Raw genomic sequence first — 115,343 nt, 5'->3', positions numbered from 1 at the left:
CCTCCTGCAACGAACGCTCGCTGTCGAGGCGGCAATTCTGCCCCCATTTGACGAACACGGTGACGATGCCGGTATCCTGACAGATCGGGCGATGCCCCTCCGCACACATGCGGCTGTTCGTCAGAATTTGCGCAATTGCGTCCTTGGCGGCCGGTGACGTTTCGGCAGCATAGGCCTCGCCCAGCGCGCGGATATAATCCATCGGGTGATAGTAGCTGATGAATTGCAGCGCATCGGCGACGCTGTCGATCAGATCGGCTTCGGTGATGGTGACGGTCATCTGCGGGTCCATATCGGTCATTTTCCACACTGCCCTACAGGCAGGAAGCGGCGCCATGCAAAGAATTCGTTCACGATGCGCCGCTATCCTCGCGCCCATAGGGAAAGGGACCGGCAGTTGGCGATCGATGGAATGAAGGCGGCGTTGCGATCGTGGGTACAGCGGCCCGACGATTCGACGCGCCTGTCCGACGACCGCGCCGCACGACTGATTCGCGAGGCGGAGGATCACGGTCCGAACTGGTTCTGGCAGACCGATCGCCACGGGCGCGTCGCGTATCTGAGTGACAAGATCGTGCGCGTGTTCGCCGCTGCCGATATCGATCCGGTCGGCACCGCGCTGACCGATCTGCTGCGCATCGCCGGCGCCGGATCCGGGCCGGACGATTCGGAACGCACCATCGCCTTTCACCTCTCGGCCCGTACCGCCTTCACCGATTACGCCGTCACCCCCGCCCTTGCCGGCGGGCAGGAGCGGAGCTGGAGCGTATCGGGCAGCCCGTTCACCGATCCGTTCGGCCGGTTCGAGGGGTTCGTGGGCACCGGCACCGACATGGCAGCGGTGCGGCAATCGGATGCGGAAATCACCCGCCTCGCGCTGTTCGACAGCCTGACCGGCCTCGCCAACCGGCAACGGATGCGCATCTCGCTCGAACAGACGCTGGCGCAGCCCGGCTATGACGGCACCGCGCTGTTCCTGCTCGATCTCGACCGGTTCAAGGCGGTCAACGATACGCTCGGCCATCCGGTCGGCGATGCGTTGCTGAAACAGGTCGCGGAACGGCTGCTGCGCGTCGTCGGCGATGCCGGGCTGGTCGGGCGGCTGGGCGGCGACGAATTCCAGGTCGTCCTGCCGCGCATGGGCAACCGCGCGCAGATGGCGACGCTGGCGCAGGCGATCATCGCATCGCTGTCGCAACCCTATTTCATCGGCGGCAATGCGGTATCGATCGGCTGTTCGGTCGGCATCGCCGTGTCGCCCGACGACGGGGCGACGCCCGACGTGCTGGTCAGCCATGCCGACCTCGCCCTCTATGCCGCCAAGGGCGCCGGACGCGGCGTCCACCGTTTCTTCCACGACGCGCTGCTGGAGGATAGCCGGTCCCGCCAGCAAATGGCCGACGACCTGCGGGTCGCCCTGTCGCGCGACCAGTTGCGCATCGTCTATCAACCGGTCGTCGCGCTCGACGGCGGCCGGATCACCGGGTTCGAGGCGCTGGTCCGCTGGGAACATCCGACGCGCGGCACGCTGGCGGCCCAGCAGTTCCTCGGCGTGGCGGAGGAATGCAAGCTGATCGAGGCGATCGGCGAATGGGTGTTGCGCACCGCCTGTCACGACGCGGCGTCTTGGACGGGCGACACGCGGCTGTCGGTCCAGTTGTCGGGTGCGCAATTCGCCAACCCGTCGTTGCCCGCGATTTTGACCAACGCGATCGCGCGGTCGGGAATGCCCGCCGAACGGCTGGAACTGAGCATCGCCGAGGCGAGCCTGCTGCGCGACATGCGCCATGCCGTCGCGACCTTCGCCGCGTTGCAGGGGGTCGGCATCCGGCTGGCGCTCGATGATTTCGGGGCGGGACAGGCATCGATGTCGTGCCTGCGCCGCCTGCCGCTCGACCGGATCAAGCTCGACCGTTCCTTCGTGCGGGGGGTCAGCGATCCCGAAGGGCGCAACGCCGCGGTGGTCCGCTCGATCGTGACGCTCGCCGACCTGCTCGGTATCGCGACCACCGCCCGGGGTGTCGAATATCATGACGAGCTGGCGGTGCTGCGCGACCTTGGCTGTACCGAGGTCGTGGGGCCGGTCTATGGCCCGCCCGTCGACGGGGCGACCGCCGCCGCGCGGCTGCTGCGCGAAGGCGGGGCGCTGACCCCGCAGGGACCGAAGGCGGAACGTGCGGTGCGGACGCGGATGCTGCGGTCGACCACGATCGAGGTCGATGGCCGCCGCCGTCCGGCGCGCATCCGCGACCTGTCGACCACCGGCGCGCTGATCGATCTCGTCGATTTTGGCGAAGGCGCGATCGGATCAGTCATCCGCATCGACACCGGCGGCGGCCACTGGTCGGCAGCGACGATCCGCTGGGCCGAGGACGGTCGCGCCGGGCTGCATTTCGACCGCCCGATCGTCGTCGAACGCCGCATGACCATCCGCCGCAAGGAATAGCGCGCCGCCTTCCCCTTGATCGCCCGCCCGGACAGCGGGTAGCGGTCGGGGCATGACCACCGCCCCCCTGCCCGCCACCGACGCCGAAGCCGCCGCCGAACTGGCCGAACTGGCCGAACGGATCGCGCAGGCCGATGCCGCCTATCACGGGGCAGACGCGCCGATCCTGACCGATGCCGATTACGACGCGCTGGTCCGCCGCAATCGCGATGTCGAGGCGGCATTCCCGGCGTTGGTCCGCACCGATTCCCCCTCGCTGCGGGTCGGAACCGCGCCGTCGGGGCATCTTGCCAAGGTCGCGCATGCCCGGCCGATGCTGAGCCTCAACAACGCCTTCGCCGACGAAGACGTCGCCGAATTCGTCGCCAGTGTCCGCCGCTTCCTGCGCCTGTCCGACGACGAAGCCGTGGCGCTGACCGCCGAGCCGAAGATCGACGGCCTGTCCTGCTCGCTACGCTACGAAGGGCGCAAGCTGGTCCGCGCGCTGACCCGCGGGGACGGCGCAGTGGGCGAGGACGTGACCGCCAATGTCGCGACCATCGCCGACATTCCGCAAAGCCTGCCCGCCGCCGCGCCGGACGTGTTCGAGGTGCGCGGCGAGGTCTATATGGCGAAGGACGATTTCGCCGCGCTCAACGCCCGGCTGCTCGCCGATGCGGTCGACCCGGCCAAGGCACGCCAGTTCGCCAACCCGCGCAACGCCGCCGCCGGATCGCTGCGACAGAAGGACGCGACCGTCACCGCGTCGCGCCCGCTGAAATTCCTTGCGCACGGCTGGGGCGAGGTCGCCGCCCTCCCCGCCGATACCCAGGCCGGGGTCGTCGCCGCGCTCAGGGACTGGGGTTTTCCCATCGCCGACGCGTTCCAGCGCTGCGACGGTGCGGCGCAGGCGCTTGCCGTCTATCGCGCGATCGAGGGTAGCCGCGCCGACCTGCCCTTCGACATTGACGGCGTCGTCTACAAGCTCGACCGGCTCGACTGGCAGGAGCGGCTCGGGTTCGTCGGCCGCGCCCCGCGCTGGGCGATCGCGCATAAATTCCCCGCCGAACGTGCGCAGACGACGCTCAAGGCGATCGACATCCAGGTCGGCCGCACCGGCGCGCTCACGCCGGTCGCGCGGCTGGAGCCGGTGACCGTCGGCGGCGTCGTCGTCACCAACGCCACGCTGCACAATGCCGACGAGATCGAGCGGCTGGGCGTCCGTCCCGGCGACCGGGTGGTCGTACAACGCGCGGGCGACGTCATCCCGCAGATCGTCGACAATCTCACGCGAGACGAGGATCGTCCGGCATGGACCTTCCCCACCGAATGCCCCGAATGCGGCTCGCTCGCCGAACGCGGCGAGGGCGAGGTGGTCGTGCGCTGCACCGGCGGCCTTGTCTGCCCGGCGCAGCGGGTCGAACGGCTGATCCATTTCGTCTCGCGCCACGCCTTCGACATTGCCGGGCTGGGGCTGGTCCGGGTCGAGGAATTCTTCCGTGACGGGCTGATCGCCTCGCCGGCCGACATCTTCCGCCTGCACACTCATCGCGAGGCACTGGTTCAGCGCGAGCGCATGTCGGACCTTGTCGTCGACAAGCTGTTGGCCGCGATCGATGCGCGGCGCACGATCGGCCTCGACCGCTTCCTGTTCGCGCTCGGCATCCGCCATGTTGGTGAAGTGACCGCCCGCGATCTCGCCCGGCGCTGGACGTCGGCCAGGGACTTTACGGCGATGATCCGCCGCGCCCTCCATGTCCGCCGCACGACCCAGCCGGCGATCGGCGAGAATGAGCGCAAGTTCGTCCTGCGCCGCGGCCGCGCGCTGGTCGCGGCGGTCGAGACGGCGGGGATCGGCCCCGAAGTCGCCGACGCGTTGCTCGCCTTCTTCGCCGAAAAGCATAATCGCGACGTCGTCGCCGACCTGCTGCGCGAAGTCCGCCCCGAAGACATCGTCCATGCCGCGACGCAAAGCGAACTGACCGGCAAGACCGTGGTCTTCACCGGCAAGCTCGAAACGCTCAGCCGCGACGAGGCCAAGGCGCAGGCCGATGCGCTGGGCGCGCGCGTCGCCGGGTCGGTTTCGAAGAAGACCGACCTGGTCGTGGTCGGCGCCGATGCCGGATCGAAACGGGCCAAGGCCGAGGAACTGGGCATCCGCGTCATCGACGAAGCCGCATGGGCCGCGATCGTATCCGCCGCGACGACGTGATGTTTTTGCAACGCATCAAAACAGACTGACGCCCCCGCTTTCGGTTGTCGCAAAATAGAAATATGGGACGTCCATTGGCGCCGGGACGGTGAACGACACCGCCTGAACCAGCGTAACGAGTCGCGCCACCCATTTGCGATTCCAAGGGGACCTATGAACACCAAGCTCTATGCCGGCGTGGCCTTTGCCGCGCTCCTGCTCCCGGCCTCGGCCTTTGCGCAGTCGACCGGCTCGCAGGATTTCGATGACCAGGAAATCGTCGTTACTGGGACGACGCAGCGCGACGTCGGCGGCATTCGCATCCCGGATTCGCCCAAGGCGAAGATCGAGGTGAGCCAGGAACTGATCCAGGTTCAGCAGCCCGGCCAGAGCGTCAATCAGATCATCAACCTGGTCCCCGGCGTCAGCTTCACCAACAACGATCCGTTCGGTTCGTCGGGCGGCTCGTTCACGATCCGCGGCTTCGATTCGAACCGCATCGCGCAGACCTTCGACGGTCTGCCGCTGAACGATTCGGGCAACTATGCCCTGTATTCGAACCAGCAGCTCGACCCCGAACTGGTCGAAAACATCAACGTCAATCTCGGCTCGACCGACGTCGACAGCCCGACGGCGGCGGCGGTCGGCGGCACCGTCAACATCAACTCGCTGCGCCCGTCGAACGAACTCGGCGCGTCGCTGGTCGCCAGCTACGGCAACATCGTCGCCGACGGCGCGGGCGACCGGCCGTTCCACCGCGTGTTCGGCCTGATCCAGACCGGCGACTTCACCGGCAAGGGCACGACCGCATGGGTCGCCGCGTCGACCGCCTACAACAAGGCGAGCTTCGCCAACTACGGCAAGGTCGACAAGCAGCAGTATAACGCCAAGATCCGTCAGGAAATCGGCGGCAATGGCGACTTCGTTTCGATCGCAGGCCATTATAACGAAAACCGCAACAACTTCGGTGGTTCGTCGCTGCGCGCCGACTCGTTCACCGGCACGGCCGGTGCGGTGCAGGCAAACAAGCGTAGCCGCTTCTACAATCTCGCCGGCGGCTGGCCTTGCAACCGGATCACCCCGATCGCCGGCACCGCGCAGGTCGAACCGTCGTCCAACTATTGCGGCACCGACTTCGAACGCCGCTACAACCCGTCGAACACGGGCAATGTGCGCCTGAACTCGCTGTTCCATCTCGCCGATGCGCTGACCCTGTCGGTCGACGGTGCCTATCAATATGTGAAGGCCAATGGCGGTGGCGTCGCGGTTGCGCGTGAACAGTTCTTCACCTCGGGGACGTCGCGCGACCTGACCGGCGTATTCGGCGGCACCTATTATTACGGCCGTGACCTGAATGGCGACGGTGACGTACTCGATCGCGTCCTGATCTCGAACCCCAGCCAGACGCGGACCGACCGCTACAACGCGATCGTCAACCTCGCCTATGAAATCGATCCGGCGAACCGTCTGCGCGTCTCGTACTCGCTCGACACCGCCACCCATCGCCAGACCGGCGAAGGCGGCGCGCTGTACAGCAATGCCGAACCGTTCGACGTTTTCGCGTCCAACAACCCGCTGGCCGATGCCAATGGCAACGTCCTGCAAAAGCGTGATCGTCGTTCGATCGCGACGCTGCACCTCGTCGCCGCCGAATATCGCGGCCGCTTCTTCGACGACACGCTGACTGTTCTGGTCGGCGGCAGCGGCCGGTTCTTCACGCGCGATCTGAACCAATATTGCTTCACCACCGCCAGCAACGGCAACGTCGATTGCCCGGCCGGCGGCACGGTCGCCGGCTACACCGCCGCTAATCCGTATGTCGTGACGGCTACCGGTCGCCCGACGGGTGCGGCCGCACCTGTGTCGCGCACGCTGAACTACAACCAGTTCACGCCGAACGTCGGCATGACCTACAACTTCACCCCGGCGTTCAGCTTTGCGGTGAACTATGCCCGCAACGTGTCGGTCCCCGGCACCGATGCACTGTACAACTCGCTCTACGCCCCGGTCGGTTCGGATGCTGCCAACCCGGCAGCCGAAACCTCGCACAGCTTCGACGCCGGCTTCCGCTACACGTCGAGCAAGGTGCAGGCCGCCGTCTCGCCATGGTATTCGCAGTACAAGAACCGGCTGGTGTCGGCCTACAACATCGATTGCGACTGCAACATCGACACCAACCTCGGTGACGTGAAGAAGTACGGCGTCGACGCCAGCATCTCGTACCGTCCGGTCCGCGACCTGCTGTTCTATGCCTTCGGTTCGTACATCGGTTCGGAGATCATGAACGACGTGCGTGCCAGCGCGACGACCTTCTTCCCGACCGCCGGGAAGCGTGAGCGTGGCGCTCCCGAATGGCTGGCCGGCGGCCGCGTCCAGGGGACGCTGGGCGACTTCCAGCTCGGCGCGCAGGCCAAGTACACCAGCGAGCGTTTCCTGAACGACATCAACACGGTGGAATTCAACGGCTACACCGTCGTCGATCTCGATCTGCGCTACTCGCTCGCCAGCGTCGGCCTGCCGAAGACCGCGTTCCAGCTGAACGTCACCAACCTGTTCGACGAATTCTATGTCGGCTCGTTCCCGGGCAGCCTGACCGGCGCCGGGACGGCGTTCGTGAACTTCGGCCCGCCGCGCGCTGTCATCGGTTCGCTGATCGTCGGCTTCTAAGCCCTACCCGAACCAACCGACGCGAACCGCCGTCCCGGCAACGGGGCGGCGGTTTTCGTTTGGGGCGCGTTCCGCTAAAGCCCGGTTCCCAACCCGCCCCCGCCGCGATATGACGGCAACCGGGGGGCCACACTTGCGACGGAGCGCATGACGCTTAAGCCCGCCATTTTCTCGCGCCCGTTCTTCGAACAGAAGAACCGCGCCTTCTGGCTGCTGCAGGCTGCCGGCTGGACCGGCTATCTGATCCTGCGCTCGGTCTCGACGCTGTCGAACGCCGCGTCGCTCAAAAGCGTGCTGGCGAATATCGTCGAGGTCATCGTCGGCTATTGCCTGACGCTGCTGATGAGCGTCCTCTACGGCTATTATCGCTCGCTGCCGCGCGTGCCGGCGATTTTCCTGACGCTGTGCACCTTGTCGGCGGCGACCTTCGCCTATTCGCTGATCGACGCCTTCGTCTTCACCTTCATCCGCAACGTGTCGCCCGATGTCAGCTTCTCGCTGGTGCTCGGCACGCTGTTCATCAACTTCACCGTGCTGGCGGGCTGGTCGGCGGCCTATTTCGGGATCAACTTCTATCTGGTCGTCGAACAGCAGGTCGACGAGATGCGGATGCTGGAGATGCAGGCGTCGACCGCGCAGCTCGCCATGCTGCGCTATCAGCTCAACCCCCATTTCCTGTTCAACACGCTCAATTCGATCTCGACGCTGGTGCTGCTGAAACAGACCGAGAAGGCGAATGTGATGCTCAGCCGCCTCGCCTCGTTCCTGCGCTACACGCTCGCTAACGAACCGACTGCGCACGTCACGCTGGAGCAGGAGGTTGAAACGCTGAAACTGTATCTCGATATCGAAAAGATGCGGTTCGAACATCGCCTGCGTACCGAATTCGATATCGACGCCCGCGTCATGCACGCGCGGCTGCCCTCGCTGCTGCTGCAGCCGCTGGTCGAAAACGCCATCAAATATGCGGTGACCCCGCAGGAGGATGGCGCCGATATCGCCATCACCGCTCGACTGGCCGGGGATCGGGTGCAGATCGCCGTGTCCGATACCGGCCCCGGCTTGATCGACGGGCCGAAGCGGCCGACGCTTTCCACCGGTGTCGGCATTCAGAATATCCGGGACCGGCTGGCGCAGGCATATGGTCCCGACCATCGGTTCGACACCCGTTCGGGCAACGGGGGCGGGTTCGTGGTCGAGATCGAACTGCCGTTCCAGACGCAAGACGTTACCAAAGAGGCTGCATGACCATCCGTACCATCCTTGTCGACGACGAATCGTTGGCGATTCAGGGCCTCGAACTGCGGTTGCAGGCGCATGAGGATGTCGAGATCATCGACAAATGCCAGAACGGGCGCGAAGCGATCCGTTCGATCAAGACCCACAAGCCGGACCTCGTCTTCCTCGACATCCAGATGCCCGGGTTCGACGGCTTCTCGGTGGTGCAGGGGCTGATGGAGGTGGAACCGCCGCTGGTGGTGTTCGTCACCGCCTATAGCGATCACGCGATCCGCGCGTTCGAGGCGCAGGCGGTCGATTATCTGATGAAGCCGGTCGAGGAATCGCGCCTTGCCGACACGCTCGACCGCGTGCGCCAGCGCCTGAGCGAAAAGCGCGGACAGGCCGAGGTCGAGAAGCTCAAGGAAGTGCTCGCCGAAGTCGCTCCCGACACTGCGGCGGAAATGGAGGCGGCCGATGGCGGCGGCGACGACGCGCATGGCGCCAACCGCTTCGAAAAGCTCATCAACATCAAGGATCGCGGTCAGATCTTCCGCGTCGATGTCGACACGATCGAAATGATCGAGGCGGCGGGCGATTACATGGTCATCAACACCGGCGACAATTCGCTGGTGCTGCGCGAAACGATGAAGGACCTGGAGAAGCGGCTCGATCCCCGCCGGTTCCAACGCGTCCATCGCTCGACCATCGTCAATCTCGACCTCGTCAAGCAGGTCAAGCCGCACACCAATGGCGAATGCTTCCTGATCCTCGAATCGGGGGCGCAGGTGAAGGTCAGCCGCTCGTATCGCGACGTGGTGGCGCGCTTCGTCCACTGATGGCCGAAATCACCGTCGCGGCGCTGTACCGCTTCGTTACGATCGCCGATCCGCAGGCCGTCCGCGACGCGATGGAGGCGGTGCTCGACCGTGCCGGCATTCGCGGCACGCTGCTGATCGCGTCCGAAGGGATCAACGGCACCATCGCCGGCAGCGCGGACGGCATCGCCGCTGCGCTCGCCGCCATTCGTGCCCTGCCCGGCTGCGCGGACCTCGCGCCGAAGTTCAGCACCGCCGACACCATGCCCTTCCACCGGCTGAAGGTGCGGGTGAAGCGCGAGATCGTGACGATGGGCGTGCCCGGCACCGATCCGACGAAGATCGTCGGCACCTATGTCGCGCCCGCCGACTGGAACGCGCTGATCGCCGACCCGTCGACCGTCGTGATCGACACCCGCAACGCCTATGAGGTGAAGGTCGGCACCTTCGCGGGCGCGGTCGATCCGCAGACCGACAGCTTCCGCGACTTTCCCGATTGGTTCCGCGCGAACCGCGACACGCTATTGGCGGGCAAGACACAGGTCGCGATGTTCTGCACCGGCGGCATACGCTGCGAGAAGTCGACCGCCTTCCTGAAGAGCGAGGGCATCGACGCTGTCTACCACCTCGACGGCGGCATCCTGAAATATCTGGAGCAAGTGCCCGCCGACCAGAGCGCATGGCAGGGCGAGTGCTTCGTGTTCGACGAACGCGTCGCTGTCGGCCACGGCCTGGCGCAAGGCACCCACGATCTTTGCCGTGGCTGCCGCATGCCGATCAATTCCGAAGACCGCGCCTCGCCGCTGTTCGAAGAGGGCGTCCAATGCCCCGCCTGTGCCGGCACCCGCGACGCAGCAACGCTCGCGGCAAAGGCCGAACGCCACCGGCAGGTTAAGCTCGCCGCCGAACGCGGCGAACAGCATGTCGGCAAGCGGATTAAGAAGGAATAGCGTCACCCCGGCGCAGGCTGGGATCTCCCGGTAATCGAGCGCGCGCCCAGCCCCACGAGGCCCCAGCCTGCGCTGGGGCGACGTCCGTAACGAAGCGGCTTACTCGGCGTTGTCGCCCTTGGCTGCTTCGTCGGCCGGCGTTTCCTCGCCCTCGGCCGGCGTCTGGAAATAGGCCTCGACCGGCCCGGTCAGCTTGATGGTCAGCGGCTGCCCCTTGCGATCGACCTTCTTGCCGAGCGCGACGCGGATCCAGCCTTCGGAAATCGAATATTCCTCGACATCGTTGCGCTCGGCGCCCTTGAAGCGGATGCCGATGCCGCGCTCCAGCACGGGCTGGTCGAAATGCGGGCTGCGCGGATTGATCGAGAGGCGATCGGGGGGCGTATCAGTCATGGGCGCGGCCCATGCCGCAAAACGGCCCGCCCGCCAAGTGCAAAGGGCGGAGGATCGCTCCCCCGCCCTTGCGATCAGTTACACACGCGGACGCGCACCGTCTGGTCGTAATAGGGGTCGTAACGCCGCTCGACCCAGCAACGCTGATAATCATTGTAGCGATAGGCGTAATAACCGTCGTTCGGATAGAATCCGCGCTGCCGATAGAAACGATCGTCATAATCATAGGCATAGCCGCGATCGCGATAATAGCGGTCGCGATAGCGCCGGTCGTTCGCGCTCGACGCCAGCGCCGCGCCGATCGCCAGCCCGGCGATCCCGGCGACGACGGCCGCCCCGCCATTGCCGCGATTGCGGTTCCAGCCGCGGTCCCAGCCGCGATCATAGCCGCGGTCCCAGCCGCGATCGTAACCGCGACGCCATTGCGCCTCGGCCGGGGCGGCGGCGGTCAGCGCGGTCGCCGCCAGCGACAGCCCCAGGCCCGCCTTGGTCAGCAAGGTCTTCATGCCAATCTCCTCAACATGCGTGGGGGCCGTGCTGCCCCGTGTCGCGTCGACGCACCTGCGCCGATCGTCATTTCATGGCAGGAAGCGACTGAACGCATGCGGAATGCTATATTCACCGGCCGTTTATCAGGAGGACAGGCAATGGCGACGTGGCTGCTGAAATCGGAACCCGACAGCTATGGCTGGGAGGATCTGGTCCGGGACGGCGGCACCGAATGGGACGGCGTGCGCAACCATGCGGCGGCGAAGCACCTGCGCACGATGGCCGCCGGCGACCGCGCGCTCTTCTATCATTCGGGCAAGGACAAGGCGGCGGTGGGGATCGCCCGTATCACCCGCGCCGCCCGGGCCGATGGCGACGAAGGCTGGGTATCGGTCCGCGTCGAACCCGACCGCCACCTGCCCCGCCCGGTGACGCTCAAGGCGATGAAGGCCGCGGACGGCTTGCAGGACATGGCGATGCTCCGCCAGTCGCGGCTGTCGGTGTCGCCGGTGACGGAAGCCGAATGGAAGGTGGTGATGGGGTTGGCGGGGGAGTAATCCGCCCTCCCCCCCAACAACCCCGTTCGGTTCGAGCAGTTTCGAGCGAAGTCGAGAAACGTCCGTCGAGAACCGGTTGCCCAAAACGCCGAGTTCTCGACTGTCGCTTCTCGACAAGCTCGAAGCTGCTCGAACCAAACGGATAGGCGGTAAATGCACAACCAACCCGTTCGTCCTGAGAGGCTGACCGGGAAAAGGTTGGATGACCTCGCCATGTATGATTCGATCGTGGTTGCGAAGCTACGAAAGGATCGACGATGGTTTGGAATGAGGCCACCCGGGAGCGGTATCGCCGGGCCGAGGGTCGGTATGCAAGCGACTTGAGTGCGGCGGAGTGGCGGGTATTGGGTCCGCTTCTGCCGCCGCCGTCGGTTCGTGGCCGACGGCGGCGGACGCCGCTGCGGCGGATCGTGAACGCGTTGCTGTATCTGCTATGGTCGGGATGTCCGTGGCGTGGTCTGCCGCGTGATTTTCCGCCGTTCACGACCGTACAGTATCATTTCTACCGCTGGCGCGATCAGGGCTGGTGGCCCCGGATCAATGCGTTGCTGGTGGCACGTTCGCGGATGCTCGAGGGGCGCGATCCCGAACCATCGGCCGTGGTGATCGACAGCCAGAGCGCGCGTACCACCGAGAGCGGCGGTCCGCGCGGGTTCGATGCTGCCAAGAAGGTCAAGGGTCGCAAGCGCCACATCGCGACCGATACGTCAGGCCGATTGATCGAGGCGCGGATCACTCCGGCAAACGTGCAGGACAGCCATGGCGCCGTGCCGTTGCTCAAGGCGCTGGCCGCCCGGTTTCCCGGCCTGCGCCATGCCTATGCCGACCGCGCCTATCGCGGCAACAAGCTGCTCGACGCGGTCGCCGATCCGCGGCCATGGACCATCGAGATCATCACCCGCTCGCAACGCGTCGGACACTTCGTCCAGGAACCGCGACGATGGGTCGTCGAGAGGACGTTCGCATGGCTCGGTCGAAACCGGCGTCTCGCCAGGGACTATGAAGCCTCCGAACAGTCGCAGGAAGCCTGGTGCAACCTCGCTTCCGTCAAAACCCTCACCAGACAAATCGCCAGATCTCAATAACGAGTCAGACTCTGAGTAGCCGCTGAGCTTGTCGAAGCGGCGAATCGAAGGACCGACGCAGGTGCTTCGATACGAGCCTTCGACTTCGCTCAGTCTCTACTCAGCACAAACGGAAGCGGTGATTCTCAAGCCCCCTCCACCCGCGCCAATCGCGGCGACAGCAGATGCACCAGCAGCAACGCCACGAAATAGGCCGACCCCGCAACGAAGAACAACGGCGCGTAACTCCCGATCCCATCCAGCACATAGCCGGCATATTTCGCCATCAACATGCCGCCGACCGCGCCGACCGTCCCGCCGATTCCGACGACCGACCCCACCGCCGCGCGTGGAAACAGGTCGGAGGGCAGGGTGTACAGGTTCGCCGAAAACGCCTGATGCGCCGCCGTCGCGATGCCGATCACCAGCACCGCCACCCACAGATTGTCGATCGACTGCGCGAACAGCACCGGCAGCACCGCGATCGCGCAGACCAGCATCGTCACCTTGCGCGCATAATTGACGCTCCGCCCGCGCGCGATCAGCCGCGACGACAGCCATCCGCCGGCAACGCTGCCCAGATCGGACAGGAGATAGATCGCGACCAGCGGCGGCCCGAAACTGAGCAGGTCGAGATCGTAGCGGTCGCTCAGATAGCCCGGCAGCCAGAACAGGAAGAACCACCAGATCGGATCGATACAGAATTTGCCGAGCGCATAGGCCCAGGTCTCGCGCTTCGCGATCAGCCGCCGCCATGGCAGCGGCTGCACCGGATCGGCCGGGTCCTGTTCGATCCATGCCAGCTCGCCCGACGACACCTTCCGATGCTCGCGTGGGCTACGATAGAAGATCAGCCACGCGACCAGCCAGACGAGGCTGACGACGCCGGTCACCACGAACGCCATCCGCCAGCCATAGGCGACGGTCAGCAGCGGTACTGCCAGCGGGGTGATGATCGCACCGACATTGGCCCCGGCATTGAACACGCCGATCGCGAACGCCCGCTCCTTGGCCGGAAACCATTCGGTCACCGCCTTGATGCCGGCCGGGAAATTGCCCGCCTCGCCGACGCCGAGGCCAAAGCGCGCCATCGCGAACTGCGTCACGCTATACGCGCCGCCATGGGCGATATGTGCGACCTGCCAGATGACGAAGGCGACCGCATAGCCCATGCGCGCGCCGATCACGTCGACGATCCGCCCGAACCCGATATAGCCGATCGCATAGGCGAGCTGGAAAAAGAAGATGACGTTGGCGAAGTCGGTCTCGGTCCAATGGAGATCGCTCGACAGCGTGGGCTTGAGCACGCCGATCATCTGTCGGTCGACATAGTTGATGACCGTCGCCATGAACAGCAGCGCGACGATCCCCCAGCGATACCGCCCCGCCCGCCCTGCCGCGCGCTCGATGCCGTCACCTTCCATGCCTCACCTCCACTTGCGTTGCGATCGACGATTACCGATCGCTTGTGTCGCGCCCCCGTTGGCCGGGAGTCTCGTTTGTCGCTGCCCCTTCGCGGCGGACCGATCCTGCGTCGGCAACGGCCCGCTCGTTTCAACCTTCGCCGCCAACCAAATCGACGTCATCCCAGCGAAGGCTGGGATCTCCCGGTGATAGCACGCCGCAAGAGCCGCTTGAGGCCCCAGCCTCCGCTGGGGCGACGTTGTCGGCTATCGGCCATGTGTCGACGACGCTCGATCACCCTCCTGTCATCCCGGCTCGCCGCCGGAGCAACCGTGAAGAACCGACCGAAACCCGTCACCCCGCAACCCGCTCTCCCGCCGCCACGATCCCGCACGCCACCCGCATGTCACCGAAATCCGCCGCGAACCGCTGCCCCGGCGCGATCTGATGCACTCCCGTGACCGCGCCCGACGACACCCACTGCCCCGGTTCCAGCGTCCGCCCGCGCGCCGCCAGACAATCGACCAGAAACGCCACCGCGCCGATCGGCCCGTCGAGCATCGTCCGCGCACTCGCACTACCGACAACCACGCCGTCGATCCACGACTCCACCGGCCAGTCGAGGAACGACAGGTCGCGCCATCCCGGCACTTCCTCTCCGATCAACAGCCCGAAATTATTGCCGTAATCGCTGATCGTCACCACCGGCCCATCGGCGTTGATCCCCGGATAGGGCGAACTGGCGATCTCGACGCCGACATGCACCGCGTCGACCAGGTCCAGCGCCTGCTCGAGCGTCAGGCCCGACAGCCCGGCCGACGACCGCCCGATCCGCACGCAATATTCGGCCTCGGCCGCCGCGAACCCGGCGGCAATCACCGGCAGGGCTTCGGTCTCGGTTCCGACCAGCTGATCGACGAAGATCGGTCCCGCCAACCGGTTGCTGCCCAGCGTCGTGTCGAGCGGCGCGTTGATCCGCCCGACCTTCCACCCGACGACCTGCCGGCCGTCGATCGCGATCGCGCGGTCCTGGATCGCATAGGCTTCCGCCAGCGTCGTCGGCCGCTCGCCCGGATAGGTCGGCAGCCCGCGTGCCTGCTGCCGCGCGCCGACGAAAGCGTGCGCGATCCGATCGCGATTATCCATGCCCCTTGCCTCACTTCGTTGTCGGGGATTGGGTAACGGAAACCGGTGTCAGTCACAAGAGTACAAAATCGACGAAGCGGGACATTGGCGGATGCCGCGCCCCAAGCTATCGCTGCCCCATGAAGAAAAGCGGCCAACCGACGATCAACGACGTCGCCCGACTTGCCGGTGTCTCAAAGAAGACGGTCAGCCGCGTCATCAACCAGTCGCCGTTGCTGAACAACGACACCCGCGAAAAGGTACAGGCGGTCATCGCCGAACTGGGCTATATCCCCAATCCGCAGGCGCGTGCGCTGGCGCTGCGCCGCAACTTCCTGATCGCGCTGATCCACGACAATCCCAATGCGCAGATGGTGTTGCGCGTGCAGCAGGGCTTGCTGGAGGTGTTGCGCGACACCGAATTCGAACTGCTGGTCCATCCGGTCGATCGCGGCGCCCCCGACATGCGCGACGAAATCCGCCGCTTCCTCGAACGCCAGCGCCCCTATGGCGTCATGCTGTTGCCGCCCATTTCCGAAAACGACCTGCTTGCCGATCTCTGTACGCAGATCGGTTGCCGCTATGTCCGGATGGGGTCGGCGACGTTCGACGATCCCGCGCACATGGTGTCGTCGAACGATCGCGAGGCGGTACGCGGCGCGATCGAACATCTGCTCGCCGCCGGGCATCGCCGCATCTGCATGATCGCCGGCCCGCACGGCTTCCGCTCGGCCTTCGAACGGCAACAGGGCTATGAGGATGCGATGGAGGCTGCCGGTCTCGGCGTACAACGGACGTGGATAGCGCAGGGCAATTACCAGTTCGAATCGGGGATGCGCGCCGCCGAACGGCTGCTCGACCTGTCGCCGCGCCCGACCGCGATCTTTTCCTCCAACGACGAAATGGCGGCGGGTGCGCTGCATATCGCTCGCCAGCGCGGGCTGGACGTGCCCGAGGATCTGTCGATCGTCGGCTTCGACGACACTTCGATCGCCTCGCACCTCTGGCCGCCGCTCACCACCGTCCGCTGGCCGATCGCGACCATGGCCCGCGCCGCCGCGCTGAAGCTGATCGGCGAGGATGAGGACGACGACGCCGAACCGTCCGAACCGACGATGTTCGTCTCGACCCTGATCCGCAGAGCGTCGGTCGCCAAACCGCAGGCGTGACTTGCAGGCACCGATGACACCGATTACCATCAATTTGTATCGGTAGCCGTAGTCCGTCGCCCCAGCGCAGGCTGGGGCCTTTCTCCGCAGGAGCGCGGCCCGACGCCACCACCGGCAAAGACCGGCTTCGGACGCAAGGGAGAGGCACCATGACCCCATCCACCACCCGGCGCGACATGATCGCCGGTGCCGCCGCACTCGCGCTGGTCCGCCCCGCGCGCGCCGCGCCCGCCGACCCGGTCGTCACCGCCCCCGCCGGCCGCTGGCGCGGCAGCACCGAAGCTGGCATCGATGTCTTTCGCGGCATCCGCTATGGCACCGACCCCAGCCGCCAGCGTTTTCAACCGGTTGGCGCACCCGCCCCATTGCGTGAGATACAGGCCGCGACCCAATTCGGCCCCTCCTGTCCGCAACGTGCCAACATCGGCAACCAGAAGGAGGATTGCCTGTTCCTCAATGTCTGGACACCGGAAGCCCGCGCCGGTGCCGACCGACCGGTCATGCTCTATCTCCATGGCGGCGCCTATTCGAACGGCACGGTCGTCGAACCCCAGGTCTTCGGCCATCATCTGGCCGCGTCGGGCGACGTCGTGGTGGTGACCGTCAACCACCGGCTGAACGCTTTGGGCTATCTTTATCTCGCCCGCCTCGACCCGCGCTTTCCCGACAGCGGCAATGTCGGACAACGCGATCAATTGCTCGCACTGGCATGGATACGTGGCAACATCGTCAACTTCGGCGGCGACCCGAACCGCGTCATGCTGTTCGGCCAATCGGGCGGCGGCGCGAAGATCGCGACCCTGATGGCCATGCCCGCCGCCCGCGGCCTGTTCCACGCCGCCGCGACGATGAGCGGGCAACAGGTCACCGCCTCCGGCCCCCTCAACGCCACCCGCCGCGCAGAGGCGTTCCTGACCCGGCTGAAGGCGACCCCGGCCGAAGCCGCCACCCTCCCCGTCGCCCGCCTGATCGACGCGCTCGACGCCGAAGACCCGATTCTTGGCGGCGGCGTCTATATGGGTCCGGTCCTCGACATGCGGTCGCTCGATCGCCATCCCTTCTGGCCCGACGCCCACCCGCAAGGCCGCAATATCCCGCTGATTTTGGGCAATACCCGCGACGAAACCCGCGCCTTCCTCCCCCTCGACGGGCCGGTGCTGCGCGGGCTGAACTGGGACAATCTGGCGGCGCGCATGGCCCCGCAACTGCGGATCGACGCCCCGCCCGAATGGGTCGTCGCCCAGTATCGCCAGCGCTTCCCGACCCTTTCCCCCACCGACCTGTTCTACGCCGCGACCACCGCCGCCCGCAGCTGGCGGGGCCAAGTGATCGAGGCAGAGCAGCGCGCCGCCGCCGGCGTTCCGGCCTGGGTCTATCAGCTCGATTATAGTTCGCCGCTGCGCCCCGGCGGTGGTGCCGCGCATACCGACGACATCCCGCTGGTCTTTGGCACGCTCGACGCCCCCGGCGCGGTCTGCGGCACCGGCCCCACCGCCCGCGCCGTGTCGCAGCGGATGCAGGCCGCCTTCGTCTCGCTGGCAAGGCACGGCAATCCCGGCGAAAACTGGCCGCGCTACACCCTGCCCCGCCGCCAGACGATGCTCTTCGACACCGTCAGCCGCGTCGTCGACAACCCGCGCGGCTGGGAACGCGACCTGTTCGCCCGCTTCCCCTATATCCAGCCCGGGACCTAACGGGACGGTTCCGTTGCCGATCGAGCGGACGAATGATATCCCACCGCCATGTCGTCACCGGTCTGGATGATCGCGCTCGTTGGAGCAGCGGTTTACTGCCTCTTCCGGGCGCTCCTCGACCTGCGCGAACGGCGGTTCGGCTGGGCCATTGCCGGCGCGATGGCCGCCGTGATCCTGTTTTCAGTCCCGATCCCGACGCACGCAATCAAGGTCGACCTACCCGCCCCGCAATAGCTCAACGCACCGGGGCTGCCAGCGGATAGGCGACGACCAGCGCCAACGGCTTGCTACCCCGCTGTGCGATCCCGACGGTCGCACCACTGTACAGATACACCGTCGTCCCCGCGCCGATCCGCCGGGTGACGCCGTCGCTGGTCACCTCGCCCTCGCCAGCCACGACCTGATACACCTCGTCATGGTCGATCCGGTGCAGCCCGATCGCCGCGCCCTTGTCGAGCGTCCGGCGGCGGAACTCCATCGTCCTACCGGGGACGCGATCGGTGATCCGCCACGCCGTCCCCGAACCGATCTTCCCATGCGGCGGCGCCTCTGCCACCCGCGTCGATGCTTCGTCGATCACGACCATCGCCGGCGCCTTGGCCCGTCCCGCCGCCCAGTCGAGCGCCCCGCCGACATGTGTCAACAGGCGGGGATCGGCCCAGTTTTCCTTGCGATGGCCAAGACCGGTATAAAAGACCCGCCCCTGCCCGACACGGTGTGCCCATGCCAGCGGTTTGGGGTTCACGTCGCTCGCCCCGATCGACTGCGGATCGAAGGTCAGCAGCGAATTAAGGTCGGTCGACAGGTCGCGAAAGCCATACCATTCATCGGGGATACGAAACTTGTCGGGCAGCGTGTCGATCGCCGGATGCCGCTCGGCCGACCGCGTCACCTCCGCCTCCGGCACGCCCGGCGGATGCTGGGCAAAGCGGCCGCCGATCATCTTCGCATACCATGGCCAGTTATAGTGCGAGTCCGCCGCGGCATGGATCGCGACCACCCCGCCGCCGCCCTCGACATAGCGTTGCAGCGCGTCCCGCCGTGGCCCCACGAACCATTCGGTCTCGGCCCGCTTGGGATCGGTGGTCGTCGACACCAGCACGATCGCGGCATAGTCCATCGGCCTGTCGAATACCGCCGGATCGTCGCTCGCCACCGGCTCCAGCCTGCGTTCGCGCGCCAGCCGGTCGATCGCGGCGACGGCGGTCGGGATCGAATCATGCACGAACCCGGTCGCGCGGTGAAACAGCAGCACGCGCGGCGCTGCGACTGCCGGGAAGGCGCACAGCAGCGCCACCACCGCGACGACGACCCGGCGGATCATTGCCGCATCGCCCGGTCGCGCGCCGATAGCGATTCCTGGATCGGCCCCTTCTGTCCCGGATAGCGTCCCGATTTCGGCTCCATCGTGGTAAGATCCCATTCCGCTTCGACAAAAGGCGCCGTGGTCGGCACCGGATGCGGATATTCACTTACTTCGCGTTCGTCGTCGATCACCTTTCCGCGCCCCTCGGCCACGAAAAACAGCACGCGGATATCGTCGGCATCGCGGTCCCATGGCCGTGCCCCGGCATTGGCCAGCACATGCGTCTCGACATCCTGCGTCGGCAGTACCGGCAGGCCGGCCGGCCAGACCGGCGGGGTCTTCACCTCGATCAGCCTGGCGCGGGTCACGCCATAGCGCCCGAACATCGGCAGCGGATTGCCATGCTGATCGACCGCGACATTGTCCCGCCCGTGATAGCGCAGGTCGCCATCACCGCCGAGCATCAGGAATGGCAGCCCGGCATCGGTCGACGGCCCGCCGCGCATGACGTTGCCGACTGCCGACAGCTTGCCCTCCTGATATTCATGCCCCGCCCATTCGAGCGCCATGAGGTTGTAGTGCACCGCGCGCTTGGCCGGATCGTAGATCAGGTTGTTGACCACCGCCGCCTGCACCCCGCCCTTCAGCAACGGGCTGCGCTCGACATTGTGCGCGTAGACGTTGCGCCAGATCAGGATGCCCGTCGCATTGTCATGGATCAGCGACCCCTTGCTATGCTCGCCCTTGGGATGGCTGGCATCGGCCAACCCTTCTGCCAATAGATTGTAGCTGAAGGTGATGTCGTGGCTGGTGCCGCGTCGCCAGTCGTCCGGCGTCGCCCCATCGAAGCGCGGACCCGAGGCGGACAGGTTTTCGTCGAGCGCCCATGTCATCGTGCAGTGATCGACGATGACATTGTGCGCCGACACCGTGTTCATCGCATCGACCTCCCACCCCGATCGCTTGGGCTGCCCGTCCAGCCCCGGCCGCACGCGCAGATGCCGGACGATCACGTCATGCGCGCGGATATCGATGCCGCCGCGGATCAGCGTGATGCCGGGCGACGGCGCGGTCTGCCCGGCGATGGTCAGAAACGGTTCGGTGATGGTCAGCGTCGAACGGCCGAGATCGATCACTCCGCCGACCTCGAACACGACGATGCGCGGCCCCTTCGCCTCCAGTGCGGCCTTGAGCGATCCGGGGCCGTCGGCCGCCAGCGTCGTCACGCGCAGGATACGCCCGCCGCGCCCGCCGGGCGTTACCGCTGCCCAGCCCTGTGCGCCGGGAAAGGCGGTCGCGGCAGTGGCCGCCGGGGCAGTCTGCGCGGCGGCCGGCAGCACCGCGCTCGTGATCGACAGCAGGCCGCCAAGGGCCAAGCAGGTCAGTCGGTTCATGAATTTTCCTCTCCGCGCGCTTCTTGACAGCTTCGTCGTGACGGCACAATGTCGCGTTGACACCGGTTTCTCAAGCCGAAAACGGCAAAACCGGCATCCTGGGGTTCAAAAGGTGCCGCAGGGTAGGTTCGACGGCGATGCGGAGCCAATTCTTCGCCTCGCCGACCAGATGATGAGATCGGGCACAGACAGATTGCTCCCGGTGTCATCACGACAGGGAGAGGGTTTGCAATGCAATTTCACCACCGCCGCCATATCGTTCGCGCGCTGCTGGCCGCGACGTCGCTGGTCACGCTGACCGGCACCGCCCATGCGCAGGATGCCGCCCCGACCGGAACCGATCCGGCACCGACCGCTACCGAAGATGCCGAGGCAGAGATCGTCGTTACCGGCTTTCGCGCGTCGCTCAACGCCGCGCTGAACGTGAAGCGCCAGTCGGTTGGTGCGGTCGACGCGATCGTCGCCGAGGATATCGCCAAATTCCCCGACCAGAACCTTGCGGAATCGCTGCAACGCATTCCCGGCATCGCCATCCAGCGTGACGGCGGCGAAGGTCGCGCGATTACCGTCCGCGGCCTTGGCGCGCAGTTCACCCGCGTCCGCGTCAACGGCCTGGAAACGGTGACCACATCGAGCGACGGCGCATCGGCCAACCGCGACCGGTCGTTCGATTTCAACGTATTCGCATCCGAACTGTTCAGCTCGATCGTCGTGCACAAGACGGCGTCGGCCGATCTGGACGAAGGGTCGCTGGGCGCGGTCGTCGACCTGAACACCGGCAATCCACTGGCGGGCAAGACCGGTCTGACCGTCGCCGCATCGGCGGTCGCCAATTACAACGACCTGTCGAAAACGGTCGGTCCGCGCTTCGCCGGGCTGATCGGATGGAAGTCGCCCGACGGTACGCTCGGCGCGTCGATCTCCGCTGCTTATCAGGACACACGTACCAAGGAGATTGGCAACAACACCGTCCGTTGGGCGCAGGCGCGCTTCGATTCGGTCGACGGCACCGCCTGCTGGACCGCACCCAACCGGGGTGGCACCTACATCGCCAGCGCCGCCTGCGACCGCGCCGCCCTGTCCTTCCATCCGCGTATCCCGCGCTATGGCGAGGTCGAGCATAGCCGCGAACGGTTGGGCCTGACCGGCAGCGTGCAATGGTCGCCGACCGATGCGACCAAAGTGTCGATCGACGGCCTCTATTCGCGCTTCCGCGCCGACCGCCGCGAGAAATGGGGCGAGGTACTGCTGCGCTCGAACGAGCGGCAGATCGACGTGCTCAACCCGACCTATGACGACAACAACAACATGGTGTCGGCGACGCTGAACGATGCGTGGGTCCGCACCGAACATTATTTCCGCCAGTCGCAGACCGAATTCTACCAGGTCGGCGGCACCTGGGATCAGGACGTCAGCGACAAGTTCCGCTTCACCCTGCTCGGCGGTGTTTCGAAATCGGATGCCAGCGTACCCGTCGAAACGACGTTGGTGTTCGACGATCGCGACGCACAGGGCTATCGCTACGATTACAGCGACAAGAATTCGCCGCTGCTGGCGTTCGGTACCAGCGTCACCGATCCAGCCAATTTCCAGCTCGCCGAAATCCGCGACCGTCCATCGGACGTAGTCAACCAGTTCAAGACGGCCCAGCTACGCACCGAATGGGACGTGGCAGAGGGGTTCCAGGTTCGCGCCGGCGGCATGTGGCGGCGCTACGACTATGACATCACCGCCTTCACCCGCGACACGGCGGTGTGCGGCAATGGCGGGCGCGATCTGGTGCTGGGCACCATCACCTGCTCGGCGAGCACCGCCTTCGGACCGACTGCCGTCTATGGGTTCCAGGCGACCAACGCGCTGTCGGAACTGTTCACGCTGAAGGGATCGAACGCGCCGTCGGGTACGTCGCTGCAATGGCTGATCCCCAATTTCGATGCGGTGACCGACTTTACCGGCCTCTACGATCGCGCGCTCGCGCTCGACGTCGGCAATAATCGTGGCGTGGTCGAGGAGACCAAGGGCGGCTATCTGCAATTCGATGCCAAGGGCACGGTGTTCGGCCTCGAATATGCCGCCAATGCCGGCATCCGTTACGTCCGCACCGATCAGTCGTCCTACGGCATCAACAGCGGCGTCGCCGTGACGGTGAAGCGCGATTACGAGGATTGGCTCCCCTCGATGAACGTCGCGCTCTACCCGACCAGCGACATCATCGTCCGCGGCGCGATCGCGAAGGTCATCACCCGCCCGTCGCTCGGCAATCTGACGCCGGGCGGATCGGCGGACGGCTTCAACTTCCGGGTCACGTCTGGCAACCCGTTCCTCGACCCGTTCCGCGCGACCAATTACGATCTGGCCGCCGAATGGTATTTCGCCCCGCAATCGGCCTTCTCGGTCGCGCTGTTCCGCAAGGACGTGGCGAGCTTCCCGGTCGCGGTCGCGCGCAGCGGCACCTTCACCGAAACCGGGCTGTCGCCATCGGTGCTGGTGTCGTCGTCGCCCGCCGCACTCAATCCCGCGCTGCAATCGCAGGATATCTGGACGATCTCGACCACCGGCAATGGTCAGGGCGCGTCGCTCGACGGGATCGAAATCGCGTTGCAGGCGCCGTTCCGCTTCCTGCCCGGCGTGTTGCGCAACTTCGGCGGGATCGTGAACGCGACCTTCGTCCGGTCCGAAGCCGATTATACGCAACAGGGTCCGGCGACGACGCCCGGCGGCGCGCTGCCGACGGTTACCCGCACCGAGACGCTGTACAATGTGTCGAAGCGCCAGTTCAATGCGACGCTCTATTATGAGGACGACCGGTTCAGCGCACGCACCTCGGTCGCCTATCGCGGTCCCTATGTCGATGGCGGATCGGGGACCGGCAATATCTTCGAAGGTTATGATTCGATCGCCAATGTCGATGCGTCGATCCGCTACAAGCTGACCGACTTCCTCGAACTGTCGCTGGAGGGCACCAACCTGACCGATGCCTATCGCCGCCGCATCGTCGACGTCGATGCGCGCCGCAATTACGAGAATAATCATTTCGGCCGCACGCTGCTGGTCGGCGCTCGGGTGAAGATGTGAGCAGCCTTTCGCGGCGGGGGGTGATGGCGGGCGCGGCGCTGGGCGGCGCACTCGCCGCGCTGCCCGCCGCGAGCGGGGCCGCGGCCCCTGCCGTCCCCCATCGGCGCGGCTATGATAACCAGCGTATCGCCGATCTGGGCGACGGGCGCTTTCTCAACCCGCTGATGGCGGGCGATCATCCCGATCCGACGATCCTGAAGGATGGTCGCGATTATTACATGACCTTCTCGACCTTCGATTCCTATCCGGGGCTGGTCATCTGGCATTCGCGCGATCTGGTGAACTGGACGCCGCGTACCGCCGCGCTGACGAAGAATATCGGCGCGGTGTGGGCGCCCGAACTGACTAGGCACAAGGGCCGCTATTACCTCTACATCCCGACCAAGAACCCGACGACCAGCTGGGCGATCTGGGCCGATCATATCGACGGCCCATGGTCGGAACCGATCGACCTGAAGCTGCCCGACCATATCGATCCGGGCCATGCGGTCGGCGAGGACGGGTCGCGCTGGCTGTTCCTGTCGGGCGGCGACCGCATCCGCCTGTCCGACGACGGGCTACGCACCGTCGGCAAGGTCGAGCATGTCTATGACCCGTGGCGCTATCCCGACGACTGGGATGTCGAGGGGTTCAGCCCGGAAGGGCCGAAGGTCATGCGCCACGGCGACTATTTCTACCTCGTCACCGCCGTCGGCGGCACGGCGGGGCCGCCGACCGGCCATATGGTGATCGCTGCCCGATCGAGGTCGATCCATGGGCCATGGGAACATCATCCCGGCAACCCGATCGTCCGCACCACGTCGTTGAACGAAAAATGGTGGTCGCGCGGTCATGCGACGCTGGTCGAGGGGCCGGACGGCAGCTGGTGGTCGGTCTATCACGGCTATGAGAATGGTTTCTGGACGCTCGGGCGACAGACGCTGCTCGACCCCGTCGAATGGACGGCCGATGGCTGGTTCCGCATGACCGGCGGCGACCTGTCGCAACCCATCGCCAAACCGAAGGGTGGACAGGCGTTGCGCCACGGACAGGCGCTGTCGGACGATTTCTCGACGCTCGCGCTTGGCACCAAATGGAATTTCTTCCGCCCCGCCCCTGACGATCGCGACCGGGTGCGCGTGCAGGATGGCGTGCTGCTGCTCGATGCGAAGGGCAAGGCGCCTTCGGACGGTGCACCGTTGCTACTGATCGCGGGCGATACCGGCTATCGCTTCGAATGCGATATCGAGATTTCGCCCGGCGGAACGGCAGGGCTGATCCTGTTCTACGACGACAAGCTATATTGCGGCCTCGGCCTCGGCTTCGACGCGCAGCGCTTCGTCACCCATCAATATGGCATCGAGCGCGGGCGTCCCGCCAACCCGCATGGGGCGCGAATACGGATGCGGGTTACCAACGACCGGCACATCATATCCTATCACACCAGCGGCGACGGCGGGCGGACATGGCGGCGCTTCGATCGCGGCATGGAGGTGTCGGGCTATCACCACAATGTCCGCGGCGGGTTCCTGATGCTGCGCCCGGGCCTGTATTCGGCGGGACAGGGCACCGCGCGCTTCCGCGATTTCCGCTTCACCGCGCTATAGCTTGACGCGCCCGGCGGGCGCGATGCACAGCCCGCGCGTCAGCTTCGGGGGTAGCGGGATCATGCGGATCGCGATCATCGACACCAGCACCACGCGCGCCGCGATCATTTCGGAGGGGCTGCGCGAGGCGGGGCTGGACGATATCGTCGTCATCGACGGCACGCGCCGGCTGGTCGCCGATGTCGAGGCGGCCGCGCCCGAAGTGATCCTCATCAACCTCGAAAATCCCAGCCGCGACGAGTTGGAGGAATTCTTCGCCGTGTCGCGCGCGCTGGCCCGCCCGATCGCCATGTTCGTCGATCAGAGCGATGCGGAATCGACCGCCGCCGCCGTCGATGCCGGCGTGTCGGCCTATATCGTCGACGGCCTTGCCAAGCAGCGGATCAAGCCGGTCCTCGACCTCGCCATCCGCCGGTTTCAGGCGTTCGCCCGGCTGCAGGCCGAACTGGTCGAGGCGAAGAGCGCGCTGGCCGACCGCACCACGATCGACAAGGCGAAGGCGATCCTGATGAAACGGCGTGGGATCGACGAACCCGCCGCCTATGCGTTGCTGCGCGCACAGGCGATGCGGTCGAACCGGCGGATCGCCGAGATCGCCGATGCGATCCTGACCAGCGACGCTTTGATGGGAGGCATGTGATGGCGCTCGACAAGATCCGCATCGGTTTCGTGCCGCTGGTCGATGCCGCCCTCCCCATCCTCGCCCGCGAACTGGGTTTTGCCGAGGCCGAGGGGCTGGAGATCGAACTGGTCCGCGACATGACCTGGGCGACGGTGCGCGACCGGCTGCTCTACGGCCATACCGATGCCGCGCACATGGTCGCGCCGCTGGCCATCGCTACCTCGCTCGGTCGCGGGCGACCGGCGGTGCCCCTGTCGGTGCCGTTCGTGCTGGGGCTGAACGGCAATGCGATCACGCTGGCACTGCCGCTGGCCGAACAGGTCCTGGACGGCAACGGCCTCGGCGATCCGGTGACGCTCGGCGTGCGATTGAAGGTCGTGGCGGAGGCGCGCGCGGCGGCGGGCCAAAGGCTGCGCTTCGGCGTCGTCCATCGTTATTCGAGCCACAACTACATGCTCCGCTACTGGCTGGCGGCGGTCGGCATCCGCCCCGATCACGACGTGGAGATCGTGACGACCAGCCCGACCTTCGCCGCCGACGCGTTGGCGGCGGGCGAGGTCGACGGTATCTGCGTCGGCGAACCGTGGAACAGCGTCGCGGTCGACCGCAATGTCGGCCGGATCGCGCTGGTCACCGCGCAGATCTGGCGGCGCGGCGTCGAGAAGGTGCTGGCCTTGTGCGAAGAAACGGTGGCCGAGCGCGGCGACGTCGTGCAACGGCTGATCCGCGCGCTCCATGCCGCCGCCGCGCATTTTATCGATCCCGCGACCCGGGACGCCAGCGCCGCGATCCTAGCCCGCCCCGACTATCTCGACGCGCCGGTCGACCCCATCGCGCGCGCGATCGGCGACCGGGTGCGGGTGATGCCGGGCGCGGAACCGCTCCATGTCCCCGACTTCATGTTCCAGTATCGCGAAGCGGCGAACTTCCCATGGCGCAGTCAGGCGGCATGGCTCTATTCGCAGATGGTGCGATGGGACGGCACCCCGTTCGACGCCGAAGCGGCCATGATCGCGCAGAGCACATTCCGGCCCGATTTGTACCGGGCGGCACTGGCCGGATCGGGCGCGCCGCTGCCCGGTGCCAGTTCGAAACTGGAGGGCGCGATCGGCGGCACAGTCGCGGCGGGGTCGACGCAGGGGCGGCTGATGCTCGGCAGCGATCCGTTTTTCGACGGGCGATCGTTCGATCCCGACGACATCGCGGGATATCTGCGCACCCTGCCCTGACGGGCGGAAGTTGGCGAAGGTTACACGCAACGCGTTTTGCCGGCGTCGTTGAAGTGCGACGAACCGAGTGCATACTCCGTTCGTCGCAAATCGTGCTGCACTGCGAAACCATCTTGCGCAGCGGCCGCGAATCGGTCATCTTGCGCTGGTCCGGCAATGGCGTCGGGCACGAGATAAGCGCGATGCGGTTCCAACGGCGGGACCGATAGCGCCGGGCGATCGACGATCGCCACACGGCAACGAAGCCGCCCCGATGCGCCCGAACAGGGCCGCGTCGGGGCGGCTTTTTCTTTGTCCATCGCATTCGGGGAACTGCCATGGCTACCGCCTATTGGAAAGACGATACCGCCGCCGCCAAACCGGACAGCTTCTGGTCGAGCGGCCATACGCCGACGCTGATCGCGGCGTTCCTGTATTTCGACCTCGCCTTCATGGTGTGGGTGCTGCTGGGGCCGCTCGCGCCCGATATCGCCAGGACGCTGATGCTGACCCCGGCGCAAAAGGGGCTGATGGTCGCGGTGCCGACGCTGGCGGGCGCGTTCCTGCGCGTCGTCAACGGCCTGCTGGTCGACCGGATCGGGCCGAAGCGGGCCGGCGCGATCAGCCAGATCATCGTCATCGCCGGCCTGTTCTGCGCATGGACCCTGGGCGTGAACAGCTTTGCCGGTACGCTGGCGCTGGGCGTCATCCTTGGGTTCGCAGGCGCCAGCTTCGCGATCGCGCTGCCGCTCGCCAGCCGCTGGTATCCGCCCGAGCATCAGGGCAAGGCGATGGGCCTTGCCGGCATGGGCAATTCGGGCACGGTGCTGGCCGCGCTGTTCGCGCCGACGCTGGCCAAGCTGTTCGGCTGGAACGCGGTGCTGGGCCTCGCCTGCATTCCGCTGACGCTGGTGTTCATCGCCTATATGGTGATGGCCAAGGACGCGCCGAACGCCCCGCCCGCCCGCAAGCTGACCGAATATTTCCGTCCGCTGAAGCAGGGCGATGCGTGGTGGCTGATGGGATTCTATGCCGTCACCTTCGGCGGGTTCGTCGGCCTCGCCGCCTCGCTGCCGATCTACTTCACCGACCGGTTCGGCCTGACGACGATCACCGCCGGTTACTGCACCGCCGCCTGCGTCTTCGCCGGTTCGCTGGTGCGGCCGATGGGCGGCGCGCTGGCCGACAAGATCGGTGGCGTGAAGGCGCTGTCGGCAGTGTTCGTCGTCGCCGCCGCGGCGTTGGCCGGGGTCGGACAGGCCGACAGCATCGAACTGGCCCTCGCGCTGTTCGTCCTCGCCATGCTGGCGCTCGGCACCGGTAACGGCGCGGTGTTCCAGCTGGTGCCGCAGCGTTTCGCGGCGGAGATCGGGGTGATGACCGGGCTGGTCGGCATGGCCGGCGGCATCGGCGGCTTCTACCTCGCCTCCTCGCTCGGCATCGCCAAGCAACTGACCGGCAGCTTTTCGAGCGGGTTCCTGATCTTCGCCACGCTCGCGCTGATCGCCTTCGCCGCGCTGACCATCGTCAAGAGCCGCTGGCGGCGCGAATGGACCGCCGCCGACGGCGTGCGGATCTGACCCTCTTCTTCCTGCCACGGAACCAAGTCATGAAACACGAACCTCTCACCCCCGGCGTCGACACCCGCGACCATCTGGTCGTGATCGGCAACGGCATGGCCGGGTGCCGCGCGGTCGAGGAACTGCTGGCGCGTGATCCCGACCGGTACCGCGTTACCATCTTCGGCGCCGAACCGCATGTGAACTACAACCGGATCATGCTGTCGCCGGTACTTGCCGGAGAGAAGACGTTCGAACAGATCGTCATCAACGATGCCGCCTGGTACGCGCAGAACGCGATCGAGCTGGTCGCGGGCGATCCGGTCGTCGCCATCGACCGGGCGGCGAAGACGGTGACGGCGCGTTCGGGTCGGGTCACCGGGTACGACCGGCTGCTGATCGCGACCGGTTCCGATCCGTTCATCATTCCGGTTCCGGGCAAGGACCTGCCGGGCGTGATCGGGTTCCGCGACATGAAGGATGTCGACCATATGCTCGCCGCCGCCGAGCGCGGTGGCGATGCGGTGGTGATCGGGGGCGGCCTGCTGGGGCTGGAGGCGGCGCACGGCCTGTCGCTGCGCGGGATGAAGGTCACCGTGCTGCACATCATGCCGACGCTGATGGAGCGGCAGTTGGACGAAGCGGCGGGCTGGCTGCTGAAGTCGGCACTCGAAGCGCGCGGACAGACGATCCTGACCGGCGCCGATACCGCCGAGATCGTCGGCAGCGAGCATGTCGAGGGCGTGCGACTGAAGGACGGGACGCTGATCCCCGCGTCGCTGGTAGTGATGGCGGTCGGCATCCGCCCGTCGGTGGCACTGGCGCGCGACGCCGGCCTTGCGGTCGGGCGCGGCATCCAGGTCGACGACCATATGGTCACGTCCGACCCCGCCATCCTCGCGGTCGGCGAATGCGTCGAGCATGACGGCAATGTCTATGGCCTTGTCGCACCCTTGTGGGACATGTGCCGCGCGCTCGCCGATGGCCTGACCGACGCGCCGACCGGCTATCGCGGGTCGGTCACCTCGACCAAGCTGAAGGTCGCCGGGCTGGACGTGTTCTCCGCCGGTGACTTTTCGGGCGGCGACGGCGCGGAGGATATCGTTCTGCGCGACGCCAGCCGCGGCATCTACAAGCGCGTCGTCGTCAAGGACGACCGTATCGTCGGCGCGGTGCTGTATGGCGATACCGCCGACGGCAACTGGTATTTCGACCTGCTCAAGAAGGGCGAAAACGTCGCCGACATTCGCGACCTGCTGATCTTCGGACAGGCCTTCGCCTCGGGAGGGGCGCAGGCGGACCCTAAGTCGGCCGTTGCGGCGCTCTCCGACGATGCGGAGATTTGCGGCTGCAACGGCGTGACCAAGGGCAAGGTGTTCGCGTGCATCGATGGCGGGGCGCACAGCCTCGATGCGGTCCGGTCGGGCTGCAAGGCATCGGCGAGCTGCGGGTCGTGCACCGGCATCGTCGAGACGCTGCTGGCGCTGCGGCTGGGTGACGAGGTCGAGGCGGGGCCGAAGACGATGTGCAAATGCACCAGCTTCGGCCATGACGATGTCCGGCGCGAGATCATACGCCAAGACATGCGCTCGATCCCCGAGGTCATGCAGAAGCTGCACTGGTCGACGCCCGATGGCTGTTCGTCGTGCCGCCCCGCGCTCAACTATTATCTGCTGTGCGCGCTGCCCGGCGTGTACAAGGACGACCAGCAAAGCCGCTTCGTCAACGAACGGCTCCACGCCAACATCCAGAAGGACGGCACCTATTCGGTAGTGCCGCGCATGTGGGGCGGCCTGACTTCCCCAAGCGAATTGCGCGCGATCGCCGATGTGGTCGAAAAGTTCAACGCGCCGATGGTCAAGGTCACCGGCGGCCAGCGGCTCGATATCTTCGGCATCAAGCGCGAGGACCTGCCCGCCGTCTGGGCCGATCTGAACGCCGCCGGCATGGTCAGCGGCCACGCCTATGGCAAGTCGCTCCGCACGGTGAAGACCTGTGTCGGGTCCGAATGGTGCCGCTTCGGCACGCAGGATTCGACCGGATTGGGCGTCAAGGTCGAACGCATGACCTGGGGGTCATGGATGCCGCACAAGTTCAAGATCGCGGTATCGGGCTGCCCTCGCAATTGTGCCGAGGCGACGATCAAGGATTTCGGCGTCGTGTGTGTCGACAGCGGCTATGAACTGTCAGTCGGCGGCAATGGCGGGATCAAGGTCCGCGCGACCGATTTCCTCTGCAAGGTCGCGACCGAGGAAGAGGCGATGCATTACTGCGCTGCCTTTATCCAGCTGTACCGTGAGGAAGCCCGCTATCTGGAGCGGACCGCACCGTGGATCGAACGCGTCGGCGTCGATTATGTCCGCGCCCGCATCGTCGACGATGCGGCGGGTCGCGATGCGCTGGCCGAACGCTTCCTGTTCTCGCAGCAGTTCATGCAGGACGACCCCTGGGCGGCGCGTGTCGCGGGTGCGGAGCGCGAACATCACGCGCCGATGGCGACTTTCACCCCCAAGCAGAAGGTGCTGGCATGACCGGCGAATGGCTCGACATCGGCTGGGTCGATGAAATCCCGTTGCGCGGCAGCCGCACCGTGCAGGTCACCGGCGGCGATGACATCGCCGTGTTCCGCACCGGCGAAGGCACGGTCTTCGCGCTGGCCGATCGCTGCCCGCACAAGGGCGGGCGGCTGAGCCAGGGTATCGTCCATGGCGGCGCGGTCGCCTGTCCCTTGCACAACTGGCGCATTGCTCTCTCGACCGGTGAGGCGCTGGGCGAGGACAAGGGCTGCACCCCGACGGTGCCGGTCAAGATCGACGCCGGCCGCGTACTGATCTGCCGCGCCACCGCGCTCAAGGTGGCGGCATGAATCTCCCTCTCCCCCTTGGGAGAGAGGGTCGGGGAGAGGGGGAGTCGCTTAATCGCGGTCGTCTCGCACTCCCCCTCTCCCAACCCTCTCCCCCAGGGGGGAGAGGGCTATGAGTGTTAAAACCACCTGCGCCTATTGCGGGGTCGGGTGCGGTATCGTCGCCACGCCCACCGGCCCGCGTACCGCGACCATCGCCGGCGACCCGGACCACCCCGCCAATGGCGGTCGCCTCTGTTCCAAGGGCACGCATCTTGGCGAGACGATCGGTCTGGAAGGCCGCCTGCTCCACCCCATGATCGGCCGCAAGCAGGCGACGTGGGACAAGGCGCTCGACCTCGTCGCGAAACGCTTCCGCGACACCATCGCCCAGCACGGTCCCGACAGCGTCGCCTTCTACGTCTCCGGCCAGTTGCTGACCGAGGACTATTATGTCGCCAACAAGCTGATGAAGGGGTTCATCGGGTCGGCGAACATCGACACCAATTCGCGGCTGTGCATGTCGAGCGCGGTCGCGGGGCATCTGCGCGCGTTCGGCGAGGATGTCGTGCCCGCCAATTACAGCGACCTCGACGCCGCCGACCTGATCGTGCTGGTCGGGTCGAACACCGCATGGTGCCATCCGATCGTCTATCAGCGCATCCGTGCCCGCTGCGACGCCGGGGCGAAGCTGGTCGTGATCGATCCGCGCCGGACCGAGACCGCCGACGAGGCCGACCTGCATCTGCCCGTAAAGCCCGGTACGGACGTCGCGCTGATGAACGGGCTGCTGGCATGGTGCCGCGATGCCGGCGCGCTCGACCGGGCCTATCTCGACGCGCATGTCGCGGTGCCGGACGGCTTCTGGGACAGCCTCGCCGACGGCTATGACCTGTGGTCGGTTGCGAAGACCTGCGATCTGCCCGCCGCCGATCTGCGCCGCTTCTACGAGCTGTTCGCCGCCACCCCGCGCACCGTCACGATGTTCAGCCAGGGCATCAACCAGTCGCTGACCGGCACCGATCAGGTCAATGCGATCGTCAACGTCCACCTCGCCACCGGCCGGATCGGCAAGCCCGGCGCCGCGCCCTTCTCGATCACCGGACAGCCCAATGCGATGGGCGGTCGCGAGGTCGGCGGCCTCGCCACCACGCTTGCCGCGCATATGGGGTTCGCACCCGAGGACGTGGCGCGCGTCGGCCGTTTCTGGGGCGCGCCGGCCATGGCGAGCGCGCCGGGGCTGAAGGCAGTCGACCTGTTCCGCGCCGTCGGCGAAGGCCGGGTGAAGGCGGTGTGGATCATGGCGACCAACCCCGCCGTGTCGATGCCCGATGCCGACCGCGTCCGCGCCGCGCTGGCCGATTGTCCGTTCGTCGTCGTGTCCGACGTGATCGCCGAGACCGATACGTCGGCCTATGCGCATGTCCGCCTGCCCGCCGCCGCATGGGGCGAAAAGGACGGCACGGTCACCAATTCGGAACGCGTCATCAGCCGCCAGCGCGCCTTCATTCCCCTGCCCGGCGAGGCGAAGCCCGACTGGTGGATCGTCGCGCAGGTCGCGCAGCGCATGGGCTGGCGCAGCGCCTTCGCCTATGACCGGCCGGCCGATATCTGGCGCGAGCATTGCCGGCTGTCGACCTATCAGAATGACGGGGCGCGCCGCTTCGCGCTGCCCGGCCATGCCGCGCGCGGCAATGCCGATTATGACGCGATGCAGCCGTTCCGCTGGGACGAGACGCCGTTCGCCGATGGCCGTTTCTCGACCGCCGATGGCCGCGCCCGCATGGTCTCGGTCGCGCAGAAGCCGGTGGCCGGTACGCTCGACGCATGGCCAATGACGCTCAACACCGGTCGCTATCGCGATCAGTGGCATACGATGACCCGCACGGGTCTCAGCCCCAAGCTGGCCCGCCACCGCGAGGAACCGCTGGTCGAGGTCCATCCGCAGGACGCGACCCGGCTCGGCATCGCCGATGGCGGCCTTGCCCGCGTGGCCACGCCGCAGGGCGACAGCCTGTACCGGGTGCAGGTCACGCCGGCCCAGCGGCCGGGCGAATTGTTCGTGCCGATCCACTGGACCGATCGCACCGCGACCGGTGGCCGTTCGGGCCGCCTGCCCCGCCCGCTGACCGATCCGGTATCGGGCCAGCCGGGGTTCAAGGCGACGCCGGCGCGGATCGCGGCGGTGGCATGCGACTGGCGCGGCTTCCTGATCGTCCGCGACGAAACCGCGCGCCCCGATTGCCTGTGGGCGACGCGGGTGGCGGTCCCGTGCGGCACCGTCTGGGATCTGGCCGGGAACGAGGATGCCGCGCGGCTCGACGCGCTGCTGCCGCGTGGCGAGCGGATCGAGGCGATCGACGCCGCACGCGGCACGCGCCGCATCGCGATCCTGCACGACGGTCGGCTCGCCGCGGCACTGTTCGTCACCCGTGACGGGTCGCTGCCGCCGCGCGACTGGCTGGTCGCGCAACTGGCCGAGGCGAGCGCCGCCCCGACGCTGCTCGCCGGCCGCGCACCGGGCGTACAGGTCGATCGCGGCCCGATCGTCTGCGCCTGTTTCGATATCGGCCTCAACACCATCCTGACCACCATCGCCGATCAGCGGCTGACCGACGTCGCCGCGATCGGCAAGGCGATCGGTGCAGGCACCAATTGCGGCTCATGCCGCCCCGCGCTTGCCAAGCTGCTGCAACCGAAAGGAACGACCCATGCCGCATGATTTCACCCCCGGCATGGTCTGGCTGGTCGGGGCCGGCCCCGGCGATCCCGACCTGCTGACCCGCAAGGCCGAACGCCTGATCGCCGCCGCCGATATCGTCTTCTACGACGCGCTGGTCGGCCCCGGCGTGCTCGACCTGATCGGCCCCCACGCCGAACGCGTCCCGGTCGGCAAGCGATCGGGACGTCATTCGAAGGATCAGCGTTCGATCAACGACCTGCTCGCCGATGCCGCGCTGGCGGGCAAGCGCGTGGTGCGGCTGAAGGGCGGCGATGCCTCGATCTTCGGCCGCTCGACCGAAGAGATCGAGCATCTCGCGGCGCACGGCGTCGCCACCCGCATCTGTCCCGGCATCACCGCCGCCAGCGCCGCGGCGGCATCGGGCGGGGTATCGCTGACGCTGCGCGGGCTGGCGCGCAAGCTCACCTTCGTCACCGCCCATGCCCGGGCGGGCGAAGCGCTCGACCTCGATTGGCGGACGCTGGCGGCGGCCGATGCGACGCTCGCCGTCTATATGGGCCGCGCCGCCGCGCACGAGGTCGCGCGCGAACTGATCGCCGCCGGCCGCGCTGCCGACACGCCGGTGATGGTCGCGGTCAACGTCTCGCTGCCGACCGAACGCATCATCCGCGGACGGCTGTCCGCCCTAGCCTTTCTGGTCGAGGCGATCAGCGACAGCGACCCCGCGCTGCTGCTGATCGGCGAGGCGGTGGCGGCTCCGATGCCGGTCGCCCGGTTCGTCGGCGCTGGCGTGGCGGGTCAGGTACCGGCGCAACCCGCCTGACGGCCGATCGTCACCATGCGCGCGGCAGGCCCCCTACCCGCCGCGCGACCGCCGCCTCGATCTCGTTCATTTCGACCTGCGACAGGGTGCCGGCCGTCAGCATCTTCCGCATCAGTTCGTCGACCAGCGCCGCGAGGAAATGTACCTCGGCACGCAGAGCGGTGGTGTCTTCCCCATGGGCGTTCACGTCCATTCGCTTCGACTCCGATCGCTTTCGTTGCGGAGCACCATCCACGTCGCGACTCCCGGGCGCAAGGACTTTGCGCGCGCGACCGACCGATCGAACCGGCCGCTGTGGTCAGGGCGACAGGCCGTCACCGCCATATTTCAGTTCCAGATAGCGGCTCTGCACCGCGATCGCGTCCAGCGCTCCATCGCCGGCCGCACCGCGCAGGCGCATCAGTTCGGCATCGATCAGATGCAGCCCGTTGACCAGATGATCGTCGGGAGTCCGCCCGTCGGGCAGCATCGTCCGGCGCGATGCGGACGGCACGTCGCGCCAGCCGTCGATCAGGTCGGGCAGTTCGACCGCGATCAGCTTGTGGATTGCCCCCGCCGCCGGGCTGCGCGGATCGAGCCGCTCGACCAGCGGACGCAGCCCGTCGAGGCGGTGGCGGATGTCGGTCGCCAGTTGCCGCGCCGGCGGCGGCAGGCCGCGCTGATACCCCGCCAGCCAGATATCGGCTTCCTCGACCAGATCGGGCAGTGCCGCCTGGACCAGCGCCTCGCGTCCCGGTGCGCGGGGGTCGGCGCGCACGACGATCAGCGTCGTCATGACGATCAGCGCTGCCATCGCCACCGCCAGCGCCACGCCCGGCGCGCCGATGGCGGCGAGGACCGCCCAGACCAGCAGCGCCCCCGCGCTGGCCATCGCCAGACGCAATGCCAGCCGGCGCTGTCGACGCGCCCGTGCCGCCCGGTCGCGGCGCGCCTGTTCGCGCCCTTCCGGCGACATGCGGCGCAACAATTCCTCGGCGCCGCTCAGCCCTACCTCGGCGAAGCCGCTCACGACCTTGCGCGCCCGCGGCAGGATCGGCCCCTGCTGATCGATATCGTCGTCCATACTTGGCAAGATGGGGGACGTTGCCGGATGATCCAGCGTCTATCGTTCGCGCGAACGCTGTTGCGGCACGAACTCGGTCATTACCGCCTTTTCGAGCAGGTCGGGCGGCAGCAGTCCCTGCGCCAGCAGGAAATCGTTGAAGGCCATCCGGTCGAACTTCGGACCCAATGCCAGTTCCGCCTCGATCCGAATGCGCAGCAGGCGGGTATAGCCGTAGAAATAGCTGCCCGCTTGGCCCGGTGCCCTCGACGTGTAGCGCTCAATCTCCTGCTTCGCCATCGCCGGCGACACCGCGACCTGCTCGATCAGGATGCGGCGGGCATCCTCGACCGGCAGCAGGCCGAGGTTGAGCATCGGGTCGAGAAACGCGCGCGCCGCGCGCAGCAGCCGCGCTTGATAGGCCATCAACTGCCCCTCGATCGGGTGATAGGGCAGCGCCTCCGCCTCGGCATATAGCGCCCATCCTTCGACGTTCACGCTGTTGAAGGCATAGAGGATGCGCGCCTGCGACACGCCGCCCTCGAGCATCGCCGAAAATTGCAGTTCGTGCCCCGGGCGCCCCTCATGCGCGCTGACCGACCATTGCGCGGCGGGGAAGTTGAAATCGTCGTAGCGCAGTTCGGGTCCGGCACCCGGAACGCCGACCGGCAGCACGAACGTGCCATATTCGCCCTTGTTGTTCAGCAGCGGCGGCGGTTCCATGTGCGGGGCGGGCGACGCCGCCGACTCCGCCACGCTCGCCAGCCGCATCTTCATCGGCCGCTCGGGCAGGGTCACGATGCGTTCGCGACGGATGGCGGCCTCGATCCGACGGTTGACCTCGGCATAGCTCGCCTCGATCCGGTCGTCGGCGATGGGGTCGCGCTTCAACTGGCGGATGACGTCGACATAGCTGCCCGGCGTCAGCCCCTTCTCGGCGGCGACGCGGGGGGCAATCGCAGCCATGGTCGCGCGGGTCTCGGCGAATTCGACCTGCGCCTGCGCGATCAGCTGGCGGGGATCGATGTCGATGCCGAACTGGCGGAGCCGGAAGGCGTACATTTCCGGCGGCAGCCGATGGTCGGTGCGGGCCAGCGGCAGGATGACGGTCCTGGTCCAGTCGGTATAGGCGGCGATCTGCGCATCGAGCTTCTTGAGCGCGGGACCGGCACCGGCGATCTTGTATTTCGCGAACAGCTTGCGGATACCGTCGGCATAGGTGGCGGCATTGGCGATGGCATTGTCGACCGACACCTTGTCGGGTCCGAGCAGCCCCGGTTTGCGCAGTTCCTCGAACCGGGCGCGGGCGAGGTCGGTCAGCGGCGTCGTGCCGGGCCAGTCGCCGACATAGCGCCGCAACAGTTCGACCGCCCGCGCGCGCCTTTGCGGTGCCACCTGATCGTCGAGCAGCATCTTCAACCCGCCGAACATCGCCTGCGGCGCGTCGATCCAGTTCAGCATGTATTTCCGGCGGAGCCGCATGCTTTCGATATCGTCGGCGACCGACTGGATCAGGATATCGAGATCCTGCCGGATCCGCGGGTCGCGCTCGCTCTCGCGGCGTCGCTTCAATTCGGCGATCACCGCGGTCAGCGCCTCGGTGCGCCGCTCGTCGCGCCGGGGCGCCAGATCGGTCGCCTGTCCGTCATAGGCCGACAGGCCGTTGCCCGACGCATCCTCGGGATCGAATTTCGCCTGTGCCGCAAGGACCAATGCGGTGTTGCGGTTGCTGGCCGCCACCCAATCCGCCTGCTGCGCAGTGGGCGCGGCCGGCGCCTGCGCGGCGTGCCCCGCCGTGCCTGCCGTCATTGCCCAGCCGGACGCCAGCGTCCCGACGACTACCACCCGTACCAACCCGACCATCGCTTTTCCCCGCCCGTCCGCACACTTCCGGCGACACGTACCATGATCGAAGGCATCCGCAATATTGGCCCTGGCGTCCGTCGGGATCGGGAATGGGGACGTTCGCAACGGGCTCGCGACAAGCAGAGAGCCGGGGATGGGCAGGCTCTTGGTCGCAGCTTGAACCTTCCCGCCGCAACCGCCCCCGACCCCCCGAGACAAACCCCTGCAAGCCGTGTACGGCAACCCGCCGCCGCCCGGAGCCCCGCAATGTCCCTCGGCCTAGATTTCGGCACGACCAATTCCGTCCTCGCCCACGCGACCGGCGACGCCGCCCACCTCGTGCCCCTCGACGGTCCCGATGGTGCCGATCCCGTCTTCCGCTCGGCGCTATGCTTTTGGCAGGACGACGTCCCCGGCGGCATCGCGGTCGAGGCGGGGCCATGGGCGATCGACGAATATCTCCAATATCCAGAGGGTTGCCGCTTCCTGCAATCCTTCAAATCGGTCGCGGCCAGCCCCAGCTTCGATACCGCCCCGATCTTCACCAAACGCTACCGGTTCGAGGATCTCGGCCGCGCCTTCCTCGCGCGCATGGCGGCCCGCGCGGGGGGCGCCCTGAACGGGGCCAAGCGCATCGTCGTCGGCCGCCCGATCACCTATGCCGGCCATCGCCCCGACGAAGCGCTCGCGCGCCAACGCTATGACGCGATGTTCGCCGCGCTGGGTGCCGAAATCCTCTATGTCTACGAACCGCTGGGCGCGGCGTTCAGCCATGCAGCGACCCTGACCGAAGCCGCCACGATCCTTGTCGCCGATTTCGGCGGCGGTACCAGCGACTTCTCGGTCGTCCGCCTCGAAGCCCCCGGCGCCGACCGCCGCGCCCGTCCGCTCGGCCATGCCGGTATCGGCATCGCCGGCGACCAGTTCGACCGCCGCATCCTCGACAAGCTGGTCCTGCCGCTACTGGGCAAGGGCGGCACCTATCGTTCGTTCGACAAGGTGCTGGAGATCCCGCCGGGCCATTTCACCGACTTCACCGACTGGTCGCGCCTCGCGCTGATGCGCAACCGCAAGACCATGGCCGAGCTGGACAAACTCCGCCGCGCCGCCACCGATCCGCAAGCCATCGAACGCATGATCGCGATCATCGAGGGCGAACAGGGATATCCGCTCTACGATGCGGTCGGACAGGTGAAGCGTGCCTTGTCGCAAGGCGACAGCGCGACCTTCGCCTTCGCAGGCGGCGGCATCGCGATCGAGGCACAAGTGACGCGCGACCAGTTCGAGGCGTGGATCGCCGAAGACCTCGCCCGCATCATGGCGACCGTCGAGAGCGCACTCGACGCGGCCGGCCTCGCGGCGGGCGCGATCGACCGTGTCTTCCTGACCGGCGGCACCTCGCTCACCCCCGCTATCCGCCGCGCCTTTGCCGACCGCTTCGGGCAGGACCGGCTGGCTTCGGGCAACGAACTGACCTCGGTCGCGCACGGCCTCGCGCTGATCGGCCAGCAGGACGATGTCGCGACGTGGACGGCTTGAGCCTGTCCTACACGCTCAAGCGCTGGCATCCTTGCCGACGCTCTTTGAATCGTCCGCCACGCATCAGCCCCAGCTATCGTCGCCCCAGCGAAGGCTGGGGCCTCGACCGACTCCTGTCACGCCCGACAACCGGGAGATCCCAGCCTTCGCTGGGATGACGCGTGGTTCGAGCAGTTCGACCGGACAGCCGCTTCCGATGTACAAAACGCGCACGAGTGTGAACTTCGTGAACTTTGGCTCCGAAACTACTGCCCGGTCCGCGCCATCAGCGCCCGCGTGACCCCGTTGGTCCACCCGAACCCGTCCTGCAGCGGATATTCCCCGCCCCCACCCGGCCGGACCTCCTCAAAGTCATATTTCTCGACCAGCTTGCCCGACGCGGCATATTCGCGCCCGACGCTGGCCAGAAACCGCTGCGAAATCTTAACCGCCAGGGACTTATGCCCGGTCCGGTCCAGCCCGTGGACCGCGATCCATTGCAGCGGCGCCCAGCCATTGGGCCTGTCCCATTGCTGCCCGGTATCGATTAGCGTCGACCGCAACCCGCCCGGCGCCAGCAATTGCCGCTCGATCGTCGCCGCCACCCGCTCGGCCCGCTTGCCGGTCGTCAGCCCGACGAACAGGGGATAGGCGGTTGCCGCGGTCACGCCGCTCCGAAGCTGCCGCCGCTTGAGGTCATAGTCGCCATAGCGCCCCTCGGCCTCGCTCCACAGCCAGCGATCGATCGCCGCCCCGCGCTTCGCCGCCCGGTCGGCGAAGTCGCGCGCCGTCGCCGCGTCGCCCGCCTTCGCCGCGCCATCGGCGATCGCCCGCTCCATACCCCATAGCAAGCTGTTGAGATCGGCCGGCAGGACGTTGGTCGTGTCGATCGTCGCGAGGGTCCGCCCATCGGCCAGCCAGCGCGACGAAAAGTCCCAGCCGCTCTCCGCCCCGGCGCGCAGGTCGCGATACACCTCCGCCACCGGTCGGCCGCTGGCCTTCGCCGTCTCGACATCCTCGCGCCACGACTCGTCGCGCGGCGTCGTGCGTGCGTCCCAATAATGCTGCAGCACCGCCCCGTCTGGCAGCGTCGCCGACCGCTCCGGGGTGGTGAAGAAGGCATGTTCGCGCTTCAACGCCGCCAGCCGCCGCGCCAGCACCGCCGGGTCGGTCTCCTTCGACAGCCCCATCATCAGATACAGGAATGGCGGCTGCGACCGGCTGAGATAGTAGCTCCGCGTGCCGTTGGGCACATGGCCGTATCGCTCGACCAGATCGGTGAACGCCGCGACCATCGATTCGATCAGGTCCTGCCGGTTGTCCGCCGCCAGCCCCAGCATCGTGAAATAGCTGTCCCAGTAATACATTTCCCGGAACCGCCCGCCGGGCACCACGAACCGGTCGGCCACCGCCAGCGCGCTCGATCCCGGTGGCGGCGCCACCGGATCGCGGGTCAGATGCGGCCACAGCCCGGCGATATGCCGCTCGATCGGCAGGCGCGGACCATGGTCGGACTCGGGTACCGGCAACAGCCCCGGCACGTCGAAATTGGCCAGAACGAACGCCTTGAGCGCGGCATCGTCCCTGAACGCGCCGCGCCGGAAATCGGCGAGGATCGCCGCGTCGGACCGCTTGGGTACCGCATCGACGAAGGTCTTGCCGTCGGGAAAGATGCGCCGCATCTGCACCGCTTCGAACAGCGGCCCGAACCGGTCGGCCGGGGTCGGCACCCGTGCCGCCGGGGCCGTGACGGCCACCGGCGGCGCCTGGCCGGGCGCAGCGCACCCGGCCAGCAACAACGGCAGCAACAGCCGATAGCGGTGCAGCACGTCAGGCCACCGTCTGCTCGATGACGCCAAAGATCGGGTGATGCCGGTCATCCTCGGCCCAGATGCGGACGGTATCGCCCGCCTTCAGGAACGGCGTCTCCGCCTTGCCGCCCCGGATCGTCTCGACCGTGCGGATTTCCGCAAGACAGGAATAACCGACCCCGCCCTCGGCGACCGGCTTGCCCGGCCCGCCATCGGCGTCGCGGTTCGACACCGTGCCCGATCCGATGATCGTCCCCGCGCCCAGCGCCCGCGTCTTCGCGGCATGGGCGATCAGCGTGCCGAAATCGAAGGTCATGTCCTCGCCCGCTTCCGCCCGGCCGAACGGCTTTCCGTTCAGGTCGACATTGAGCTTGCGGTGCAGCTTGCCGTCCCGCCACCAGTCGCCCAGCGCATCGGGGGTCACGAACACCGGCGAGAAGGCGGACGCCGGCTTCGACTGGAAGAAGCCGAACCCCTTCGCCAATTCCCCCGGGATCAACCCGCGCAGCGACACGTCGTTGGTCAGCCCGACCAGCCGCACCGCCGCCAGCGCCTCCTCGCGCGTCGCACCCATGGCGACATCGCCGGTGACGACCACCACCTCGCCCTCGAAATCGAGGCCCCAGCTATCGTCGCCCGCCGGGATCATGTCGCGCGGCCCCAGAAAGGCGTCCGACCCACCCTGATACATCAGCGGATCGTGCCAGAAGCTGTCGGGCATCTCCGCCCCGCGCGCCTGCCGCACCAGCGCGACATGGTTCACATAGGCCGACCCGTCCGCCCATTGATACGCCCGCGGCAGCGGCGACGCGGCGTCGCGTTCGTGGAACCGGTCCTTGGGGATCACGTCATGGTCGAGATCGGTGGCGAGGTTGCGCAGATCGCCCTCGACCCGGTCCCAGTCGTCCAGCGCCGCCTGCAACGTCGGCACGATCGCGCTCGCATCGGCATACCAGGCAAGGTCGCTCGACACGACGACCAGCCGACCGTCCCGGCCGTGCTTGAGGCTGGCGAGTTTCATGGATGCGCTCTCCTGATCGTTATGCTTGGCCCCCGCTTCTGCGCGTCCCGACCGGCGATGTCGAGGGGCCGGACAGCACCGTTTCTTAACCCGTTCCGATGCATGGGAAATCAATCGTCTTCCACAGGTCCGCCGCCATGCTCAGCGCCGAACGATTGATCCTCGAACATCTGCAGCTGGCGTCCGTGGCGGCCGATCTCCTGCATCACGCCGAGGCGCGGCCGATCGATCCGGCGTCGGTTGCGACGGCACGCTGGTCGCTCAGCCGGCAGTTGCTCGCCCATCTCGCGACCGAAGATCGCCTGCTTTACCCGATGCTCCGGCGCAGCCCGGATCGGACGACGGCGGAACTGGCCGAACGGTTCGCCACCGAACTGGGCGGGCTCGCCGATACGTTCAAGGACTATATGCTCGGCTGGACTCCCGAACGGATGCAGTGCGATCCCGACGGCTTCGAACGCGACACCCACGCGCTGTTCGAACGACTGGGCGAACGCATCCGTCGTGAGGAAGCCGAACTCTATCGTCACATTCCTGACATGCGGACCGTCGCCAAGGTGGACGTAGCCGCGCGACGGGCCTAGTGCAGCGCCGATACCGGCATGCATGAGGGTAACAGGACGTGGCGAACGTAGCGGTGATCGGCGCCCAATGGGGTGACGAGGGCAAGGGAAAGATCGTCGACTGGCTGGCGGAACGCGCCGACATGGTCGTACGATTCCAGGGCGGCCATAATGCCGGTCACACGCTGGTCGTCGGGGGCACCACCTACAAGCTGTCGCTGCTCCCCTCGGGCATCGTGCGCGGCACTCCGTCGATCGTCGGCAACGGCGTCGTCCTCGATCCATGGGCGCTGAAGGCCGAGGTCGAGCGGCTCCGCGAACAGGGCGTTTCGGTCACGCCCGACACGCTGATGATCGCCGAGACCTGCGCGCTCATCCTCCCCTTCCACCGCGACCTCGACGGGTTGCGCGAGGACGCCAGCGGCGCGGGCAAGATCGGCACCACCCGCCGCGGCATCGGCCCGGCGTACGAGGACAAGGTCGGCCGCCGCGCGATCCGCGTCTGCGACCTCGCCCATCTCGACCAGCTCGAACCGCAGCTCGATCGCCTGACCGCACATCACGACGCGTTGCGCGCCGGCTTCAACGAACCGGCGATCGATCGCGCCGCGCTGATCGCCGAACTGCGCGAGATCGCCGATTTCGTGCTGCCCTATGCCCAGCCGGTTTGGCGCGTGCTGGCGCAGGCGAAGGCGAAGGGGCAGCGGATCCTGTTCGAAGGCGCGCAGGGCGTGCTGCTCGACATCGATCATGGGACCTATCCGTTCGTGACCTCGTCCAACACCATTGCCGGCACGGCGGCGGGCGGATCGGGCATGGGTCCGGGCGCGGTCGGCTTCGTGCTCGGCATTGCCAAGGCCTACACCACCCGCGTCGGCTCTGGCCCCTTCCCGACCGAACTCGAGAACGAAACCGGCGAGCGGCTCGGCGTGCGCGGCCATGAATTCGGAACGGTGACCGGCCGCAAGCGCCGCTGCGGCTGGTTCGACAGCGTGCTGGTGCGGCAGGCGGCGGCGGTCGGCGGCATCACCGGCATCGCCCTCACCAAGATCGACGTCCTCGACGGGTTCGAGGAAGTGGCGATCTGCACCGGCTATCGCTTGGGCGACCAGGTGCTCGACTATTATCCTGCCCATGCCGCCGATCAGGCGAAGGTCGAGCCGATCTACGAAACCATGCCCGGCTGGTCGGAATCGACCGCCGGCGCGCGGAGCTGGGCGGAACTCCCGGCCCAGGCGATCAAATATATCCGCCGAATCGAGGAACTGATCCAGTGCCCGGTAACGCTGGTGTCGACCAGCCCCGAGCGCGACGACACGATCCTCGTGCGCGATCCGTTCGCGGACTGATCAGGGCGCACTCCAACCTTCCTCTTTCACCCCCCTTTGCTTCGAGCGGAGGTTCGAGCCTGTCGAGAACCGAAGTCGAGAAGGAGTTGCCCCAAACGGGCCGTTCTCGACTACCGCTTCTCGACAAGCTCGAAGCTGCTCGAACCGAACGGAGAAGATGGGTTGGCTAAAGACTGATTTAACGCTGATCCGTCACGTCATCCCAGCGAAGGCTGGGATCTCCCGGTTATAGTGCGGGGTAGGAGCCGCCGGATGCCCCGGCCTCCGCCGGGGCGACGTTTCCGGTTGGCTGGATCGGCACCCAGACAACAAAAGGCCCGCCCGGATCGCTCCGGGCAGGCCTTTTCGTCATACCGACAGGATCAACGCGGCGTGCGCGCCTTGCCCGGCGGCTTGGTGGCAGGCGTCTCACCCGTCGTGGTCGGCGGCGTGGTGTCGTCAGTGGTGGTCGTCGTCTCGTCCGTCGTCGACTCACCCGGGCGGGTCGGGTCGGTCGGCACCGGGTTGGTCGGGCCGGTCGTCTGCGGCAGCGGCTGCGTCGGCCGCGCCGGATCGACCGTGCCGGGCACGCTGTTCGGCGAAGTCGGTTGCGTCTGGGTCGTCGGCACCTGCGCGACGGCGACGGTAGCCCCGCCCAGGATCAGCAGGCTCGCGAAAATGGTCTTGCGCATCGAGTGTCTCCTTGCATCAAGCAGGGGACTCAAGTCGCGAACCGGCATAAGGGTCCGGGTGAATCGCTCAACCCATCGTAAAATCTGGTCATTTTCAGGGCAAGGCGTTTTGCCACGACGACCGGCGTTCAGCCGACCTGCCCGCGATGCCGCAATTTCTGGTCGGCCAGCACCAGGGCGACCATCGCCTCGACCACCGGCACGCCGCGAATGCCCACGCACGGATCATGCCGCCCCTTGGTCGCGATCGTCGTCGCCAGCCCGTCGGGTCCGATCGTTTCCACCGGGGTCAGGATCGAACTGGTCGGCTTGAACGCGACGCGCAGCGTCACCGGCTGACCGGTCGAAATACCCCCCGCAATGCCCCCGGCATGGTTGGCGAGAAATTCAGGCGCGCCGACGCCCGGCCGCATCGGATCGGCATTCTGTTCGCCCGACAACGCCGCCGCCGCGAAGCCGTCGCCGATCTCGACACCCTTTACCGCGTTGATCGACATGGCCGCGCTCGCCAGTTCGGCGTCGAGCTTGGCATAGAGCGGCGCGCCCCATCCCGCCGGCACCCCGTCGGCGCGACAGGCGACGACCGCGCCCAGCGACGACCCCGCCTTGCGCGCGCCATCGACCAGTGCCTCCCAGCGCGCCGCTGCCGCCGCGTCGGGACAGAAGAACGGATTGCGGCCGATCTCCGCAGCATCGAACGTCGCCGGATCGATCGCGTCGCCGCCGATCGATTCGACCCATGCGGTGATCGTCACTTCCGGGATCACCAGCCGCGCCACCGCGCCCGCCGCGACCCGTGCCGCCGTCTCGCGCGCCGACGAGCGCCCGCCGCCGCGATAGTCGCGAAAGCCGTATTTGGCGTCATAGGCATAGTCGGCATGACCGGGCCGATACGCCTTGGCGACGTCCGAATAGTCCTTCGACCGTTGGTCGACATTCTCGATCATCAGGCTGATCGGCGTTCCCGTGGTCCGTCCGTCGAACACCCCCGACAGGATGCGCACCGCATCGGGTTCGCGCCGCTGCGTGGTGAAGCGGCTGGTCCCCGGCCGCCGCGCGTCGAGAAACGGCTGGATATCCGCCTCGCTGAGCGTCAATCCCGGCGGACACCCGTCGACCACCGCACCAAGCGCCGGGCCATGACTTTCGCCCCAGGTCGTGAAGCGGAACAGGTGGCCGAAACTATTGTGACTCATGCATCTTCCCCCAGCGCCGCAAAGGCGCGTGCATGGGTCGCCACGCCAGGGGTGTGCACGCACGGCCCGTCGTTCAGGCGGATGCCCATGAAATTCTCCCCGGCATAGGGGCTGTCGAACCCCCGCGCCGTCGCAGCCTCGAACCCGAAGCGCTCGTAAAAGGCCGGATCACCCAGCACGAAAGCCAGTTCGACCCCGGCGCTGCGCAAATGGGCGATGGCGGCGGCGACCAGCGCCTCGCCGACGCCCTGCCCGCGTGCCGCCTTCGCCACCGCCAGCGGCGCGATCGCGACGCCTGCAACCTCGCGCGTATCGGCGGTCACCTGCATCCGGCTGGCGGCGATCATACCGACCACCGCACCCGCATCCTCGGCGACCAGCACCAGCACCAGATCGCCGTCGATCGCCAGTTGCTGGACCAGCCGCGCCTCTTCGTCGCGCGGGAAACAGGCGCGCAACAGGCTATCGACCGCCGGCGCGTCCGCACCGGTCGCCGCGCGGATGACGCTCATCGCTTAGGACAGCGCGATGTCGGGCGCGTCCTCGGCCTTCATGCCGATGACATTGTACCCGGCGTCGACGTGATGGATCTCGCCGGTCACGCCGCTCGCCAGATCGCTCAGCAGATACAGCCCCGCCCCGCCGACATCGTCGATCGTGACGTTGCGGCGCAGCGGCGAGTTCAGCTCGTTCCACTTCAGGATGTAGCGGAAATCGCCGATGCCGCTGGCGGCCAGCGTCTTGATCGGACCGGCCGAGATCGCGTTCACCCGGATATTTTCCGGACCCATGTCCATCGCCAGATACTTGACCGACATGTCGAGCGCCGCCTTGGCCACGCCCATCACGTTGTAATGCGGCACGACCTTTTCCGACCCGTAATAGGTCAGCGTCAGCAGCGATCCGCCGTTCGGCATCAGCGCCCGCGCGCGCTTGGCGACGGCGGTGAACGAATAGACGCTGATGTTCATCGTCATCAGGAAATTGTCGAGGCTGGTGTCGTAATAATGCCCGCGCAGTTCGTTCTTGTCCGAAAAGCCGATGGCATGGACGACGAAATCGATCGTCGGCCACCGCGCGGCGATCGTGTCGAATGCCGTGTCGAGCGCACCCATGTCGGCGACGTCGCATTCGATCAGGAAGTCTGAGCCGAGTTCGCCCGCCAGCGGACGGACGCGCCGCTCCAGCGCTTCTCCCTGATAGGTGAAGGCCAGTTCCGCACCCTGCGCCGCGAGCTGCTTGGCGATGCCCCAGGCCAGCGACCGATCATTGGCGAGGCCCATGATGACCCCGCGCTTGCCCTGCATCAAACCGTTCACGCGACTTTCCCTTTTTCGTCTGTTGGCACCCCCTCTAGACCGGGATCGGGCGTTTCCGCCAGCGCCGCGTTCAATTCGCCGCCGATCACCACGCCCAGGCCGACGATATAGAAGAAAAACAACGCGATCATCACCCCGGCAAGGCTGCCATAGGTGCGGTCATACCCCCCTAACGCGTCGATCGCCAGCGGCAGCAACTGCGTCGTGCCGATCCACACCGTCGCCGTCGCCACCGCGCCCGGCCATTTCGGACATTTCGACAGCCGATATTTTTTCGGCGCGAGCGAATAGAACAGCGTGTAGAGCGCGATGAACAGCGCCAGCGCCGGAAACAGCTTCGCGATCGACAGATAGGCGGCATAGGGCTGCAGGAACGGCAGCACGCGGTAGATCAGCTGCTCGACACCGACCAGCACGACCTGAAGGCTGAATGCGATCATCAGCATCACCACCGACCCGACGATCAGCCCGATCGACCCGAGCCGATATTCCCAGAAGGGCCGCGAGAACGGGATGCCATAGGCCTGGCGCAGGATCGAGCGCACCGTTTCGATGAAGCCGGTCGTCGTCCACAGCCCGACCAGCGCGCCCAGCCACAACAGCGACCCCGACCGCGCCTGCAACACGTCGAGGATCGGCTGTTCCAGCACCACCGCCACGTCGCGTGGCACGGTTTCGAGGAACGCGGTGACCGCATGGATGCTGTCGCCGCTGCGCCCCACCGCGCGGGCGATTGCCGCGGCGACGATGAAGAACGGGAACAGCGTCAGCAGCGAGAGATAGGCGAGGTTGCCGGCATGGGTGAAGCCGTCGTTGAACGTCCCGACCGCGACGCGCTTGATGACCTCGATCGCCCGCGCCGACGGCCGCAGCCGCGACAGCGCGGGCCGGCCCCGATGGCCGCGTACCTCGGGACTTTCCGGGGACGGCTGGTTCATGAAACGGTCTCCGGTCGGGTCAGAACCGCGTCAAACGCCGAAGCGTGCCCGCGGGTCCGCCGTCCGCCCCGGCCAGTCCGCGACGAACGCCGCCAGCGCGGCATCGTCTGCGGGCAGATCGACCATCAGCGTGACCAGCTGATCGCCGCGCGTCCCGTCCTTGCGATGGAAGCCGCGCCCCTTCAGCCGCAGCGTCTTGCCAGATGTCGCGCCCTTCGGCACGCTCAGCATCACCGCGCCTTCGACGGTCGGCACGCGCACCTTCGCGCCCAGCACCGCTTCGGCCAGATTGACCGGCAGGTCGATGCGGATATCGTCACCATCGCGGGTATAGAAACGGTGCGGCTCGACCTCGATCGTGACGATCGCGTCGCCCGGTCCGCCCGGCCCCGGATCGCCCTTCCCGCCCAGTCGCATCTGCGTACCGGTATCGACGCCGGCAGGGAGTTTCAGGTCGATCGTCTTGCCATCCGCCAGCGTAATCCGCTGCGGGCTGAGCGTCGCCGCATCCTCGAACGGCACCTTCAGCTTATAGGCGACATTGCCGCCCTTTGGCTGCGGACGCCGGCCGAAACCGCTGGCGAAGCCGCCGCCGGCGTTGCTGCGCCCGCCGAACAGCCCCTCGAAAATATCCGAAAAGTCCCCGCCCTGCGCATCGCCACCCATGTCGAAACCGCCGCGACCGCCCGGCCCGGCCCGGAAACCGCCGCCGAAACCACCGGCACCGCCGCCCCCGCCATAGCCGAACGGCGCGGCCGGATTGCCGTCGCCATCGATCTCGCCCCGGTCGAACCGCGCGCGCTTGTCCTTGTCGGTCAGCAGGTCATAGGCCTGCGTAACCTTGGAAAACCGGTCCGACGCGGCCCTGTCGTCCTTGTTACGGTCCGGGTGCAGCTCCTTGGCGAGCTTGCGATACGCTTTCTTGATGTCTGCCTCGGTGGCGCTGCGCGCCACACCCAGGGTTGCATAGGGATCAGCCATGGTCCGGTAGCTAGGGCCGGACGCGGCGCTCGGCAATGGGACAAACCCGCGAAACGGAAGCAAAACGATCCCCGGTTCAACGTCGGTTCACGCGTATCGCGGCACCGGAAGCGCCTGGCTGCGTTGGCAGCGCGATCTTCCCCAGGAGAACCGGCCCATGATCCACGCCCCGATGTCCCGTCGCCGCATCCTCGGTGCGACCGCCGCAATGCTTCCGATAGCCATTCTCGGCGGCTGCGCGACCCCGCTCGGCAGCTATGGCGTCGAGGAAGGCGTACGGCGGCTGCTGACGCTATCGAGCCAGCGCGCGTTCGAACGGCTGATCCGTCCCGGTGGCTTCTACGACGATCAGTTGACGCGGCTGACGCTGCCCGAGACCGCCGGGCAGAACAATGTGTTGGCGGCGGTGCTGCGGACCAATGCGGTGCGTTCGCGCATCGCGCTGGCGCTGAACGATATCGCCGTCGATGCCGCCGACCGGGCCACGCCGGTGGTGCTCAATTCGATCCGCGGGCTGACGCTGGCCGATGCGGTGGCGGTGCTGCGCGGCGGGCCGACCGCCGCCACCGACCTGCTGGCGCAATCGGCCCGCGGCGCGGTGATCGACGCGCTGTTCCCGACCTTCTCGAACGGGCTGCGCTCCGATACCGCCGAGATCCTGTCGGCGATCGTCGCGGCACAGACCGGCATCGATTACGGCGCGCTGGCCCGCAGTGCCGCCGATCAGGCGGGCAATGCGATTTTCCGCGCGATCGGGCGCGAGGAAGCGGCGATCCGGGCCGATCCGCGCCGCACCGGCGATCCGGTGCTGACCGCGCTGCTGCTCGGCACGCGCTGACGCTTGGCAAGGGCGGCGGGCGGGCGGATAAGCGCGCGATGACCGCGCCTGCCCCCGCCCCGCCCGCATCCGAACTCGACGTCGTCATCGTCGGCGCCGGGCTGTCGGGCATCGACGCCGCCTATCATCTGCAGGCGCGCTGCCCGGACCTAAGCTATGCGATCTTCGAGGCGCGGGGTGCGATCGGCGGGACATGGGACCTGTTCCGCTATCCCGGCATCCGATCGGATTCGGACATGCATACGCTGGGCTTTCCGTTCCGGCCGTGGCGCGACCGCAAGACCATCGCCGCGGGCGGCGATATCCGCGACTATATCGCGGACACGGCGCGCATGTTCGGCATCGACCGACACATCCGCTTCCACCACCGCATCGTCGCGGCGGACTGGTCTTCGGCGGACGCGCGCTGGACGCTGCGCTGCCGGAGCGAGGACGGCGAGCACATCGTCACCTGCCGCTTCCTGTTCATGGGATCGGGCTATTACGACTATGCCCGCGGCCATGCCCCCCGCTTCGACGGGCAGGAGACGTTCGCCGGCCGCATCGTCCATCCGCAGCACTGGCCCGAGGACCTGAACGTCGCCGGCAAACGGGTCGCGGTGATCGGCAGCGGGGCGACGGCGGTGACGCTGGTCCCCGCGCTCGCCGAACAGGGCGCGCAGGTGACGATGGTCCAGCGGTCGCCCAGCTATATCGTCGCCCATCCGTCCGAGGATGCGCTCGCCGACCGCCTGTATCGCTGGCTGCCGGTCGCGGCGGCGGGGCGGCTGGCGCGGTGGAAGAATGTCGCGCTGGGGCTGGCCGCATTCCAGTTCGCGCGGCGCTGGCCACGGCAGATGCGGGCGTTCATCCTGAAGGGCACCCGCGCCGCTTTGCCGCGGATGGGCGATGTCGACCGGCATTTCACCCCGAGCTACGACCCGTGGGACCAGCGGCTGTGCTTGGTGCCCGATGCCGACCTGTTTCGGGTGCTGGATGACGGGTCGGCGACGATCGTCACCGATACCATCCGGCGCTTCAACCCGGACGGCATCGAATTGGGATCGGGCGAACGGGTGGCAGCGGACGTGATCGTCACCGCCACGGGATTGAAACTGCACCTGATGGGCGGGGTCGCGATCACGGTCGATGGCGTCCCGTTGGCGGCGCGCGAGCATCTGGTCTATCGCGGCATGATGCTGTCGGGCGTGCCCAATCTGGTGATCGCCATGGGCTATACCAACGCGTCATGGACGCTGAAGATCGACCTGGTGTCGCGGCGGATGTGCCGGATGCTCGGTCATATGCGACGGCACGGCTATGACTATTGCGTGCCCGCCGCGCCCGGGGCGGGGATCGAGCGGCGGCCGCTGCTCGACTTCAGTTCGGGCTATGTCCAGCGCGCCGAGGCGGGGCTGCCGGGACAGGGATCGCGGGCGCCGTGGCGGCTGCGGCAGAATTACTTCCTCGATTACATGGCGTTCCGGTTCGGGCGGCTGGCGGACGGGGTGCTGCGGTTCCGGAAGGTGACGAAGGTGCCACATAGAGTAGCTTCCTGACCCCGTTATTTACTATTGCGAGTCATTTGCATTTCAGGCAGAATTCGTCCGGTCGATGGATCGGAGACGGATCATGCACCCTGCCCCACCCCCTGCCGATAGCGGCGTTGCGCCCGGCCAGACCGGCCGCTCGCCGGTGCGCTCCACGCTGATCACCACGGTCGCGCGGTGCTGGCGGGTGGCGCGAGACGAAGGGGAGAATGCGCAGAAGTGCCTGTATGCGTTGCTGCGTCCGGTCGGGCTGGGCGTATTGGCGCCGGTGTTCGACAGCCTGTTCAGCCTGTGCGAAAGCGCGCTGGGCCGACCGATCGCGACCGGGCTGCGCGGACCGGCTTCGGCCGACGAGCAGCTGGTGCTGGGGATGCTCGACGGCAGCCGGCCGCGCCGCGACTGCCTGACCTGCGACGCCGGAAGGGCGTCCGCACTCGACTGCGCGATCTGTTCGACGCGGATCATGTTGACACTGGCCGTCGACGATCAGCGGCGAATGGCGATCGGTTAGGCCCCGACTGGCACGCCCAGCCCGGCGACGTCGCGGTCGCCGGCCAGTTCGATCCGGTTCCGTCCGGCGCGTTTCGCCCGGTACATGGCGAGGTCGGCGCGGTGCAGCACCGCGGCGGGCGGTTCGTCGCCGGTGGCGGCGGCGATCCCGGCGCTGAGCGTCACGCCGATTTCGGCGCCGTCCACTTCGACCGTTAGGCGCGCCACCGCCTGTCGCAACCGTTCGGTGATCGCGCCCGCTTCGGCCGTGCCGCTATCGGCGAACAGGACCGCCAGCTCCTCGCCGCCATAGCGCGCGACGCAATCGACCGCACGGACCCCGTCGGCGATGCGCGCGGCGACCGCCTGGATCACCAGGTCGCCGGTATGATGGCCATAGCTGTCGTTGATGCGTTTGAAATGATCGATGTCGAGCATCGCCACGGCATAGCCGCGCCCGCTGCGCATCGCCGTCTCGCGCGCCGCCTCCAGCCGGGCCAGCAGCGTGCGACGGTTGGCGAGGCCGGTTAGCGGATCGGTGCTGGCGAGTTGCGACAGCGTGACGTTGGCGGCGCGCAGTTCACCGGTGCGCTGTTCGATCGTCCGTTCGAGCGCGCGGGTCCGCCGGCGCAGCACTATGGTGCGCAACTGCACGATGCCGAACACCGCCGCCAGCACGACCAGCGCCATTGCGAGGCGCACATACCAGCGTTCATGCCATGCCCGCGCCACGACCATGTCGATCGCGGTCGTCACGACGCGCGGATGCACGCCGGGGATATGCGCCTGTAGTTCCAGCACATAGTCGCCACCGGGCAGGTTGGTGTAAATCGCGGTCGCCGGTACCGAGTCGGGCAGGTCGACCCAGCCGGTATCGAACCCGGCAAGGCGGTAGCGATAGCGTATCTCCTGCGGCGCGGCGTAATCGGTCAGCGCGAAGGCGACGCGCAGCGCATGGCCATCGACGCGGATCACCCGCTGCCCCGCGAACAGGCTGAACGGCAGGGTGCGGCCATCCTGTTCGATATCGGTCGGGGCGAGCGTCAGCGATCCGGTGTGCCGGGCGGCGAGCATCCGGTCGGGGCGCAGCACCAGCAACCCGCCGGTCCCGCCGAACAGCAGGTCGCCGTCGCGCGTCATCGCCGCAACGCGCTGGTTATAGGCGTCGAACGGCAGGCCGTCGCGCTGGCTGACCACGCGCACGCTGCGTCCCTGCGGATCGAGGACCGAGATACCGCTGGCCCCGGTCGTCCACACCCGTCCGCGCCGATCGGCGAGCACCGCCGCGACATTGTCGTTGGCCAGCCCCTCCGCCTCGGTGATCGCGCGGAAACGTGGGCCGCGCGCCGATGCGATGCCGCGCGCGACGCCGCCATAGGTGCCGACCCACAGCACCCCCGCCGACCGTACGATCGACCCGGTATAGTTTTGCGGCAGGCTGGTCGGGTCCGCCGGATCGTTGCGATAGACGGCAAAGCGCCCGGTTGCCGGATCGAACCGGCTGAGCCCGCCGGGCGTCGCGATCCATGGCCGTCCGTCGCCGAAATCGACGATATTGATGACCTCGTTGTTGGCGATGGTCGTCGGGTCGCCATCGGCATGGCGATAATGGCGCAGCCGGCGGGTCCGTGCCTCCCAGGTGAACAGCCCCTTGTACGTGCCGATCAGCAACAGGTCGCCCGACCGTGCCAGCGCGATCACCGGCAGATCGTCGGGCAGCGGCACCGCGACGCTGCGTTCGGCGAGCGTCACCGGATCGATCGCGACGACACCGCGCGCACCGACCAGCACCGTGCCGTCGGGCAGTTCGGCGAACGCCTTCACATCCTGTCCGGCATGGCGACCGTTGAGGCGCAGGTGGCGCACGGTCCCCGTTGAGCGGTCGATCCGGTCGATCATGCCGTTGCTGAGCCCCACCCAGATGCGGTCGCGGCTGTCGACCATCAGCCCGCGCACGTTGCGATCGCCCAGCGAGCGACGCGGATCGGGCATGGCGTTGGTGATGGTGAAGATCGAATCGAGCGTCGGATCGGTCTGCGACGCGCCGACATCGGTCGCCGCCCATAGCCGGCCGGTCCGGTCGATCGTCACGTCGCGCACCGTATCGCCGCCCAGCGAGGCATGGTTGGCGGGGATGTTGCGCATCGCGTAGACCGCAAGGCCAGGATCGGTGCGGATGCGCAGCACCCCCATGCCGTCGGTCGCGGCCCAGATCGTGCCGTCCCCTTCGAGCGCGAAGGCGCGGATGGTGCGGTGTCCGACCAGTGGCGCATCGCCCGCCAGCGCGCGCGGCTGGACGAAACGCCCGTCGCGCAACTGGACGAAGATGCCGTGCGACCCGGTGCCGATCCACAACCGGCCCTGTCCCCCGCGCTGGATCGCCCAGACGTCGCCGATCGGCGGCGTGGGCACACGGGAAAAGGCATGGTCGTGCGGGCGGCGGACGAACAGCCCCTTGTCCCCGCCGGCATAGATGGTGCCGTCGGGGTCGCGATGGACGGTGAACGCCCCTTCGGCCAGATCGCTGTCCGGGGCGACCAGCGAAACGACGCGGTTGCGCCGGGCGTCGTAGCGGAACACGCCATGGTCCGACGCGATCAGCGCCCCATCCTGTCCATCCGAGGTGATGGCGAGGATGCGGGTGCCCATCCCGACCCCCGCCGCCCCCTGCAACGCGATGAAGGCGTTCGATACCGGGTCGAAGCGCACCGCACCGCCGACATTGGTACCGACCAGCATGCCGCCCTGCGGCAGCGCGTGGAGGGCGCGGATATAATTGTCGGGCAGGCTGGTCTGGTCGCGCGACTGCTGTCGGAACAGCTTCAGCCGCTGGCCGTCATAGCGGGCAAGGCCGCCGCGCGTGCCGATCCACATCAGGCCGTCGCTGCCCTGCACGATCGCGGTCGTGGTGGCATGCGGCAGCCCGGAGGTCGCGTCGAGCGTCCGGAACCGGGTGGTGCGCCAGCCGTCCCAGCCGTCCGTCCGGCCGGCCGCCATCGCCGGCCGGGCGACTGAGAGGACTGCAAGAAGCAGAAGACAGAGGAAAAATTGCCGCATCTGATCGCCTGTCGGGCGTTGTATGCGACGTTGCTTGCGACGTAATTAACGCCGCTCCACATTTTTTGAAATTGTGATCGGTCGCGGGAACCGGTTCGCGTCGACTGTGCCGCGCGCCCTGCGCCGTGCCCGACCCATACCAGCCCGATCGACGCTCGACGATCGCGCCTCGCTGACGAGGATAGCGCTGCGAACGTTCCGCTTTGTACCCCGGCGAAGGCCGGGGCCCAGTTGGGGGACGCCGGTAAGCTACAGAAAAGCCTTCCCAACTGGACCCCGGCCTTCGCCGGGGTACGGAAGTTTTTCAGGTAATCGGGCGTCTTCCGCAGAAGGATAGTGCAAGAGAGAAACAGACGAAACGTCACGTCAGGTCGACCGGCCCCGATAGTTCGCGGCCGGTGACGCCCGCCGCCTCAGCGCGTCTGCATGCGGATGCCGATGCGGAAACGGCGGCCGAGCAGGTCCGAATAGGTCGGGTTCGCCGCAAGGCCCGTTTCCGGCAGCAGCAGCGGCCAGCGGTCGAACAGGTTGGTCACGTTGACGAAGAACTGCGCCTCCGCCCCGTCGAAGCGGACCTTCTGCGTCAGGTTGAGATCGGCATAGAAGGTGCCCGACACGCGGTTGTTGTCATAGGTGAAGAAGTTGGCGTCGTTGGCCGGGCAGGCGGTCGAGCATTCGATGCCGTTGGCGGCATAGCGCCCCGCGCTGACCCCGCGACCGACCGCGGTGATCGAGAAATCGGGCGTGTCATAGGCGGCACTGACGCGGTAGATCCATTTGGGCGTGCTGGACTGGCCGCCATTCACGCCGACCGAGTTGAGCACCACCGTGCCCGGCACGCCATTGTCGAGCAGATTGTCGATATAGCGCGTGGCGATGCCGCGGACGGTGATGTTGCCCGGCGCATTGGCGAACAGTTCGTCGAGACCGAGCCGGTAGGAGGCGTCGATATCGACCCCCTTGACCAGCTGGTTCGCGGCGTTGAACGGCTGGCTGCGGATCAGCAGATAGGGTTGTGCCGGGTTCTGGGTACGGACCGGATCGACCGAGATCGCGTCGCAGAAGGATTGCTGGTCCTGCAGATAGCACAGGTCGGCGATCTGCTGCGCGCTGAAGGTCGTGATCGCCTGCTTCACGTCGATGCGGAAATAATCGACCGACAGGTTGAAGCCGGGCAGGAAGCGCGGCGACACGACGACGCCCGCGTTCCACGAATCGGCCTTTTCGGGGCCGAGCGCGCGGTTGCCGGTGACGAAGCCCGAATAGCTGAAGCTCGCCGGACCATTGGCGCCATCGGCGGTGTAGATCGGGTTGCGGATCGCGTCGCTATTGGCCGAACCACCCTGGAACAGGTCGTTCAGATTGGGCGCGCGGATGTCGCGCGAACGCGTGGCGCGGAAGCGGATGTCGTCGATCGGCTGCCATGTCGCGCCCGCCTTCCACGTCGTGACATAGCCGGCGGTCGAATAGCGCGTCGCGCGGGCGGCACCGTTGAATTCGAGGCCGAAGCCGAGCGGGACCACCGTCTCGACATAGGCTTCCTTCACGTCATATTCGCCGTTGGTCGGCAGATAGTTGCCGACCGACCAGCGGTTCGACGTGATCGGGCGGCCACTGGCGTCGGTCGAGGAGACCGGCTGGAACTCGGTCGGCACCGAGCCGCGGATCTTCTCCTTGCGATATTCGGCGCCCAGCGCGACGCTGACATCGCCCGCCCAGGTCGCGAACGGCGTGACCGAGACGTTGAACGCGGCATTATACTGCTCGATCAGCTCGTCGCGATACGGATTGCCGAGCACATAGTTGAAGGCCGCCGGGTTCGCGACGCCGACGCCCAGCCGGTTCAGCGGCACACAGGCCGGGTCGTTGTTGTTCGGATTGCTGTCGACGTTGATCAGGCACTGGATCGATCCCGCGGCATAGCCGGCGGCATTGCCCGCGGGCGCGAAGACGGCGGCGGTCGCATTGTTCATCGCCGCGTTGTTCATGATGTTGCGCAGCTGCGAATGCTGGTCGGTGCGGCCGTACTGGCCATAGATGTTCCACGTCGCGCGCTTGCCGAACAGCTCGGTCGAACCCTCCGCGCCGATTGCATAGCGCTGCACCTCGCGCTCGTTGTCGACGGCCCGGAACGGCAGGTCGGCGGCGGTCGTCGCCAGCGTGACGCCGGTGATGCCGGTCAGCGCGGCGCGGCCGAGCGTATTGTACAGGAACGCGTTGCAGGTCAGCGGTGCCGCCGCCGCCGTTGCCGCCGTGCCGCAACCGGTGGCGTTGAGCGCGATACCGGTCGACAGGTTGGGACCAGCGTTGAAGAAGATCTTCTGCCGGTTATACGCCCCTTCGGCGAACAGCTCGACGCCGTCGGCGACCTCGTAGCTCAGCCGCCCGAACACGCCGTGGCGATCGTCACGCGGGTCGAGGCCGATGCGGCGGCCCGAATCATTGACCTGCCACGACCCCCCTTGCGTCAGCGTCGGCGGCGCGCTGCCGGTCGGCGACGGGAAGGTCAGCGCGCCATACTGATATTGCAGCACCTGCCCGCCATTGCCGAAATAGGTGCCGCGCAGCCGGTTGGCGGTGCCGCCGGCCGACGCGGTGATGAGGCCGCCCGGCGTCGAGTTGGCCGCCCCCACCTGCCGCCGGATCAGGTAGCGCGGCGTCGTGCTGCTGGTGGTCCAGTTCGGATCCTGGATGCGGACATAGCCGGTCGCGTTCCAGTCGCGATCGACCTGGAAGATGCCGTCGCGGTGCGCGACCTCGCCGCTGAGCAGCAAATGCCCGCGCCCGCTGGCGAAGGACAGCCCGCCCGCGACGCTCATCGAATAATTGCCGCCATCGCCCTTGTCGGTCACGCCGCTGTCGATCGCGACCTTCAGCCCGGTATATTGCTTGTCGAGGACATAGTTGACGACGCCCGCGACCGCGTCCGACCCATAGGCCGACGATGCGCCGCCGGTCACCACCTCGACGCTCTTCACCAGCGCCTGCGGGATGGTGTTGACGTCGACGAGGCCGGTGACGGTCGAGGCGACCGAGCGGCGCCCGTCGAGCAGCACCAGCGTGCGTTCCGACCCCAGGTTGCGCAGGTTCATCGTGTTGATGCCCGCCTGCCCGCTCGACAGGTTCAGCCGCGAATTGGCCGGGGTGAAGCCGCCGGCCAGCGCGGGAAGCTGGTTCACGAAATCGGCGATGTTGTTCGACGGCGACGAATTCTGGATATCCTCGGTCGTCAGCACGGTCAGCGGCGTCGGCGACTGGAACCCGTCGCGGACGATGCGGCTGCCGGTGACGAGGATTTCGCCGGTATCGGCGGTCGGCTCGCTCTGGGCGGTCGGCGCTACGGGCGCGGCGTCCTGCGCGAAGACGGGGGTGGCGACGCACAAGGCCGCGAGGCTGGTGGCGCGGGCAAGTGCAGGCAGATACCGCCGGAAGTGCATCGAAGTCGTCATCATTGCCCCCTATGGCCCTGGTCCGGGCCTATATATCGACGTTGCGCTGTCCTGCGGCGTCCGCCGAACCGGTCGTTGCTGCGCCGGTCGTGTCGGATGCCGGCGAAGCTGCGCGTCGGCAGGGATGCCCGTCAAGCACGGTTCGTTTCTATCGCTTCGGCAGGGCATAGACGGATGTTATGGCTTCTCGGCAAGGTGTTGCGCGCCGTCGGCCGACTTGGGCTACCCCGAGGTCCGAGCCGGGTGGCGTCGGGGGTAGCGGAGTGTCGACTACCGATCGTCCCCCGGGAGTAAGCGAACGGTGCGCCGCGCCCATAAACATGCCTTATGGGCCGGACACCGGTTGTCATACCCCCTGCCCGTGGCGCTACCATAGGATCGGTCCGTCGCCGTTGGACGAGGACGGTACCACGCAAAGGACGCCGCCGATGATGCACCGCCGAGCCTTTCTGACCGGATCGGCCGCCGCACTGGCGCTGACCCCGTTCGCGCTGGAGGCACGCGCCTTTGCCCCGCGCGGCGATGCGCTGACCGCGCCGGTCGAGATCATCGACGACGTGCACGGCGTGCCGCATGTCCGCGCGGCGTCGATCCCCGACGCCTTCTACGGACAGGGATATGTCGTCGCGCGCGACCGGTTGTTCCAGATCGACCTCGCCCATCGCCGCGAGTTGGGACGGCTGGCCGAGGCATATGGCGAGGAATTCGCCAAGCATGACGCGACGGCGCGGCTGTTCCATTATCGCGGCGACCTGAACGCCGAACTGCGCCGCGTACCCGCCGACGTGTTCGCCTGTGCCCGCGCCTATATCGCCGGGATCAACGCACGGATCGACGAAGTGCTGGCCGATCCATCCTTGTTGCCGCAGGAATATGCCATCCTCGGCGTCCAGCCGATCAAATGGGCGATCGAGGACATGGTGCTGGCGCGCGGCAGTTCGATCGGCAATGCCGATGACGAGATCCGCCGCGCGCAGCTGGCCGCGATCGGAATGCTGGAACTGGACGAGATCGTCGCCCCGCTGCGTCCGAAGTGGCGGATGACGGTGCCCGCCGGGCTGGACGTGAACGCGGTATCGCTCGCCGATCTGGGCGTATTGCGGCAGGGCGGCCTGCCCTTCGGTCCCGATACCCCGGTGCGCGATCCCGCCGAGGGGCCGGCCGAACGTGCCAATGCCGGCAGCAATGCCTGGACCGTCGCGGGCGACCGCACCACGACCGGGCGACCGATCCTCGCCAACGATCCCCATCTGGGCATTGGCGGCTTCGGACCACGCCATGTCGTGCATCTGAGCGCGCCGGGGCTGGACGTGATCGGCGGCGGCGCGCCGGGGTTGCCGGGCATCATGCAGGGCCATACCGATCGCTTCGCGTTCGGGCGGACCAATTTCCATATCGACCAGCAGGACCTGTTCATCCTCGAACTCGATCCCGCCGATCCCGAACGCTACCGCCATGACGGCGGGTGGAAGCGGTTCAAGCGGGTCGAGGTGGCGATCCCGGTGAAGGGCAGCGCGCCCTATGTCGCGACGCTGCGCTATGCGGTGCAGGGGCCGGTGGTGATGCACGATCCGGCGAAACGGCGCGCGAGCGTGCTGGCGTCGATCGCGATGCAGCCGGGCGGCGGCGGATCGTTTGCGATGATCGCGATCAACCTGGCGCGCGACTGGGCATCGCTGCGCAAGGCGTTCCGCCTGCACCCCTCGCCCACCAATTTCCATTATGCCGATATCGACGGCAATACCGGGTGGCAGGTGATCGGCTTCGCGCCGGTGCGCAAACAGGGCGACGGGTTGCTGCCGGTGCCGGGCGACGGTCGGTTCGATTGGACGGGGATGCGCGATTTCACCGCGCTGCCCAACGAATACAACCCGAAAAAGGGCTGGTTCGCCTCTGCCAATCAGAACAACCTGCCCGCCGACTGGCCGCGCGACCGCATCCCCGCTTTCTCGTTCCGTGCGCCCTATCGTTACGAACGGATCGCCGATGTGCTGGCGTCGCAGCCGAAGCACGGCATCGCCGACAGCGTGGCGTTGCAGTTCGACACGGTCTCGGCCCCGGCGCGGCAGTTGCAGGCGCTGCTGCCTGCCGCCCCCTCGCCCGCCGCCGACATGCTGCGCCGGTGGGACGGACGGCTGGCGGCGGACAGCGGCCCAGCGGCGCTGTTCGAAATCCTGTGGCGCGACCTGTCGCAGCGGATGCTGGCGGCGATCGTGCCGGCCAAGGCCAAGGCGCTGGTGACCGAGATCGATCCGTCGGTCCTGCTGGGGCGGCTGCCGCAACACCCCGTCATCCTGCGCGATGCCCTATCCTCCTCATGGGAAACGGCGCAGACCCTGCTTGGACGCGATCCGGCGACATGGCGCTGGGGAAGGCTGCATCAGGTACGGATCGCGCATCCCCTTTCCCGCATTCCCGCCATCGCCGCCGCCTTTCCCCCGATCGAGGGTGGCGGGTCGGGCGGCGACAGCTTCACCGTCATGGCGCGCTGGCTGGGCGACGGTCCCGGTTGGCGCGTCGGCGGCGGGGCCAGCTATATGCAGGTCATCGATGTCGGCGCATGGGACAATTCGCTGTTCCTGAACCTGCCCGGCCAGTCGAACGATCCGCGATCGCCCTATTATCGCGACCAATATGCGCCATGGATCGAAGGGCGGATGCTGCCGATGCTGTTCAGCCGCGCGGCGATCGATGGCAAGGTCGCGCGCCGGACGATGTTGAAGGGGAAGAACCGATGACCCGCCTGCCGCTGATCGCACTCTGCGCGCTGCTGATCGGGGCGGCGCCCGCTGCCGATATCGTGATCCGGGGCGGTACCATCTACGACGGCAGCGGCGGCAAGCCCATCACCGGCGATGTCGAGATCAAGGGCGACCGCATCGTCTATGTCGGGCGGTCGCGGGGCACGCGGGCGGCGCAGATCGTCGATGCGCGGGGGCAGATCGTGGCGCCCGGCTTCATCGACGCGCATACCCATCCCGACAGCTATATCCGGTCGCCCGACGCGACCGCGCGGCTCAACCTGCCATGGCTGGCGCAGGGGGTGTCGACGATCGTCATCGGCGTCGACGGATATGGCACGCCCGACGTCGCCGAGGACGCCACCGCGCTGACCCAGGCGGGGATCGGCACCAATGTCGCGCCGTTCATCGGCTTCGGCGCGGTGCGCGGGCGCGTGCTGGGGCAGGACGACCGCGCGCCTTCGTCGGCCGAACTCGCCGAAGAGAAGGCACTGGTGGCCAACGGCATGTGCGCGGGTGCCTATGGTCTGTCGACGGGGCTGTTCTATGCGCCGCAAAGCTTCGCCAAGACCGACGAAGTGGTCGCCATCGCGCGCGAGGCGGCGGTGCGCGGCGGCATGTACGACACCCACCAGCGCGACGAATCCAACTACACCATCGGCCTCATCAACTCGACGAAGGAAGCGATCGAGATCGGGCGACAGGCAGGGATGCCGGTCCATTTCGCGCATCTGAAGGCGCTGGGCGTCGACGTGCAGGGCAAGGCGCCCGAGCTGATCGCGGTGATCGAAGCGGCGCGCAAGGCCGGGCAGAACGTCACCGCCGACCAATATCCGTGGCTGGCATCGGGATCGAGCGTCGATGCCGCGCTGGTCCCCCGCTGGGCCAATGACGGCGGCTACCCGAAGCTGATCGCGCGGTTCGACGACCCGGCGACGCTCGCGCGGATCAAGGTCGAGATGGCCGAGAACCTCCGCCGCCGCGGCGGCAAGGAATCGCTGCTGCTGACCAGCGCGAACATGCCCTGGACCGGCAAGACATTGGGGCAGATGGCGGATCAATGGGGGGTCGATCCGATCGACGCCGCGATCCGCATCCTGCGCGTGGCCGATGCGACGGGCAAGGAACCGGCGGGCGTCGCGGTCGCCAGCTTCAACATGATCGACGCCGATGTCGACCGGATCATGCGTCAGCCCTGGGTCGTGACCAGTTCGGACGGATCGAACGGCCATCCGCGCCAGTACGCGACCTTCCCCCGCAAATATCAGGTCTATGTGCGCGAGCGGAAGGTGCTGACGATCGGCCAGTTCATCCACCAATCGACCGGCGCGACCGCCGACATGTACCGGATGGCGGAGCGCGGCTATCTGAAGCCCGGTCGCTATGCCGATGTCGTGGTGTTCGATCCCGTCGGCTATGCGCCGAAAGCCGATTACGTGAAACCGCGGGTGCCGAGCGTCGGGGTCAAGGCGCTGTTCGTCAACGGCAAGCTGGCGTTGAAGGATGGCGCGACGACGGGTGCGGCACCGGGGCGGGTGTTGTTGCGGCCGGTGCCGAAACAGTGTCCGGCGACCAGCTGAGATCCCATGTCGACCCGGACAGGATCGAGACGTCTGCGACAGCCCTCTGCCCATCCTGAAACCCTTCCGTACCCCCGCGCAGGCGGGGGTCCAGTGCCAAGCAAGACAAAGCTTTGCGCGTATGGCCCTGGGTCCCCGCCTTCGCGGGGATACGAGGAAGCGGACGTTCGCGAAGGTCGCGATCAAGTCCGGGGCGGTGACCGTCGCCGGGACAGCATAACCCCCATCTATAGGTCGACGTTTTCGCACGATACGGCGACCCGCCCGCCCCCGCCTTATCCCATCGTCCCGACAGCCAGCAGGTGCGCGATGATCCCCGGTCCCTTCCTCCTCTATCTCGGCCATTCCGACGACGCGATCGGTATCAAGACGTCGCGGGGCGTCGCGGCGTTCCGGCCGGACGATTGCGTCGGCGAATGGCGGCATGACGACTGCCCGCTGACGCTGGGCCTGCCGCGCATGGATGCGGCGGAGGGGCGCGCGGCGGGGGCGAATACGCTGATCCTCGGCATCGCCAATGCCGGCGGGCGGATGGGCGAGGCGCTGGTGCAGGATGCGCTGGCGGCGATCGCCACCGGCATGCACGTCGCCTCGGGCCTGCACCAGCGGTTGCGCGACGTGCCCGAGATCGTCGACGCCGCGCGACAGGCCGGCGTGCAGCTGTTCGACGTGCGCGATCCACCCGCCAACCTGCCCGTCGGCAATGGCAAGCGCCGCGCGGGCAACCGGCTGCTGACCGTCGGCACCGATTGCTCGGTCGGCAAGATGTACACGACGCTGGCACTCCAGCGCACCATGGCGGCGCGCGGAATCAAGGCCGATTTCCGCGCGACCGGACAGACCGGCATATTGATCGCCGGGTCGGGCGTACCGGTCGATGCGGTGGTCGCCGACTTCATCTCCGGCGCGATCGAGACGATCACCCCCGCGCGCGACGATGATGGCTGGGACCTGATCGAGGGGCAGGGTTCGCTGTTCCACCCCTCCTTCGCCGGGGTGTCGACCGGGTTGCTCCATGGCGCGCAGCCGCGCGCGATCGTGCTGTGCCACGACCCGGCGCGCGAGCATATGCGCGGCCTGCCGCATTATGCGGTGCCGGGCATCGCCGAATGCCTTGCCGCCAACCTGTCGGTCGCGCGGCTGACCAGCCCCGACGTGCAGGCGGTCGGCATCGCACTCAACACGGTCAAGCTCGGCGAGGAGGAGGCCCGCCGCCTGTGCGCCGACACCGGCGACGCGCACGGCCTGCCCTGCACCGACCCCTATCGCTTCGGCGCGGACCCGATCATCGACTGGATGCAGACATGCTTCGACATCTCGACGTCGCCCATGACCGTTTCGGCCTGAGTACCCCGTTCCGCATCTCGCGGGGGGTCAAGACGGCGGCCGATGTCGTCACGGTGACGGTTGCGCAGGGCGCGGTGTCCGGGCGGGGCGAGGCGGTGCCCTATCCCCGCTATGGCGAGACGATCGAGGGGACGATCGCCGCGATCCGCGCGATCGCGCCGGCGATCGCCGCCGGATTGACCCGCGCCGAGCTTGCCGGCCTGCTCCCCGCCGGCGCGGCGCGCAACGCGGTCGACTGCGCGCTGTGGGATCTGGAGGCGCGGCTTGCCGGAACCAGCGTCGCTGCGCTGGCGGGTCTCCCCGAACCGGTCGCCCTGCCCTCCGCGATCACCATCGGCCTCGATCGTCCGGACGCGATGGCGCGCGCGGCGGCAAGGCACGCGCAGGTCCCGCTGCTCAAGATCAAGGTCGACCGCAGCGATCCCGCCGCGCAGATCGCCGCCGTCCGCGCCGCCGCGCCCGCCCCCCGGCTGATCGTCGATCCCAATGAAAGCTGGACGATCGACACGCTCGAAGCGCTGAAGCCGCATCTGGCCGAATGGCGCATCGATCTGCTCGAACAACCGCTGCCGGCGGGCGAGGACAGTGCGCTCGCCGGGTTCGACAGCCCGGTGCCGGTGTGCGCCGACGAAACGCTCCACACCGCCGCCGATCTCGATGCCCTGACCGGCCGCTACGACCTGGTCAACATCAAGCTCGACAAGACCGGCGGTTTGACCGAAGCCCTGACCCTCGCAAAAACGGCGCGGGCAAAGGGGTTTGGGTTGATGGTCGGGTGCATGGTGTGTTCGTCGCTGGGGATCGCGCCGGCGATGCTGTTGGGCGGACAGGCCGCGTTCGTCGATCTCGACGGACCTTTGTGGCTCGGCGAAGACCGCCCGGGCGGCGCGACCGACCGGAACGGCATGTTGTCGCCGCCCGCCCCCGGCTTCTGGGGCAGCTGATGCGCGGCTGGTTCGCGATCCCGCTGTGGCAGCGCGTCGTCGGCGCCCTCCTGCTCGGCATCGCGATCGGGCTGTTGTGGCCGGCCGGCGCGGCGGCGATCAAGATTATCGGCGACCTGTTCGTGCGGCTCATCAAGATGCTGGTGGTGCCGGTGGTGCTCATCACCATCGCCGCCGGCATCGCGTCGCTCGGCGATCCGCGCCGGCTGGGCGGCATCGGCGGGCGGACCGTGGCGCTGTTCGCCTTCACCACGCTGATCGCAGTGTCGATCGGCATGGGCTTCGGCCTGTTGCTGCAACCGGGCAGCGGCATCGTGCTGGCGGGGGTCGCGCCGCATGTGCTGGGACCGCCGGTAACGCCCGCCGACCAGCTGCTCGGCATCGTGCCGGTCAACATCGTCGATGCGCTGGCCAAGGGCGACATGCTCGCCATCATCTTCGTCGCGGTGCTGCTCGGCATCGCGAGCGTCGTGTCGGGCGAAGCGGGCAAGCCGGTCGTCGCGCTGTTGCAGGGGCTGGCGGCGGTGCTTCTCCACCTCGTCCGCATCGTCATGGAAGTCACCCCGTTCGGGGTGCTCGCGCTGATCGCCAATGCGGTGGCGGGCAGCGGCATGGCGGTGTTCGTCCATGTCGGCTGGCTGGCGCTGTGCGTGATCCTCGCTTCGCTCACGCAGATGGCGTTTCATGCCGGGCTGCTGCGCTTCGTCGCGCGGCTGCCGGTGGTGCGCTTCTTTCGCGGGATCGTCGATGCGCTGATCGTCGCCTTCTCGACCGCCTCCTCCTCGGCCACCCTGCCGGTCGCGCTGCGCGTGGCGCAGGACAATCTTGGCATCGCCCGTCCGATCGCCTCGACCGTGCTGCCGCTGGGCGCGAGCATCGGCAAGGACGGGACAGCGATGTATGTCGGGCTGCTCGGCCAGTTCGCGTTGCAGGCGCTGGGCATCGTTCCCGACGCATGGATGCTCTGCGTCATGCTGCTGACCGGTGCGCTGGCCGCGTTCGGCACCGCGCCGGTCCCTTCCGCATCGCTGTTCATGCTGGCGGCGATGCTGGGCGCAGTCGGGGTCGGCGCGGAACAGACCGCGCTGGTCGTGGGGTTGGTGCTGCCGTTCGATCGGCTGCTCGACATGACGCGGACCGTGCCGTCGGCCAGCGCCAACCTGACCGTCGCGACGCTGGTCGCGCGCGCCGAACATGGGCTGGACGAGGCGCGCTATCGCGGCCAAACGACCCTATGAATTTGCGCCATATTGAAATCTTCCACGCCGTCTATGTCAACGGATCGGTCAGCGCGGCGGCCCGCGCGCTCAACATCTCGCAGCCCTCGGTATCGAAAACGCTGCGCCATGCCGAGACGCTGCTCGGCTTCGAACTGTTCCAGCGCACCAACAGCCGCCTCGTCCCCACCGAAGACGCCCATGCCCTGTTCGGCGACGTGGCGGACATTCAGGAACGGGTGCGCGCGCTGCGCGAGGCGGGCCGCAACCTGCGCACCGGCGGCGGCGCGACGTTGCGCATCTCGGCACTGCCCAGCCTCGCGCTCCACGCGCTGCCGACGGCGGTGGCACGGTTCATGGCGCGGCGTCCCGAGGTGCGCTTCGACCTGCAGACCGTCCATCACGACGACCTGCTGCGCAAGCTGTACGAACGCGAGACCGATATCGCCATCGCCGCCGAAGTCCCGCGCGGCGCCCCGCTGGGGAAGGTGTGGCTGGGCGAGGGTGAACTGGTCGTCCTCTATCGCGATGCCGATCTGCCGCAGGCGGCGCAGCGGATCGAACTGCCGCAGCTGGTCGGCCACCCCTTCATCACCCTCGCCGCCAGCGGCCCGATCGGCCAGCTGTTCGCGCAGGAACTCGAACGCCTTGGCATCGAATTGCAGGAGGTGGCCTCCGCCCGAACCTTCTACATCGCCGCGGCGCTGGTCCGTGCGGGCGTGGGGTTGAGCATCGTCGACAATTTCACCGCCGAAGCCTCGCTCGCCGAGGGGCTGGCGATGCGCCCGCTCAAACCCTCGCTGACCTTCGACGTCCACGCCATGCACCTGCTCGACCGCCCGCCCAGCGCACTTGCCAGCGAGTTTCTGGGCGTGTTGCGCGAAGTGATCGAGGGGCCGTGACCAGAGGCCGTACCCCCGCGCAGGCGGGGGTCCAGGGTAACAAAAGATACCGCTTGCGGCTCTGGACCCCCGCCTTCGCGGGGGTACGCTTGCTTACCGTCACCCCGGGCTCGACCCAAGGTCCCGCTCCTTGTTCTGCGGCCATCGGAACGCGCCACCCGTGCTTTCCTACAACCCGCCGCCTCGCTACCCTACGCAGCTTCTCTCCAACCGTCACAACGCACTCAACCGCAACGCCACACCAAAGCGTGGCAAGTGTGAACTTAGTGAACTTTGGCGCACGCCATCACAGCTAACCGTTTGTTATTGCGTCAAACCCCGCCACCACCGCATCCCCGACCGCCGGCCGCAGCTCGAAGATCCCGCTGTCGAAATGGCGCGTTGGATGCACCCGGTTGGTCAGCAACGTCCATGCGAGCCCCCGGTCGAAATCGACCCACAGCCCGGTCCCGGTAAAGCCGGTATGGCCGATCGTCCCTGCCGAACATGCCTGCCCGCCCGACCAGCCGGGAAAGCGGATTTCCCAGCCCACCGTCCGATGCCCCGCGACCGGCGTCCGGATCGCGTCGAGCATCGCCGCCGACGCGCCCGTCCCGTCGAGCAGGCCCGCCGCGAAGTCGAGCACGCCGTCGACCGTCCCGAACAGCCCGGCATGGCCGGTCCGCCCGCCCATGGCGAAGCAATTCTCGTCATGCACTTCGCCTTTGAGCACGCGCCCGCGCCACGAACACCGCTCGGTCGCGACCGCCGGCCCCGGCGGCGGCCCCCAGCTCAGTCCCGGGCCCAGCGGCAGCGCGTCCAGCCCTGCACCGATGATCCGCTCGACCGCAATGCCGAGCAGGATGAAATTGATGTCCGAATAGACCGGCGGACCGTGCCGCCATTCCCGCTGCAACACGAACGCGCGCAGCCGCGCCGGATCATCGCCATAGGTATAGATCGGCTCGACCGCGGGCAGGAAAGTGCGATGGACGAGGCAGTCGCGGAACGTCAGCCGCCGCTCTGCCGCCCCCGCGACATCATACTGCCGCAGGTCGGGAATCGCATCGGTCAGCGGCCGGTCGAGGTCGATCCGGCCATCCTCGGCCAGTTGCAGCACGAAGCGGGTCGTGGCGATCACCTTGCTGACCGATGCGAGGTCGAACCAATGGTCGCGGGTCAGCGGTTCGGGCGTCGGCACGCGCTGCGCCAGCCCCGCCACCCGCACCGCCCGCATGCCGTCGGCGGTGACGATGCCGAGCGTCGCGCCGGGCATCCGCCCTTCCCCGACATACCGCTCCGCTTCGGCAAAGGCCCGGTCGATCATGCGGCATCCTCCCGCGCGCGTATCTTCGTCAGCAGCGGCAGGAACGGGATGGCGGCAAGGCTGACCGCCCCCGACAACAGGAAGAACCCGTCATAGCCGATCACGGCGACCATCGATCCCCCGGCGCGTGCCAGCATCCGCGGCAACAGGAACGCAAAGCCGGTCAGGAACGCATATTGCGCGCCGGGATAGCGCGGGTTCACCAACAGCGAGAGATAGACGACGAACACCGCGCCCGCGAAGCCGTTGCCGAACTGGTCCAGTGCCGTCGCGACATACAGCATCGCCTCGCCGACCTGCTGGTGCGCCAGCCAGACGAAGCCGAAATTGCCGATAGCCGCTACGACCGCCCCCACCGCCAGCGCCCAGCCCATCGCCCGTCGCGTCACCATCCAGCCACCCAGCCCCACCCCGACCATGCTCGCCACCAGTGCGACCACGCCGTCCGCCCGCCCGATCTGGCTGAGCGAATAGCCCAGCTCCCTGATCATCGGCTTGGACAGGTTCAGCGCCAGCACGTCGCCCATCCGGTACAGCGACACGAACGCCATCAGCAGGATCGCGGCATATTGGTACCGCCAGAAGAAATCGACATAGGGGCCGATCGCGGTCGAGGTGCGGATCGGCGCGGTCGGCGGTGCCTTTCGGATCCATGGCAGCGCCGCCGCCATGGCGAGGAACGGCACCATGCACAGCCCGAGCACCCATGGCGTGACGTTGCTCTGCGCGTCGATGCCGATCGACGACGCCGCCTGCAACAGCGCATAGCCGACCGTCCCCGCCACCGCCGCCACGACGCCGAGGATCACCGCACCGCCCAGCACCCCGGTCGCCAGCGCGACCATCCGCCCGCCGCCACCTTGCCCGTCCGGTTGCATCGCGACGAGGATCGGAAACGGCAGGAACGCCGCCACCGCGATCGCCAGATAGGCAAGCGCCCAGCCGCCGTTGTCCGCCAGCAACAGCGCCCCGCTGCCCGCAGCGACCATCGCGCTGCGATAGCCCCAGAGGTTCGCGGCGACGATCGGTCCCTGCTGGTCCTGTGTCGGGAACAGCTCGATCCGCCACGCATCGGCCGCTACCTCCAGCGTGGTGGTCCAGAAGGCGAGCAGCACCGCGAACAACGCGGTCAGCGGCAGCGATGCATCGTCCGACGTCCATGCCATCGCCGCCATCGCGGTAACGATGCCCAACTGCGCCAGCATGATCCACCCGCGCCTTTTGCCCCAGAAACGCGCGAATCCCGGCACGTCATAACGGTCGAGCAGCGGCGCCCACACGAACTTCAGCGTCGGCAGCAACTGTACCCATGCGAAGAAGCCCAGCACGGTCAGCGCCACGCCATGCGCCTGCAACCGCAGCACCAGCACCGTCGAGAACATGTAGAAGGGCAGCCCGGCGGCAAAGCCCAGCAACCCGTAGACCAGCATCGCCCGCTGCGGCGGCAACGTCGAATGCGATGGGACCGCGGCAGCGGCGGATGCGGTCATGGCGGCTCCGGTCGTGACAAAGGCCGAACCTCCGCCGATCGGAAGGGCACGTCAACCGGGCCATGACCGGCGGTTATGGTGCACGCCTGTCGCAAACCCCATCGATCGCAACGGGATGCCCGACCCTCCAGCCCTCAACCGGCACGAACGTTACCCATGCTCCTGGAGCGACCGGCGCAATTCGTCGAAGAACCAGCGCGAGACGGGATCGACGGTGGCACCCCATTCCGGATGCCACTGTACCGCCAGCACCCGGCCCCGCCCCCGGCGGCCCGAAAAGGCCTCGACCAGACCGTCGGGCGCGCGGGCTTCGATGACCAGTCCCTCGCCTAGCCGGTCGACACCCTGATAATGGACCGAATTGACCAGGATCGCGTCGGTCCCGAAAGCCGCGGCCAACTGCCCGCCCGGCATCGGCGTGACGGGATGATAATGGGCGAACATCGCGGCCAGCGACGCATTGGGCGGGGCATGGTGCGCGATATCGCCCTCCGCCTCGCCGACACGGCGCAGCGTGCCGCCGAACGCCACGTTCAGCTCCTGAAAGCCACGGCAGATGCCGAACACGGTCTTGCCACGCGTCATCATCGCATCGACCAGGCCCAGGACCGTCCTGTCCCGCGCCGGATCGAAGGGGCCGTCGCCCGTCTCCGCGCCATAGCGCTCGGGCGCCATGTTCGACGGGCTGCCGGTCAGCAGCAGTCCGTCGAGATGCCCCGCCAGCGAAGACCAGTCGGCGGCGATCGCAGGGACCAGCATCACATCGGCGCCGGTCAGCGCCGCCCCCTGGACATAACGGTCGATGACGCCATGCACCGGCTCCGTCGCATCGCTCCGCAGGCAGCAACTGACCCCCAGCAGCGGCCGCGTCACGAAGCGAAACTCACGCTCACCGCCTTCAGATCGGCATATTTGTAGAGTGCGTGCAGGCTGCGATCGCGGCCGAAGCCCGATTGCTTGAAGCCGCCGAACGGCATGGTGATGTCGCAAGCATCCCAGCCATTGACCCAGACCAGCCCGGCGCGAAGCCGCCGCGCAAAGAGATTGGCCTGCTCCAGCGACGCCGTCCAGACGCCGGAGGCCAGACCGAACGGCGTGTCGTTGGCGATATCCAGCGCCTGTTCGGCACCGTCGAACGCGATCACCGACAGAACGGGGCCGAACACCTCTTCGCGCGCGATCGTCGCATCCCGGTCGACCGCGAAGATGGTCGGTTCGTGATACCATCCGCCCGCGACCGGCGCGGCGCAGGCGCCCCCCAGCAACAGGTCGCCGCCATCGTCCTGCGCCTGTGCCACATAGCGGCTGACCCGATCGAGCTGCCCCTGGCTGATGATCGCGCCCAGCCGGGTTGCGGGATCATAGGGGTCGCCAGGCACGATGGTCCGGGCGACATTCACCAGCTTCTCGACGAACGCATCGCGGATCTCCCGCGCGACCAGCAGGCGCGAGCCCGCGGTGCAGACCTGCCCCTGATTGTAGAAGATGCCCCAGGCAGCCTGGGTCGCGGCGCGATCCAGATCGGGGCAGTCGGCCAGGATGATATGCGGCGATTTGCCGCCCAGTTCCAGGCCGACCCGTTTCAGGTTGCTGTCGGCCGATGCCCGCATCAGCGCGCGCCCGGTCGGCCCCGATCCGGTGAAGGCGATCATGTCGACATTCATGTGCCGCGCCAGCGCATCGCCCGCGACCTGCCCCCGGCCCGTGACGATATTCAGGACGCCCGCCGGAAGCCCCGCCTCCAGTGCCAGCTCGCCCAGCCGCAGCGCGGTCAGCGACGACAGTTCGGACGGCTTGACCACCACCGAATTGCCCATGGCCAGCGCCGGGGCGATTTTCCACATCGCCATGTGCAGCGGGAAGTTCCACGGCACGATCGCACCGATCACCCCCAGCGGCTCATGCACGGCCCAGGACAGGCGATCCTCGCCCGACGGGCCGACCTCGCCATAGATCTTGTCGATCGCCTCGGCATAATAGCGCAGCGTGCCCAGCGCCAACGGGATATCGACCGCGCGGGTATCGGCGATCGGCTTGCCGGTGTCGATCGTCTCCAGCGTCGCCAGCTCCTCGGCGCGGTCGGCGACCAGATCGGCCAGGCGCAGCAACTGCGCCTTGCGCGCACGCGGCGCTAGACGCGACCACGCCCCTGCCTCGAACGCCCGCTTCGCCCCCGCCACGGCCGCATCGACATCAACCGCGCCGCAATCGGGAATATGTCCGACGACCGATCCGTCGCGCGGCGCATGGACCGGCAGAGTCTCGCCCGACGCAGCCGCGAGCAGTTGGCCGTTGATCACCGCAAGGTGCGGCAGCCCGGCGGCGATCGTCCCCGCCGCGTCACACAAGGTCTTCATGGTTGTATTCTCCCGGCGACCTTGGTCGCAATCATCGACTCTCGATCTGTGATATCAGATTTAGCATCGTCCTGATTGGCACCGCAACCCATTTGCCCTTGACGTCCAAAATCCTTACGTAGGATGTGTTCAAAGCAGGACTAGGCAGGCTCGATCCTATAGTCTATGTGATCACAGATGACATACGAGGAACCGAATCTGCGCGCCTTTCTGGAGGCGCATCCGGATATCACGCAGGTCGAGGCGTTCGTCGCCGACGTCAACGGGATCGCCCGGGGCAAGATACTGCCTCGCGACAAGGCGCTGACGCTGGATGCCAAGGGGGTGGCCATGCCCCGCTCGGTCTATGCGCTCGATATCTGGGGCAATGACGTCGCGGCGGCGGGCCTCGCCTTCGGGACCGGAGACCCCGACAGCCTGTGTTTCCCGGTTCCCGGCCGTCACGCGCAGGTTTCGCGCACGCATGGCAAGAGCGCGCAGGTCATGCTGCACATGGCGGTCGATGGCGCACCGTGCGAGGCGGATCCGCGCGGCGCCCTGCAGAACATGGTCGCGCGCCTGTCCAAGCGCGGCTTGCGCGCGGTCGTGGCGACCGAACTGGAATTCTACCTCCACCGGATCGACGAGGCGGGACGCCCCATTCCCCCCGACGCGGACCCGCGCGGCGACGGGCATCATGGCAATGAGACGCTGTCGCTCGACGCCCTGGTCGAGATGGAGGCGCTGTTCGCCGATATCCGCCGCGAGTGCGCCGCGCTTGGCATTCCCACCGATGCGCTGCTGAGCGAGGCGGGGCCCGGCCAGTGCGAGTTGAACGTGCTCCACCGCATGGACCCGGTCGCCGCCGCCGATGATGCGATCCTGCTGAAGCGGGTCGTCAAGGCCGCCGCGCGGCGGCACGGCCTCGCCGCGACCTTCATGGCCAAGCCATATGGCACATCGTCGGGCAGCGGGATGCACATCCATGTGTCGCTGCTGGACGAACAGGGGACCAACATCCTCTCCCAGCCGGACGGCGCGCCGTCGGATGCGCTCTATCATGCGGTCGCCGGCTTGCTGGAGGCGATGCCCGCCTCGATGCTGGCGCTTGCCCCCCACGCCAACAGCTATCGCCGGTTCCAGGCCAATGCCCATGCGCCGATCACGGCGGGCTGGGGCATGGACGATCGCTCCGCCGCCGTCCGGGTCGTCGTGGCCGATGCCCGCGCGACCCGGATCGAACACCGCGTGTCGGGCGCCGATTGCAATCCCTATCTGGCGGTCACGGTGGTGCTGGCCGGCGTGCTGGCCGGGATCGAGAAGGGCGTGATGCCGCCGCCCGCACAGGACCGTGCGCATCCCGAGGCGGGACAAGCACTGCCGACCGAATGGGGTGCCGCCATCGCCGCCTTCCGGGCCTCGCCCTTTATCGCTCAGGCACTTGGCAGGCGATTCCGCGACATCTATGCCGCCTGCAAGGAGCAGGACCGCAACACGATCCTGTCACGGGTCAGCGACGTCGAATATTCCAGCTATCTGAGCGTCCTGTAACGTCCATGCAGACCTCCCCCCCCGCCCCTTACGCCAACATGCCCAGCTATTATGCGGGCAGTGCCAACCCGGCGCCGCCGCGCCCGCAACTGACGGGCGCGCAGACGGCGGATGTCGCCATCGTCGGGGGCGGCTTTACCGGCCTGTCCGCCGCACTGGAGCTGACCGCGCGCGGTTTCTCGGTCGTTGTGGTCGAGGCGGAGCGCTGCGGCTGGGGCGCATCGGGGCGCAATGGCGGGCAGCTGATCAACGGCTATAGCCGCCCGCTGGACGTGCTGGAGCAGCGCTACGGCGTGGATCATGCCAAAGCGCTCGCCTCGGTCGCGCTGGAGGGGGCGCAGATCATCCGCGAGCGAGTGCAACGCCATGCCATCGACTGCGACCTGGTCGACGGGGCGGCGGTCACGGCGCTGACGCCCAAGCAGATGCGCTGGTTCGAGGATCAGGCGCGAGTCTGGGAGCGCTTCGGCCATCCCGGTATGCGCCTGGTCGACCGCGCCGGTCTGGGCGCGGTCGTGAAGTCGGACCGCTATGTCGGCGCGATGATCGACCCGCTGGGCGGCCATTTCCATCCGCTCAACTATCTGCTGGGCGAGGTCGCCGCGATCGAGGCGGCCGGCGGGCGCATCTTCGAGAACAGCCGCGTCACCCGCATCCTGACCGGCGCACTGCCCTGCGTCGAGACCGAGCATGGCAGCGTCACCGCGACGACGCTGCTGCTGTGCGGCAATGCCTATCTGGGCGATGCGTTGCCCATGCTCAGCAGCCGGATCATGCCGGTGTCGAGCCAGGTAATCGCCACCGAACCGCTGGGCGCGCTGGCCGAGGAACTGCTGCCCGACAATCTGTGCGTCGAGGATGCCAATTACATTCTCGACTATTTCCGGCGCACCGCCGACGGGCGGCTGCTCTATGGCGGCGGCATCGTCTATGGCGGACAGGATCCCAAGAGCGTCGACGCCAAGATCCGGCCCAATCTCGCTAAGACCTTCCCGATGCTGCGCGACGTGCGGTTCGACTATGCCTGGAGCGGCAACTTCGCGCTGACGCTCAGCCGGATGCCGCAAATGGGGCGGCTCTCGCCCTCGGTCTGGTATTCCCATGGAGACAGCGGACACGGCGTCACCACCACCCAGCTGCTCGGCCGGTTGCTGGCCGAGGGTGTGGCAGGGCAGATGGAGCGGTTCGACATCTTCGCCTCGCTGCCGCACCCGCCCTTCCCCGGCGGCCGGACCTTCCGTGTGCCGCTGACCATGCTGGGGTCGCTATGGTACGCGCTGCGTGACCGGCTCGGCATCTAGCGGCGGCGAAGGAGAAAGGGAGGACCGAAGCCGGTCCCCCCGCTTCGTCCGGTCAAACCCTGATCTGCGTCACGACCAGCTTGTAATCGAGATAGTCGTCCATGCCGTGGCGCGATCCCTCGCGGCCCAGCCCGGATTCCTTGACCCCGCCGAACGGCGCAATCTCGGTCGAGATCAGGCCGGTGTTGAGGCCGACCATGCCATATTGCAGCGCTTCCGGCACGCGCCAGGCGCGATCGATGTCGCGGGTGAAGACATAGGCGGCCAGACCCGCGCGGGTGTCGTTCGCCATCGCGATCGCCTCCGCCTCGTCGGCGAACTTGACCAGCCCGGCGACCGGTCCGAACGTCTCCTCACGACAGAGCAGCGCGTCGGGCGCGACGTCCGCGATCACGGTGGGCGCGAAGAAATTGCCCTCGCCCGCGATCCGCTCGCCGCCGGTCAACACGCGCCCGCCGCCCGCCACCGCATCCGCGACATGCGCCGCTGCCTTGGCCACCGCGCGATCGTCGATCAACGGCCCTTGCTCGGTCGGCCCTGCCAGCCCCGACCCGACGCGCAGGCCCTCGACCCGGCGCGCCAGCCGCTCGGCGAAGGCGTCGTGGATCCCCGCCTGCACCAGCAGGCGATTGGCGCAGACACAGGTCTGGCCCGTATTGCGGAACTTGGACGCGATCGCGCCGTCGACCGCCGCATCCAGATCGGCATCGTCGAACACGATCAACGGCGCATTGCCGCCCAGTTCCAGCGACACGCGCTTGACCGTCGCCATGCAGTCGGCCGCCAGTTTCTTCCCGACCGCGGTCGAACCGGTGAAGGTGAACTTCGCCACGCGCGGATCGCCGGTCAGGACGGTGCCGATCGGGGCCGCATCGCCGGTCACGACGTTGAACACGCCCGCGGGCACACCCGCTTCCTCGGCAAGCGCGGCCAGTGCGAGCGCGCTGAACGGCGTCAGCTCGGACGGCTTGAGCACCATGGTGCAACCGGCCGCCAGTGCAGGCCCCGCCTTGCGGGTGATCATCGCCAGCGGGAAGTTCCACGGCGTCACCGCCGCCACCACGCCGACCGGATCGCGCCGGACCAGCAGGCGGCGATCGGCGCGGTCGGGCTGGATCACTTCGCCATCGACACGGCGTGCTTCTTCGGCGAACCATTCGAGGAAGGAGGCGGCATAGCCGACCTCCCCTTCGGCCTCGGCCAGCGGCTTGCCTTGTTCGGCGGTCATCAGCCGGGCGAGATCGGCGCGATGCCGCAGCATCAGCTCCGCCCAGCGGCGCAGGATGCGCGCCCGCTCCAGCGCGGTCGTCTTGCGCCAGGCGGCGAAGGCCCGGTCGGCCGCCGCCACCGCGCGCTCGGCATCACCGGCGCCCAGGTTCGGCACCGTTCCCAGTATCGCGCCGGAGGCCGGATCGGTCACGGCGATCTGCCGCTCTGCCCCGACCCACGCGCCGTCGACATAGGCCCGCTCCCGGAACAGCGCCGGGTCGGTCAGGCCGATCCGATTGGCGACCTTGCTCATGCCAGCGCCTCGGCACGCGGCGGCAGGGCGGCATCGGGCAGCGCGGGGCGCAGCGCGCGCTCGAGCGCGTCCAGCCCCTCGTTCACGATCGCGTCCGACGCGGTCAGCGGCACGAGGATGCGGATCGCCTGGCCATGCTGACCGCAGGACAGCAGCACCAGCCCTTCGTCCAGCGCGCGGGCGCAGACCCGCTTGGCCTCGGCACCGTCGGGATTGCCCTTGGCATCGACGATGTCGAACGCGATCATCGCGCCCAGCCCGCGCAGGTTCGCGGTCGGGACCAGCGCCTCGGCCCCTGCGAACCCGGCGATCCGGGTGCGCAGCATCGCGCCGATCGCATCGGCACGGGCCAGCAGCTCCTCTTCCTCGATGATGTCGAGCACTGCATCGGCCGCCGCCAGCGCGATGGGCGGCCCGCCATAGGTGCCGCCCAGGCCACCCGGCCCGACCGCATCCATCACTTCGGCGCGACCGATCACTCCCGACAGCGGGAAGCCGCCGCCCAGCGACTTGGCGACCGCGATCAGGTCGGGGCGGACCGGCATATGCTCGATGCCGAACATGCGGCCCGTCCGGGCGAAGCCGGCCTGCACCTCGTCGTCGATGATCAGGATGCCGTGCCGCGCGCGCAGATCGTCCAGCGCCTCGTACAGCGCAGGGTCGGCGGCGTGGAAACCGCCCTCGCCCTGCACCGGCTCCAGGATGAAGGCGGCGATCCGCGCAGGCTCGGTCGAGGCGGCGAACAGATGGTCCAGCGCCTTCAGCGTGTCGGCGACGGTGATGCCGTTGGTCGGCGAGGGATAGGGCAGATGATAGATCTCGCCCGGAAACGGCCCGAGACCCGCCTTGTACGGGTTGACCTTGCCCGTCATCGCGGAGGCGAGCAGCGTGCGACCATGGAAGCCGCCGGTAAAGGCGATGACCCCGGGCCGCCCGGTCGCGGCGCGCGCGATCTTCACCGCATTCTCGGTCGCCTCGGCACCGGTGGTGAAGAAGATCGTCTTGGCCGGTCCTTCGATCGGGGCGACGGCGTTCAGCCGCTCCGCCAGCCGGACATAGGGTTCGTAGGGCATGACCTGGAAGGCGGTATGGGTATAGGCGGCGAGCTGCTCGGTGACGGCCGCAACGACGCGCGGGTGGCGATGACCGACGTTCAGCACGGCGATACCGCCCGCGAAATCGACGAACCGCCGCCCCTCGACGTCCCACAATTCGGCATTCTCGGCGCGGGCCGCAAAGACCTGGGTGGCGGAAGCGACGCCGCGCGGCACCGCGCGTTCGCGCCGGGCGGCGAGGTCTCGGTTGTTACCCATTTTATATTTCCTTCTGTCGGTGCCCGTGCTTAGCGCGCAGTCCGACGCAGGCGGAGCCGACTGGCCCGCAATGGGTGGTGCGTGGAAAGCACCGGGTGCGATGCCGGATTGCGGTTATCGGGAGAGATGGTCATGGATTGCCGGATGAAGCTCGTCTTTGCACTCGCCTGCCTGACAGGCCCCCGCAGCGCGGATATCCCGTCATGAGCCGGCCTGCGGCGACCGGTGCCGCCGACGCACCCTTTTCCCCGATGGCGGATGACGGCGAAGAAGCGGCGTCGCTGCGCGAGCGGGTATATGAGCAGGTTCGCTACAGCCTGATCACCGGCCGGATCCTGCCGGGCGTGGCGATCTCGACACGCGGCCTGGCGCAGCAACTGGGGGTCAGCCAGACGCCGGTGCGCGACGCACTGAGCCGCATTTCGGCAGAGGGCGCGGTGCGGATCGAGTCCAAGCGCGCGATCATGGTGCCGCGCATGACGCCCGAACGCTATGAGGAGATCATGCGCTGCCGCCAGCTGCTGGAACCGGCGGCGGCGGTCGACGCGCTGCCCTATATCGACGCCGCCCGGCTGCGCTCCATCCGGGAAGCCGACCAGGCGCTCGACCGCGCGGTCGAGGAGGGCGACGTCAACCGCTATCTGCAATCCAATTTCCGCTTCCACGCGCTGATCTATCAGGCGGCACCGACGACCATCCTCAACCGCATGATCGAAAGCCTGTGGATGCAGTTCGGGCCGTTCATGCGGATCGTCTATGGCCGGTTCGGCACCGCCAATCTGGTCGATCACCACCGCGCCGCGTGCGACGCGATCGCGGCGGGCGATGCGCCCGCGCTGGCGGAGGCGATCCGCGGCGATATCGGGGACGGGATGGCGCTGATGCGGGACTGGGACCAGGTCACCCGGTAAGACATGCTGGCCGCCGCCCCCGATAAAGGGGCGGCGGCCGTTCAGCGCGGGGTGAGCGGCGTACGGAAAAATTCCGGCTGCCGAAGCGCCATGATCCCCATGATGACGATGCCGCCGACGATCAGCAACATGCCGATCACGAACACCAGCCCGACCGATCCGATATGCGATCCGCTGCCGAACCCGGGGTCGAGGCTGTCGTACAGCGTCTTGACGAACAGCGCCGCCAGCGCGAGGCCGCCGAGCAGCGGGCAGAGCAGCCGGGTCAGGAAAGTCCGGGCGCTGTCGAACCAGCTCTCGCGGAAATGACCCACCACCGCAAAGGCGGTCAGGCCGTAGTAAAGACAGATCAGCAGTCCGATCGCGCTGATCGTATCCCACAACACATTCTGCGACGTGAAACGCAGCACGGCATAGAAGAGCGACGAGCCGATCGTGGAGACCAGCACGGCGGTGGCGGGCACGCGATAGACCGGATGGGTCCGGCCCAATGCCTCGGGCAACGCCCGGTAATAGCTCATCGCCAGCATCGTGCGCGACGGCCCCAGGACCGTGGACTGCAGGCATCCGGCCGAGCTGCACAGCACCGCCAGCGACATGAGGATGGTGAAGCGGCCGAACACCGGATGCGCGAGCGCCAGCAGCACGTTACGCTGATTCTCGATATTGCCCAGGCCCAGCGCCCCGTTGCCGATGCCCGCGAAACTCAGTGCTCCCGCCGTCGGGATGACGTAGAGCAGCGTTACGATCGCCACGGTCAGCGCGGCGGCCAACCCCGGCGTGGTCTTCGGGTTGCGCGTCTCCTCGTTCATCGTCAGCGTGACGTCCCAGCCCCAGAACATGAACACCGCCAGCGACAGACCGGCCGCCAGCGCCGCCGGCGTCGGGATGATCGTCGGATCGAACCAGGACAGGCTGATCGGCTGGAAATCGGGGGCCTGGGCATGATAGCCACGGATGATCGCCACGAGGCCGAAGCCGCAGAGCGCCATCACCTGCAGCACGACCAGAAACGCCTGTACGCGCGTGCTGGTCTCGACACCCCGGCAGGAGATCCACGCGGCCAACCCCATGAAGACGAAGCAGGTCGCGACATTGATGAAGGGGTTGGCGGCGAGGCCGGCCAGTTCGGGACGGCCCGTGAGGTCGGCGAGCATCAGCCACCAGAAATCGACGGCAACCCCGGCGGAGCTTGCCAGGACGAGGACGGTGGACACGATCAGCCCCCATCCCGCCATCCAACCCAGCCGCGGACCGAAGACGGCGGTCACCCAGGTGAAGGAGGTCCCGTTGTCGGGCACGGCGGCGTTGATCTCGCGATAGCCCAGTGCGACCAGCAACATCGGGATGAAGCCGAGCATGATCGCCGACAGGCTCTGATAACCGACCGCCGCGACGATCGGCCCCGCCGACGCCGTCAGCGCATAGGCAGGCGCGACGCACGACACGCCGAGGATGACCGCCCCGCCCAGCCCGACCGCATCGGCCGAAACGCCTTTGTCGGTTACGCCGGATGCTCCCGCCATGGCCGTCCCCTCCGCCACCGCGATGGCGCCGACGGCGGGCGTCCGCCCGGCCATCGCACCGACCCCGCCTTGCTGCAGGCCGGTGATGCTCAAGCTACACCCCCGTCGGAAACGGGGCCGATCGCTGACGGCTGTTCCACCTTTCGATCATTACGTTTCGACCGCTGGTCACTTTGCTCCATGACGCCTCCATCGCTTGCCGGATTTCCGGTTATTGCCCTGCGGCAAGAAACGAAAGGCTAGGGATCGGTCGGATGGGGACCGTCGTGAAGGTGCCTATTACTCCCGGCCGGTGCGTGGAGAGCACCACCCGCTCGCGAGTTCGCCATCGATCTAGGCGTCCGACCGATCGTCGCCACGGACGGCTGCCTGCAACCAACGGCGAAAGCGTTGCACGGCGGGGGAATTCCAGCGATCCTCGCGCGCCAATATGGCATAGGCGCCCAGATGCACGGTGCGGAACGGCTCGCCCTGCGACGCGATGGCGACCAGTCGCCCCGAGTCCAGATCGTCCCGCAGCAGCCAGTGATTGGCGAGCACCACCCCCTGCCCCTGTCGCGCCGCCGCCAGCGTCAGGTGCGCATGCCACAACCGCGATCCCGGCAGACGTTCGGGCACCGCGACGTCATGCGCCCGCAACCAGTGCCGCCATTCCGTGTCGTTATCCTCGTGCAGCAGGGGGGCGGCCAGCAGGTCGCCTGCCGACCGTATTGGACCCAGCCGCTCGATACAGGCGGGGCTGGCCACCGGGAAGATCGCCGGACGGATGACGTCGAACCGCCGCACGCCCTTGAACGGCGTCGCATCGTCCCATTCGCGGAGATAGCGTATGTCCGTGTCGACCGTGTTGGCGCGCAGATCGGGCATATGATCCGAAGGGCGGAAGTCGACGGCGATATCCGCGTTCCGGCCGATGAAGTCGCCCAGATGATCCGACAGCCATAGCGACGCGAAACCGGGAATGCATTCGATCGACAGCGTCAGGTCGCGATCGGGTCGGAGGAACCCGTCCGTCGCGGCGGCGATGATCGCCAGCGCCGATCCGATCTGCTCATGATAGGCGCCGCCGCGCTCGGTGAGGGTATAACCGGCACCACTTCGCGTCACCAGTGCCGCGCCGACCCATGCCTCCAGCGACCGGATATGCCGACTGACGACCGCATGATGAACGTCCAGTTCCTTGGCCGCGCGCCGGATGCCCTGCAGCCGGCCGACCGCCTCGAATGCCCGCAGGGCGGCGAGTGGCGGATATTTGCGTTGCTCTGACACGATGATGGTCCCGATTGCTGCCGCAACGGTCCGACGGGATCGTTACCGCGTCAAGGGGGCCGCGGCACAGACCATAACATTAGCGTAACAAACCGGTGCACGGCGCGCACCATATCGGCCGTCCGAGCACCTTGTCGCCTCCTGTGAAAGACGGCAGCCTTTGCGCGGTATCTCCGACGGGAGCCTCTTTAGGCCCTGCCGGACAGTCTGTCGGTCCCGGCTTCCGGACGATTGATCCCGACACCGCCGACCAACCGACCAGACCAAATACGAAACAGACTTGCCAATCGAGTCAATTTCGGAAATTGTGATCACAGATAGCTGCTGGGGGGTAACCAAATATGCCACGCACGGGATCCACACGTAGAATTGTCGCAAGCTGCCAGGGTTCGGCTTCTGTGATCACATTACTGATGCTGGCCTTTACCGCTACGCCCGTGCGGGCGCAGGAAAAAACGTCCGAGGATCAGCCCGCCCCCGCCGCCGCGGCCACGACGCAAGACTCGGAAATCGTCGTCACCGCGTCGAAGCGCGAGGAGCGGTTGAGCCGCGTGCCGATGAGCATCTCGGCCGTGTCGCAGGATGCGCTCGACAAGCGCGGGATCAAGGATGCCCAGGACCTGGCGCGAATCGTGCCCGGTCTGACCTTCAACCAATATGGCTTCACCGGCCAGCCCGTCGTCGCGATCCGCGGTCTGAGTTCGAACGTGGGGGCGTCGACGACCGGAATCTATATCGACGACACGCCGATCCAGAACAGGTCGATCATCGCGGGCCTGGGCAGCGCCTATCCCCGCCTGTTCGACCTCGACCGCGCCGAAGTGCTGCGCGGGCCGCAGGGCACGCTGTTCGGTGCGGGTTCACAGGGCGGCACGATCCGCTTCATCACGCCGCAGCCAAATCTCTACGATGCAGATGGCTATGCGGTCGCCGATACCAGCCTGACGCAAGGGGGCACGCCCAGTGTCGAAGGTGGCATCGCGATGGGCGCACCGCTGGTCGAGGGCAAGCTGGCGATCCGCGCCAGCATATGGGGGCAGCATCAGGGTGGCTATATCGACCGCCTGGCGTTCGGAACCAACAATGTCGTCGAGCGCAACATCAACACCAGCAACGCCTTCGTCTCGCGCGTCGCGCTGACCTATGCACCGACCGATACGCTGACGATCACGCCATCGGTCTTCTACCAGCGCTATCACAAGGACGATCCCGACCAGTCTTTCGAGAATGCCGGGCCGTTCCAGTCGCGCTACAAGATCGATCAGCCGCTGACCGATCGCTTCTCGCTCTATTCTTTGGGGATCGAGAAGGCACTGGGCAACGTCCGGTTCAAGTCGATCACATCCTATTTCCATCGGAACCAGGACCGGATCAACGACTATTCCTATTTCTCGCCGTCCGTCTATCAGGGCGGGCCGTTTCTGGTCCTCGGTGATCCGACGTTCGACTATGTCGCGACCCAACGCATGAACGCCATGCAAAGCAACTGGAACGAGGAACTACGCTTCTCCTCCGACTATGGTGCGGACAGCCGCTGGTCGTGGATCGGGGGGCTGTTCCTCAGTTCGCAGAAGCAACGGTCGTACCAGACCATTGTCGAGCCGATCGGCGTCGTGACCCAAGCGATTGCGGGTCTGACCGTCGAGGAATTCTTCGGCGCGCCGGACGGCCCCTTTCAGTTCGTCGAGGATCTCTCGTACCTGACGCACGAAGTCGCGGGTTTCGGCGAGGTCACCTACGAACTCGCCCCACGGCTGAAAGTGACCGGCGGCCTGCGCGTGGCGTGGAACAAGCTGTCGTTCAACGACGCGCAAAGCGGCCCGGAGGCCGGCGGCTCGTTCAAATATTCGGGCCAATCCACGGAAACGCCGATCACGCCGAAGATCAGCGTGAACTATCAGGCGACGCCGGACTGGCTCGTCTATGCGACGGCGGCCAAGGGCTATCGCATCGGCGGCGCCAATTCCGCCATGGCGTCGAACTCGACCTGCCGCCCGAGCCTTCAGGGGCTGGGCCTGACCGACGCGCCCGCGACCTTCAAGTCGGACGAGGTGTGGAGCTACGAGGTCGGCAACAAGACGTCGCTGTTCGGGCGCCGTCTCTCGCTGTCGGCAAGCGCCTTCTGGATCGACTGGAGCCGTATCCAGGGCAGCGTGTTCGTCACCAGCTGCGGCCTCAACTATCTGACCAATTTCGGCAAGGCGACGAGCCGCGGCTTCGATCTCCAGGCCGAAGCCCGGCCGTTGCCCGGCCTCAGCCTGTCGAGAACGCTCGGCTACACCGATGCCTATTATACGCAGGATGCTGTCGCCCCCGGCGGGCGGGCGCTCGTCGCGCGCGAGGGTGACGGCCTGCTCAACACCCCGAAATGGACCGGCACGGCGGCGGCGGAATATTCGTTCGACGCGCTGCCGTCAGCCAAGGCGTTCGTCCGGGGCGACTATCAATATGTCGGGTCGTATCTCGGATCGGTCGAAGAAGGGGTGAACGGCCATGACCCGGCGGTGCGTAACCAGGTCGCGACGCAATTCGTGTCGGCACGGACCGGGCTGCGCTTCCCGGCGCTCGAACTGAACCTGTATGTCGACAATCTGCTGAACACGGACCGTCCCCGGCAGCGGTTCGCCGACATTCCAAACCAGGGCCTGTACCGCGTCGCGCCGTTCCGGCCGCGTACCGTCGGCGTCAGCGCGAAGTATCGGTTCTAAGGGAGGGGAAGCTCATGACCATTCTGCGTTTTTCTCGATCGGCATGGCGCGGTGCCCTGATGGTGACCGCCGCCATCGTGGCAGGCGGCGGCGCCGTGGCGCGTGGCCCTGCCGTCGCCCCGGCCGACCTGGTCCTGCGCCATGGCCGGGTCCTGACCGTCGACGCCGCCGACCATGTGGCGCAGGCCGTGGCGGTGCGGGACGGCCGGATCGTCTATGTCGGGTCCGATGCGGACGTGGCGCGGTTCATCGGCTCCACGACCCGCGTCGTCGACCTGAAGGGCCGCGTCGCCATGCCGGGCCTGTTCGACGGGCATATGCACCCGCTGGCGGGGGGCGGGGCACTGATGAAGTGTAACCTCAACTACGCCCCGCTGACCGTCACGCAATTCCAGGAGCGCATACAGGCCTGCCTCGACACATCGACCGACGCCGCCCCCGACAAGCTGTTGGAGGTCGTCAACTGGATGCAGCAGAGCATGACGCCGGCGTCGGTCGAAGTCACCTATCGCATATTGGACCAGTTGAAGACGTCGCGGCCGATCGCGGTCAGATCGTCCTTCTACCATTCGACGCTGGTGAACGGCCGCGCACTGCAACTCGCCGGGATCACCGCCAAGACGCCCGATCCCGCCGGTGGCAAGATCACCCGGGATGCGGACGGCAATCCGACCGGCCTGCTGGAGGATTCCGCGCAGGAGCTGCTCGAATCCTTGCGCTCCCCGCCGACACCCGCCGAAACGCGTAGGGCGGCGATCGAGGCGCTGGCCGCCCTTCGCGCCAAGGGCATCACCTCGTTCCTCGACGCAGCCGCCGCCCCCGAGGGGATCGCGACCTTCGCCACCCTCGCAAAGGAGGGCGTGCTGACCGCGCGGGCGAATTTCGCGCCGGTGGTCGAGGTCGCCGAAGGCAGCGATCCGGACAAGGCGAGCGCACCGGTGATCGCGCTGGCCCGGCAATATCCACGAGGCTCCCTCGCGGCGACGCCCGGCGTGGCGGTCGGCACAGCCAAATTGTTCCTCGACGGGGTCATCACCGCCCCCGCGCTGACCGGCTCGATGCTGAAGCCCTATTTCCACAATGTCGGCAGCGCCGATCATCCGCACTGGCGCCCCGGCACCAATGCTGGGCCGGCTCCCTATTTTCCGCCGGACTATCTGCGCGCCCTGCTGGAGCGTTTTGCCCGCGCGGGGATCGACACGCATATGCACGCCGATGGCGACCGGGCCGTCCGCACCGCGCTCGACGCGATCGCGGCGATGCGCCGCGCCCATCCCGGTGCCGATATCCGCCCCGCCATCGCCCATGCCGAGATCGTCGAACCCGTCGATTTCGCGCGCTTCCGCCAGGTGGGGGCGATCCCCGTCCTGTCCTTCCAATGGGCCAAGCCCGCCTCGGACACGGTCGAGGGCGCGCGCGACTATCTCGGGCCGGAACGCTATCCCTATATCGAGCCCGAGGGTTTCCTCGCCACCGCCGGGGCGCGCATCGCCTATGGCAGCGACTGGCCGATCGATCCGCTCGATCCGTGGCTGGCGCTGCAGGTCGCGGTCACCCGCGCCAATCCGGCAGGCAGCGATCCGCGCTATGCCGGTCGGCTGGGCAAGGATCCCGGCCTGACGCCCCGCCAGGCCCTGCGCGCGATGACGATCGACGCCGCCTATTCCCTGCATTCGGAGCGGGACGCGGGCTCGATCGAGGTCGGCAAGCTCGCCGACATCATCGTAGTCGACCGCGACATCCTGTCCGTCCCGGCGACGAGCATCGCGGACACGAAAGTCCTCACGACGATCGTCGGCGGCAAGGTGGTGTTCGATCAGGACGCTGCCGCTAAGCCGGCCGACGAAACGCGCGCCACGCACGACGTGCCTGCCCTGCCCGCACCTACGCCTCGGAAAGGCTAGGCGGGTCGCATGGCATCGACCGAAGGAACCGCATTCGCCGGTTGCGGCGAGGTGTCGGGTCCGACGTTGCGTAACGTCTTGCCCGTCATCCTCCTCATCTCGACCATCGTGATCGCGTTGCTGGCCTATGCGATCCCGGTCTGGCTCGTGCCGGCCTATGGATCGCCGATCGGCTTCTGGGTCATGGCGCTGACGTTCCTCGCCATCCGGCCCGCACGGGCGCGCGGCTGACCTTTCCTTCCCATCACCACGACATCAAGCGAGAGCCGTTATGAACCAGCCGATAGAAGGGCTTATCGCCCGGCGCGATGCCGCGTTCGGGCGCGGGGCCAAGCTGTTCTACGAAACGCCGCTGCATCTGTCGCACGGACAGGGTGCGTATCTGTTCGATACGGCAGGCCGCCGCTATGTGGATATGTATAACAATGTCCCCTGCGTAGGCCACGCCCATCCCCGCATCGCCGAGACGATGGCCAGGCAGCAGGGGACGCTGAACACCCATAGCCGCTATCTGCACGAAAGCGCGATCGAACTGGCCGAAAGGCTGACCGCCCTGCAGCGCGTCACCGAATCGGCGGTGTTCAGTTGCAGCGGAACCGAGGCGATCGAGGTGGCGATCCGCATGGCGCGACTGGCCAGCGGGGCGAAAGGGATCGTCTGTACCAACCACACCTATCACGGCAACAATATCGTCGTCGGCGCGCTCACCCATCTGGCGACCGACGACCGCAGCCATGCCGATCTGCGCGCCATCCCCTTTCCCGAACGGCTGCGCCCGATCGTCACCGGCGTGTCCGACGCGGAACTGGCCGATGCCTATGTCGCCCGGCTGGCGACCGCGATCGCGGAACTGAAGGCGGGCGGCGCGGGCTTTGCCGGGCTGATCCTCTGCCCGATCCTGGCGAACGAGGGTCTGCCCGACCTGCCCGAGGGCTTCATGGCCAAGGCCGCCGCGCTGGTGAAAGCGGAGGGCGGCTATATCATCGCCGACGAGGTGCAGGCGGGATATAGCCGCACCGGGCAATGGTGGGGCTATGACGCGGTCGGGCTGGTCCCCGACATCGTCGTCACGGGCAAGCCGATGGGCGCCGGCCTGCCGCTGGCGGCCACCACCGCGCCGCGTGCACTGGTCGAGCAGTTCCGCGCGGAGACCCGCTATTTCAACACCTTCGCCGCAAGCCCGCTGCAAGGCGCGGTCGGCCTGGCGGTGATCGACGTGCTGGAGGGCGAGGGCCTGGTCGACAATGCCCGGATCGTCGGCGAACGGCTGAAGGCCGGGCTGGCGCAACGGCTGGGCCATTGGCGCGGCATGGCCGATGTGCGCGGGCTGGGCCTGTTCCTCGGCTGCGAGTTCGTCAACGAGGACGGCGCGCCCGACATGCCGCAGGCGTTCGAGATCGTGTGCCAACTGCGGGACCAGGGCTTTCTCGTGTCGATCGACGGCGCGTTCAACAACATGGTCAAGATCCGTCCCCCGCTCTGCCTGTCGCAGGCCGATGCCGACGCCTTCCTGGATGCGTTCGATCGGGTAATGGAGGCGCGGCATGGATGACGTCCTGCCGATCGAGGTCTATGCGCCCGCTGCACGGGACGCGCTGGACGCCTTCGGCATCGTTGCCGCAGAACTGAAGCCGATCTCGAACACCGAAAACGCCGTGTTCCGCGCGACCGAGGCGGAAACGGGCACGCTCTATGCCATCCGCCTGCACAGGCCCGGCTATCACCGGCTGGAAGTGCTGGAGGCCGAGCGCCGCTGGACCGAGCATCTGGCGGAGGTCGGGATGATCGTACCGACGGGCCGACGCACAGGCGACGGCCGGTGGTATGCAAAAGTCGATACGCCCGAGGCCGACGCGTGGCGCTATGCCGGCGTGACCCTGTGGCATCGTGGCCGGACGCTGGAGACCATCCTGGGCGACGATCGCGGTCCCGTCGCTTGGCCCTGGTTCGGCCGCCTGGGCGGGTTGATCGCCCAGACCCATGCGCATTCCGCCGACTGGACGGTCCCTCCCGGCTTCACCCGCCACCGGCTCGACCGCGACGGCATCGTCGGCGAGACGCCGTTCTGGGGCCGCTTCTGGGACAGCCACTGTTTCGATGCGGCGGAGCAGGACTTGCTGGCCGTGGCGCGGGCGCTGGTCGATGCGCGACTGGCCGAACTGGAGCGCGACGGCGCCGAATTCGGCCTGATCCATGCCGACAGCCATGCGGGCAATGTGCTGGTCTCCGGCGAGCGGCTGGGCCTGATCGACTTCGACGATTGCGGCTTCGGCTGGTTCGTCCATGATTTCGGCGTCGCGCTGTACAGTGCCTGGGACACGCCCCATTTCGCGGCGGTCAAGGACGCGTTCCTGTCGGGCTATGCCGCAGTCCGCGCCCTCCCCGCCGATATCGATGCGCAGCTCGACCTGTTCCTGCTGATCCGCTCGCTGATGCTGGCGGGATGGCGGGCGGACCGGCCCGCCATCATGCGCACGACCCCGATCGACAGCTGGAAGCCTGCGCTGATGCGCCGCGTCCGCGAAGCGCTCGACCGCGCCTGACTCCTTTCATCAACGGATTTCCCGACCATGGCCAAACCCTTTCTGATCATCCAGCCCGCGACGTCGCATGACGACCTGCCCGCCTTATGCGAGGTGCGCGGGGACGAGATCGCGTGGTTCTCGAACGCCTGCCAGGTGCCGCGCGACGAGATTCAGGCGATCCGGGTCTATGAGGGGGAACCCCTGCCCGACCCGGCCGATATCCGCGCCGCGGTCATCACCGGCGCGATCGACATGGTGACCGATCCCAAGCCATGGATCCGCGACCTGGCCGACTGGACCCGGCGTGCCGTGGCGGCAGAAGTGCCGCTGCTGGGCGTCTGTTTCGGACACCAGATGCTGGCCTATGCGATGGGCGGCGAGGTCGGCGAGAATCTCAACGGCCCGATGTTCGGTCCGGTGGCGATCCAGCGGCTTGAATGCGGCCGGGACGATCCGCTGTTCGGCGTCCTGCCCGATGCGGCGACCATGCGCGTCTTCCACTTCCAGTCCGTGCTGACGATGCCGGACAGCGCCGAGGTCCTGGTTTCGGCGGCCCATGACCCGCATCATGCCGCCCGCTACGGCCCCGCCGCCTGGGGCGTGCAGTTCCACCCCGAATTCGACCGCCAGATCATGGACAGTTGCTACGACGTCTATGGCGAGACGATGACCGAGGCAGGCTTTTCGGTCGACGCCCTGCGCGCGGCGGAACAGGACAGCCCGGCCGGTTTTGCCCTGTTGCAGAAATTCGCCGACCTGTCGCGGCCATAAGAGAGGCATTGCATGGCCTGAATGACGAAGGATACCGCCCTGTTCCGGGGCGGCGAGCAGACGCGGAACTTCATGCGCATGGCGATGATCCATCCCTGTCGACGGATCGCCCATGCCCCGCCCGCGCCCCATCCCGGTCGCGGACCGGGGCCGCGGCGGTGCCATCGCCTTCGGCGATCACGATCGACGGCACGCCCTTGGCCGTCGCGACCTCACGCGCGATCAGGCCATCGCCGAACCAGAGCGAAGGGCTGACCGCGACGACGCCATCGAACATCGCCGGTCGCGTCAATGCCGCATGGAGCGCGAGCAGACCGCCGAAACTGTGCCCGACCAACGTCTCCCGCGAGCGATCGACCTGTCAGCGCTGGCGGACCAGCGGCTGCACCCGCCGCTCGACGAAATCGAGAAACGCTTCGGCCCCGCCCGTGGCCATGCCGCTGGCAGGCCGGTTCGCGGGGATCGTCCAGCCCGGTGTGGCGGACGTATCGTCGCGGGTACGGCGGGGCAAAGGCCCGGCCGCGATCCCGACGACGATACCCTCTTAAATGCCCGTCCGTGCCCCGGAGCGCGCCAGTCGACGGGCAATGAGCGCCGCGACCGCGAAATTGTCCTCGCCGTCGAGAACATACAGGACCAGGTAGCCGCCGGGTGGCGGAGGTCCCTAAGGCCAGGCGATCATGATGCGATAGCCCTCGCCGTTTTCGGCCTGGACGACCTGCGCGACGCTGTTCGACAGCGTGTAGGGTGCAGGCTTTTCCACCACCGGCACATGGGGCGCCGCCGACGCGAGCATGGCCGCCACGAACATGCTCACCACCGGTATTGCAGCCGCAGGTTCAGCGTCCGTCCCGATCCGTAGAAACAGGCCGCAGGCGACGAGCACAGTGCGACATAGCGATGGTTGGTCAGGTTGCGCGCATTGACCGACAGGATGATGCCGTTCTCAAAGGCCTTGCGCAGGAACAGGTCGTACAAGGTGTAGCTGGGCACCCGATACACATTGGCGGTATCGCCGTACGACACGCCGACATAGCGCATCCCGCCGCCCAATCCGACGCCGCCCAGCGCGCCGTCCTCGGCAAAGCGATAGTCGGCGAACAGCGATCCCATCCAGTCGGGCACCTGCGCCAGCCGGTTGCCCTGCTGCCCGGGCGCGCCGCGCGTGATCTCGCCATCCATATAGGTGCCGGTCGCGATCATGCTGAGCCCGCCCGTCAGCGTCGCCTTCCCCTCCAGCTCGATCCCCCGGATGCGGCCCTGTCCGGTCTGGACCTGACAGATCGCGCTCCCGCAGACATGGCTTTCGTCCGGGTCGGGACTGGCGAGGTTGTTCTGGGTAAGCTGGTACAGCGCGGCGGTGAGCAGCGCGCTGCTGCCGCGCGGCTGGTATTTGACGCCGGCCTCATATTGTTCGCCGGTCGTCGGCTTGAACGGCTTGCCGTCGAAATACTGGCCGGTGGTCGGCTGGAACGAGGTGGAGTAGCTGGCATAGGGCGCGATGCCGCTCGACGAAACCCAGGTGGCCCCTGCCCGCCACGTCACCTTGTCCGCCTTGGTCAGCGTTACCGGATCGGTGGTACCGGTCGCCAGTTCGTTGACCTGATGGTTCTTCGCCCAGTCGTAGCGCGCGCCCAGCGTGACACGAAGCCGACCAAGCGCGATCTGATCCTGGCCATAGGCGCCGACCTGCTCCATTCGCGCGTTCAGATGGACTTGCGGCGCGAGCGTCTGAAGCACCCTGCCGATGCCCTGCGACACGGGGTTGAAGATGTCCGGCATCGGCGGAACGTTCGTCGACAGGTCGCGCAGGTGCCGCCATTCGCTATCGAGCATGTCGACGCCGACCAGCACCCGGTGCGCCAGCGCGCCGGTGTCGATGCGACCTTCGAGCTGCGTATCGAGGCCATAGCCATCGGAATGGCCGATGCCCTGCACCGCGCGACGGTTGATCGTCTGCCCGTTGGCGAGCGTCCCCCCGCGCAATATGGTTCCCTGGAACAGCGTCTCGACCCGGGTGTAGCGGCCATTCTGCCGCAACTCGAACCGATCGGAAAAGGCGTGGCGCAACTCGTATCCGGCTAGGTACTGGTTGCGGTCATAGGTGTTGAATTGCGGTTCGCCGAGGAACGCGTCGAGGCGGATATGGCGACCACCTGCCCCCGGTTGCCGCGATCCGACATAGGGCAGGAACTGGAAGGTCGATCCGCCCTCGTCCCGTTGATACTGGCCCATCAGCGTGATGCTGGTCGCGGCATCGGGCACCCAGGTCAGGCTCGGCGCGATATAGTAGCGCCCGGTCTCGATCGCATCGATCTGGGCGTCGCCGTAGCGCGCGAGGCCGACCAGCCGTGCCCGGATCGTGCCGTCGGCTGTCATCGGCCCCGACACGTCCGCCGCACCCTGATATTGCCATTTGCCGAGGTCGGTGAACCCAGCCCCCTGCAGCATGATCTCGCCACGCGGTTTGGCGGTCGGGCGCTTCGTCACCAGATTGACGATGCCGCCGGGCGCCACCTGCCCGAACAGCACCGCCGACGGGCCTTTCAGCACCTCGATCTGTTGTAGCGAAAAGGGATCGAAGGCGGTTCGCGTCCATTGCCCTCCGGCCGGCAGACGAATGCCGTCGAGGAACAGATTGTCGCTGAAGCTGCCCGCTGCAAAGCCGCGGACCGAAAAGCTGTCGGCGCGGCTGTCGATGCCGTCCTGCTCGGCCTGGACCCCGGCGGTGTAGGCGAGCGCCTCGGTCACGCTGTGGACTGCGCGGACGTCCAGTTCCTCGCGGGTGATGACCGAGATGGACTGCGGCACTTCGATCAGCCGGGTTGCGGTCTTCGTGCCCGACGTCGCCCGGGTTTGTCCCGTCGCGGTCACGACGATATCCGTATCGCGCAACGCGTCGCCGTTATTTTCCTGCGCCGCCACCGGCAAAGCCGCCGACGACAGCAGCAATCCGACACCCAAACGAATCTTCATAGGCCTCCCGCCCCCCCTTGGTAATTGCCGCGCCACATCTTCTTCGGTGCGGACCCCGGAGGCGGGTAGAAGGATGAGATAATGCGAGTCAATCGCATTATCTCATCCTGTTGGTTTGCAGGCTGATTTTTCGGACTGGTGGTTACGGAATCGGCGGCTGTCCGAATCCCTGCTGTGCATGGAAGCTCTAAATCGGTCGGTACGCCGTGGTGCGCAGCATACCGGGCAGTTTACGATACGATACCATCTCGGCCGCAAACGCTTCCGCTAGAGCCTTTTCCACCTGCGCGGGGAGCATAGCGTGTCTCGCCGTTCAGTCGCGCGCGGCGCTATGCTCGGTTCTCAACGCATCGGCAGCGGTGTACCAGCAACATCATGCAAACAACCGATCGCGTTCGCCGTGTCGTCATCCTGGGGGGCGGAACCGCTGGTTGGATGACGGCTGCGGCCCTGTCACGCAGCTTCGGCGAAACGGTCTCGATCACGCTGCTGGAATCCGACACGATCGGCACCGTCGGCGTCGGCGAGGCTACGATCCCGACGATACACTGGTTCAACGAATTGGTCGGCATCGACGAGGCCGAATTTCTGCGCGCGACAAAGGCGACGTTCAAGCTCGGCATCGAGTTCGTGGACTGGACCGCGCCGGGGCACCGCTATTTCCATCCCTTTGGCCAGTTCGGCGCGACCCTGCCGGGGGTCGCTTTTCATCATCGCTGGCTGAAAGCGCAAGCGGAGGGGTTGGACATCTCCCTGCCCGCGCTGTCACTCGCCACGCAATTGGCGGCGCAGGGGCGGTTCGCGAAGCCCGTGGGCGATGCGCGATCGATCCTGTCGACGCTCGGCTATGCCTATCACTTCGATGCCGGACTATACGCCGCCTTTCTGCGCCAACGGAGCGAGGCGGCGGGCGTGACCCGGATCGAGGGCACGTTGCGGCATATCGAGCGCGACGGCGAAACCGGATTCGTCACGGCGCTCGTGACCGAACGCGGCGAACGGATCGGGGGCGACCTGTTCATCGACTGTTCGGGGTTTCGCGCCCTGTTGATCGCGGGGGAAATGGGCGAAGGCTATGACGACTGGTCGCACTGGCTGCCGTGCGACCGCGCGGTCGCGGTGCCGTGCGCCCGGGTCGCAGCGACCACGCCGTTCACGCGATCGACCGCGCGGGCGGCGGGGTGGCAGTGGCGCATCCCGCTGCAGCACCGCACCGGCAACGGCTATGTCTATGCGAGCCGCCATCTGTCGGACGACGAGGCAGCGGCGACGCTTCTGACGAACCTCGACGGCGAGCCGCTGGCTGAACCACGTTTCCTACGCTTCACCGCCGGCACCAGACGGCGTCCATGGCGGGGCAATGTCGTCGCGATCGGGCTGTCGGCAGGGTTTCTGGAACCGCTCGAGTCCACCAGCATTCACTTGATCCAGAGCGGCATTACCAAGCTGCTGACACTGTTCCCGGATCGCGACTGCGATCCTGCGCTGGCGGACCGGTTCAATGCCGTGTTCAAGCGCGATATGGACGGCATCCGGGATTTCCTGATCCTGCACTATCATGCGACCAGCGGACGCAGCGAACCGCTATGGACACATTGCCGGACCATGGCATTGCCCGAGACGCTGGTGATGCGCGAGGAGCAGTATCGCCGGTCGGGGCGGCTCATTCTCGATACCGACGAACTGTTCCGCGATGCGAGCTGGCTGGCGGTGCTGAACGGTCAGGGGATCGTGGCACAGGGCTACAACCCCCTGGCCGACGCGATCGACAGCGCGACCAACCGGGCGCAGGTCCGCCAGATCGCCGACATCGTCGCGCGCGCTGCGCCGACGCTGCCGATGCACGATGCCGCCCTGGCAGCGATGATCGGCCCGGCATGACCGCGCCCGACATCGTCGCGCGACGGATCGGGACGGAGCGGCAGCCGATTGCGATCGTAGATCATTTCCATCCCGACCCGCAGGCCCTGCATGACTTTGCCGCGGCCACGCGCTTCGAGCCGGCGTTACGACAATATCCGGGCGTCCGGGCGACCTTGCCACGCGACTATTTCCACGCGGTGCGACCGGCATTGTCGCAAGTAGTTGCGCATGTGTTTGGCCACAGCGGCGGTATCGCGCTGCTCGACGCCAGTTTTTCGGTCGTGACGACGCCCGCCGACCAGCTATCGGTTGAACAACGCATTCCCCATTTCGACGCAGTCGATCCCAACCGCATTGCCCTGGTCCATTATCTGGGTGGCAAAGGCAGCGGCGGCACCGCCTTCTACCGCCACCGCGCAACCGGTTTCGAAACGATCGACGCGGCCCGCGTGTCGACCTATCTGAACGCGGTGCGCGCGGAGATGCGCAATGCACCCCCGCCGCCCGCCTATATCCAGCAATCGACCGCGCAATTCGAACAAATGTCGGCGGTCGATGCGCGCTGCAACCGGGCGGTCCTGTACCGCAGCGCGCTGCTACACAGTGGCCTGATCCCACCCGATCTGGCGCTCAACGGTGATCTGGCGCAGGGGCGGCTGACGGTTACCGCTTTCCTTTCGCTGACCTGACCGCCTGCGGCGGCCGGACTGCCAGATAGACCGTGCTCCACAATTGCGCGGCGTTGGATTCGTCGACGTCCTGCTTGCCGGCGCCGAACGCCACCACCCGATACCGGCCGCCGGTATAGGCCCAGGACCATAGCTCCGAACTCTGCGTCGCGCGGGTGGCGGCGATCGCGCGCCACAACCGCGCCTGTGCCGTAGTCAGCACCGTGCGGGTTTTGGCAGGGAGGTCGGAGCGAGCGAGTTGTCGCTCCAGACCGGCGGCGAACAGCGCCTGTTGCCACGACCATACCACCGCGCCGTGATAGGCGGCGGGGGTGAAGCGGCCCTGCACCGTCGTGTCGGTCTGCGCCGCATTGGCGACCAGCATCCCGATATCGGTCATCAAACCGGCGGGAAACGGCCGCATCGCAGCGGTGACGTAGGTTTCGAGATCGGCGGGCGACGGTTCGGCGAACATCAGCGCGAAGCCTTCGTCCGAGTTCACGATCGGGATCGGATGGCCGCTGTCATCGAGGGCGATCGCATGAAAGACGAGTGGCGCGGTCCCGAGTGCGCCCAGCGCCGGCGCGGCGGGGATACCGAGCGAGCGAGCATAACCTTCGATCCGCGGCCGGGCCTGTGCTGCTGGCACCGACACGCGGAACATGCCCGGCGCACGGTCGCGCCACACCGCTGCCATCGCCTCCGCTTCTGTAAGCGCCGCCCGGTCCTCCGCAGTGAGATAGCGATCGAGCAGTCCAGCCCGCAACATCCGCGCTGCTGCCTCCAGCGCCGCTGGCACGAACACGGCATTGACGTCGTAGGCATAGCGACCGCGACCCAGCCCCTCTTCGCTGTCGCGCCACTGGCCGGTCAGGCGCCCCTTGCCGATCGCTACCAGCCGTGAGGCGTCCGGGCGGTTCGCGAACGGCCGTGCGCTGTCGATAACGTAGCGGAGGTTGCGTACCAGAAGCTTGCCGGCCGGCGCGGTGGTACCGGGGACGCCTTCGGAGACCAGCGGTCGAGCGAGGAAGGTGCCGGCAGCGGCGGCATTGCCGCGGTTGAGCAGATACGAAGCGGCGACGGGGGCGAGCATATAGTCGTCATCGACCATCGCGTAATCCAGCACGGCAGCATCACCGCGCTGACCCAGTTTGCGCCGATCGACCACCGCGAACTCGCCAATGCCCTCTTCATGCGCGACATCGCCGCGCGCGTCGAGACGGGCGAGGACCGAACCCAGCCCCGCCTCGATGGCCTGCGGCTGCAATACCGGCATCAGCAGGCGTAGCGACATCAGCGTGTCGCGACCGAAATAGGTCTGGAACCGCCACGACCCGGCAAGGAATTTCTCGCGATAGCTGAGGAATTGCAGTGCGTTGCGCGCCAAGGGATCGTCGGCGGCACGGGCATTGAGCAGTTCGTTCGGAGCAAGCCCGTTCAGCGGCGTCTCGCCGCTCGACGCCAGTATCTCCATGCGCAGCGGGCGACCCGCATCGGCAACCAGCACACCATCCCGGATTGAGCCGGACAGCAACCGTATCTGCAACAGATAGCCCGGCTTGCCATCAAGACGCGGGCGGCTCCATCGGATCGTGTCGCGGTTGACGACTGGCTCGACCGCGACCTCGGCGGGGAAGCGTCCGACGGACTGATAGTCACGCAGGAATCGGATCGAGGACAGTACCGCCTGTTTGATGCGCAGTTCGGGAGCGTCGATGCTGGCTAGGGTAACGATCGCCGGCTGCGGCCCGGCAACGCCGGGCGCAGTGATCGGACGTGGTGCTTGTTCAAGGCGCCACGTTGCCGCCCGCCCGACGGGAGCGAACCACAGCCCGACACCGCTATTGCCGGCGGGAAAGGCGACGAGGATGCGCGGATCGGTGCCGTTGCGCAGCAACAGATGCGCGGCGACCGGTCCTTCACGGACGAAGGCGTTGAGATTCTGCCCCTCGGTCAGTTGGTAGGCGAGTTCGGGAGCCTTGGCGGGACGCTGTGCCACTGCCAGCCCCGTTCCCGCCAGCATCGCACCCGCCAGCAACCACCGCACCATGGTCTTCATCGCTCAACCTCTTTTCGCCGTTACGACTGGGCATCGCTCCCCCCCCTGCCGAGGAAGGGGAGCCGTTGTCCGGGAAGACGACCGATCCGTCAGAACCGGAACGTCAACGAACCACCATAGGTCGGACCGACGATGCCACGGGCATAGAAGAAGCCGTCGGTGATCGCCTGGGTCTGGCCCTGTCGCGGATTGCCCTCGGTCAGCCCGACCACGTCGAAGACGTTGTCGGCGTTGAGGTTTAGCTGCACCCGCTGACTGAGGTTCAGGTTCACGCCGATCCCGGTCACGCCATAGCTGGGCAGTGCGATGCCGTTGCCGTTGTCGGCAAAGATCTTGCCGACGAATTTGTAGCGGGCATAGACGTCGCCGAGACCGTTCGGCAGCGTCAACGACGGCAGGATCGTGAACAACTGTGCCGGGGTGCGTTCGGGGCGGTTGCCCTCAAACGAGGCACCCTGATCGACGCCGTCGAGTTGCAGGTTGAGCAGTTGCGGGTCCTGGAACACGCCCTGGAAATCGACCGAGAACCATGTCGTGGGCCGCACCACGAAATCGATCTCGACGCCCTTGGTGCGCAGGTCGGCGTTCAGGTTCTGCTGTTGCGAGGGGTTGGTGGGGTTGGCGAAATTATAATTCTGATTGTCGAAGTTGGTGCGGAAGACGGTTGCCGAGCCGGAGAAGAAACGCCCCATCTGATAGCGGACGCCGGCTTCGTACAGCTCGATCGTGGTGATCGGATCGACGTTGTTGGTCTGGAACCCGTTGGCGTAGCGGGCATAGACCGCGAAGTTCGGCGTGATGAGATAATTGGCACCGACCGTCCACGACGCCTTGCGCTGGGTGCGCTGACGCACGGCGAAGGTGCCGTCGAAGCTGGACCCGACATTGCGGACGACGCCGCCGACGCCCGCTGGCACCGGCTGGTTCGTCGCCAACTGGTTGCCGTCGCGCGCCGTCGCATCGTCGCTTTCCCAGCGGACGCCGCCGTCGATGCGCAGATCGCCGATCGCGACTTCGTCGTTGACGTAGAGCGAGACCGCCGAATCCAGTCGCTCGCGGATGCCGGCACCCCAGTCGCCATAGGATACCAGGCCGTTGTCCGACAGCGTGCCGATCACCTGATTGCCGGAATTGAGCGCGACGATGTCATATATGTCGCTGTTGGTGCTGACGCCGTTGACGACGCTGGCGGTCGCCGATTGATCCTGCGAACGCTTGACATTGTAGTACATTACGCCGGCGGTCAGCGAGTTCTTGAAACTGTCGTTCTCATATTCCCAGCGGCCGCCGACATTGGCGCCGAAGTCGCGCCCGTCGATATAGTCGTGGTTGAGGACGGTCCGCTGCAAAAAGCCGTTGCCGTTCAGCGCGTCCAGTTCCGCCGTCTGGTTCGACCCCAATACCACGCCGGTCCGCAGATTCTTGATCCCGAACCGGACGCGATCGGGGAAATTCGCCGAACCCAGCACCAGCAGGTCGTTGATCGGCGAATTGCCGCCCTGCGTCAGATAGTTGCGCGCGCTGGTCAGGCCGCCATTGCCGGTACCCGACCCGGGGAACAGGCCGTTGAAGTCGTACGAATATTTCAGGTAGCGGGCGTGGGCGAACAGATCGAGGGTCTCGGTGACCGGCTTTTCGATGTCCAGCCGGACCTGTGCCGTCTTTGCCTTGATCCCGTCGCGATAGCGGAATTCGCGGGAGCCGCTGGGATGGGCGAAGGTCGATACCGGCACCGCGATGTTGGCGAACGCGTCGCCGCCGACATTGCCGAACTGGGTATCGAGACCGGCGATGCCGCGCACCTCCCCGTCGTCGAGCCGATAGGGCATGGTCGCATAATAGGCGTTCTCGACATCGCCGCCCTTGGCCGACAGGCGGACATAGCCGCCGCCGTCGAAGCGATATTCGAGCATGCTCTTGATCCGCCAGCCGGCATAGTCGAACGGATTGTCGCGCACGCCGGGGCTGGATTGGACATAGCCGCCGATGTTGAACGCCAGATTGTCGCTGAGCGGCTGCGAATAATAGAAATCGCCACGCTTCATACCGTAATTATAGGCGGTGACGCGCGCCGCCCCTTCGGCTTCGTTGAAGTTCGGACGGCGCGAGATGAAGTTGATCGTTGCACCCGCGCCGTTTACCGTCAGCACGCCCGACGAGCCGCCCTTGACCGCTTCAAGGCGATCGATGGTCAGATCCTGATCGAAGAAGAAGTCGGCACCGCCGCCGCCATAGAGGATCGGCATGCCGTCCTCCTGCAACTGGACGAAGCGCTGGCCGCCGCCCTGAAGACCGCGCACCGAATAGTTGTTCGACACCTGCCCCGCCGTCGCTTCGACGAAAATGCCGGGGACGAGTTCGAGCATGTCGGCAGTCGAACGCGGCGCGCGGCGATCGATATCGGCGCGGTCGGCAAGCGTGATGTCGGCCGATGCGGTGATCAGCGGTCGGTCGCGCGTGGTCGTGCCGGTGACGACGATCACATCCTGTTCGTCATCGGCTGTCGCGGATGCGCCGTCGGCGGTCTGCGTGGCTGCCGAATCGACCGGCGGCGTCTGCGCGAATGCCGCGACCGGCAGCAGCGTCGCGCTGGCCAGCAACACCGCGCGTCCGCCGAAGCGGTTAAATATCAGCATGATCCTCTCCACCCTGTAATCTTTGGTCCCGGCGCTGCCGGAACCGGTTACAATTAGCCAGAGGTCAATAAGTCTGCAATGTCGGTTCACGAATCAAAGACTTTGCGATCCGAACTGTGGCGATCCAGCAACAATCAGTCGGAGCAATACAAATAACTCGCAAAAAGCTTTTGTCCGCCACGCCGCCCCCATCCTCAGCCCGCGCGCCCGGAAGCCGATCAGCGACACGACGACCACCGGCCCGGCAAAGGACAGGATCGCACCGCACCGCCGCCCGAACGGCGATGCCGCGACCCGCAGCGCGGCCCGGATCGCTCGCACCCGATCGGGCGCAGGCAATCCGGTCCCCGCCCGGCATAGACCATGGTCAGGAAGATATCGGCGTGGAACAACAGGACCAAAGCCGGTCCCGATCCCGGTTCCCGCCTCCTCAGCCGCGCTCCGTCCTTCGCGGCTCAGGCCTTGAGCGCGGGGACCGGAATCGCAGCGGCTACCCGGCCCACGGCGCGGTAATCGGACGGAATGTCGAAGTCCTTGCGGGCAAGGCCGCGCGACGCCTGCGCCCCCTTTGGCAGGCCCGATCGGTCCGAATAGTCGCGGTCGCTACCGGGTTCGCGGGCATGCATGGCCTTCACCCCCTTGAACGCAGCGACATCGAGCAGCGTGATCCCGGCGACCAGTGCGGTCGCGATCGCAGCATTGCGCCATTTCGGGTTGTCGCGGTGCAACGCCCCGGCGAGCGTGGCGAGGTCGAGTGCGTCGCCGCCGATCCGCGCGGCCAGCCCGACCGGCTTGTCGATCGACAGTGTCGGCACCGCGCTCGCCAGTTCGCGTGCACCGTAGGCGCGGATCAACCCTTCCTTGTCGTCCAGTCCCAATGTGCGGGCGAGACGGCCCGGCGCGATCAATTCGGTCAGGCCCAGCCCGACCGAGAACCAGCCGAGCGCACGCGCCAGCCGGTCGGCGCCGGTCAGCGAGCTCGGCCCCTTGCGTACGACCTTCGGGTCGCCCTCCGAACGGGCGATGCCGGTGATGGTGGAGAGTGGCATGGATGCCTCCTTCAGGGTTGGAGCATGACCTTGACGCAGCCGTCCGCCTTGTCGCGGAAGGTGGCGTACATTTCGGGTCCCTTTGACAGGTCGACCTTGTGCGTGATGACGAAGGACGGATCGATCTGTCCGTCCTCGATCCGGCGCAGCAGATCGCCGGTCCAGCGCGGGACATGCGCCTGCGCCATGCGGAAGGTCAGCCCCTTGTTCATCGCCTGACCCATCGGAATCTTGTCGACCAGCCCGAGATAGACGCCGATGATCGAGATCACGCCGCCGGGGCGACAGACGTAGATCATCTCGCGCAGCACATGCGGGCGGTCATTCTCCGCCATCAGCATCTGCTTGGCGCGATCGAGCACGGTGTCGGGCTGGCCGAAATTGACATGGGTTTCGGTACCGACCGCGTCGATGCACCGGTCCGGCCCCTTGCCCTTGGTCAATTCGTTCAACCGTTCGACGACGCTCTCCTCCTCGAAGTTGATGGTGATCGCGCCCGCGGCGGCGGCCATGGAGAGGCGTTCGGGCAGATGATCGATCGCGACCACCTGCCCCGCCCCCAGCAGGATCGCCGAGCGGATCGTCATCTGACCGACCGGGCCGCAGCCCCACACCGCCACCGTGTCGCCCGGCTGGATGTCGGCCTGCACCGCCGCCTGCCAGCCGGTCGGCAGGATGTCCGACAGGAACAGCAGCTTTTCGTCGTCGATGCCGCCCGGCACCTTGATATGGGTCGTGTCGGCAAAGGGCACGCGCAGATATTCGGCCTGTCCGCCGGGATAGCCGCCGGTCAGATGCGTATAGCCGAACAGCCCGGCGGTCGCATGGCCGAACGCCTTGTCGCCCAGTTCCTTCTTGCGGTTGGTCCGCTCGCAGACCGAGAAATTGCCGCGGCGGCATTGGTCGCACTCGCCGCACTGGATGGTGAAGGGAATCACGACGCGGTCGCCCTTCTTCAGCGACCCCTTGGCGGCGCTGCCGACCTCGACGACCTCGCCCATCGTTTCGTGCCCCATGATGTCGCCGGGCAGCATCGCGGGTACAAGGTTATGAAAAAGATGGAGATCCGAGCCACATATCGCGCAACTCGTAACCTTGATTATAGCATCGCGTGGATGTTCGATCGAAGGGTCGGACACCGTGTCATACCGGATATCCTCCTTGCCGTGCCAGACCAGGGCTTTCATGCCGCTCTCCTCGGTTGCGTGGCCTGGAGGTAGGCTTCGCATCGGCGCCGACCCATCCGTGCAATCCCTAGGTAACTATACCCGGCTGCGAGCGATCGCAGCCCAGACCGGCGAAGGTTGAGAACCAGGACGCATGGAAGAATATTCGCTTGCCGCACCGGCCAGAGGCAATGATCCGCTATATGGCGCGGGCGAGACACTCGCCCGACAGGTACGCTTCCTCGAGGCGAACCTGTCCGCGATCCCGGACTATGTCTACGCCTTCGACCGGCACCGACGCTTCGCCTATGCCAACCCGGCCATGCTGGGGCTGTTCGGCCTGACGTCGGAGGAAATGCTGGGCAAGTCCTTTGCCGACCTCGACTATCCGGCCGATCTAGCGACCCTGCTCAACGGCCATATCGACCAGATCTTCGCGGATGGCGCGACGATCGAGAACGAGGTCTTCTATCGCAGCCCTACCGGCCATGCGGCCTTTTTCTCCTACGCCTGGGGGCCGGTGCTGGCCCCGGACGGATCGGTCGAACTCGTCATCGGCGTCTCTCGCGACACCAGCGAGCGGCGCATGTTCGAGGAAGCCTTGAGGACCAGCGAAGCCCAGCTTCGTGTCGCGACCGAATTGGTCGGCATCGGCATCTATGCGTGGGACCCGCGCACCGGCGAACTCGACTGGGACGATCGGCTGCGCGCGATGTGGGGCCTGCCGCCGGGCACGCCGATCGACGAACATGTCTTCGAACAGGGCATCCATCCCGACGACCGGGCGCGAGTGCGCGCGGCGATCGCCGCCTGTGTCGACCCGGCGGGTGACGGTAGCTATGCTGTCGAGTACCGCGTGATCGGTCGCGACGACGGCATACTCCGCCACATCGCGACATTGGGCCGCACCACGTTCGAGGACGGAAGCGCCATCGGCTTCATCGGTGCGGCGATCGACATGACCGCGCAACGCCATGCCGAAGCCGCGATCCGGGCAAGCGAGGCGCGGTTCAGCAGCTTCGCCGACCATAGCAGCAACCTGCTGTGGATCGGCGATCCGGCGACCGGGGCCATCCTGTATCGCAGCACCGCGTTCGAACGCATCTGGGGCATCCCGTGCGAGGACGGCGCGCGTTTCATCGAGCGATGGCTGGAGGATGTCCATCCGGACGACCGATCCCAGGTCGAACATGCGCTGGCCAGCGTTGCGGCGGGCGAGGTCACCCAGTTCGAATATCGCATCATCCGCCCCGGTGACGGCGCCGTCCGCCGTCTGCGCGATACCAGCTTCCCGATCCTCGACGATCACGGCGCGGTCACCCGCATCGGCGGCATTGTCGAGGATCTGACGCAGGACGATGGCGGTCAGGTCTATATCGTCAGTGCAAAGGCGCTCGAGGCCCGCCGGCTTGCCGGTCTCGTCCGGTCGATGGGGTATCGCGCGCGCACCTTCGACAGCGCCACGGCCTTTCTCGATGTTGCCGCCATCCTCGCGCCCGGATGCGTCCTCGTCGATCTGCGCAAGGCGAAATCGGACAAGCTTTCCGTGCCTCGCGAATTGAAGGCACGGGCGATCACCTTGCCGTGCGTGGTGCTGGACGCGCTGGACGCCGACCTGACATCGGCCGTCGCCGCGATGAAGGCGGGGGCAACCGACTATATCGTCGTGGAGGACGACGCCACGCTGCACGCCCGCCTGGCAAGTGCGATCAGCGAATGTCTTGCGGCCACCCGCCCCGTCTCCCGCGACGAGACCGCTAACGCGCGCATCGCCCGGTTGACCCCACGCGAGCGCGAGGTGCTGCTCGGCCTGGTCGAAGGCGACACCAACAAGATGCTGGCCAAGAAGCTCGGCATCAGCCCGCGCACCGTCGAACTGCACCGCGCGCAGGTCATGAACCGGTTGAATGCCGGTAGTCTGGCCGAACTGATCCAGCTAGCGCTGGCGGCCGGGGTCGCGGCGCCCGGCGACGCCCCGGCGGCACGGAAGCCTACCTAGGGATGCTACGAGTGACGATGCAGGCATGAAACCCTGAAGGTCGTTGAGACTGAAGGGGTTGAACGATGCTCCACACGCATTCCACATTATCGTCCCGGCCATGTCCCCCACAGGACGAGGCCATGCCGATCCGATTGGATTTCGGCGTGGAAGCGAAGCCCATTCCCCATGCCGTCGCAGCGATCCGGCCGGCGTGCAGCGATCCCGTCACGATCGAGGAACGTCAGCTACTGGCCAGGGCGCTGGTCGACATCGTTCCGCTACGCAACGGCGCTCTCGTGTCCGGCCCGTTCGACGGCGGCGCCCATCTGCACCTGATGGTCGAAGGATGGGCTTACCGGGCGCAAGGGCTGCGCGATGGCGCGCGACAGATCACCGACATACTGGTGCCGGGCGACATCTGTGACTGGGTGCCGCCGGCGTCGAACGAAGAGATCCGGGTCAGCGGTCCGGCGCGCGTCGCGGTACTGCGTCGGGCCATGGACGAGCATGACATGCAGGCACTCGCCATCCGTCGCGATTGCAAACTGATCGGCGACATCCGGCGACTGCGCGCCCAATTGACCTGCGTGGGACGACGCGACGCCCGCGGGCGGCTCGCCTATTGCCTTGCGGATTTGCACAGCCGCCTGAAGGCGACAGGTCTTGCCAACGGCGACAGTTTTTTCTGCCCCTTGACCCAGGAACAGTTCAGCGATCTGCTCGGACTGACCGCAGTCCACGTCAATCGCGTCATTCAGGGGCTTCGCCGTGAGGGCGTGCTGATGTTCGGCAAACGGCAGATCACCATCCTCGACCCGAAGCGGCTGCACGCCATCGCCGGCTGGCAGGCGGACGAGGACGCTCCCCTCCCCCTCTCATTCGCCACGACGGATGTCTGTCGGCCTGTGTGCCCGGCTCCATCGTCGCCGCGGATGGGATGAGGGGGAACGGCATGCGCCGCTCGCGCCCCCCTGACCGTCAGTCGTCGCGATCCGCCGTCTTGAGCACGTTTCGCGAGCCGATGTGATCGGCCTGACGATCCGCCGTCACGCCCTCGGTAAAGCTGGCGTCGATCTCGGGCAGCATCGTCGCGTTCCAGTCCCGCCATGCCTTTTGCATGGCGGCGAAGCGGGCCGGTTCGCGCTCCTTCAGGTTGGCCCGTTCCAACGGGTCGCTGTCGACATTGAAGAGATAGCTGTTCTCGGCGATCTTCAGATATTTATAGTCGCCTTCGACCATCGCGCGCTGATGGTTCGCCTTGTAGCGCCAGAACAGGGTGCGCGGCGCCGGGGCGCGCTTCGCGGTCAGCCACGGCAACAGGTTCTGGCCGTCGCTGGGATGGTCCGGTGCCGGCTTGGCACCGGCGGCGGCCAGCAGCGTCGGGACCCAGTCCATCGTGATCATGGTCTGCGTGCTCACCTGCTTAGGCGCGATGCGCGCGGGCCAGCAGACGGCGGTCGGCACCCGCAATCCCCCTTCGAGCAATTCGGTCTTCTGCCCGCTGAACGGCCAGGTATCGGCAAAACGCTCGCCGCCATTGTCGCTGGTGAAGACGACGATCGTGTCCCGGCTCAGGCCGTTGCGCTTCAACGCGGCCAGGATCGCGCCGACCTGCTCGTCCATCGCCCGGATCATGTCGATATAGGTCGCGCGCGAGCCGCCATCGAAATGCGCAAGGTTGGTCTTCTTGATCCGCTCGCTTTCGGCGCGGTCGCGCGGCCCTTCCCATGGCCAGTGCGGCGCGTTGAAATGCACGCTCATGAAGAACGGCTTGCGCTTCCTGGCATAGCCGTCGATCGAGGCGACCGCGCGCTGGCCGATCAGGTCGGTAAGATAGCCGGTCCGCTCGATCGGCTGGTCGTCGTCCCACAGATCCTCTTCGCCCTTGCGATCATGGTGGGTGAAATAGTCCAGCGCACCGCCGCGAAAGCCGAAAAAGTGATCATAGCCGCTCTGCAACGGCCCGTATTTGGGCAGTTCGCCCATATGCCATTTGCCGATCAGCATGGTTTCATATCCCGCCGCGCGCAGCAGCGACGGCAGGGTCGGATGTTCGGGCGGCAGGCCGATGCCGGGCGGGGAAATGCTTGCCAGCGGCTCCTCCAGCCCGATCGGCAGCCGATACTGATAGCGGCCGGTAATCAGCGCGACCCGCGTCGCCGAACAGACGGCGGAATTGGCATAGGAGCGGGTGAAGCGAACCCCCGCATTCGCAATCGCGTCGATGTTCGGCGTGGACAGATCTTGGCGACCGTTGAACGACACATCGGCATAGCCCATGTCGTCGGCCATGATGAAAATGATGTTGGGCTTGCGTGCCTGCATCTGCGCCATCACCCGCGCCGGGGTCGTCAGCGTCATCGCGGCCGCCGCGCCGCCCGCCAACAGGTTTCGGCGGTTTACCCGGCGGTTGATGGGAGTGTCGCGCATCGGCTTTGCCTTTCCGTCATCTCTGTAATTGTGTCAGCTTCTCGAGCAGGGCGATCAGCATCGCCTGCTCCCGGGCGCTGAGCGTCTGTTCCAGCCGCCGTTCGTGGTCCCGCTGCGCCACGTCCATGCGCTCGAGCAGATCGGCGCCCGAGGGCGAGATGCTCAGCGAGTTGGAGCGCCGGTTGTCCGGGTTCTGCCGCCGCTCGACCAGGCCTTCGCGAACGAGTTCGTCGATCAGCGCGACGAGGTTGGACCGGGAAATGCCCAGCGCGTTGCCGACATCCTGCTGCTTCCAGTCGGGATTGCTGGCGATCAGCGTGAGGGCGGCATAATGTTGCGGGCGAAAGCCGAACGGCTTGAACGCCGCCAACAGGTCGCCCCACACGGCCGCCTGCGCGAACCGCAGCCTGAACCCGATCTGCGACGACAGCGATGCCGTATCCAGATAGGGGTGCTGATCGGAAGCGGGCGTTCCGGTATCCAACAGGGCGGATGTCTGACTCATGGAATGACGTTCCTTTCATCACCCCTGTATCAGGTCAGACCGTAGAAGTGGATTTCGACGTCGCTCGCCCGGCGGATGCCCGCGCACAGGAAGATGCTCTTGCGCAGCCAGTCATGCGGACCGTCGGCGACGTCGAAGCTCGGCACCGTGCGGAAATAATAGAGCGATGGATCGACCACCTCGCCCGCCGCCAACCGCTTCAGCACTTCGGGCGGGCCGCGACGGATGCCGGGATTGACGACCCCGATCATCGTCCCGTCCTCGGCACGCAGCGTGTAGCGCGCGAGGATCGCCGTCGTCCCGTCCGACTCGATCGTCTGCCAGTCGCCGCCACCCGGCACGATCGTACCGCGCAGCTTCGGCCCGTCGAACGTACCGCCCGTGATCGGGATGAGCCGCTTGCGCTGCTCGCCCTGCCGGCCGAATTCGACCGGCGGTCCCAGCGTCACCCGCGCGGTGAAGATGGGATAGAGGGTCGGCGTCGCCAGCGATGGGGTCGCCGCCGCAACCGCGGCTGCCGCGACACCCTCCGCCCCGACCATACCGATCCCCATGGCGGCGGTCATGATCGTCCGGCGATCGGTCATCATCGGGGACATGCGCCTATCCTCCTTACAGGCCGACCCGCACGCCAAACCGGAAATTGCGTCCTACCGTGTCGTAGAAGGCCGGATTGGTCGGCAGGAAGAAGGTCGTCGAGGGAACACGCGGCGGCGCCACGTCGAACAGGTTGGACACCGTCCCGAACAGCTGGAACGACGTGTCGCCCGCCTTCACCGTCTGCGCCAGGGTGACCAGCGTGTAGAGACGCGACGGGACGCTGTTGTCGTTGATGTCGACGCCGTCGACATAGGTCGCGTCATATTTCCCCTCGGCAATGTAGTTGAGCTGGAGCGTCCCGGCGAATCCGCCCTGGCCATAGGTACCGGTCAGCGTCCCACGGAAGCGCGGCATCGGGTTCACGGTCGAATTGTTGGTGCCCACTTCGCCCACGCGGTCGATCGCCCCCTGTCCGAAGGCGGAGATGGCGTGGAGCGTATAGCTCCCCACCCCGCGCAGCGTCAGATCGCCCGCGCCCAGCGGCGTCCGATATTGCGCCTCGGCATCGATGCCCTCGGTCCGAAGATTGCCGAGATTGACATAGGGCGAGTTGACCCGGGTGATGACTCCCGCCGGGTTGCGGATGATGTTGCCGCAGAAGAAGGGGTCCTGCGTCGCGGCGCATATGCTGACCGTGCCGTTGCCCTGCACCGACGTGATCGCGTCCCGGATATCGATCCGGTAGTAATCGACCGACAGTTGGAAACCGTCGAGGAAACCGGGTTTCAGGACGACACCGCCCGACCAGGTATTGGCGACCTCTTCGCGCAGATCGGTATTGCCCGACAGGAACTGACGGACCGCCACCTGGGTGTTGGTGAACGGATCGTTGATATTGGTCAGGGTCGGCGTCGGCGCCGCGTTCCGTTCGAAGATGTTGGGCGCGCGAATGTCGCGCGACCGCGTTCCGCGCAGCAACAGCCAGTCACTGACCGACCAGGTCAGCCCCGCCTTCCACGTCACCACGCCGCCGACCGTGCTGTAATGCGCATAGCGCGCGGCGGCATTCAGATCGAGGTTGCGCGCCCATCCCGTATCCCGCGCGAGCGGCAGCACCGTTTCCACATAGGCTTCGGCGACATCGAACGATCCGTTCAGCGGCTTCGGATTCTGCTGGTTGAAGCCATCGACCTGCGAAATCGCATCCGAGGTCGTGTTCTGCTCCTCCCGCCGATATTCGATGCCGGTGGCGAACGACACCGGGCCAGCCCAGGTCGACACCGGTTCGCCGCGCAGGTTCAGCGCCGCGACATGCTGCTTGTAGAGCGTCCGGGTGACGGCGTCGCCGGTGACATAGTCGATCGCGGCGGCGGAGGGCGATCCGTCGCCGAACAGATTGATCGGCACGCAGCCATTGCCCGGATTGGTCAGGGTCGACCGGCACACGATCTGGCCCGCGCCGTTGCGCACGGCATCGGCGGCAAGGGTGAAGTTGCCATTGATCCGGGCCCCCGCCTGCCGCTGGCGATAGTCGTTCTGGCCGAACTGGTAATAGCCATCCCAGCTCCATCCGGAACCGAACTTGCCCCTCACCCCGGTCGCGAGGCGCAAATTCTCGTTGCGGACATCGACGACGATCTGGCCGACGTCATTGCTGATCCGCCCCAGCGAGAAGGAGGTCACCCCCAGCGCGGCCGCGTGGGCCCGGACGCTGTCGGGCAGGGACGGATTGTCGGTCCGGATCGTGATCGTGCCGGTATCGCGCGGCTGGATGCCGATCGAGGTCGCTTCGTTGACGCCGTACGACCCTTCGGCAAACACGTTGATCGCATTCGACAATTCATAATCGGCATGGGCGAAGCCGCCGGCACGCTGCAGCCGCGGGACCAGGAGCACACCATTGGCCAGCCCCAGATTGGGGATGCCGCCATCGATCATGAACAGGCTGCCGGCCAGCATGCCGTAATTATATTGCGACGTCGTCCCGCCCGGCCCGAACACGGTCCCGCGCAGCGGCCCCGACGTGATGATGCCGCCCGGCGTCATCGTCGACAGACGGACATTGTCCGAAATGATGAAGCGCGGCTGCCCGTTGGTGGCGGGGCTGGGATTGGCGACGATCTGGGTATCGCGGCGCCCCCAGTCGCGGGTGAAGATATCGCCGACGCCGCCATTCTCATAATATTCGCCGGCGACGACGACATGCCCGCGATCCCCGGCAAAGGCCGTGCCGCCAAGGACCGACACGCGCGTCTCGGCGTTGTCGCCGCGTTCGCTGATGCCCTTTTCGATCTCGGCCTTCAGGCCCTGGAACCGGGTGTTGAGGATCAGGTTGACCACGCCCGCCACCGCATCGGAACCATATTGCGCGGATGCGCCGCCCGTCACCACCTCGGCGCGTTCGAGCAGGATCGGCGGGATCAGATTCAGGTCGACCTGGTTCGCGCCGACCGTGCCGAACGACGGCACGCTGGGCGCAAAGCGGCGGCCGTCGACCAAGACAAGCGTGCGGGTCGGCCCCAGCGAGCGGAGATTGGCGTAGTTCGCGCCCGGCGCAAAGGGACGCGCGCCCGCCGTGCCCGTGCTGGTCGTCGGCGCGAACGCCGGAATGTCGTTCAGCACCTCGCCGATATTGGTCGCGGCGCGCTGCTGCAGCAATTCGCCGCCGACCACCGTCGTGGGCGACGGCGCGTTGAAGCCGTTGCGTGCGACGCGCGACCCGGTCACGACGATGTCATCCGTTGCCGCGTCGGTGCCCGCCTGTGCCGTGGTGGCTGCGCTATCGTCCTGCCCGACGGCATCCGCCTGGGTCGCGGCCGGCGGCGGCATCGTCTCCCCCGCCGCCTGCGCCTGGGCAGCGGCCATTCCCAACCAGGAACTGCCCATCACCAGCAGGACGCGGATGGCTCCGCTGTGCGAGCACAGGACAGGCTTTCCGACCTTCGGCATCATACTCTCCCTCATTCCCGCTCGATGGCGGTTTTATGTTCTGTTATATAACAGATATTGGAAGATTATATTTGTTTCAAGAACATATTCGTTCGGTTTGGTCGCTGGCTGATCACCCCTGCGGCCGGGGCGTGCGGTGGCCGAGCATGATGATCGCCAGCGCCGCGATCGCCGACCCGGCGCTCATCACCAGCGCGACGATGGGCAGCGCATAGCCGATGGCGAACAGCGCCCCCGCCATGGCCGGGGCCAGCGCCGATCCGCCTCGGCCGATGCCGATGATGAACCCGGTCGCGCTGGCGCGGACGGCGGCCGGAAACGAACGGGCGATCAGGGCATAGAGCGATACCACCCCGGCATTGGTGAACATGCCGGTCAGCGCGGCCATCAGCGACAGATGGGCTAGGTCGTCCTGGCCCCGCGCGAACAGGATCACCGCCACCGCCGCCGCGATCATCGCGCCGACCGCCAGCGGCAGCAGCCGGAACCGCGTCGCCGCCGCTCCCAACAGACATGCCCCGCACACACCGCCGACATTCGCCCATACCAGGACCGAAGCGGCGGCGGACGGCGCGAAGCCCATGTCCACCACGATCTTCGGGATCCATTTCAGAATGAAGTAAAAGGTCATGATATGCGTGAGATACGCGACGGTCAGCGCGATGGTCGGCAGGCGCAGGGCCGATCCGAACAAGGTCGTGACCGGCACGCGCGCGCGCTTCGCCTCGCGCTCGGGCAGGCTCGCCACCGGCGGCTGGTGCATCTTCGCCAGCACGCGATTGATCCGCGCGACGGCATCGCGGGGGCCCCGGTCGGCCAGGAACGCCACCGTCTCCGGCACCCGCCACAGCACGACCGGGATGAACAACAGCGTCACGACACCGCCAAATTGAAACACCACCGGCCAGCCATGGTCCCGCAGCAGCCACGCGGAGATGGCGCCCCCGACGATCGCGCCGACCGGATAGCCGCCCGCCATCAGCGATACCGCCAGGCTGCGCCGGGCGGCGTTCGCCGTCTCGGCGACGGCCGCATTGGTGGCGGCCAGCATACCGCCGATCCCGATCCCGGTGACCACACGCCAGGCCGACAGGATCATGACTCCCGATGCCGAAGCCGCCCCGAACATGCCGATCGCCATCAGGACCAGGCAAAGCAGGATGGTGGCGCGCCCCCCCCAGCCGGTCCGCCAGACCGCCCAGCGCCAGCGAACCGACCACCATGCCCAGCAATTCCATCGAGAGCAATTCCGCGACGGCTTTCGAGCGCCGCGACCCGGTGACCGACGCAGTCGAACCGGTTGGGCGGACGGTGACGACCGCCAATGCCCGCCCCGTCAACGAGATCGACGACCGGGACTTGGGCGTTCATTGCGAGGGTCGGCACCCATCAATGTGAGACGCGCGACCTGATTCAGACTTCGAGAGGAGACGGTCATGCGCGACGCGACCTGTTTGAAGGTGCACCACCCGGCATCGAGCCTGCAGGCAAGAAAGGGGATTCCGGCCGCCTGATCGATCGCACCAAGGGCGGCATGAACGCGAAGCTTCATGCGCTTGCCGATGCGAACGGACGTCCCTCGAGCTTCTTCATGACCGCCGATCGGACGAGCGACGATACTGGCGCAGCAGCACTGCTCGGCGACCGCGGCTACGATGCCGACTGGTTGAGAAACGCATTACAGGCCAAGGCCATGCGACCTTGCATCCCGGGCCGAAAATCCCGCACTGAGCCAGTCAGATACGCAAGCGTCGCTACCGGCGCCGCCGCCGCATCGGAATGGTGTTCGGCCGCCTGAAAGACTGTCGCCGCTTCGCCCCGCTGCGACCGCTGCGCTACCGCCTTTTTCTCCGACTTCGCCCTAACCCCAACCGTAATCTTCTGATTTTACCCAGCGATTCCTGACCTTGGGCGTAAAGGAAGTATTCGAAATCGGGCGACATCGATCGAAAACAATTGACCGCGACCTGAACGTGTTCGGCACAGTGGCTTGCCCTCTACTCCGGGCTATATCGGGGTAATGCGCGAATCAGCTTGTCGAGCCATGAAGGACGAAATGTGACCGACCGACGCATCGATGGCGTGAAGGATTATTCCGGTCCAGCGGGGGGCTGGGGCGCGTTGAAAGCTGTCGCTTTGGCGGTCCGTGCCCAGATGGCCGATGCCCGCACGCTGCTGTCGGTCAACCAGCCCGATGGGTTTGACTGCCCTGGGTGCGCCTGGCCCGATCCGCGCCACGGTTCCTCCTTCGAGTTCTGCGAGAACGGTGCCAAGGCCGTCACGTGGGAAGCGACTGCCAAACGGGTCGACGCGGATTTCTTCGCCCGCCATTCCGCCAGCGAGCTTTGGACGTGGAGCGATCACGATCTGGAGGGGGCGGGCCGGCTGACCGATCCGCTGCGCTACAATCCTGCGACCGATCACTATGAAGTGATCGGCTATGACGAAGGGTTTCGTCTGGCGGGCGAGGCGCTCCGTCGGCTCGATCATCCTGATCAAGCGGAATTCTATGCCTCCGGGCGTACCTCGAACGAAGCGGCATTCCTGTGGCAGCTATATGTTCGCGCCTTCGGGACCAACAATTTCCCCGATTGTTCGAACATGTGCCACGAAGCGACGAGCACCGGGCTGCCTCAGTCGATTGGCATCGGCAAGGGAACCGTCACGCTCGAGGATTTCGAGCATGCCGACGCGATCTTCTGCATCGGGCATAATCCCGGCACCAATCATCCCCGCATGTTGTCGTCGCTGCGCGCCGCGGCAAAACGCGGCGCCGCGATCGTCGTCGCCAATCCGATGAAGGAGCGGGGTCTCGAACGATTCCAATCGCCTCAGCACGTCGGCGACATGATCCGACCGGGGGGTGTTCCGCTCGCGTCCGCCTATCATCAGGTCCGGATCGGCGGCGACATGGCGATGCTGAAGGGCATGATGAAGGCCCTGTTCGCGATGGATGCCGCCAATCTGTCATCGGGTGGGCCGGGGGTACTCGACCGCGCCTTCATCGCGGAACATACCACCGGCTTCGACGCGCTGGCAGCCGATATCGCCGCGACGGACTGGAACGAGATCGAGCGCCGCTCCGGTCTGCCTCGCGCCGAGATCGAGAGCATGGCCGACACCTATGCGCGGGCGGAGCGTGTGATCATTTGCTACGGCATGGGCATAACGCAACACCGGCATGGCACGCGCAACGTGCAACAGATCGCCAACTTGCTACTGCTGCGGGGTAATTTCGGCCGGCCGGGAGCGGGTATCTGCCCATTGCGGGGGCACAGCAACGTGCAGGGCGACCGAACGGTCGGGATCACCGAGCTTCCGACCGAGGCGTTCCTGCAACGGCTCGACACTGCATTCGGCATTACGAGTCCGCGCCGGCCCGGCCACAATGCCGTCGAAGCGCTCAAGGCCATGCGCGAAGGGCGATCGCGCGCGATATTGTCGCTCGGCGGCAATCTTGCCGTGGCGATGCCCGACCCCGAGGCGTGTTTCGCAGCGTTCCGGGCGATGGACCTGTCGGTCACCATCGTGACCAAATTCAATCGCACTTGTCTGCTTCAGGCGCGCGAGACGCTGGTGCTCCCCTGCCTGGGTCGTACCGAGCAGGATATCCAGGCAAATGGGCCCCAATTCGTGACCGTCGAGGACTCGATGTCGACGGTTCACGCCTCGCGCGGGCGGATCAAACCCGTGGTTGACCAACTGCTTTCCGAGCCCGCGATCGTGGCGGGGCTTGCCAAGGCGACCTTGCGCGACACGGCGATCGGCTGGGACGCAATGGTCGCCGACTATGACCGCATCCGCGAGAAGATCGCAGAGGTTTTTCCGGACTTCGGCGACTTCAATGCTCGCGTTCGACAGAAACATGGCTTCCGGTTGACCGTGGGGCCGTCAAACCGCGTCTGGACTACGTCGGACGGAAAGGCCCACTTCATCGTCCACGCCGACGCCGACGGTGCAGGCGGCAATGCCGATGGGCCGATGGTCTTGACGACCATTCGGAGCCACGACCAGTATAACACGACCATCTATGGCCATGATGATCGTTACCGCGGCATCACCGGGCGGCGGGATGTGGTGTTCGTGAACCCGGACGACCTTGCCGAGGCAGGCCTGCGACACGGCGACCTGATCGACGTGGTGACCGCTACCGGCCGCGTACTGGAGCGGCAGGTGGCGATCGCGCACGCCATCGCCCGCGGATCGGTCGCTGCCTATTATCCCGAGGCCAATCATCTGATCGCCTTGGACGACCACGATCTCGAAAGCGGCACGCCCTCCTATAAGTCGGTGCCTGTCCATTTGCGGGCGGCGGCGCTTCGCTAAGGGTCAGGGCTCGTTGATCACTGCCAGAAGAGGATGGTTGCAGCGAGGGTGATCGTAGCGGTTTGCGACCCGGGGCCAGTCTCGGGCGACCGAACATGATCCAACGCGGCTTCGTCGTCGATCGCGCCGCTGGTCGTATCTGATCGGCTCGTT

The 115,343-nt window shown here is 67.0% G+C and carries 88 protein-coding genes and 2 pseudogenes (2 of these 90 running past the window's edge); 48 read left to right on the top strand and 42 right to left on the bottom strand.

What is annotated here, in order from left to right:
- Positions 1–280 carry the beginning of a fumarate hydratase gene (locus tag ACZ1JS_RS02170; RefSeq protein WP_465168611.1) on the bottom strand. The gene continues 1,241 nt to the left of window position 1, outside the view, so only the first 280 of its 1,521 coding nucleotides appear in the window; it begins with the start codon at positions 278–280; its stop codon lies off the left edge, out of view.
- A 117-nt stretch (positions 281–397) separates the two neighbouring features.
- Between ACZ1JS_RS02170 and ACZ1JS_RS02165 the strand changes: the two genes are divergently transcribed.
- The 6 genes from ACZ1JS_RS02165 (at position 398) to trhO (ending at position 10,269) form a co-directional block, all read left to right on the top strand.
- Entirely contained in the window at positions 398–2,446 is a 2,049-nt protein-coding gene (locus tag ACZ1JS_RS02165) for an EAL domain-containing protein (RefSeq protein ID WP_465167512.1), read from the top strand.
- 52 nt (positions 2,447–2,498) lie between these two features.
- Positions 2,499–4,637: an NAD-dependent DNA ligase LigA gene (gene ligA, locus ACZ1JS_RS02160; RefSeq protein ID WP_465167511.1), complete on the top strand. Its 2,139-nt coding sequence runs from the start codon at positions 2,499–2,501 to the stop codon at positions 4,635–4,637.
- A gap of 153 nt (positions 4,638–4,790) precedes the next feature.
- Positions 4,791–7,283 (top strand): TonB-dependent receptor, encoded by a 2,493-nt coding sequence (locus tag ACZ1JS_RS02155; RefSeq protein WP_465167510.1) that lies wholly within the window; start codon positions 4,791–4,793, stop codon positions 7,281–7,283.
- Between the two features lie 147 nt (positions 7,284–7,430).
- The gene (locus ACZ1JS_RS02150) at positions 7,431–8,531 is read left to right on the top strand and encodes a sensor histidine kinase (protein ID WP_242117166.1); all 1,101 of its coding nucleotides are present in this window, start codon (positions 7,431–7,433) and stop codon (positions 8,529–8,531) included.
- A complete protein-coding gene (locus ACZ1JS_RS02145; protein WP_056506582.1) occupies positions 8,528–9,340 on the top strand; it encodes a LytR/AlgR family response regulator transcription factor in 813 nt (270 codons plus the stop codon). The genes ACZ1JS_RS02150 and ACZ1JS_RS02145 overlap by 4 nt, the downstream gene beginning before the upstream one ends.
- Positions 9,340–10,269 (top strand): oxygen-dependent tRNA uridine(34) hydroxylase TrhO, encoded by a 930-nt coding sequence (gene trhO, locus ACZ1JS_RS02140; protein WP_465167509.1) that lies wholly within the window; start codon positions 9,340–9,342, stop codon positions 10,267–10,269. Before ACZ1JS_RS02145 ends, trhO begins: the two co-directional genes overlap by 1 nt.
- A 99-nt stretch (positions 10,270–10,368) precedes the next feature.
- Here the strand turns inward: trhO and ACZ1JS_RS02135 are convergent, their stop codons facing one another.
- Positions 10,369–10,662: a DUF3297 family protein gene (locus ACZ1JS_RS02135; RefSeq protein WP_465167508.1), complete on the bottom strand. Its 294-nt coding sequence runs from the start codon at positions 10,660–10,662 to the stop codon at positions 10,369–10,371.
- A gap of 74 nt (positions 10,663–10,736) precedes the next feature.
- On the bottom strand, positions 10,737–11,168 hold the full coding sequence (locus ACZ1JS_RS02130) for a hypothetical protein (protein ID WP_242117159.1): 432 nt from the start codon (positions 11,166–11,168) through the stop codon (positions 10,737–10,739).
- Positions 11,169–11,309: 141 nt separating this feature from the next.
- Between ACZ1JS_RS02130 and ACZ1JS_RS02125 the strand changes: the two genes are divergently transcribed.
- Both ACZ1JS_RS02125 and ACZ1JS_RS02120 read left to right on the top strand, forming a co-directional pair.
- A complete protein-coding gene (locus ACZ1JS_RS02125) occupies positions 11,310–11,708 on the top strand; it encodes an EVE domain-containing protein (RefSeq protein WP_465167507.1) in 399 nt (132 codons plus the stop codon).
- Positions 11,709–11,965: 257 nt separating this feature from the next.
- The gene (locus ACZ1JS_RS02120) at positions 11,966–12,793 is read left to right on the top strand and encodes an IS5 family transposase (protein WP_465165962.1); all 828 of its coding nucleotides are present in this window, start codon (positions 11,966–11,968) and stop codon (positions 12,791–12,793) included.
- Positions 12,794–12,918: 125 nt separating this feature from the next.
- Here the strand turns inward: ACZ1JS_RS02120 and ACZ1JS_RS02115 are convergent, their stop codons facing one another.
- The gene (locus ACZ1JS_RS02115; RefSeq protein WP_465167506.1) at positions 12,919–14,196 is read right to left on the bottom strand and encodes an MFS transporter; all 1,278 of its coding nucleotides are present in this window, start codon (positions 14,194–14,196) and stop codon (positions 12,919–12,921) included.
- Between the two features lie 334 nt (positions 14,197–14,530).
- On the bottom strand, positions 14,531–15,322 hold the full coding sequence (locus ACZ1JS_RS02110) for a 2-keto-4-pentenoate hydratase (protein ID WP_465167505.1): 792 nt from the start codon (positions 15,320–15,322) through the stop codon (positions 14,531–14,533).
- A gap of 119 nt (positions 15,323–15,441) precedes the next feature.
- On the opposite strand from ACZ1JS_RS02110, the gene ACZ1JS_RS02105 reads away from it, so the two are divergent.
- From ACZ1JS_RS02105 to ACZ1JS_RS02095, 3 genes are all read left to right on the top strand, one after another.
- Entirely contained in the window at positions 15,442–16,470 is a 1,029-nt protein-coding gene (locus ACZ1JS_RS02105; protein ID WP_465167504.1) for a LacI family DNA-binding transcriptional regulator, read from the top strand.
- 149 nt (positions 16,471–16,619) lie between these two features.
- Positions 16,620–18,164 carry a carboxylesterase/lipase family protein gene (locus ACZ1JS_RS02100; protein WP_465167503.1) on the top strand — a complete coding sequence of 515 codons (1,545 nt, stop codon included), beginning with the start codon at positions 16,620–16,622 and terminating at the stop codon, positions 18,162–18,164.
- Positions 18,165–18,230: 66 nt separating this feature from the next.
- Positions 18,231–18,398 (top strand): hypothetical protein, encoded by a 168-nt coding sequence (locus ACZ1JS_RS02095; RefSeq protein WP_465167502.1) that lies wholly within the window; start codon positions 18,231–18,233, stop codon positions 18,396–18,398.
- Position 18,399: 1 nt separating this feature from the next.
- On the opposite strand, the gene ACZ1JS_RS02090 is transcribed toward ACZ1JS_RS02095, so the two are convergent.
- Both ACZ1JS_RS02090 and ACZ1JS_RS02085 read right to left on the bottom strand, forming a co-directional pair.
- Positions 18,400–19,488 (bottom strand): ThuA domain-containing protein, encoded by a 1,089-nt coding sequence (locus tag ACZ1JS_RS02090; protein ID WP_465167501.1) that lies wholly within the window; start codon positions 19,486–19,488, stop codon positions 18,400–18,402.
- Positions 19,485–20,864, bottom strand: a complete 1,380-nt coding sequence (locus ACZ1JS_RS02085; RefSeq protein WP_465167500.1) for a pectate lyase family protein — start codon at positions 20,862–20,864, stop codon at positions 19,485–19,487. Before ACZ1JS_RS02085 ends, ACZ1JS_RS02090 begins: the two co-directional genes overlap by 4 nt.
- Before the next feature lie 231 nt (positions 20,865–21,095).
- Between ACZ1JS_RS02085 and ACZ1JS_RS02080 the strand changes: the two genes are divergently transcribed.
- From ACZ1JS_RS02080 to cobA, 9 genes are all read left to right on the top strand, one after another.
- Complete coding sequence (locus ACZ1JS_RS02080; protein ID WP_465167499.1) at positions 21,096–23,939, top strand: TonB-dependent receptor; 2,844 nt, start codon at positions 21,096–21,098, stop codon at positions 23,937–23,939.
- Positions 23,940–23,962: 23 nt separating this feature from the next.
- Positions 23,963–25,525 (top strand): family 43 glycosylhydrolase, encoded by a 1,563-nt coding sequence (locus tag ACZ1JS_RS02075; protein ID WP_465168610.1) that lies wholly within the window; start codon positions 23,963–23,965, stop codon positions 25,523–25,525.
- 61 nt (positions 25,526–25,586) lie between these two features.
- On the top strand, positions 25,587–26,165 hold the full coding sequence (locus tag ACZ1JS_RS02070) for an ANTAR domain-containing response regulator (protein ID WP_465168609.1): 579 nt from the start codon (positions 25,587–25,589) through the stop codon (positions 26,163–26,165).
- The gene (locus ACZ1JS_RS02065) at positions 26,165–27,376 is read left to right on the top strand and encodes a CmpA/NrtA family ABC transporter substrate-binding protein (RefSeq protein ID WP_465167498.1); all 1,212 of its coding nucleotides are present in this window, start codon (positions 26,165–26,167) and stop codon (positions 27,374–27,376) included. The genes ACZ1JS_RS02070 and ACZ1JS_RS02065 overlap by 1 nt, the downstream gene beginning before the upstream one ends.
- A 317-nt stretch (positions 27,377–27,693) precedes the next feature.
- Positions 27,694–28,935: a nitrate/nitrite transporter gene (locus ACZ1JS_RS02060; RefSeq protein WP_465167497.1), complete on the top strand. Its 1,242-nt coding sequence runs from the start codon at positions 27,694–27,696 to the stop codon at positions 28,933–28,935.
- A gap of 29 nt (positions 28,936–28,964) precedes the next feature.
- Complete coding sequence (nirB, locus tag ACZ1JS_RS02055; protein WP_465167496.1) at positions 28,965–31,445, top strand: nitrite reductase large subunit NirB; 2,481 nt, start codon at positions 28,965–28,967, stop codon at positions 31,443–31,445.
- Positions 31,442–31,780: a nitrite reductase small subunit NirD gene (gene nirD, locus ACZ1JS_RS02050; protein WP_465167495.1), complete on the top strand. Its 339-nt coding sequence runs from the start codon at positions 31,442–31,444 to the stop codon at positions 31,778–31,780. Before nirB ends, nirD begins: the two co-directional genes overlap by 4 nt.
- Positions 31,781–31,889: 109 nt before the next feature.
- Entirely contained in the window at positions 31,890–34,478 is a 2,589-nt protein-coding gene (locus ACZ1JS_RS02045; RefSeq protein WP_465167494.1) for a molybdopterin-dependent oxidoreductase, read from the top strand.
- The gene (gene cobA, locus ACZ1JS_RS02040; protein WP_465167493.1) at positions 34,468–35,262 is read left to right on the top strand and encodes a uroporphyrinogen-III C-methyltransferase; all 795 of its coding nucleotides are present in this window, start codon (positions 34,468–34,470) and stop codon (positions 35,260–35,262) included. The genes ACZ1JS_RS02045 and cobA overlap by 11 nt, the downstream gene beginning before the upstream one ends.
- A gap of 10 nt (positions 35,263–35,272) precedes the next feature.
- On the opposite strand, the gene ACZ1JS_RS02035 is transcribed toward cobA, so the two are convergent.
- From ACZ1JS_RS02035 to ACZ1JS_RS02025, 3 genes are all read right to left on the bottom strand, one after another.
- A complete protein-coding gene (locus tag ACZ1JS_RS02035) occupies positions 35,273–35,455 on the bottom strand; it encodes a hypothetical protein (protein ID WP_465167492.1) in 183 nt (60 codons plus the stop codon).
- Positions 35,456–35,560: 105 nt separating this feature from the next.
- Positions 35,561–36,325, bottom strand: coding sequence for a hypothetical protein (locus ACZ1JS_RS02030; RefSeq protein ID WP_465167491.1), 765 nt, complete (start codon positions 36,323–36,325; stop codon positions 35,561–35,563).
- A 39-nt stretch (positions 36,326–36,364) separates the two neighbouring features.
- Positions 36,365–38,167: a DUF885 domain-containing protein gene (locus ACZ1JS_RS02025; protein WP_465167490.1), complete on the bottom strand. Its 1,803-nt coding sequence runs from the start codon at positions 38,165–38,167 to the stop codon at positions 36,365–36,367.
- Between the two features lie 249 nt (positions 38,168–38,416).
- Here ACZ1JS_RS02025 and ACZ1JS_RS02020 point away from each other — a divergent pair, with 249 nt between their 5' ends.
- Positions 38,417–39,688, top strand: coding sequence for an Hsp70 family protein (locus ACZ1JS_RS02020; protein ID WP_465167489.1), 1,272 nt, complete (start codon positions 38,417–38,419; stop codon positions 39,686–39,688).
- A gap of 245 nt (positions 39,689–39,933) precedes the next feature.
- On the opposite strand, the gene treF is transcribed toward ACZ1JS_RS02020, so the two are convergent.
- Together treF and ACZ1JS_RS02010 are read right to left on the bottom strand one after the other, a co-directional pair.
- Complete coding sequence (gene treF / locus ACZ1JS_RS02015) at positions 39,934–41,496, bottom strand: alpha,alpha-trehalase TreF (RefSeq protein WP_465167488.1); 1,563 nt, start codon at positions 41,494–41,496, stop codon at positions 39,934–39,936.
- Position 41,497: 1 nt separating this feature from the next.
- The gene (locus tag ACZ1JS_RS02010; RefSeq protein ID WP_465167487.1) at positions 41,498–42,499 is read right to left on the bottom strand and encodes a fumarylacetoacetate hydrolase family protein; all 1,002 of its coding nucleotides are present in this window, start codon (positions 42,497–42,499) and stop codon (positions 41,498–41,500) included.
- A gap of 98 nt (positions 42,500–42,597) precedes the next feature.
- On the opposite strand from ACZ1JS_RS02010, the gene ACZ1JS_RS02005 reads away from it, so the two are divergent.
- Complete coding sequence (locus tag ACZ1JS_RS02005) at positions 42,598–43,083, top strand: hemerythrin domain-containing protein (RefSeq protein WP_465167486.1); 486 nt, start codon at positions 42,598–42,600, stop codon at positions 43,081–43,083.
- 38 nt (positions 43,084–43,121) lie between these two features.
- Positions 43,122–44,411: an adenylosuccinate synthase gene (locus ACZ1JS_RS02000; RefSeq protein ID WP_465167485.1), complete on the top strand. Its 1,290-nt coding sequence runs from the start codon at positions 43,122–43,124 to the stop codon at positions 44,409–44,411.
- 362 nt (positions 44,412–44,773) lie between these two features.
- Here the strand turns inward: ACZ1JS_RS02000 and ACZ1JS_RS01995 are convergent, their stop codons facing one another.
- The 6 genes from ACZ1JS_RS01995 to ACZ1JS_RS01970 form a co-directional block, all read right to left on the bottom strand.
- Positions 44,774–45,082: a hypothetical protein gene (locus tag ACZ1JS_RS01995; RefSeq protein ID WP_465167484.1), complete on the bottom strand. Its 309-nt coding sequence runs from the start codon at positions 45,080–45,082 to the stop codon at positions 44,774–44,776.
- A 128-nt stretch (positions 45,083–45,210) separates the two neighbouring features.
- A complete protein-coding gene (aroC, locus tag ACZ1JS_RS01990) occupies positions 45,211–46,278 on the bottom strand; it encodes a chorismate synthase (RefSeq protein WP_465167483.1) in 1,068 nt (355 codons plus the stop codon).
- Positions 46,275–46,790, bottom strand: a complete 516-nt coding sequence (locus tag ACZ1JS_RS01985) for a GNAT family N-acetyltransferase (RefSeq protein WP_465167482.1) — start codon at positions 46,788–46,790, stop codon at positions 46,275–46,277. Before ACZ1JS_RS01985 ends, aroC begins: the two co-directional genes overlap by 4 nt.
- Before the next feature lie 3 nt (positions 46,791–46,793).
- The gene (gene fabI / locus ACZ1JS_RS01980) at positions 46,794–47,597 is read right to left on the bottom strand and encodes an enoyl-ACP reductase FabI (protein ID WP_347340867.1); all 804 of its coding nucleotides are present in this window, start codon (positions 47,595–47,597) and stop codon (positions 46,794–46,796) included.
- Entirely contained in the window at positions 47,594–48,535 is a 942-nt protein-coding gene (locus tag ACZ1JS_RS01975) for a YihY/virulence factor BrkB family protein (RefSeq protein ID WP_345877668.1), read from the bottom strand. The genes fabI and ACZ1JS_RS01975 overlap by 4 nt, the downstream gene beginning before the upstream one ends.
- Positions 48,536–48,565: 30 nt before the next feature.
- A complete protein-coding gene (locus tag ACZ1JS_RS01970; RefSeq protein WP_465167481.1) occupies positions 48,566–49,516 on the bottom strand; it encodes a DnaJ C-terminal domain-containing protein in 951 nt (316 codons plus the stop codon).
- Between the two features lie 157 nt (positions 49,517–49,673).
- Here ACZ1JS_RS01970 and ACZ1JS_RS01965 point away from each other — a divergent pair, with 157 nt between their 5' ends.
- The 3 genes from ACZ1JS_RS01965 to ACZ1JS_RS01955 all read left to right on the top strand — a co-directional run bounded on the left by ACZ1JS_RS01965 (position 49,674) and on the right by ACZ1JS_RS01955 (position 52,394).
- The gene (locus ACZ1JS_RS01965) at positions 49,674–50,354 is read left to right on the top strand and encodes a DUF4197 domain-containing protein (RefSeq protein WP_465167480.1); all 681 of its coding nucleotides are present in this window, start codon (positions 49,674–49,676) and stop codon (positions 50,352–50,354) included.
- A gap of 38 nt (positions 50,355–50,392) precedes the next feature.
- Positions 50,393–51,892: a flavin-containing monooxygenase gene (locus ACZ1JS_RS01960; RefSeq protein WP_465167479.1), complete on the top strand. Its 1,500-nt coding sequence runs from the start codon at positions 50,393–50,395 to the stop codon at positions 51,890–51,892.
- A 73-nt stretch (positions 51,893–51,965) separates the two neighbouring features.
- On the top strand, positions 51,966–52,394 hold the full coding sequence (locus ACZ1JS_RS01955) for a hypothetical protein (RefSeq protein ID WP_465167478.1): 429 nt from the start codon (positions 51,966–51,968) through the stop codon (positions 52,392–52,394).
- Here ACZ1JS_RS01955 and ACZ1JS_RS01950 read toward each other — a convergent pair.
- Both ACZ1JS_RS01950 and ACZ1JS_RS01945 read right to left on the bottom strand, forming a co-directional pair.
- A complete protein-coding gene (locus ACZ1JS_RS01950) occupies positions 52,391–55,429 on the bottom strand; it encodes a ligand-binding sensor domain-containing diguanylate cyclase (protein ID WP_465167477.1) in 3,039 nt (1,012 codons plus the stop codon). The genes ACZ1JS_RS01955 and ACZ1JS_RS01950 overlap by 4 nt on opposite strands.
- A 413-nt stretch (positions 55,430–55,842) precedes the next feature.
- A complete protein-coding gene (locus ACZ1JS_RS01945) occupies positions 55,843–58,881 on the bottom strand; it encodes a TonB-dependent receptor plug domain-containing protein (protein WP_465167476.1) in 3,039 nt (1,012 codons plus the stop codon).
- Between the two features lie 425 nt (positions 58,882–59,306).
- On the opposite strand from ACZ1JS_RS01945, the gene ACZ1JS_RS01940 reads away from it, so the two are divergent.
- The 6 genes from ACZ1JS_RS01940 (at position 59,307) to ACZ1JS_RS01915 (ending at position 67,609) form a co-directional block, all read left to right on the top strand.
- Positions 59,307–61,616, top strand: a complete 2,310-nt coding sequence (locus tag ACZ1JS_RS01940) for a penicillin acylase family protein (RefSeq protein WP_465167475.1) — start codon at positions 59,307–59,309, stop codon at positions 61,614–61,616.
- Positions 61,613–63,199 carry an N-acyl-D-amino-acid deacylase family protein gene (locus tag ACZ1JS_RS01935; RefSeq protein ID WP_465167474.1) on the top strand — a complete coding sequence of 529 codons (1,587 nt, stop codon included), beginning with the start codon at positions 61,613–61,615 and terminating at the stop codon, positions 63,197–63,199. The genes ACZ1JS_RS01940 and ACZ1JS_RS01935 overlap by 4 nt, the downstream gene beginning before the upstream one ends.
- A 309-nt stretch (positions 63,200–63,508) precedes the next feature.
- Positions 63,509–64,546 carry an N-acetyltransferase DgcN gene (gene dgcN, locus ACZ1JS_RS01930; RefSeq protein WP_465167473.1) on the top strand — a complete coding sequence of 346 codons (1,038 nt, stop codon included), beginning with the start codon at positions 63,509–63,511 and terminating at the stop codon, positions 64,544–64,546.
- Positions 64,504–65,490 carry an N-acetyl-D-Glu racemase DgcA gene (dgcA, locus tag ACZ1JS_RS01925; RefSeq protein ID WP_465167472.1) on the top strand — a complete coding sequence of 329 codons (987 nt, stop codon included), beginning with the start codon at positions 64,504–64,506 and terminating at the stop codon, positions 65,488–65,490. Before dgcN ends, dgcA begins: the two co-directional genes overlap by 43 nt.
- On the top strand, positions 65,490–66,728 hold the full coding sequence (locus ACZ1JS_RS01920; protein WP_465167471.1) for a dicarboxylate/amino acid:cation symporter: 1,239 nt from the start codon (positions 65,490–65,492) through the stop codon (positions 66,726–66,728). The genes dgcA and ACZ1JS_RS01920 overlap by 1 nt, the downstream gene beginning before the upstream one ends.
- Positions 66,725–67,609, top strand: a complete 885-nt coding sequence (locus ACZ1JS_RS01915) for a LysR family transcriptional regulator (RefSeq protein WP_465167470.1) — start codon at positions 66,725–66,727, stop codon at positions 67,607–67,609. Before ACZ1JS_RS01920 ends, ACZ1JS_RS01915 begins: the two co-directional genes overlap by 4 nt.
- A gap of 292 nt (positions 67,610–67,901) precedes the next feature.
- Here the strand turns inward: ACZ1JS_RS01915 and ACZ1JS_RS01910 are convergent, their stop codons facing one another.
- The 4 genes from ACZ1JS_RS01910 to ACZ1JS_RS01895 form a co-directional block, all read right to left on the bottom strand.
- Positions 67,902–68,915, bottom strand: coding sequence for a serine hydrolase domain-containing protein (locus ACZ1JS_RS01910; RefSeq protein ID WP_465167469.1), 1,014 nt, complete (start codon positions 68,913–68,915; stop codon positions 67,902–67,904).
- A complete protein-coding gene (locus ACZ1JS_RS01905; RefSeq protein WP_465167468.1) occupies positions 68,912–70,405 on the bottom strand; it encodes an MFS transporter in 1,494 nt (497 codons plus the stop codon). Before ACZ1JS_RS01905 ends, ACZ1JS_RS01910 begins: the two co-directional genes overlap by 4 nt.
- A gap of 150 nt (positions 70,406–70,555) precedes the next feature.
- Entirely contained in the window at positions 70,556–71,278 is a 723-nt protein-coding gene (locus ACZ1JS_RS01900) for a gamma-glutamyl-gamma-aminobutyrate hydrolase family protein (protein WP_465167467.1), read from the bottom strand.
- The gene (locus ACZ1JS_RS01895) at positions 71,275–72,762 is read right to left on the bottom strand and encodes an aldehyde dehydrogenase (RefSeq protein WP_465167466.1); all 1,488 of its coding nucleotides are present in this window, start codon (positions 72,760–72,762) and stop codon (positions 71,275–71,277) included. The genes ACZ1JS_RS01900 and ACZ1JS_RS01895 overlap by 4 nt, the downstream gene beginning before the upstream one ends.
- Positions 72,763–72,939: 177 nt before the next feature.
- On the opposite strand from ACZ1JS_RS01895, the gene ACZ1JS_RS01890 reads away from it, so the two are divergent.
- Positions 72,940–74,292, top strand: coding sequence for a glutamine synthetase family protein (locus ACZ1JS_RS01890; protein ID WP_465167465.1), 1,353 nt, complete (start codon positions 72,940–72,942; stop codon positions 74,290–74,292).
- A 5-nt stretch (positions 74,293–74,297) separates the two neighbouring features.
- Complete coding sequence (locus ACZ1JS_RS01885) at positions 74,298–75,593, top strand: NAD(P)/FAD-dependent oxidoreductase (RefSeq protein WP_465167464.1); 1,296 nt, start codon at positions 74,298–74,300, stop codon at positions 75,591–75,593.
- Between the two features lie 52 nt (positions 75,594–75,645).
- Here the strand turns inward: ACZ1JS_RS01885 and ACZ1JS_RS01880 are convergent, their stop codons facing one another.
- Positions 75,646–77,115, bottom strand: a complete 1,470-nt coding sequence (locus ACZ1JS_RS01880) for an NAD-dependent succinate-semialdehyde dehydrogenase (RefSeq protein ID WP_465167463.1) — start codon at positions 77,113–77,115, stop codon at positions 75,646–75,648.
- Positions 77,112–78,428: a 4-aminobutyrate--2-oxoglutarate transaminase gene (gabT, locus tag ACZ1JS_RS01875; RefSeq protein ID WP_465167462.1), complete on the bottom strand. Its 1,317-nt coding sequence runs from the start codon at positions 78,426–78,428 to the stop codon at positions 77,112–77,114. Before gabT ends, ACZ1JS_RS01880 begins: the two co-directional genes overlap by 4 nt.
- 203 nt (positions 78,429–78,631) lie before the next feature.
- On the opposite strand from gabT, the gene ACZ1JS_RS01870 reads away from it, so the two are divergent.
- Positions 78,632–79,339, top strand: a complete 708-nt coding sequence (locus ACZ1JS_RS01870; protein WP_465167461.1) for a GntR family transcriptional regulator — start codon at positions 78,632–78,634, stop codon at positions 79,337–79,339.
- Between the two features lie 41 nt (positions 79,340–79,380).
- On the opposite strand, the gene ACZ1JS_RS01865 is transcribed toward ACZ1JS_RS01870, so the two are convergent.
- Together ACZ1JS_RS01865 and ACZ1JS_RS01860 are read right to left on the bottom strand one after the other, a co-directional pair.
- Positions 79,381–80,958, bottom strand: a complete 1,578-nt coding sequence (locus ACZ1JS_RS01865; protein WP_465167460.1) for an APC family permease — start codon at positions 80,956–80,958, stop codon at positions 79,381–79,383.
- A 240-nt stretch (positions 80,959–81,198) separates the two neighbouring features.
- On the bottom strand, positions 81,199–82,134 hold the full coding sequence (locus ACZ1JS_RS01860) for a LysR substrate-binding domain-containing protein (protein ID WP_465167459.1): 936 nt from the start codon (positions 82,132–82,134) through the stop codon (positions 81,199–81,201).
- 413 nt (positions 82,135–82,547) lie between these two features.
- On the opposite strand from ACZ1JS_RS01860, the gene ACZ1JS_RS01855 reads away from it, so the two are divergent.
- Genes ACZ1JS_RS01855 through ACZ1JS_RS01830 form a run of 6 tightly spaced genes read left to right on the top strand, consistent with a single transcriptional unit; the run spans position 82,548 to position 90,042 of the window.
- Positions 82,548–84,842, top strand: coding sequence for a TonB-dependent receptor (locus tag ACZ1JS_RS01855; protein ID WP_465167458.1), 2,295 nt, complete (start codon positions 82,548–82,550; stop codon positions 84,840–84,842).
- 14 nt (positions 84,843–84,856) lie between these two features.
- Entirely contained in the window at positions 84,857–86,746 is a 1,890-nt protein-coding gene (locus ACZ1JS_RS01850) for an amidohydrolase (protein ID WP_465167457.1), read from the top strand.
- 9 nt (positions 86,747–86,755) lie between these two features.
- On the top strand, positions 86,756–86,977 hold the full coding sequence (locus ACZ1JS_RS01845; RefSeq protein ID WP_465167456.1) for a hypothetical protein: 222 nt from the start codon (positions 86,756–86,758) through the stop codon (positions 86,975–86,977).
- Positions 86,978–87,017: 40 nt separating this feature from the next.
- Positions 87,018–88,298 carry an aspartate aminotransferase family protein gene (locus tag ACZ1JS_RS01840; protein WP_465167455.1) on the top strand — a complete coding sequence of 427 codons (1,281 nt, stop codon included), beginning with the start codon at positions 87,018–87,020 and terminating at the stop codon, positions 88,296–88,298.
- Complete coding sequence (locus tag ACZ1JS_RS01835) at positions 88,291–89,289, top strand: phosphotransferase enzyme family protein (RefSeq protein WP_465167454.1); 999 nt, start codon at positions 88,291–88,293, stop codon at positions 89,287–89,289. The genes ACZ1JS_RS01840 and ACZ1JS_RS01835 overlap by 8 nt, the downstream gene beginning before the upstream one ends.
- A 27-nt stretch (positions 89,290–89,316) precedes the next feature.
- Positions 89,317–90,042 (top strand): glutamine amidotransferase, encoded by a 726-nt coding sequence (locus ACZ1JS_RS01830; RefSeq protein ID WP_465167453.1) that lies wholly within the window; start codon positions 89,317–89,319, stop codon positions 90,040–90,042.
- Positions 90,043–90,112: 70 nt separating this feature from the next.
- Here ACZ1JS_RS01830 and ACZ1JS_RS01825 read toward each other — a convergent pair.
- The 4 genes and pseudogenes from ACZ1JS_RS01825 to ACZ1JS_RS01810 all read right to left on the bottom strand — a co-directional run.
- A pseudogene (locus ACZ1JS_RS01825) lies at positions 90,113–90,385 on the bottom strand (alpha/beta hydrolase-fold protein); the annotation flags it as partial.
- Between the two features lie 18 nt (positions 90,386–90,403).
- A complete protein-coding gene (locus tag ACZ1JS_RS01820; RefSeq protein WP_465167452.1) occupies positions 90,404–90,553 on the bottom strand; it encodes a hypothetical protein in 150 nt (49 codons plus the stop codon).
- A 153-nt stretch (positions 90,554–90,706) separates the two neighbouring features.
- Positions 90,707–90,853 (bottom strand): hypothetical protein, encoded by a 147-nt coding sequence (locus ACZ1JS_RS01815; protein ID WP_465167451.1) that lies wholly within the window; start codon positions 90,851–90,853, stop codon positions 90,707–90,709.
- A gap of 2 nt (positions 90,854–90,855) precedes the next feature.
- The gene (locus tag ACZ1JS_RS01810; protein WP_465167450.1) at positions 90,856–93,018 is read right to left on the bottom strand and encodes a TonB-dependent siderophore receptor; all 2,163 of its coding nucleotides are present in this window, start codon (positions 93,016–93,018) and stop codon (positions 90,856–90,858) included.
- A 375-nt stretch (positions 93,019–93,393) separates the two neighbouring features.
- Here ACZ1JS_RS01810 and ACZ1JS_RS01805 point away from each other — a divergent pair, with 375 nt between their 5' ends.
- A complete protein-coding gene (locus ACZ1JS_RS01805; protein WP_465167449.1) occupies positions 93,394–94,899 on the top strand; it encodes a tryptophan halogenase family protein in 1,506 nt (501 codons plus the stop codon).
- Positions 94,896–95,570 carry a DUF6445 family protein gene (locus ACZ1JS_RS01800; protein ID WP_465167448.1) on the top strand — a complete coding sequence of 225 codons (675 nt, stop codon included), beginning with the start codon at positions 94,896–94,898 and terminating at the stop codon, positions 95,568–95,570. The genes ACZ1JS_RS01805 and ACZ1JS_RS01800 overlap by 4 nt, the downstream gene beginning before the upstream one ends.
- On the opposite strand, the gene ACZ1JS_RS01795 is transcribed toward ACZ1JS_RS01800, so the two are convergent.
- The 4 genes from ACZ1JS_RS01795 to ACZ1JS_RS01780 all read right to left on the bottom strand — a co-directional run bounded on the left by ACZ1JS_RS01795 (position 95,545) and on the right by ACZ1JS_RS01780 (position 102,480).
- Positions 95,545–97,608, bottom strand: coding sequence for a hypothetical protein (locus tag ACZ1JS_RS01795; protein ID WP_465167447.1), 2,064 nt, complete (start codon positions 97,606–97,608; stop codon positions 95,545–95,547). The genes ACZ1JS_RS01800 and ACZ1JS_RS01795 overlap by 26 nt on opposite strands.
- An 89-nt stretch (positions 97,609–97,697) precedes the next feature.
- Positions 97,698–100,244 (bottom strand): TonB-dependent receptor domain-containing protein, encoded by a 2,547-nt coding sequence (locus tag ACZ1JS_RS01790; RefSeq protein WP_465167446.1) that lies wholly within the window; start codon positions 100,242–100,244, stop codon positions 97,698–97,700.
- Between the two features lie 455 nt (positions 100,245–100,699).
- Complete coding sequence (locus ACZ1JS_RS01785; RefSeq protein ID WP_465167445.1) at positions 100,700–101,293, bottom strand: hypothetical protein; 594 nt, start codon at positions 101,291–101,293, stop codon at positions 100,700–100,702.
- An 11-nt stretch (positions 101,294–101,304) separates the two neighbouring features.
- On the bottom strand, positions 101,305–102,480 hold the full coding sequence (locus ACZ1JS_RS01780; RefSeq protein WP_465167444.1) for a zinc-dependent alcohol dehydrogenase: 1,176 nt from the start codon (positions 102,478–102,480) through the stop codon (positions 101,305–101,307).
- A gap of 133 nt (positions 102,481–102,613) precedes the next feature.
- On the opposite strand from ACZ1JS_RS01780, the gene ACZ1JS_RS01775 reads away from it, so the two are divergent.
- Together ACZ1JS_RS01775 and ACZ1JS_RS01770 are read left to right on the top strand one after the other, a co-directional pair.
- Positions 102,614–104,458: a PAS domain-containing protein gene (locus ACZ1JS_RS01775; RefSeq protein WP_465167443.1), complete on the top strand. Its 1,845-nt coding sequence runs from the start codon at positions 102,614–102,616 to the stop codon at positions 104,456–104,458.
- A 122-nt stretch (positions 104,459–104,580) separates the two neighbouring features.
- Complete coding sequence (locus ACZ1JS_RS01770) at positions 104,581–105,381, top strand: Crp/Fnr family transcriptional regulator (RefSeq protein ID WP_465167442.1); 801 nt, start codon at positions 104,581–104,583, stop codon at positions 105,379–105,381.
- A 37-nt stretch (positions 105,382–105,418) separates the two neighbouring features.
- On the opposite strand, the gene ACZ1JS_RS01765 is transcribed toward ACZ1JS_RS01770, so the two are convergent.
- The 5 genes from ACZ1JS_RS01765 to ACZ1JS_RS01745 all read right to left on the bottom strand — a co-directional run bounded on the left by ACZ1JS_RS01765 (position 105,419) and on the right by ACZ1JS_RS01745 (position 112,005).
- Entirely contained in the window at positions 105,419–106,870 is a 1,452-nt protein-coding gene (locus ACZ1JS_RS01765) for a sulfatase family protein (RefSeq protein ID WP_465167441.1), read from the bottom strand.
- A gap of 16 nt (positions 106,871–106,886) precedes the next feature.
- Positions 106,887–107,354 carry a MarR family winged helix-turn-helix transcriptional regulator gene (locus ACZ1JS_RS01760; RefSeq protein WP_465167440.1) on the bottom strand — a complete coding sequence of 156 codons (468 nt, stop codon included), beginning with the start codon at positions 107,352–107,354 and terminating at the stop codon, positions 106,887–106,889.
- Positions 107,355–107,404: 50 nt separating this feature from the next.
- Positions 107,405–107,974 carry a DUF3237 domain-containing protein gene (locus ACZ1JS_RS01755; RefSeq protein ID WP_465167439.1) on the bottom strand — a complete coding sequence of 190 codons (570 nt, stop codon included), beginning with the start codon at positions 107,972–107,974 and terminating at the stop codon, positions 107,405–107,407.
- Between the two features lie 13 nt (positions 107,975–107,987).
- A complete protein-coding gene (locus ACZ1JS_RS01750) occupies positions 107,988–110,864 on the bottom strand; it encodes a TonB-dependent receptor plug domain-containing protein (protein WP_465167438.1) in 2,877 nt (958 codons plus the stop codon).
- Positions 110,865–110,976: 112 nt separating this feature from the next.
- Positions 110,977–112,005 (bottom strand): MFS transporter, encoded by a 1,029-nt coding sequence (locus ACZ1JS_RS01745; protein WP_465167437.1) that lies wholly within the window; start codon positions 112,003–112,005, stop codon positions 110,977–110,979.
- 80 nt (positions 112,006–112,085) lie between these two features.
- Between ACZ1JS_RS01745 and ACZ1JS_RS01740 the strand changes: the two genes are divergently transcribed.
- From ACZ1JS_RS01740 to ACZ1JS_RS01730, 3 genes and pseudogenes are all read left to right on the top strand, one after another.
- Complete coding sequence (locus ACZ1JS_RS01740) at positions 112,086–112,262, top strand: hypothetical protein (RefSeq protein WP_465167436.1); 177 nt, start codon at positions 112,086–112,088, stop codon at positions 112,260–112,262.
- A 26-nt stretch (positions 112,263–112,288) separates the two neighbouring features.
- A pseudogene (locus ACZ1JS_RS01735) lies at positions 112,289–112,749 on the top strand (transposase family protein); the annotation flags it as partial.
- Positions 112,750–112,922: 173 nt separating this feature from the next.
- Positions 112,923–115,190, top strand: a complete 2,268-nt coding sequence (locus ACZ1JS_RS01730; protein ID WP_465167435.1) for an FdhF/YdeP family oxidoreductase — start codon at positions 112,923–112,925, stop codon at positions 115,188–115,190.
- A gap of 17 nt (positions 115,191–115,207) precedes the next feature.
- Here ACZ1JS_RS01730 and ACZ1JS_RS01725 read toward each other — a convergent pair whose 3' ends face one another.
- Positions 115,208–115,343, bottom strand: partial view of a hypothetical protein gene (locus ACZ1JS_RS01725; RefSeq protein ID WP_465167434.1) — the 3' portion only. Its footprint extends 89 nt past the window's final position; the window shows 136 of its 225 coding nt (coding positions 90–225); its start codon lies beyond the right edge, outside the window; it ends in the stop codon at positions 115,208–115,210.

This window comes from Sphingomonas sp. BL-S-05, from assembly GCF_055521695.1.
The sequence above is the reverse complement of the archived record's forward strand: the minus strand, read 5'-3'. Positions and strand labels throughout refer to the sequence as shown.

Coding starts and splice junctions, on each gene's coding strand:
- ACZ1JS_RS01830 (WP_465167453.1), top strand. CDS start 89,317: ATGGCCAAACCCTTTCTGATCATCCAGCCCGCGACGTCGCATGACGAC.
- ACZ1JS_RS01890 (WP_465167465.1), top strand. CDS start 72,940: ATGACATACGAGGAACCGAATCTGCGCGCCTTTCTGGAGGCGCATCCG.
- ACZ1JS_RS01910 (WP_465167469.1), bottom strand. CDS start 68,915: ATGATCGACCGGGCCTTTGCCGAAGCGGAGCGGTATGTCGGGGAAGGG.
- ACZ1JS_RS01970 (WP_465167481.1), bottom strand. CDS start 49,516: ATGGCTGATCCCTATGCAACCCTGGGTGTGGCGCGCAGCGCCACCGAG.
- ACZ1JS_RS01960 (WP_465167479.1), top strand. CDS start 50,393: ATGACCGCGCCTGCCCCCGCCCCGCCCGCATCCGAACTCGACGTCGTC.
- ACZ1JS_RS01870 (WP_465167461.1), top strand. CDS start 78,632: ATGAGCCGGCCTGCGGCGACCGGTGCCGCCGACGCACCCTTTTCCCCG.
- ACZ1JS_RS02150 (WP_242117166.1), top strand. CDS start 7,431: ATGACGCTTAAGCCCGCCATTTTCTCGCGCCCGTTCTTCGAACAGAAG.
- ACZ1JS_RS02065 (WP_465167498.1), top strand. CDS start 26,165: ATGGCGCTCGACAAGATCCGCATCGGTTTCGTGCCGCTGGTCGATGCC.
- ACZ1JS_RS01740 (WP_465167436.1), top strand. CDS start 112,086: ATGCCCAGCAATTCCATCGAGAGCAATTCCGCGACGGCTTTCGAGCGC.
- ACZ1JS_RS02085 (WP_465167500.1), bottom strand. CDS start 20,864: ATGAACCGACTGACCTGCTTGGCCCTTGGCGGCCTGCTGTCGATCACG.
- ACZ1JS_RS01915 (WP_465167470.1), top strand. CDS start 66,725: ATGAATTTGCGCCATATTGAAATCTTCCACGCCGTCTATGTCAACGGA.
- ACZ1JS_RS01765 (WP_465167441.1), bottom strand. CDS start 106,870: ATGCGCGACACTCCCATCAACCGCCGGGTAAACCGCCGAAACCTGTTG.
- ACZ1JS_RS02080 (WP_465167499.1), top strand. CDS start 21,096: ATGCAATTTCACCACCGCCGCCATATCGTTCGCGCGCTGCTGGCCGCG.
- ACZ1JS_RS01845 (WP_465167456.1), top strand. CDS start 86,756: ATGGCATCGACCGAAGGAACCGCATTCGCCGGTTGCGGCGAGGTGTCG.
- ACZ1JS_RS02130 (WP_242117159.1), bottom strand. CDS start 11,168: ATGAAGACCTTGCTGACCAAGGCGGGCCTGGGGCTGTCGCTGGCGGCG.
- ACZ1JS_RS01885 (WP_465167464.1), top strand. CDS start 74,298: ATGCAGACCTCCCCCCCCGCCCCTTACGCCAACATGCCCAGCTATTAT.
- ACZ1JS_RS01850 (WP_465167457.1), top strand. CDS start 84,857: ATGACCATTCTGCGTTTTTCTCGATCGGCATGGCGCGGTGCCCTGATG.
- ACZ1JS_RS01935 (WP_465167474.1), top strand. CDS start 61,613: ATGACCCGCCTGCCGCTGATCGCACTCTGCGCGCTGCTGATCGGGGCG.
- ACZ1JS_RS01805 (WP_465167449.1), top strand. CDS start 93,394: ATGCAAACAACCGATCGCGTTCGCCGTGTCGTCATCCTGGGGGGCGGA.
- ACZ1JS_RS01985 (WP_465167482.1), bottom strand. CDS start 46,790: ATGAGCGTCATCCGCGCGGCGACCGGTGCGGACGCGCCGGCGGTCGAT.
- ACZ1JS_RS02070 (WP_465168609.1), top strand. CDS start 25,587: ATGCGGATCGCGATCATCGACACCAGCACCACGCGCGCCGCGATCATT.
- ACZ1JS_RS01965 (WP_465167480.1), top strand. CDS start 49,674: ATGATCCACGCCCCGATGTCCCGTCGCCGCATCCTCGGTGCGACCGCC.
- ACZ1JS_RS02115 (WP_465167506.1), bottom strand. CDS start 14,196: ATGGAAGGTGACGGCATCGAGCGCGCGGCAGGGCGGGCGGGGCGGTAT.
- ACZ1JS_RS01975 (WP_345877668.1), bottom strand. CDS start 48,535: ATGAACCAGCCGTCCCCGGAAAGTCCCGAGGTACGCGGCCATCGGGGC.
- ACZ1JS_RS02060 (WP_465167497.1), top strand. CDS start 27,694: ATGGCTACCGCCTATTGGAAAGACGATACCGCCGCCGCCAAACCGGAC.
- nirD (WP_465167495.1), top strand. CDS start 31,442: ATGACCGGCGAATGGCTCGACATCGGCTGGGTCGATGAAATCCCGTTG.
- ACZ1JS_RS01905 (WP_465167468.1), bottom strand. CDS start 70,405: ATGACCGCATCCGCCGCTGCCGCGGTCCCATCGCATTCGACGTTGCCG.
- ACZ1JS_RS01955 (WP_465167478.1), top strand. CDS start 51,966: ATGCACCCTGCCCCACCCCCTGCCGATAGCGGCGTTGCGCCCGGCCAG.
- ACZ1JS_RS02020 (WP_465167489.1), top strand. CDS start 38,417: ATGTCCCTCGGCCTAGATTTCGGCACGACCAATTCCGTCCTCGCCCAC.
- ACZ1JS_RS01785 (WP_465167445.1), bottom strand. CDS start 101,293: ATGCCACTCTCCACCATCACCGGCATCGCCCGTTCGGAGGGCGACCCG.
- ACZ1JS_RS02100 (WP_465167503.1), top strand. CDS start 16,620: ATGACCCCATCCACCACCCGGCGCGACATGATCGCCGGTGCCGCCGCA.
- dgcN (WP_465167473.1), top strand. CDS start 63,509: ATGATCCCCGGTCCCTTCCTCCTCTATCTCGGCCATTCCGACGACGCG.
- ACZ1JS_RS01750 (WP_465167438.1), bottom strand. CDS start 110,864: ATGCCGAAGGTCGGAAAGCCTGTCCTGTGCTCGCACAGCGGAGCCATC.
- ACZ1JS_RS01855 (WP_465167458.1), top strand. CDS start 82,548: ATGCTGGCCTTTACCGCTACGCCCGTGCGGGCGCAGGAAAAAACGTCC.
- ACZ1JS_RS01945 (WP_465167476.1), bottom strand. CDS start 58,881: ATGATGACGACTTCGATGCACTTCCGGCGGTATCTGCCTGCACTTGCC.
- ACZ1JS_RS02090 (WP_465167501.1), bottom strand. CDS start 19,488: ATGATCCGCCGGGTCGTCGTCGCGGTGGTGGCGCTGCTGTGCGCCTTC.
- cobA (WP_465167493.1), top strand. CDS start 34,468: ATGCCGCATGATTTCACCCCCGGCATGGTCTGGCTGGTCGGGGCCGGC.
- ACZ1JS_RS02010 (WP_465167487.1), bottom strand. CDS start 42,499: ATGAAACTCGCCAGCCTCAAGCACGGCCGGGACGGTCGGCTGGTCGTC.
- ACZ1JS_RS01940 (WP_465167475.1), top strand. CDS start 59,307: ATGATGCACCGCCGAGCCTTTCTGACCGGATCGGCCGCCGCACTGGCG.
- ACZ1JS_RS01895 (WP_465167466.1), bottom strand. CDS start 72,762: ATGAAGACCTTGTGTGACGCGGCGGGGACGATCGCCGCCGGGCTGCCG.
- ACZ1JS_RS01815 (WP_465167451.1), bottom strand. CDS start 90,853: ATGTTCGTGGCGGCCATGCTCGCGTCGGCGGCGCCCCATGTGCCGGTG.
- ACZ1JS_RS01810 (WP_465167450.1), bottom strand. CDS start 93,018: ATGAAGATTCGTTTGGGTGTCGGATTGCTGCTGTCGTCGGCGGCTTTG.
- ACZ1JS_RS01920 (WP_465167471.1), top strand. CDS start 65,490: ATGCGCGGCTGGTTCGCGATCCCGCTGTGGCAGCGCGTCGTCGGCGCC.
- ACZ1JS_RS01790 (WP_465167446.1), bottom strand. CDS start 100,244: ATGCTGATATTTAACCGCTTCGGCGGACGCGCGGTGTTGCTGGCCAGC.
- ACZ1JS_RS01745 (WP_465167437.1), bottom strand. CDS start 112,005: ATGGCGATCGGCATGTTCGGGGCGGCTTCGGCATCGGGAGTCATGATC.
- ACZ1JS_RS02120 (WP_465165962.1), top strand. CDS start 11,966: ATGGTTTGGAATGAGGCCACCCGGGAGCGGTATCGCCGGGCCGAGGGT.
- ACZ1JS_RS01795 (WP_465167447.1), bottom strand. CDS start 97,608: ATGAAGACCATGGTGCGGTGGTTGCTGGCGGGTGCGATGCTGGCGGGA.
- ACZ1JS_RS02030 (WP_465167491.1), bottom strand. CDS start 36,325: ATGGACGACGATATCGATCAGCAGGGGCCGATCCTGCCGCGGGCGCGC.
- aroC (WP_465167483.1), bottom strand. CDS start 46,278: ATGAGTCACAATAGTTTCGGCCACCTGTTCCGCTTCACGACCTGGGGC.
- ACZ1JS_RS02145 (WP_056506582.1), top strand. CDS start 8,528: ATGACCATCCGTACCATCCTTGTCGACGACGAATCGTTGGCGATTCAG.
- ACZ1JS_RS02035 (WP_465167492.1), bottom strand. CDS start 35,455: ATGGACGTGAACGCCCATGGGGAAGACACCACCGCTCTGCGTGCCGAG.
- ACZ1JS_RS02095 (WP_465167502.1), top strand. CDS start 18,231: ATGATCGCGCTCGTTGGAGCAGCGGTTTACTGCCTCTTCCGGGCGCTC.
- ACZ1JS_RS02075 (WP_465168610.1), top strand. CDS start 23,963: ATGGCGGGCGCGGCGCTGGGCGGCGCACTCGCCGCGCTGCCCGCCGCG.
- ligA (WP_465167511.1), top strand. CDS start 2,499: ATGACCACCGCCCCCCTGCCCGCCACCGACGCCGAAGCCGCCGCCGAA.
- ACZ1JS_RS01880 (WP_465167463.1), bottom strand. CDS start 77,115: ATGAGCAAGGTCGCCAATCGGATCGGCCTGACCGACCCGGCGCTGTTC.
- ACZ1JS_RS02045 (WP_465167494.1), top strand. CDS start 31,890: ATGAGTGTTAAAACCACCTGCGCCTATTGCGGGGTCGGGTGCGGTATC.
- ACZ1JS_RS02155 (WP_465167510.1), top strand. CDS start 4,791: ATGAACACCAAGCTCTATGCCGGCGTGGCCTTTGCCGCGCTCCTGCTC.
- trhO (WP_465167509.1), top strand. CDS start 9,340: ATGGCCGAAATCACCGTCGCGGCGCTGTACCGCTTCGTTACGATCGCC.
- ACZ1JS_RS02135 (WP_465167508.1), bottom strand. CDS start 10,662: ATGACTGATACGCCCCCCGATCGCCTCTCGATCAATCCGCGCAGCCCG.
- ACZ1JS_RS01755 (WP_465167439.1), bottom strand. CDS start 107,974: ATGTCCCCGATGATGACCGATCGCCGGACGATCATGACCGCCGCCATG.
- gabT (WP_465167462.1), bottom strand. CDS start 78,428: ATGGGTAACAACCGAGACCTCGCCGCCCGGCGCGAACGCGCGGTGCCG.
- ACZ1JS_RS01775 (WP_465167443.1), top strand. CDS start 102,614: ATGGAAGAATATTCGCTTGCCGCACCGGCCAGAGGCAATGATCCGCTA.
- ACZ1JS_RS02025 (WP_465167490.1), bottom strand. CDS start 38,167: ATGGTCGGGTTGGTACGGGTGGTAGTCGTCGGGACGCTGGCGTCCGGC.
- ACZ1JS_RS02125 (WP_465167507.1), top strand. CDS start 11,310: ATGGCGACGTGGCTGCTGAAATCGGAACCCGACAGCTATGGCTGGGAG.
- ACZ1JS_RS01800 (WP_465167448.1), top strand. CDS start 94,896: ATGACCGCGCCCGACATCGTCGCGCGACGGATCGGGACGGAGCGGCAG.
- ACZ1JS_RS02005 (WP_465167486.1), top strand. CDS start 42,598: ATGCATGGGAAATCAATCGTCTTCCACAGGTCCGCCGCCATGCTCAGC.
- ACZ1JS_RS01995 (WP_465167484.1), bottom strand. CDS start 45,082: ATGCGCAAGACCATTTTCGCGAGCCTGCTGATCCTGGGCGGGGCTACC.
- nirB (WP_465167496.1), top strand. CDS start 28,965: ATGAAACACGAACCTCTCACCCCCGGCGTCGACACCCGCGACCATCTG.
- ACZ1JS_RS01770 (WP_465167442.1), top strand. CDS start 104,581: ATGCCGATCCGATTGGATTTCGGCGTGGAAGCGAAGCCCATTCCCCAT.
- ACZ1JS_RS02105 (WP_465167504.1), top strand. CDS start 15,442: ATGAAGAAAAGCGGCCAACCGACGATCAACGACGTCGCCCGACTTGCC.
- ACZ1JS_RS02110 (WP_465167505.1), bottom strand. CDS start 15,322: ATGGATAATCGCGATCGGATCGCGCACGCTTTCGTCGGCGCGCGGCAG.
- ACZ1JS_RS01780 (WP_465167444.1), bottom strand. CDS start 102,480: ATGAAAGCCCTGGTCTGGCACGGCAAGGAGGATATCCGGTATGACACG.
- ACZ1JS_RS01950 (WP_465167477.1), bottom strand. CDS start 55,429: ATGCGGCAATTTTTCCTCTGTCTTCTGCTTCTTGCAGTCCTCTCAGTC.
- ACZ1JS_RS01835 (WP_465167454.1), top strand. CDS start 88,291: ATGGATGACGTCCTGCCGATCGAGGTCTATGCGCCCGCTGCACGGGAC.
- ACZ1JS_RS01840 (WP_465167455.1), top strand. CDS start 87,018: ATGAACCAGCCGATAGAAGGGCTTATCGCCCGGCGCGATGCCGCGTTC.
- dgcA (WP_465167472.1), top strand. CDS start 64,504: ATGCTTCGACATCTCGACGTCGCCCATGACCGTTTCGGCCTGAGTACC.